A 115,343-nucleotide genomic window follows, 5' to 3' on the forward strand; every position below is an offset into this window, starting at 1 on the left:
GCGTGTGAATGCTGCCCAACACGGTGTTGATACTGCCCAGCGTGGAGCCTTCCTGTTGCAGCGACGCGAGCGCGGTCGTCTGGTTGGTCGTGTATTGCGACAAGCTTGTCGCAGTCGAACTCAACTGCACCGCCTGCGCTGCGCCGAGCGGATTGTCCGACGGCGTGTTGAGACTCACGCCGCTCGAAATCTCGGCATACAACTGCGACAACTGAGCTTGCTGATCGCTCATCGTCGCCACGTTCATGTTGAAAAACTGTGAACTGGAGATACGCATGTTCAACGCCTCACTGGAAGATGCCGATCAACGTCTGGAACAGAGTCTGCGCGGTCTGAATGACTTTACTGTTGGCCTGATAGAGCTGCTGATACTGGAGCAGATTAGCGGCTTCCTCATTCAGGTTCACACCGGAGACCGACTGCTGCGCACTGGTAATCTGCGTCACTAGCGCGGTCTGTGCCGTACTCGACGTCTGAATCTGGTTGGTCTGGTTGCCCACCTGGTTGACGTAGTTCGCATACGCGCCGACCAGCGTGAGCGTACCGCCCGACATCGACTTCGCGCCGGACAGATTCGACATCGCGAGTGCATTACTGCCGTCGTTGGTCGCGCCGGTGTTCGGGCCGATGGTGAAGCTGTCGCCGGCGGCAGGTGCGCCGCTGATCGTGAAGGTCACGCCATTCATGCTGCCGGCTGTCGCGTTGTTGATCGTCAGCGTCGCGCCGGAGGTCGCCGAATACGGCACGACAGGCGTCGTCGTGGTGTCGTAGGTGGTGGTGGTCGGCGGCGTGCCGGCCGTCACGGTCACCGTGGAGCCGGCCGGGAAGCCGGACAATCCCGTGCCGTTGTACGACAGCGTGGTCGTCGCGTTGGGCATGGTGTAGCCCGCCGTCACTGTGCCCGCCGAAATCGTGGCGGTACCGGTGTTGCTCGCCGCGGCCGAGCCGAGCACCGGCGAGGCGGCCGCAATCGCCGAAGCCGACATAGTCGCGGTGGCGAAGCTGTTCAGCGCGCCGCGAGTCGGCTCGACCGTAAACGAGTCGCCGGGGTTCATCGTGCCGGTGGTGGTCGAGAAATTCAGACCGTTGATCGGTTGGCTCAAGCTGGTCGCCGAGCCCACCACGGTGCCGCTCGAATTATCGGTCAACGTATAGGTCGTGCCGTTATAGGAGAGCGTGTAGTCGCCGGTGGTCGGCTGCGCAGGATTCGCGAAAGACACGCTCAGCGCGGCATTCCCGGTATTCTGCGAGTTCGCGTTGACGGTCGGGGCGCCCACCGAAAACAGTGGGCCGCCCTGGGCGCCGTTGAGTGTAATGCCGAGTGCGTTCTGGGCGTTGACCTGCGCGGCGAAGCTCACGGCAATCGCGCCGAGTTGCGCTTCGGCCGGGTCGAGCGTCTGGCTACGGAACGCGACGAGGCCGCCGAGCGCGCCGCCCGTCACACTGCTGTCGGGCAGATTCTGCGGCGTGATGGCCGGGTTCGCGCCAGCGAGACCCAGGTACTGCACCGAGAGTTCGCTGGAGTCGCCGGGCGAAACCGCCGTGCCAAGGTTGTAGCTGTTGCCAGCGGACACAAGCGGCTGGCCGTTGTTCATGAACACGCTGTAGTTGCCGTTGCTATTGACGACGTTCACACCGACCAGCTGCGACAGATTCGACACGGCTTGATCGCGCGCATCCATCAGTTGGTTCGGCGGTTGGCCCTGCGTGCTGGCCGCTGCGATTTGTCCGTTCAGTTGCGCGATCTGCTGCGTGTAGCTATTGATCTGCGAAACGGTGCTGGTGAGCTGGGTGTTGACGCTCTGGCGCAGCGAATCGTATTGCTGTCCCGCGGCGTTGATCTGGTTGGCGAGCGTCTGCGCGCCGCTCATCGCGGTCTGGCGGGTGGCCACCGTGGAGGCGCTGTTCGCGACGTTCTGCAAACCCGTGAAATAGCCGGTGATCGCACTGGCAATACCGGCGGTCGGGCTGCCGATCAGATTGTTCAGTTGCGTGATCGCCGTGTTGTACGCCGACAGCGCGCTGCTCGAGCTTTGCGCGTTGTTCAGCTCAGTGGTCAGATACTGGCTGTACTGGCGCGTCACGGTGACCGTCGAGACGCCCTGCGGCAGATAGCCGGAACCCGTGTACTGGCCGCCGCTCTCTGCGTAGACCGGCGTTTCGATCGTGTAGCCCGGCGTGGACGCGTTGCTAATGTTCTGACCGGTCGTCGTGAGTCCCCACTGGGCTGCGTTCAGTCCACTGAGGCCGATACTGATGAGATTGTCCGACATGCGTCATCCTGAAGGGCGACACCGACCACATGCCGCCGCGTTACTTGAACATTCTGTTTAACGGCCCCCGTGAGGAAAAATTGAGGGCGATCCGATGCTTGTTCGACGTTTGTTTCAACGTTTGCGAGGCTTGTGTTAGCGGGCTTTTGCCCGCTCCGCACTCAGGCGGAAAGCGGGCGGCATTTGAGCCATGCTAGAGACCGCCCATCCCGCATTTTTATGGACGCACCAGCGAGCGGCGCTTCATTTCGAGTTGCGTAATCAGCCGTTGCAGCGTGTTTTCAGCACTGCCCGGCAAGGTCACAAAACGGAAACCGAGTTGATAGCGCTGCGTGCCGTTCGGCAAAGCGGTTGAGCGGTGCGACACCAGTTGCAGATCGAGCGAAAGCCGGCCAAACGAGCCGAGCACCAGTTCGCAATCCTCCAGTCGCGTCCCCATCGGCAATTCGGCCACGCGTTCATCCGTGGTGCGCATGCCGACGCCGCCAAGCGACAGATCGTGTACTTCGAAACGGAACGAGTCGCCCTCGGAAAGACGGCCGCTGCACATATACGGATCGAGAATCGGCGCATCGACGCGGAAATACTCGCGGCGCTGCACGTAGAACAGCACCTCGGGGAAGTTAGCCTCGAATGCGGGCAGTCCTTCGTAGCGGGTTTCGCGCGGCGTGGCGGTGGCGAACTCGACGCGCACACCGTCCGGCGACGCATGGAACTGGCAGCGCGACGCGCCCAGTAAGCCCTTGTTCTGGGCGGAGAGCGCGCCCCAATCGAACGTAAAGGTACGCCCGCGCACGTCGACATCGAGCAGGCGCGTCACGAGCTGACCGCCCGCGTATTCAACGGTGAGGAAATCGCCTCGATTGACGAGGTTGCGTAACTGAACGCCGATCTCCAACGGATTGCGGCGGCCGAAATCAGGTGCACTTTCTTCTAGCGTGGCGTGCGACTCGCCGAGTGCGTCGGTTTGGCCGTGCGACTGGTTTGTATCCATGGGCTTGCCGGTATGCATGTTCTTGCGGGCGCGTGCCAAGGCTCCTGCCGGGGCTTTTGCGCGGTCTTCATCGAAGCCGCTGCACGCGCAATCAACCGGACATTACAACGCTTTTTCCGGTATCGGGTCTAACTGATTAGCGGCAGCGTTCAAGCAAAATTTAGGGGCCGGCGATGAAATATTTGCCGCAAACGTTAAACCGCCGATACCCCGTCGATAGGTCATCGAGATGCCGACAGCGAAATCCGGTGCATCGAACCAGCGGACGATTACGCAAATGATGCGGGTGGGCCAGCCGCCCGTAGGCGGCCGGCCTCGTCCGTCTTGTTATGCACCTGGCCCCGTCGCGTGCATGCTTCCTGATTCCGAAAAATCAAACTGCTCAAACCGTTCAACCGTGCGGCCGACTCCGGCCGCGCACCTGTATTAACGGCGGCTCAGCCCATCTTCTGCATGATGGACATCAGCTTTTTCGCGTAATGCGGGTCGGTCGCGTAACCCGCACGCTGCATGCCATTGGCAAAGCCATTCACGTCATGCGCGGAATTGATCACTTGCGCATAACGCGGGTTGCCCTTGAGCAGGCTCGCGTAGTCGGTCATCGCTTCCTGATACGAGTCGTACGCGCGGAATTTCTCAACCGTGCGCTGAGGCTTGCCATTCACATATTCGGTCGTGACCGTCGAGACGGTCTTGCCGGTCCAGTCCTTGGTCGCCTTGATGCCGAACACGTTGTGGCTGCTCGAACCGTCCGTCTTCCTGATTTCGCTCTTGCCCCAGCCCGATTCGAGCGCGGCCTGACCGATGATGAAGCGCGCCGGAATGCCGGTCGCAGCGCTGGCGGCTTGCGCCGGCGCGGCGAGCTTGTCGACGAAAGCATCGACCTTCGGCGAGCTGCCGTCGCCTTTGATCGGCGGCACCAGTGAGCTGTTGGCCGAGTAGCCCCGGCCCATTGCGAGTTGACCATTGGCCTGTGCATTGCCGTAGGCTTTCGCGAGCGCGTTCAGCGCCGCAGTCTGGCCTTCGTCGCCGCCGCTGCCGCCACCCAGTGCATTGGCCATGCCGGCGAGACCGCCGCTTGCACCACTCGCACCGCTTACCTGCATGCCTTGATTGCGCATCAACTGCTTGAGCATCGCGTCAGCCACGCCTATGCCCTTTTGCGAAAGCTGTTGCGACAACTGCTGATCCATCATCGACGTGAAGGTGGCGCTGTCGTGCGAATCGAACGGACCATCCTGTGGCGTCGCATCGCGCATGCTCTTCAACATCATCTGCGTGAACACCGCGTCGAACTGCTGCGCGGCCATCTTCATACCGGCTTGCGGCGAAGCCTTGGCCTGCGCGCTCAATTTGCCGAAGCCCTGCACGTCGAGCGCGAAGCGCTGGGTCAGGTCGTTCGCCGCGTTGGCGGAGTTGGTCGTATCCGAATTCATCCTGTGTCTTCCTTAGATGATTTCCAGGTCGGCGCGCAAAGCGCCCGCCGCTTTCATGGCCTGCAGGATCGACATCAGATCCGCGGGCGTCGCACCCAATGCGTTGAGCGCCTTCACCACGTCGGCGAGGTTGGCGCCGGCGCTCACCAACTTCAGCGCGCCGTTGTCCTGCTTCATCTGAATCTGCGATTGCGCGGCCGCCACCGTCTGGCCATTCGAGAACGCGCCCGGCTGACTCACCACCGGCTGCGTATTGATCACCACCGACAGATTGCCGTGCGCCACCGCGCAGTTCTGCAGCGTGACCATCTGATTCATCACGATCGAGCCGGTGCGCGCATTCAGGATCACCTTTGCGGCGGCTTGCGCCGGCTTGACGTCGAGGTTCTGCAATTGCGCCATGAAGACGACCTGCTGCTGCGGATCGGACGGCGCGTGCAACTGGATCGTGCGGCCGTCGAGCGCGGTGGCCGTGCCGCTGCCGAACGCGTTGTTCACTGCGGCCACGACCCGCTGCGCGGTGTCGTAGTCCATGTCGTTCAGGTCGAGCTGCATCGTGCCCGCTTGGGATACCGTGGTCGGCACCGCGCGTTCGACGATCGCGCCGCCGGCGATGCGGCCCGCAGCCAGTGTATTCACCTGCACCCTGCTGCCGTTGGCGCTCGCACCGGCGCCACCGACCGCGAGGTTGCCCTGGCCGAGCGCATACACCTGGCCGTCGGCACCCTTGAGCGGCGTGAGCAGCAACGTGCCGCCGCGCAGGCTCTTCGCATTACCGAGCGAAGACACAGTAATGTCGATCTGTTCGCCGGGACGTGCGAACGGCGGCAACACCGCCGTCACCATCACCGCGGCGACGTTTTTCAACTGGATGTTCGACAGCGACGACTGCTGGTTGGTCGAGCCCGCCGCCTGGTTGTTGATCGAGATGCCGAGGTTCGCCAGCATGTTGGCGAGTGTCTGCGTGGTGAACGGCGTCTGCGTGGTCTGGTCGCCCGTGCCGTCGAGACCAACGACGAGGCCGTAGCCGATCAACGGGTTGTCACGCACGCCCTGGATCTGCACGAGGTCCTTCAGACGTTCGGCATGTGCGGGTGTTGCGGCCGGCAACGCGGCGCAAGCCAGCGCGACGAAAGCGAGGACGCGGCCGACCCGGGCGAGTTGCGCGACGCGGCCAACGCGGAAGAAGACGGTACGCATGATCACCACGGCGACACGTTGAGGAAGAACCGCTGCAACCAGCCCATGTTCTCGGCCTCGTTGAGATAGCCCTTCGCGGAGTATTCGATCTTCGCGTCGGCCACCTGGGTCGAGTAGACGGCGTTCAGGTTGGAGATCGTGTTCGGATTCACCACGCCGGAGAAGCGCACGAATTCGTCGCCCTGGTTGATCAGCATCTGCTTTTCGCCGCTGACCGCCAGGTTGCCGTTCGGCAGCACACCGGTCACCGTCACGGTAATCGTGCCGTTGAACGTGTTCGACGCATTGGCGCCGCCGGTTCCGGCAAACACGTTCGAACCGTTGGCGCTCAGGTTGGTCTTGCCGAATAGTCCGCTCAGGAAGCCCGACGTCGGCACGCTGAAATTGGTGGTGCCATTGCGATTCGCGTTGGCGCCCGAGGATTTCGTCGCGTTGACGTTTTCCTGAATCACGATTGTCAGGATGTCGCCCACATTGCGCGGCCGCTGATCTTCGAACAACGGCCGGCCCGCGTAACCCGGGTTGAAGATCGAGCCCGGCGACTGTGCTTGCGGCGGCATCGGCGGCAGCGCTGTCATGGGCTGCTGCGTGATCGGCTGCTTCGGCACGAGGCCGCAGCCCCCCAGGGCCGCGAGCAGCGTGAGCTGCACGAGCGCCTGAGCGGTGCGCGAATGAACCGGATTACGAGTGAAGTACGACATCTTGATTACCGTCTTTCGAGAAAACGCCGGGGCGTTCTTGAGTCCCAGTCCCTTAAGCCTTAAACCTGCATCTGGCTGAGGGTCTGCAGCATCTGGTCGGACGTGGTTACGGCCTTGCTGTTGATTTCGTAAGCGCGCTGCGTCTGGATCATGTTCACCAGCTCCTGCACCACGTTCACGTTCGATGCTTCCACGTAACCCTGATTGAGTGTGCCGGCGCCATTCAGGCCCGGTTGCGCGACGTTCGGCGCGCCCGACGAGGCGGTTTCCGAGAACAGGTTTTCACCCTTCGCATCCAGGCCGGCCGGGTTGATAAAGGTGGCGACCTGCATCGAGCCGAGCTGCTGGGTGTTGGTCGAACCGGAAACGGTGATCGACACCACGCCGTCGCTGCCGATAGTCAGCGAGGTCGCGTTGTTCGGGATCGTGATCGCCGGAATCACCTGATAGCCACTCGAGGTGACGAGCTGGCCCTGGGCGTTGGTCTGGAACGAACCGTCACGCGTGTAGGCGGTCGTGCCGTCGGGCATCTGCACCTGGAAAAAGCCCTGGCCGTTGATGGCGACGTCTTTCGAGTTGCCGGTCTGCTGCAGGTTGCCCTGCGTGTACAGACGTTCAGTGGCGACCTGTTGCACACCGGTGCCGAGCTGGATGCCGGACGGCAATTCGGTGTTTTGCGTCGAGTTCGCACCCGGCTGGCGAATGGTCTGATACAGCAGATCCTCGAACACTGCGCGCGAGCCCTTGAAACCATTGGTGCTGACGTTCGCGAGGTTGTTCGAAATCACGTCCATCTGCGCCTGTTGCGCATTCATGCCGGTAGCGGCGATGTAGAGCGAGCGATTCACAATTCTTCTCCTATGTCGATCGGAGTTAGCGCTTTAGCGCTTATCCGATCCCATGCATGCCGGGGCAAGCCCGGGGCACCCTGTTAGCTAAAGGTGAGCAACTCGTTGGCGGACTGGTCGTTCTTGTCCGCGTTTTCAAGCAGCTTGGTCTGCATCTGGAACTGGCGGGCGTTGGTGATCATCGCGACCATCGCGCTCACCGGATTCACGTTGCTGCCTTCGAGCGAAGCCGGCGCCAGCGTGACGGTCGGATCGGCATCGGCGGGGTTGCCGTCGGCGGTGCGAAAGAGGCCGTCGTCGCCGCGCGTCATGGTTTGCGGATCAGGATTGACCAGCTTCAGCTGATCGACCATCACCACCGCGGTCGGCGGATCGCCGGGCGTCAGCGCCGACACAGTGCCGTCCTTGCCGATGGTGATTTCCGCGCCCGGGGGCACCGCGACCGGACCGCCGTTGCCGAGCACCACCTGATTGGTGGCGTTCACCAGTTGCCCGTTCTCGTCGACGTGCAGATTGCCGGCGCGTGTGTAAGCCTCGTTGCCGTCGGCGGTTTGCACCGCCAGCCAGCCCGGACCCTGGACCGCCACGTCGAGCGGATTGCCCGTCTGCTGGATCGGCCCCGGCGTATAGTCGGCGCCCGGCGTCGACGACAGCACGAAGGTGCGCGTGGTGTCGTCGTTGATCGAACTGCCGTCGCCGAACGACATCGGCACGGCGCGGAAGGTCGCAAGTTGCGCGCGAAAGCCGGTGGTCGAGGCGTTCGCCAGGTTGTTGGCGACGATAGCCTGCTGTTCGAGCGCTTGTGCGCTGCCCGACATCGCGGTGTAGATCAGCCGATCCATGATGGAGAGTCCCGGTCGCTTACAGGTTGATCAGGGTCTGGTCGACGGTTTGCTGGGTCTTGATCGTCTGCGCGTTCGCTTGATAGTTGCGTTGCGCGGTGATCAGGTTCACCAGTTCGCTCGTCAGGTCGACGTTCGAGTCTTCCACCGCGCCGCCTTGCAGCACGCCGTGGTTGGTCGAGCCCGGTGCCGAAATCTGCGCCACGCCCGAAGCCGAAGTCTGCTGGAATTCGTTATTGCCGAGGTCCACGAGACCGTTCTGGTTCGAGAAGTTGGCCAGCACGATCTGACCGAGCGCGGCGGTTTGCTGGTTCGAATAGTTGCCGGTCACCGTGCCGTCGGCGCCGATCGTGAAGCTCGTCAGCGTGCCGGCTGCGAAGCCGTTGGGCTGCAACGAATTCACGCCGTCCTTGCCGCCGAACTGCGTCGTGCCGGCGATGTTCAGCGTCAGGGCCTGCGGCGTCGCCGAACCGTCGGTGTTCGGGATCGAGAAATTGAACGCGAACGGCGTGGTGGTGGCGACACCGGCTGCGTCCGTCGTGCCGAGCAGCGTGCCCGACGAGTTGAAGTTCGCGTGGCCGACCAGTTGCGCCGTGCCGGTCGAGGTACCCGCGTACACGTTCCACGTGCCGGACGAGGTCTTGGCGAAATACATGTTGACCGTCTGCGAGCCGCCGAGCGTGTCGTAAACCGTCGTGCTGGTCGAATAGTTGTACGTCGTGTTGCTGTTCTGATTGAACGCGACCGTGGTCGGCGCAATCGCGACGGTGTCGCCGTCCGCCGGCGTGCCGCTGAACGTGATGCTCTGGCCGTTGCCGAGCTGGATCGCAGTGCCGGCCGTGTAAGCAACCGGAGCGCTCGTCGTGTTGAGCGTGGAGTCCGTCACCGTATAGGTGGGCGGGGTGGTCGTGGCGTTGAACTTGACCGAATAGGTGTCGTTGTTCGTGCCCGCGGCGGTGTTCGTGACCGTCGCGCCGCTGTTGGTGAGCGTGCTGGTCCCGCCGAGCGTGGACGTCACCGCTGGCGTGCCGAGCATCAGCGGGTCTTGCGCGTTCAGGTTCAGGGCGGCGGCGATGTTGGTGGTCGCTTGCGGCGCGATGTTCGTGGTCGGCACAGTCAGGGGCACGGTTTGCGCGGTGTTGATAATGCCCGAGCTGTTCGCGGCGTAACCCATCAGTTGCAGGCCCTGGGCGTTGGTGATGTTGCCGTTCTTGTCGAGCTGGAACACACCGTTGCGCGAATACACCAGCGAGCCGTTGTTCGACAGCTGGAAAAAACCGTTGCCGTTGATCGCGACGTCGAGCGCCTGGTTGGTGCTGGTGATCGTGCCCTGCGAGAATTGCTGCTGCACCTCCGAGAGCTGGGTGCCGATGCCGACCTGGTTGTTCACCGCAGTCGCCACCGAATTGGCATACATGTCCGCGAATTGCGCCGCGCCACTCTTGAAGCCAACCGTATTCGCGTTGGCGATGTTGTTGCCGATCACGTCGAGATCGCTCGACGCTGCGGACAAACCACTCAATCCCTGCTGGTAACCCATGACGGTCTCCGTATCTGGAAAGTCGTAACTGACTGAATCTGAATCAGAGGATGGCCGCGACGCCGGTCAGCCCCACGGTCGAACCGTTCGACAGCACGAGGCCCGGCGTACCGTCGCTCTGCATGACGACGCTTTGCACCGTCGCGCCCGTGAGGGTCGTCGCGGTGGCTTGCTGACCGTTGATCGTGCCGACGGCGCTGATCGTGTAGGTGCCGTCGGGCAGCGCGTTGCCGGCCGCATCGGTCGGCGTCCAGCCCACCGGAATCGTGCCGGCCGACTGCTTGCCGAGGTCGAGCGTGCTGACAATCTGTCCCGCCGAGTTCTTCACCACCACCTGCAGATCGCCCACCGCGTTGGCGAGCTGCACGCCGAACGCGCCGGCCTTGCCGCCTGACACCGCCACCGAGCTGCCCGGCGCGAGCACGGTCGAGCCGATCAGCAGCGCGGCTTGCGACTGCTGGCCTGCCGACAACTGGGTGGCGAGCGAGCTCAACGTCGTGTTCAGCTGGCTGATGCCCGACACCGTGTTGATCTGCGCCAGCTGCGAGGTCATCTGCGAGCTGTCCATCGGATTGGTCGGATCCTGGTTCTGCAACTGCGCGACGAGCAGTTGCAAGAACGTGGTCTGCAGATCGGTCGCCGAGGTGCCCGAAGTGCTGCCGGTCGAACTGGTCGAGCTCGATGCACTGTTCGTGCCGTTCATCGTATCGAGCAACGTTTGCGACACAGTCGTGCCGTTGTTGCCGATGGTGGTGTTGGTGGTCAAGGAGCTCTCCTCAGGTTCCGATCGTGAGCGTTTTCAGCATCAATGTCTTGGCGGTGTTCAGTGTCTCGACGTTGGCCTGGTACGAGCGCGAGGCCGAGATCATATTGACCATTTCCTGCACCGGATCGACGTTGGGCAACGTGACATAACCGTCTGGATTGGCCGCGGGATTGCCGGGGTCGTAGGCGGTCTTCATTGGCGTCGGGTCGTCGACCACGCCGGTGACCTGCACGCCGCCGACCTGCTGGCCGGAGCCCGTGCGCGCGCCGCCGATCGGGTTGACCGCGAACACGACCTGCTTGGCCCTGTACGGCTGGCCGTCCGGGCCGGTCGTGCTGTCCGCGTTGGCGAGATTCGACGCCGTCACGTTGAGCCGCTGCGACTGCGCCGACATCGCGGAGCCAGCAACATCGAAAATGTTCATTAAAGATGGCATGTTTCCTGATTTCTCCTGTGTCGATCGGAGTTAGCGCTTTAGCGCTTACTCCGATCCCATGCAACGCAGTTGCACGGTTTGACCGGCTTCAAGTTAAATCCCGTAGCGATTGTTCTTGCGTACTGCTGTGTCTTTTTTGCAGTGTCTGTTGCTATGCGTCTTTGCTTTGCGCCTTTTTTACGAGCCCGACTGAATCGCCGAAAGCATCGTCTTGATCTGGTTCGACAGCACCGTCATGCCTGATTCGAAGTGCACCGTGTTGTCCGCGAACTGCACCCGCTCCGTGTCGATATCGACCGTGTTGCCGTCGAGCGCGGGCTGCGTCGGAATGCGGTATTGCAAATTGCCGTAGTCGTCGGGCGTGCCGCCGGTCGGCGTCAGCGTCGCGTTGCCGGACATGTGGCCCGGCGCGGTCACCGCCATCGACATGCCGTTCGCCACCCCCGCCGGTTGCGTCATCGCGAGCGTCGAGTTGTTCGAGGCGCCCATGCCCGCACCGCCGTCCGCCTTCTTCAGCGCGCCGGCCAGCGACGAAGCGAAGTCGACGTCGCGCGCCTTGTACCCGGGGGTATCGGCGTTGGCGATATTCGACGACAGCAGTTCCTGCCGGTAAGCGCGTACATCGAGCGCCTGGCGGCCAAAGGCGAATTCGGCATCGAGTTTGTCCAGCATTGAAATCTCCGGAGAACGTTCCCGAGTCTTCCCGCTCGTTCCTCGCTGTGCCTCGTATGAGCACCGCGCCGGACGGGAAGACCTTTTTGCATGAGGTGCATCTTATGGGCCGCACGCAAGTCGCAATCGGACGAATAACCGGGAAAGGGGGCTTCTATTCAACGTTTGCGCAATGGGGGCGCTCACTAGAATGCAATGCGTACCGATGCATTCGATGGAGAAACTCGATGGACCAGCCCACCCCCGATCTGACGCACCGCGCGAGACGCGCGGCGATGGCGCGTCGCGTGGGTGCGAGCGCTATGCGCCGGACTTCACGGACTGTTGTACGCCGCACGTCTCGTCTGCTGGTGCGCCTCGTCGTGAGCGTGGCGCTATGGGTCGCCGGCGGCATCGTGCTGCCGCCCGCGGCACAGGCTCTCGACGCTGACGGTCCGATCGTGATTCCCGGACCGGGCGAGAAGAATCCCGCCGCGCTCGCCGATCTGGCCCAGCAGATGGAGGCAACGCCCGCGAAACGCGCTGGGTCCGCGGCGACGCTCGCCGCCGCGACCGCGCAGTCGCTGACGCCGGGCCCGGTCGCGCGCGACGCCGATCAATTCACGCGCGCCGCCAACGCGAGCGGCTCGATCGTCATTCCGGGCGCAGGCGAGCCGCCTGCCGCGCCGCAGATGATCCGCACCAGCTTCAGGCCCGATGCGAATGGCGTCGTCACGATTCCCGCACCGGCAAATGCCAATGCGGCGGCAGTCAATTCCGCCGCCGGAATTGCGCGCGTCAATGTGACGCAGGGCTCGGGTCAGGTCGTGCCGGTTGTGATCACGCCGGCGTCCGCGCTCAATGCCGGTCAACAACGCGCCGGCGTGCAGCCGGTGGCCGCCAATGCGCCCGCCAACGGTGTCGAAAGCGCGATCGGTAACGCGCCCGCAGCCGGTGGCTTCGACAGTCTTGCTTCGCGCGGCGAGCCGCCGCAGTTGGGCGCGAACGGCAAACCGGTCGTGACCACGGCGGCCGCAGCGAAACCGGCGCCGACGCCCGCACCGATACCGGCCGCGCCCGCCACCATCGCCCGCGCGCCGTCGATGCGCCAGGTGGCGCCGGCCGTAGCACAACAGAACCTGCGACCCGCTGGCGCAGCAGCGGCGCAATCCGTGCCACTGGCGGGACAGGAAGACGCCGAAGCGATTCGCAGCGCCGCGCTCGCCTTCTTGCAGCAGCAATCGGCCGGCTTGCCCGGCAAGGTCGACATCACCGTCGCCCCGGCGTTTCCGCGCGGGCTCGCGGCCTGCACGACGCTCGAACCGTTCATGCCGAGCGGCGCGCGCCTGTGGGGCCGCATGACCGTCGGCGTGCGCTGCGCCGGCGAACGCCCGTGGACCATCTATCTGCAAGCGCGCATTTCACTGCACGCCACTTACTATCTGGCCGCCCGCGCGATGGCGCCGGGCGAAGTGTTCACCGCCGCCGACCTCGTCGCACGCGACGGCGACCTGACCGGTTTGCCGGAGGCGATCGTGACCGACCCGTCGCAGGCGGTCGGCTCGGTGTCGCTGGTGCGCGTCGCCGGCGGCATGCCGTTACGCCGCGACATGCTGAAAAGCGCGTCGGCGGTGTCGATCGGACAAACCGTGCGGGTCGTCGCGGCGGGCGCCGGCTTCGCGATTTCGGCCGAAGGCAGCGCGATGAACAATGCGTCGCCGGGCCAGCAGGTACGCGTCAAGACGGCTAACGGCCAGATCATCTCCGGCGTCGTCAAGGACGGTTCGACGGTGGAGATTCAGCTGTGAGCTCGCACCTCATCAGCCCGTGCGGCGACGCGGATTCAAACCGGACAACCGATGCGACAGGCAGCGCGGATGTCAAACCCGTCAAGGGGCCGGATCGCCTTGAAAGACAAGGCAAAAGCTGGAGCGATTGCGCTAAAGTTTTGATCACCGATTGCCGTTATCAGGATCAAATCGTTCAGGAAGCCAATCGTGAAAGTCGATTCCACAACCAATTCGAATCTGCCGACGTTGAAAGACGCCCTGTCCCGCTCGCAGCAAAGCGACGCGGCAAGCGCGAACGGCAACGCGCAGAGTGCGGGCACGAGCTCGCCGGCCACCAGCAGCAGTTCGGGCGACGCCAGCGTCAGCCTGTCGGGCCTGTCGCAGCATCTGCGCAGCCTCGCGGCGTCCGGTTCGGCCGATATCGACACGGCGAGCGTCGAGTCGATCAAGGCAGCGATCCAGAACGGCTCGCTGCAGATCGATTCGAGCAAGATCGCCGACGGCGTGCTGAATACCGCACGCGAGCTGTTGCAAAGCAAACCCTCGTCGACCGGCAACTAATCGACCCATCGAAGTACGGTGAACTGCCGGGCGGCATTCGACAAACCCGGCTCGCGAAGCATGCGCGAGCCGCCGTGTTCAGCGAGTTGTTGAGATGAAAGACGCCCTGCTTGCCACCCTCATCGAAGAATATTCGGCCGTCGAGACGTTCGCCTCGATTCTGACGCTCGAGACCAAGGCGCTGACTGCCTTGTCGCCGCTGGAATTGCTGCCGCCGATCGTCGAGAAGAAAACCGAACTGATCGGCGCGCTCGCCCAACTCGAAGCCAGGCGCGACGCGCTGCTTGCGGAAATGGGCTTTCCGGCCGGCTGGGCCGGCATGGAACTCGCGGCCAGCGCGGATGCGCGGCTGGCCGAACAATGGACACTTCTGCAAAAGGCCGCCGACCGCGCGCGGCGCTTCAATACGAGTAACGGTGAGTTGATCCGCGTGCGGATGGACTACAACCAGCGCGCGCTGACGGCACTTCAGGTAGCCGTGCCGCAGAAGACCGGCTTCTATGGGCCGGATGGCCGGATCCCGGCCCGAGCCGTGGCGTAGACCTGCAACACCCGAAGATTTCTTCCCGCGTCAGTCGCGTTTCGCGCACAGACAGCGCCGGAAAACTGCATTGAAGAAAGGGCTCGTCGTTGACGAGCCCTTTTGCTTTTTCCCTCCCGCAAAGCACATCCACCCATCCTCACCGCTACGCGTTAGCCATCCGGCCAGGTGGCGCGGATTCGTGCGCCGCGTTGAAATCACGAGCTCCCCCCATGAGGTTCTCCGCTCTTCCGGCAGCTTTTAAACGCTGTCGCATACGAGCCAGGCGGAACGTTACTCACTAGCTAGGTTGTGTAATCGTGTGTATGATTTCAGGAGTGCAATATGAACAGTGCCGAGGTCGTCAAATTGATTCAAGCGGATGGCTGGCGGCTGATCCGGATATCGGGCAGTCACCACCCTTTCCGGCACGCGGTAAAAGCCGGTCTCGTGACCATCCCGCATCCAAAGAAAGATCTCCCACCCGGCACACTGAACAGCATCTTGAAACAGGCGGGTCTGAAATGAAAAACCTGATTTTCCCGATCGCGGTCGAGCTCGGTGATACGCACCATGCGTTTGGCGTGGTGGTGCCCGATATCCCGGGGTGTCATGCGGCGGGCGATACGCTGGAAGAAGCCTACGCGAACGCGAAGGAGGCGATCGAGGCGCATCTCGATACGCTGCTCGACGAAGGATTGCCGATTCCCGAACGGCTAACCCTCGATGCGCATCGGTGCAATCCGGATTACGCGGGTTTTACGTGGGGTTTTGTGACCACGCGAAACATCCCGGCGTTGAAGAAGGCGGTGCGCATCAATATCTCGCTGCCCGAGGCGCTGGTTCACGATATCGACGCTTACGCCCAGGCGCGCGGCATGTCGCGCTCGGCGTTTCTCGCGCTGGCTGCGGAGCATGAAATGGCCGACGCCTGAGGGCAGGCGGAGCTCGGGCGCACCGCCGGTCAAACCTCCATCCATCGAACCTCAGGTCGCCTCGGCGTTTGCCCAGGCCATTTCGCGCAGGCGTGTGCGCAGGCGCGCCACGGCCTGGCTGTGCAACTGGCACACCCGCGATTCACTGACTTCCATTACCGCGCCAATTTCGCGCAGGTTCATGCCGCGTTCGTAGTACAGCGACATCAGCAGCTTCTCGCGCTCGGGCAGGCGGTCAATCGCTTCGATCAGCGCCGAGCGCAAGCTGTCGTCCAGCAGCGCCGACAGCGGGTCCGAATGATCGACGCAGTAACGGTCGAGAAACGGCTCGTCGTCCGCGGAACGGTCGAAGTCTTCGTAATAGATCAGCTGGCTGCCGTGCAAGTCCTGGAGCATCGACTGATATTCGTCGAGCGGCATCTGCAGATGTTCGGCGATTTCCGTTTCGCTCGCCGAGCGACCCAGACTCTGTTCAACCTTGTGCACGGCCGTTTCGACTTCGCGCGAAGTGCGCCGCAAGCTGCGCGGCAACCAGTCGTTGCTGCGCAACTCATCAAGCATCGCGCCACGAATCCGCTGGCTGGCATAGGTCTCGAACTGCGCGCCCTGGTCTTCCTTGTAGCGGCTCGCCGCGTCCAGCAGCCCGATCATGCCGGCCTGGATCAGGTCATCGAGATCGACGCTCGCCGGCATCTTGGCAACGAGCTGCAAGCCGAGGCGACGCACCAGGGGCGCGTACTTCGTCAGAACCTCGGCCTGGGAAATCTTTCCCTGAGCGTTATACATCGTGCTCCCCTTGTCCCTGTGCCGCCTCTCAGGCGTGCTGCACGGACGGTTGGTCGGCGTGTTGCGCCGCTGTAACTGTCGCAGGCGCCATCCAGGACGTTTGCGACGACATCGCTGGCCGCATCGGCCAGTACTGCAATTCGGCGGCAAGGTGCCGGAAGTCACGCGCAGCCGGTGTCGATGGGAAGGCATCGACGACACACCGCGACAATTCCAGGGCTCGCGCCATCCGCGCATCGGCGGCAATGCAACCGGCGTGTTCCAGCGCCACCGTCAGGTAGCGGCCAGCCACACCGGCCAGGTTGACAAAGGCGGTACGGGCGTCGTCCACGCTCTGCACGTGGTTCACCAGTACGCGAAACTGCGCGGTGGCGTGTGCGTAGTGCAGACGTTTCATGCACGCGTATGCCTCGGTGATCGCTTGCGCGGCCACCCTTGTCACGATCATCACGTCGTGCGCCTGCATCGCGAGCGGCGACAGCTGACCATGCTGGTCGAGTTGCGCATCGATCAGCACGATGTCGGCGGAACCGCGCAACACCACGCCTAACTGCGCGGCCGTGTGGCCTGCGCAGTTGTTGCGCGAAGCGGTCAGCACGGAGAAGCCCAGCGCGTGGCGCGCGGCGGCATCGTCGAGCGTCATCTCGCCGCGCAGCACCGCCGCAAAATTGCCCGCGCCGCGCATGCCGCCGAGCATCGCGCTCACCGACTTCTCGCCGAGGCACTCGTCGATCACCAGCACATCCTTGCCCTGCTGTGCGAGCGCCGCAGCAAGGTTCACCACGGTCGTCGTGCAGCCGACGCCGACCGGGCCGCCCGTCACCGCAAGTACGCGCGAGCCGCTTTTCGTCAATAGCCGCCGCAGACCTTCTGCCTGATCGGCCATGAATTTATCCAAAGCGGACCTCGTGCAGTTCGGCCGTCGAGCGCGCGGACAGCGCGGACAGCAACGCCGGAATGTCGTCGTCGTGCGGCACGAACGGCGAGTTGTCGCGCGGAATGCAGAACGTGCTCTTGATCAGGAATTTCTTCGTCGCGACGTACAGGTTTTCCGGCACCTTCTGACCGGTCGACACGTAGTGCACCGGCAGCTTGTAGCGGATCACCGTGTCGAGCACGCCGCCCAGATTGGTGGCTTCGTCGAGCTTGGTCAGAATGCAGCCGGCGAGCGGCTGTTTATCCGGCGCGCGCTGATAGGCCTGCACGACTTCGTTCAATGTGTCGCCATGGCTCGTCGCGTTGAGCAGCAGCAGGCGCTGCACCGGCTGACCGGCGCGGCACAGCATCGCGATCTGGTCGGAAACCAGACGGTCGCGCTGGCTCATGCCGATCGTGTCGATCAATACGATGTGCTTGTTGCGCAGCTCGGAGAGCGCGAGTTGCAGATCGCCACCGTCTTTCACCGCGTGGACCGACACGCCGAGGATCTTGCCGAAGATGCGCAGTTGTTCGTGGCCGCCAATCCGGTAGCTGTCGGTGGTGAGGAGCGCCACCTTGCTGGCGCCGAAGCGCATCACGCAGCGCGCGGCGAGCTTGGCGGTGGTCGTGGTCTTGCCGACGCCCGTCGGGCCCATCAGCGCGAATACGCCGCCGCGTTCCATCAGCGCGTCTTCGTCTTCCATCACCGGCAGGTTCGACTCGAGCACCGAGCGCACCCAGGCCATGCCGCCGTCCATGGTGTCGACGTCGTCGGGCAGGTTGTCGACCATCATCTGCACGAGCTGCGCGGAGAAACCGGCGGCGAACAGATGCTTGGTGAGCGCGGCGCGTGCCGGGCTGCGGCGCTGACGATCGCCCCACAACAGGCCGGCGAAGTGTTCTTCCATCATCCCGCGCATCGACGACAGCTCGCTCATCACGGTGTCGTTGACGACCTGCTCCATGCGGGTCTTGATCGCTTCGGCGACCGAGGCGGGCGTGCGGGCGTCGTCGCCCGTCGGCAGCGGCAGCGCACTCTTCTGAGCGGTGCGGCGCGCGGCGACTTGCGCGGCTTCGCGGGCCCACTCGGGCGTATCGCTGGCTTGCGGCTCGGCCGGTCTGACAGAGGCCGCTTGTACGGCGGATTCGACCGCGACGCCAAGGCCCTTGGCCATTGCCGCAGCCGGCGTCATCGCTGCGGGACGCGCGCTGTACGCGCCCTGTTCCTGCTGTTCGGCGGCGATGCGGCGAGCGTGGTCGATTAGCCAGGGATTCGATTCGGCCATCGTGCGCGGCATTTGAGCTTCAGCGGCGGGAACGACGGGCGTGGGCGGCACACCCGCGGCTTTGAGCAGATCCGCACGGAGGTCTTCGGCGAGACGCGTCGCCGCAGCGCGGGCGCTGGGTTTATCGATGCTGACCGGTTGTGAGGCGGTCGGCGCGGACGATGCGGCTGGCGTCGTCGGCGAAGTGTGTCGCGCTTTGGCGGCGCTCGTGAGCGTGGCTTTCGGTGCGGCGGCGAGCCTGGCGGTGGAGACCTGCGCTTCGTCAGCGTCGGCGGCGGCGTCGGCTTGAGCCGCATGACTGCTCATCGTCTCGGTGCCCGCTTCCGGGCTTGCGCCGAACACCGACGAGAACACATCAGGCATGCCGCTCGCATACGGGTTGGCTTGCATCGCGCGCGGTGCGGCGAGCGTGGGCTGCTGTGAAGCCATTGCATTCGTCGGCGCGGCCAGCGCTGCGCCTGCGTTGCGTCGCGGCGTCTTAGGCGTGATGGCGGCGAGGTCGCTGTCGGCCAGTGCGACGATCTCGACGCTGCCGTCGTCCATCGTGTGATTGGACAAAACGACGGCATCCGGGCCCAAGGCTTCGCGCACGAGACGCAATGCATCGCGACTGGTAGCACCGACAAATTTACGAATGTTCAAGCTGGACCCCCGATGAGCTATACGGACTAACGGACCGGCAACATACCGCTTCCCATTGAGACCATTATTGCGAAACCCGTCGAGTGACGATCGATGGATAAAGACGGGTAAAGGTGGGCAATTCGGGCGATGGAAAGGTGCGTCGAGCCTCGCGCGGCATGGTTTGAAACAGGCTTTCCGGCGGCGTCGGAGCACGCCTTCGGGAGCGCGGCATGTGCTCCGCCGGCTGCTTGCTTCACGAAAAACCAGGCGCCGAATTGAAAACCGGCGCTCGAGGAGCGCTGGCGGAAACCATCGGTCCGGGATAAATGGCGTCTAACTATTTATCGGGGTACAACTGCGCGGCGTTTTAACCATGCGCCCCGATCAGATTCACCACCTTGATATTGCGCGTATCCGGCACTTCCGCATAAGACAGCACTTTCAACTGCGGCAAACTGCGGCGCAGGAAGCGCGCGAGCATCGGCCGTAGCGCGTGCTGCACCAGCAGCACCGGTGCGAGTCCGAGGTTCTGCTGACGCGTCATCGCCTTCTGCGTTTCGTTCAGCAGCGTATGCGCGAGGCCCGGTTCAAGGCCCGGATTGGCGCCAGTAGACAGCGCCTGTGACAACACCCGCTCCAGATTCGGGTCGAGGCCCATCACCTGCATGTCGCCCGCGCCCGGAAACCACTGCTGCGTAATCGCCCGGCCCAGCGCGAGGCGCACGGCGGCGCTGAGCTCGTGCGCGTCGGTGACCTTCGGCGCGTGTTCGGACAGCGCTTCGAGAATCGTGCGCATATCGCGGATCGGCACGCCTTCTTCGAGCAGGTTCTGCAGCACCTTTTGCAGCGTGGTGAGCGGCAGCGACTTCGGCACCAGGTCGTCGACCAGCGACGGCGTGTCCTTCTGCATGCGCTCCAGTAGCGCCTGCACTTCGCGGCGGCCGAGCAGTTCGGACGCATGCGCGACCACCAGGTGATTCAGGTGCGTGGCGACCACGGTGCTCGAGTCGACCACCGTGTAGCCATACACCTGCGCCTGTTCGCGCAGATTCGTATCGATCCAGATCGCCGGCAAACCGAACGCCGGATCTTGCGTCGGCGTGCCCGGCAGCGCGGCAGACACCTGCCCGGGATTGATCGCCAGCCACTGCCCCGGATACGCTTCGCCGATGCCCACCTCGACACCCTTGAGGGCAATCCGGTAGCCGTTCGGCCGTAATTCGAGGTTGTCGCGGATATGGATCACCGGCGGCAGGAAGCCGATTTCCTGCGCGAACTTCTTGCGGATGCTCTTGATTCGCTTGAGCAATTCGCCGTCCGAGTTCTGGTCGACCAGCGGAATCAAGCGGTAGCCGACTTCGAGACCGAGCGTGTCGATCATCGTCACGTCGTCCCAGCTGGCTTCGGTGTTTTCGACCGGCGCCATCGCGGCCGGCGCGACGTCGACCAGCGTCGTGCTGGTCTTGCGGTCCTCGCTGCGCTTTTTCATCGTGCGGCCGAGTTGAATCAGCCCGCCGCCGAGAATCAGAAACGCGAAGTGCGGCATGCCGGGAATCAGGCCCATCAGCACGAGAATGCAGCCGGTGATCGCCAGCACGCGCGGATTCGTGAACAACTGCCCCGTCAATTGCGTGCCGATGTCTTCATTGGTCGCGACGCGCGAGACGATCACACCGGCCGCCGTTGAAATCACGAGCGACGGGATCTGCGCGACGAGCCCGTCACCGATCGTCAGCAGCGTATAGGTCTTGCCCGCGGACGCGAAGTCCATGCCGTGCTGAACCATCCCGACGACCAGGCCGCCGAGGATGTTGATCACCATGATCAGCAAACCGGCGATCGCGTCGCCCCGCACGAACTTGCTCGCGCCGTCCATCGAACCGTAGAACTCGGCTTCCTGGGAGACTTCCAGCCGGCGCTTGCGGGCTTGATCCTCGTTGATGAGGCCGGCGTTCAGGTCGGCGTCGATTGCCATCTGCTTGCCGGGCATCGCGTCGAGCGTGAAGCGCGCGGACACTTCCGCGATCCGCCCCGCGCCCTTGGTGATCACCATGAAGTTGATCACCATCAAAATGACAAAGACGACGATACCGACCGCGAAGTTGCCGCCCACGAGAAAGTGACCGAACGACTCGATCACCTGACCGGCCGCGGCCGGACCGGTATGCCCTTCGAGCAGCACGATACGCGTGGACGCCACGTTCAGCGACAGGCGCAGCAAGGTCGAGAACAGCAGCACGCTTGGGAAGGCGGCGAAGTCGAGCGGCTTCATCGTGTACATGCTGACGAGCAGCACCATCACGGAAAGCGCGATATTGAAGGTGAACAGCAGATCCAGCAGAAACGGCGGCAACGGCAGAATCATCATGCCGAGGATCATGCAGATCAGCACCGGCCCTGCGAGGGCGCGCAAATTGGTGCCGCTCAAGGCATCCGGGCGTCGGGACAGAAATCCGGCGCGAGCGTTCATGCGGAGGCTCCTGAAGCATCGTCGTTATTTGGGTTAAGCGCGTCGACGGCTTCCTGCTCGGCTTCATCGTCCGGCACGCCGCCCTTGTCGAGTTCCGCCGGCACGTCGAAGTCAGTCGGTTTGACCGGCACCTCGCCGCCCTCGGTCTCGAAGCGTCGCAACTGATACACCCACGCGAGCACTTCGGCGACCGCGCCGTACAGTTGCCCCGGAATCTCGCGGTTCAGATCGACGTTGTGATACAGCGCACGCGCGAGCGGCGGCGCTTCCAGCAGCGGCACGTTGTTTTCGGCAGCGATTTCGCGAATCCGCGCCGCCACCAGGTTCACGCCCTTGGCGATCACCTTCGGCGCGCGCATCTCGCCGTCTGTATATTGCAGCGCGACCGCGAAGTGCGTCGGGTTGGTCACCACTACGTCGGCCTTCGGCACCTGGGTCATCATGCGGCGGCGGGCCATCGCGCGCTGTTGCTGGCGAATCCGGCCTTTGACATGCGGATCGCCTTCGCTTTCGCGGTGTTCCCGCTTCACTTCTTCCTTCGTCATGCGCAGTTTCTTGTGGAACTGCCAGAGTTGATACGGCACGTCGAGCGCGGCGACGACGAACATGCCCGCCACCGTCATGCCGCAACACGCTGCAATCAGATGCGCCGAGTTGGCGAGCGCGAGGTGCAGCGGCTGGGTCGCCAGCGCGAGAATCTCCTCGCGGCGGTTCCAGATCGCCGTCCCGCCGATGCCGCCCACCACGAGCGTCTTCGCGAGCGACATACCGAGCTGGACCGGCCCGTTGATCGAAAAAATCTTGCCGAGGCCGGCGATCGGATTGAGCCGGCTGAACTTCGGCTCGAGGCCTTTCGCCGACAACTGCCAGCCGCCCAGCGCCATCGGCGAGAGCAACGCGGCAGCGCCGGTGAAGGCAAGAATCGGCAGCAACGCGTACAGGCCTTCGCGGCCTGCGGCGCCCGCGCCGATCAGCATGCGGCGGGTTTCAAACGTCGTGGCATGGTCGAATATAAAAGCGGAGCGCAGCATCGCCTGCAAATGCTCGCCGATGCTGCCTGCCATACCCCATGTGCCGAAGAATCCCGCGCCCAGCAGCGCAAACGTCGACAGCTCCCGCGAACGCACAATCTGCCCTTCCTCGCGCGCCTTTTGCAGGCGCCGGGGCGTGGCTGATTCGGTTTTTTCGAGGTCGCTATCCTCTGCCACAAACGCTCTCCAGTCGGCTGAGGCACGGCGCCTCTTTCCAGTGAGAGCGATTATTCCCGCTCGACGCAAGCCACGATCGGCGGATAAGCACGGAGAAAGGGGGGCATTTCGAGGGATGGAACAGCCGGCAGGCGGCGCTTGCCGGTGGGGCCGCACGGCTCGCCCGCCCGGGCGATGGGCGCGGGCTACGGGCGGCTAACTGAGGGCCAGTCGGCCGAGCGTGATTAATTACGGATGCCAGCTCCGCTCAATCGGACACCCGCGCCGCTTCGCGCGGGTATCCGACGGGCTCTTACGCTTTCGCCACGCGGCTCAGAAACCGACGTAAGGCGCCTGACCGCCGCTCGCCGTCTGATCGAAACCGTAATACATGTGGCGGCCATAAAAGAATGGCAAACCGAGATCGAAGCTGCTGTTGCCGCCGATCTGCCCGGCCAGGTCGTTGAACGCAAAGTTGCTGGTGTTACTGAACAGCGTCGCCGCGTTCATGATGCCGATGCTGACGCCGGCCTTTGCGCTTCCCACACCGGCCAGGGTAATCGACCGGGTTTGCGCGGCCGATGGGCAATAGAACTCGGCGAAATTACTGCTGCACAGCGGGAGCGAGTTATCGGCGAAGAAATAGCCGTTCGAACCCGAATCGAAGAACGCCTGCACGGTCGTGCCGTTGTACACGCTGTTGTTCAGGTCGCCGAAGGCATCGGTGGTGAAGGTCTGCGAGGCTGCGAGCGCGTTGTTCGACTGCGTGCCGATGCCGAACACCAGCGTGCCGATGGCGGATGGCGCACCGGTGTTGGACACCGGCGGCATCTGCACGATCACGCCGTTGTTGTCGACCGCAAAGCTGGCGACCGGATTAGCGACCTGCTGGTTGAGCGGCACCGCGGTACGGACGCAGGAGGTGCCGTTCGGACACGAGAAATAGTTGCTGAAGTTGGCTGCCGTCACCGGGTCGACGCAGGTTGCGCCGCAATCCGTGGGTGCCGTGCCGATGCCGAGAATGCCATTTGCGCCGAGATCGCCGGCGGTGTTTTCCGCCGAACCGCTGGCGCAACCGCGCGAGGGCACCGTGCTGGCGGCCTTGTCACCGATGATCTGCAGCGGGATGGCCGAGGTCGTCGTCTCGCCACCGATCGCCACTGTCGCAGTGCGCACCGTGCCCCACGTGTAGCCGTCGGCGAAGGTTGCGCACTCGGCGAGTTGCGCGCCGCTGCCGGCCACCGTGCTAACCGGCAGCGCTTGCAGTAACGATGCATTCAGCACCGAGCCGACCACGCGCAGCCCGAACGAACCGGTATCGACCTGGATATTGTTGATGGTCTGACAATTGGAAGCCGAGCCAGGCGCGCAAACTTTCACGCTAACCGTCGGAATATTGATGACGCCGCTCACACCCCGACCAACCGTGATCGGCACCGTGTTCGCCGCGGTCGCGGCTATCGGTTGCTGGGTCGGGCTGGCCGGCAGCGAGCCGCCGTTCAGCGAATTGTTATTCGAACTGTCGCCACCACCACCACCGCCGCCGCATGCCGCCAGCGCCGACACCAGGGCCACGGCCACGACGGCCCGCGCCCAGCCCTTGAGCTTTACAACACTATGCATGGTTCGCATCGTTTGTCCTCGCCCTTACTGGATGTCGGAACCGCTGACGCCGGCGGGCAGCGCGGGCGGCAACCAGGCCTGACCGTTGAACGCGCCCATGTGGCCGCCGGAGCGGACCACGAGGCTGCCCTGGTCGACCGCGACGGGGCCATGACCGCCTCCGCGCGCCGCGCGCACGGCTTTCACGCCGGCCACGTACTGCGGAAAATAGCTGCCGAGCAGATCGTTGAGATCCGGCATTTGGGGACCACGCCAGGCAAGGCCGAAGACCGAACCGTCCGCGGCCAGATACTCACGCACAACGGTGCCGTTGCCGAGCGTGGTTTCACGCACGGTGTAGGACGTGGAAGCAGGGACCGAAGACGCAGCACTGGAGGCAGAACGCATCACGCTTTGCGCAGCCGTTGCCGGGCTGGTGCCAAGCTGCACGGTGCGGGAAGAAACCGATGAATCCGCCGGGGGTGTCATTGGGGCGCCGCCCAGTCCCGCATGGGCGGACTGCGTGGCGGCCAGCAAACAAGGCAATGCAAGGGCCATAACAAACCCGGCGCGGCGTATGCGACTCCACATAACGAGGCTCCTCCCGAGCTGCTGCTGCTCGGCTCGCACCTCGTGCGAACCGGCCGCATGTATGCAGATCATACGACACTGCCGTGGTCGCACTCAGGAGGATTGCCTCACCGTGCCACCGGCCGGTGACTGTTTCTCACCGGCAAGCCGTGCCGCTGCTTGAACTCGTAGTATGCCAGTGGTTTGTGTCAGCAGACAGCAAGCGCATGCGCAGGCGTGGCTTGCCGCACATACCGGTCCGGTGTCGCGCCCTTGCGGGCAGCCCACAGGCCGCCCGCGGGTCACTCGTCGATCAGAAGCCGAGGCTCGCCAGCAGATCGTCGACCTGCGACTGGTCCTGCATCACGTCCGCTTTGCCTTCCGGATTGACCTGCGGACCATTCAACAGATGTTCGGGGCTGCCGGTGGACGACGGCTCGGCCGCCAGCGCCGCCGCATTCGCCGCGAACTGCTCGCGCCGCTCGAGCGCGATGTTCTCGACCAGCACGCCGAGCAGTTGCTGCTCGATCAGGTACACGACATCCGTGATCTTCTTGATGACCTGGCCGGTCAGATCCTGGAAGTCCTGCGCCAGCATGATCTCCATCAGCTGCGTGTTGGTCGCGGTGGTCGCCTCGGGCACGCCGCGCAGGAAGGTGCGCGTGTCGTGCAGCAGCGCGCGCACTTCGTCGTGCTCGATCGGCGCCGCATACCATTGCTCCCAGCGTGCATCGAGCTCGCCGGCATCTTTCTGCAACTGCTCCTGAATCGGCTTGGCGACGTCGATCGAAGACAGCACGCGCTCGGCGGCCTGCTCGGTCATGTTCGCGATGTACTTCAGACGGTCGCGAGCATCGGGCACGGCTTCCGCCGCACGCTCGACATGCTTGTCGAGCCCGAGTTCACGCATGGAGTCGCGCAGCGTGCGCGTCAGTTGTCCGATACGGGCGAGGATGCGGTCGGACGCGAAGTCGCCGCTCTCGTTGACCGCTTCGGCGCCTTGCGCGTTGGTCGGCAGATTCACATCAGCTCCCGGCTTTCGCCATCTTCTCAAGAATCTTATTGAGCTTCTCGTCGAGTGTCGCGGCGGTGAACGGCTTGACGACATAACCGCTCGCGCCGGCCTGCGCCGCCGCGATGATGTTTTCCTTCTTCGACTCGGCCGTCACCATCAGCACCGGCAGATGCGTGAGGCTCGCGTCGGCGCGGATTTCCTTGAGCATGGCCAGACCGTCGAGGTTCGGCATGTTCCAGTCGGAGATCACGAAGTCGAACGACCCGCCGCGCAAACGCGAGAGGCCGGCCTGACCGTCTTCCGCCTCGTCGACGTTCGAGTAGCCGAGCTCTTTGAGCAGGTTGCGAACGATCCGGCGCATCGTCGGAAAGTCGTCAACCACCAGAATCTTCATTCCCTTATCCATTTCATTCCCTTTGCTTGATCCATGGTGCGGCGCGTGACCGCCAGTTCTGTCAGGTCCGTGTCGGCCGGAGTTAGCGCTTTAGCGCTTACTCCGGCCCCATGCAAGGCTGTCGGCCGGAGTTAGCGCTTTAGCGCTTACTCCGGCCCCATGCAAGGCTGTCGGCCGGAGTTGGCGCTTTAGCGCTTACTCCGGTCCCATGCCTGGCTCTCGCCGTCAGGCCCGCGCATCATACCCGCTGTACGCGTTCACCCATCGACGACAGACGCGCCATCACGCGACGGCTCATCTCCGGCAGTGACGCAATTTCGTCCGCGGCGCCGAGCGCAATAGCTTCGCGCGGCATACCGAAGACGATACAACTCGCTTCGTCTTGCGCGAGGGTGTACGCCCCCGCCTTTTTCATATCCAGCAGTCCGGCGGCGCCGTCGCGCCCCATTCCGGTCAGGATCACGCCGACCGCGTTCTTGCCCGCGTGCTGCGCGGCCGAACGGAACAGCACGTCCACCGACGGCCGATGCCGGTTCACCGGCGGTTCGTCCGACAGATGCGCAATATAGTTCGCGCCGCTGCGCGCCAGCAACAGGTGAGCGTGGCCAGGCGCGATATACGCGTGTCCCGGCAGCACGCGTTCGCCGTGCTCTGCCTCTTTAACGGTAATCCGGCACAAACCATTAAGGCGTTGCGCAAAAGATTTTGTGAAACCCGGCGGCATATGCTGCGCGATCAGCACGGCGGGCGCATCCGGCGGCAGCGGCACGAGCACTTCGCGGATCGCTTCGGTGCCGCCCGTCGAGGCGCCGACGATGATCAGTTTCTCGGTACTGAGCAGCGGATTGTTGAAGAGCGGCGTAGCGGCGGCCACGGGCGCAGCATGCGTAGCCGCGTGCTGGGCGGGCGCGGCCTGGCGCACCCGCGCGCGGGCGGCCGCGCGCACCTTGTCGGCGAGCTTTTCCGCGTACTCGAGCATGCCGTCGCGAATGCCGACCTTCGGCTTGGTCACGAAGTCGACCGCGCCGAGTTCCAGCGCGCGCAGCGTGATTTCATTGCCGCGCTCGGTCAGTGACGACACCATCACGACCGGCATCGGCCGCAGACGCATCAGCTTTTCGAGGAAGTCGAGGCCGTCCATGCGCGGCATTTCGACGTCGAGCGTCAGCACGTCCGGGTTGTGCTGCTTGATGAGCTCGCGCGCGACCAGCGGGTCGGGCGCGGTCGCCACGACGGTCATGTCCGGCTGGCCGTTGATGATCTCCGTCATCAGGCTGCGGATCAGCGCCGAATCGTCGACGCACAGTACTTTGATCTTTTGCACAGCGCTCACGCCTCCTCTGTAGTTCTGGCGTTGTTTGGATTAATTGGGCGCGGGCTTGACCCGAACAGCTCGATGCGCGGCTTGCTTGCACCCGTGCTCGCGCTGCCTGCCGGGCTTGCCGCACCTGCCGCGCCGAACAGCTCCACCTTGGGCCGCGTGGCGGCCGGCGTCGAGAACAACTCGACCCGTCGGCGCGCCGCCGCGAGCCGCTCGGCACGCGCTTCGGCGCTTTGCCGCACGAGCGCCTGTTCGCGCTCGGCCACGCCTGCCTCCTGCTGCAAGCGCAACTTCTTCACCATCACCTGGCCGGTGCGCGGCATGAAGGCGACCTTGCGCGGATAGTTTCCCTGCAAATCCTCAGCGACGATGCGGATCTTTTCGAGCGCCAGATAGCGGCGCACGAATTCCGAATTGCGATCGCCGATGTTCATCGTCGTCATGCCGGCCAGCACCGCGCCGCCACCGAACACCTTGGCTTCGAAGCGTTCGCGCCGGCCGCCGGCCTTGATCAGCTCGTTGATCAGCACTTCCATCGCATATGCGCCATAGCGCATCGAATCCGACGCGGGCTGGCCGGCGTCCGCGCCGTCGTCGGGCAGCATGAAATGGTTCATGCCGCCAATGCCCGCCGTGCGATCCTGGATGCAGGCCGCGACGCACGAACCGAGCACGGTGACGAGCACCATGTCTTCGTTGGTGGTGTAGAACTCGTTCGGCAACAGCTTCACGCCGGGCCGTTGGAAATGATTGTCGAAGTACAGATTCGTCGCAATCGGCAGGCTGCTGCTCATGCGGTCACCCCGCTAGTCTTGGCGCTGCCGGCTTGGCCCGTGGCGCGTCCCGGCGTGCGCGCGGCGGTGCCGGCGCCGGCGTCGCGCGTCAGTTCGTAGACGGTCTGGCCGCGCAGCTTGAACGCCTGCGTCACATAGGTGAAATTTTCCGAATGGCCGGCGAACAGCAAACCGCCCGATTTCATCAGCGGCTCGAAGCGCGCGAGCACCTGCGCCTGGGTCGGCTTGTCGAAATAGATCATCACGTTGCGGCAGAAGATCGCGTCGAACTGCGAGCGCAACGCGTAGTCGCGGTCAGTCAGGTTCAGTTGTTCGAAGCGCACCATCGCGCGCACTTCGGGGCGCACCTTCACCATGCCGGTGTGCGCGCCCGTCCCCTTCAGGAAGAAGCGCTTGAGCCGCTCGGGCGACAGATGCTTCACCTGGTCGAACTGGTACATGCCGGCTTCGGCTTTCGCCAGCACCTGCGTGTCGATGTCGGTGGCGAGCACGCTCGCCTGACGCGCGCCGCTGTCACCCAGCGCTTCGATCAGCGTCATCGCGATCGAGTACGGTTCCTCACCGGTCGAGGCCGCCGAACACCACACCGAGACCGGCTGCGCACGGCGCGGCACGAACTCGGCGAGGATCGGAAAATGGTGAGCTTCGCGGAAGAACGCGGTCAGGTTGGTGGTCAGCGCATTGGTGAACGCTTCCCACTCGGCCGGATCGTTTTCCGCTTCGAGCAGATCGAGATACTGCTTGAAGGTCTCGAGGCCACGGGCGCGCAGGCGTCGCGCCAGACGGCTGTACGCCATGTCGCGCTTGTGATCCGACAGCGAAATACCCGCGCCGCGATGAATCAGCTCGCGAATGCGGGCGAAATCCGCCGACGTGAATTCGAAATCCCGTCCTTGCTCGCCGGGTCTGGCCGGTTCCACCCGTTCGGGACTTGCCGGTTGCGGACTTGCCGGTTGCGGACGTGCCGGTTGCGGACCTGCCCGACGCGGAGGTTGTTGCGCGCGCGTTGCCATCATGAAAGTTCCTGCCTGCGATACGAGCCATCCCACTTTTCGCCCAAAGGATTGCTTCGGGAGAAAGGGGTTGTGTTCGCGGGGTCGCGCCCGCCCGCGAGTTCTGCAAACACGCAGTCGGCCCGCGACACGCCTGTTAAGCGTGCTTCGATGATTCGCCCGTCATGGAGCGAGATGCCGAATGACCGCATGTCTTTGTGCCACTTCCTAAAACGTTTCCCAGTCCGCGTCCGATCCCGCCGACGCCGTGCCTGCCGCGGCCGGACGTGCTGTGGATTCGGCTGCGGCGCGGGCCGTCCTCGGTTTCAGAGCCGGCTCGACCCGTGCCGCGTCGGCGCCATGAGTAGCCGAAGCCGGTGCTGCGTGGTTTGCCGCCTGGGTCGCCGTGTGCGTTGCCAAACTTGCAGCCGAATGCGCGGCGGCGTTGCCGTGCGCCTGCTGCGGTGCTTTGGCCGGCTGAGCAGTCTTGCCGCCGACCGTCGCTCCATCCGCGTTGCTGTTTGCGCTGCCCTTCGTGCCGCCGTTCGCGCGCATCGCGGCTTGCGTACGCACCCCGGTGGCGCCCGTGCGGCTCTGGCCGCCGGCCACCTTCCAGCCATTCACCACCGCTTGCAATTGACGCGTCTGGTCTTCGAGCGATGCCGCCGCCGCCGCAGCCTGTTCGACCAGCGCGGCGTTCTGCTGCGTCACCGCGTCCATCTGCACGACCGCGCGATTCACCTGTTCGATACCGCCCGACTGCTCTTCGGAAGCCGCGCTGATTTCGCCCATGATGTCCGTCACGCGACGCACCGCCTGCACGATCTCGTCCATCGTGGTGCCCGCGCGGCCGACCAGCGCCGAGCCGCTTTGCACCTTGTCGACCGAGTCGCCGATCAGTTCCTTGATCTCTTTCGCGGCGCTCGCGCTACGCTGCGCGAGGCTGCGCACTTCGCCCGCGACCACCGCGAAACCGCGGCCCTGTTCGCCTGCCCGCGCGGCTTCGACCGCCGCGTTCAGCGCGAGAATATTGGTCTGGAAGGCAATGCTCTCGATCACGCCGATGATGTCGACGACCTTGTTGGAACTGGCCGCGATGCCCTCCATCGTCGTGACGACCTGGCTCACCACGTCGCCGCCGCGCGTTGCGATATCCGACGCATTGACGGCCAGCTGGCTCGCCTGGCGCGCATTCTCGGCGTTCTGGCGCACGGTGCCGGTCAACTGCTCCATGCTCGAGGCGGTTTCCTGCAGCGAGGCGGCCTGTTGCTCGGTGCGTTGCGAAAGATCGGTGTTGCCCATGGAGATCTCGCGCGCGCCGGTGTCGATCGATTCGGTGCTGCTGTGAACCGCGCTCACCATCGCCGCCATGCTGTCCTGCATTCGCTTGATGCCGGCGAAGAGGCGGCCGACTTCGTTACGGCTGAATACTTCGATCTGCTCGGACAGATCGCCCGACGCGATCCGTTCGAAGCACGCCGTCGCATCGTTCAGCGGCTGCACGATCAGGCCACGCAGCGCGAAGCGGATACCCACGACCAGCAGCAACGCGATCCCGGTGACGCTGATGATCAACGTGGTCATCAACGAGATGTTCGCTTGCGCGCTTGCCTGCTGATCCACGGCACTTTGCTGGAGTGCCTTGATCACCGCCGATGCGGCATTGTCGTAGGCGATGAACATCGGGCTGATGTTCGTATCGGCGATTGCGTGATAGGCGGCCATGTCGTTGGCCTTCAGGGCCGCGAACTCCGGATCGATGCCGTCATGCATCAAGCTCGTGCGCTTCGCGACCACGTCGTCGAGAAGCGCCTGATCGATGCCTTTCTTCGGCGCATCGAGATAGCTCTGCCAGCTCTGATTGCCGTTGGTCAGCAATTCCTGCGCGCGATCGATCGCTTTCTTCGCTTCGTCCGCGTTGCCGGCGGCCGAGAGCGTGTTGAAGCGATCGATCGCGAGACGCGAACGCAACAGGTACGACGACGCATCGTCGATCGCATGAATGGCGACCAGATCGCCGCGCGCGATACGGTCGAGCGACTGACTCGCGCCGTTCAGCGCGGTTAGACCAAGCCCGCCGACCACTACCGTCAGCGCAACCAGAATGATCCCCACTATCGTCAGCGATGTGCGAATCGACCACCTGCTCAGCATCTTGGCACTCCCTGTTCGATCTATCTTTCGTACTCACGCGAACTGACGCGCTCCGGCGGCCCGGCGTTCAGGCGCTGAGCGATTCGATCAGCGCCATTTCGCGGCTGGTCATCAGCTTCTCGATGTCCATCAGGATCAGCATGCGGCCGTCGACCGTGCCCAGTCCCGTCAGATATTCGGTCGTCAGCGTCGCGCCGAATTCCGGCGCCGGCATGATCTGGTCGGCGGCGAGCGTGAGCACGTCCGACACGCCGTCCACCACCATCCCGACCACGCGATGCGCGACGTTCAGGATAATGACGACGGTCTGATGGTCGTATTCGACGCGGCCCAGATGAAACTTGATGCGCATGTCCACGATCGGCACGATGATGCCGCGCAGATTGATCACACCCTTGATGAACTCCGGTGCGTTGGCGATACGCGTGACGTTGTCGTAGCCGCGGATTTCCTGCACCTTGAGAATGTCGATGCCGTACTCTTCGGCGCCGAGCGTGAAGACGAGGAATTCCTGACCGCCGGCCTCTGCTTGCCGCGCGTCGCGGCGGCCATTCGTACCGTTCGCGACGTTCGAATTGATGGATTGGACTTCTGCCACGTTAGCCCCCAAACGGTTGGGATGAAATAAATAGAGTGAGTGTTGCGAAAACTGTGCGCGTTACATCTGCCAGTGGGAATGCCATGACGGATCTCATGCGAGGCTCATCGCGCCGTGCGCATGACGTGTTTCGCGATTCAGCGCCGCCACGTCCACGATCAGCGCGACACTGCCGTCACCGAGAATGGTCGCGGCGGAAATGCCGTGCACCTTGCGGTAATTGGTTTCCAGATTCTTCACGACCACCTGCTGCTGCCCCACCAGCTCGTCGATCAGCATCGCAAAGCGGCGCCCTTCGGTTTGCATGATGGTGACGATGCCCTGCGTCGGTTCCTGCTTGGCGTCTTCGACGTTGAAGACCTCGTGCAACGCGACGAGCGGCAGATATTCACCGCGCACGCGCACCACCCGTTCGCCGTTGGCCACCGTATAGATGTCCTCGGCGCGCGGTTGCAGCGACTCCATCACGAAGTTGAGCGGCAGAATGAAAATCTCGCTGCCGACCTTGACCGACATGCCGTCGAGAATCGCCAGCGTGAGCGGCAGAACGATCCGCGTGGTGCTGCCCTTGCCCGCATGCGAGGTGATTTCCACGTGACCACCCATCGACTGGATGTTCCGCTTCACCACGTCCATGCCGACGCCGCGGCCCGAGACGTCCGTGACCTGCTCCGCCGTCGAGAAGCCCGGCAGGAAAATCAGGTTCCAGACTTCGTCGTCGGTCATGCTTTCACTGACCTGCATGCCCTGCTTGGCCGCCTTCGCGAGAATCTTGTCGCGGCGCAGACCGGCGCCGTCGTCGCTCACTTCGATGACGATGTTGCCGCCATGGTGAGCCGCCGATAGAACCAACTGGCCCGTCCCGTCCTTGCCCGCCGCGCGCCGCGCCGCCACGGTTTCGATGCCGTGGTCGAGGCTGTTGCGCACGAGGTGAGTCAACGGATCGATGATCCGTTCGATGAGGCTCTTGTCGAGTTCGGTCGCCTGACCGAAGGTGACGAGTTCCACTTCCTTGCCGAGCTTCGCCGCCAGATCGCGCACCAGACGCGGGAAGCGGCTGAACACGTAATCCATCGGCATCATGCGGATCGACATCACCGCTTCCTGCAGATCGCGCGCGTTGCGCTCGAGCTGCGCCATGCCGTTGAAGAGCCGGTCATGCAATGCCGGATCGAACGTGCTGGTGGTCTCGGCCAGCATCGCCTGCGTGATCACCAGCTCACCGACCAGGTTGATCAGCTGATCGACCTTCTCGACGCCGACGCGAATCGAACTGCCTTCCGCGCCGCCTGCTGCCGCGGCCGGACGGCCCGCCTTGCGGTCGTGTTCGGCCGCTGCGCTGGTCGCCGCCGCGGTGGTTGCCGAGCCTCCCGCCGGTGCGCTGCTCGCCGCTGCGGGTGCAGCTTCGGCGGGCGCCGGGGTCGTCGCTTGCGACGCGGAGGTGTCGAACAATCCATGCGTGGCAGCGGCTTGAGCGGGCGCAGCGGTGTGGGCCGCCTGTGCCGACGATGCTGCCTGCTCCGCCTGCGCTGCTTGCGCCGGGGACGAATCGGCAGCGTCGGGCGTTCCAGGTTCGCCTTGCTGCGTCTCGTCCGCCGGTGCGGTGCCGCGGCCGATCGAGATCTGACTTTCGTCGATCACGAAACAGCACACGGCGATGATGTCGTCGGCGGTTACATCGGTCTGGAGCCACAGCGTCAGTTCGCCGCTGCTCTTGACCTGCCCGACGATGTTACCCAGGTTGCCGAGCTCTTCGGCCAGCAGTTCCTGGTCCTTCTCACCTACGCCCCGTAGCGTAATTTTCAGATGGGGCCCGGCTTCTTCACCGACGCCCGCGGCTTGCCCGGTCTGTGCCGGTTCGCCGTCAGTCCATTCACCCGCCGCCTGCACCACTTGCACCGCCTGTTCGACGACGTGCTCGGGCGGGTTGCCACGTTGTGCTGCTGTTTGTACTGCGGTTTGTGCTTCTACTGCTGCCGCGCTTGCTACCGGCGCGGAGGCTGCCTGAGATGCCGCCGCCGGCGCGTCGCCCAGGCGGCTTTCCTGATGCAACTGTTCGAGCTTCGCGCAGATCGCCTTCGCGACCGCGGCGTCAGGCTCGGCGCTCGCGCGATAGTCGGCGAGCTGGCCCGACAACACGTCCTTGGTTTCGAGGAACGTGTCGATCATGTCCTTGCGCAAGGTGAGTTCGTTGTTGCGCGCGCGGTCGAGCAGCGATTCGAGAATGTGGGTCGTTTCCGTCAGCGCGGTAAAACCGAACGTCGCCGCGCCGCCCTTGATCGAGTGCGCCGCGCGGAAAATCGCCGCGAGGTCTTCGGGGTCCGGGTGCGCGATGTCCAGATTGAGCAGCAACTGCTCCATCTGCGCGAGCAGTTCGTCCGCTTCGTCGAAGAACGTCTGATAGAACTGAGTGATATCGAGTGTCATGCCTGGGTCACCGCGAGAGTTCCTGTCTAGGCTTAGGCTGCCGTGCCGCCGCGTCGAGAGCTTCTATAACTTGTCTAAAGGTGGCGCTGATATAGCGCTCAGGTGGCGCTTAAGTGGCGCTCATGCCGGGTCCGTTTCAGCTAACGCCGCCACCAGTTCGGTCAGCATGTCGGGGTCGAGCGGCTTTTCGATCCAGCCGGTCGCCCCCGCGGCCCGCGCCGCCGCCTTGAACGGCTCGCCGGATTCCGTCGTGAGGACAAGGATGGGCGTCGCCTGGTAGGCCGGGTTGCCGCGCAGCGCCGTGATCAGATCGAGGCCGGTCTTGCCCGGCATGTACTGGTCCGTCAGCACGAGGTCGAACGACATGGCGAGCGCGTTTTCGAGCCCTTCGTTGCCGTCCGCCGCGAGCGTCACTTCATAGCCGGCCGTCGTCAGCGTGGCGGCGAGAATCTGCCGCATCGATGCCGAATCGTCGATTGCCAGGATGTGCCTGATCATGAAAACCTCGCTGCACTTATGCTATGGATCGGTTGGCCGTCCGCGCCCTCTGAGCGCAGGGTCCGGTTAGCCGACCACTGTCTGTTACTGGGCTGCCGGCACTGCCGCCGGCACCTTCGGTGCAACCGTCACCGGTTGCGCAAGTTTTTGCAGCAGCGGCTTGGAGCCGGCTGCGTCGTCCGACAAGGTGGTCGTGGTGGAGTCGTCATGGTCAAGCGCTTCCTCCGACTTCTTGTTCAGCACGATGATGCTGATGCGGCGGTTTTCCGGGTCCATCGGGTTCGCCTTGTTCAGGTTCTGCGTCGACGCGAGTCCGAGCACGCGCATCACCTTCGCCTCGTCCATGCCGCCGCTGATCAGCTCGCGGCGCGATGCATTGGCGCGGTCCGCGGACAATTCCCAGTTGCTATAGCCCTTCTCGCCGCCGGCATATTGCGCGGCGTCCGTGTGCCCTTGCACGATGATGCGGTTCGGCACGTCGTTCAACGTGTGGCCGATTTCGCGCAGGATGTCGCGCATATACGGTTCAACCACGTCTTTCGCGGTCGCGAACATCGGCCGCTTCTGCGAGTCGACGATTTCGATGCGCAGGCCGGTCAGCGTCGAGTCGATGCGGATCTGCTGCTTGAACTGGCGCAGCACCGGGTTCGCTTCGATCGCGGCCATCAGCTTGACCTGCAAATCGTGCAAACGGACCTGCTCGCGGCGTTCCATCTCGCCCTGCGTCTGGGCGACCGAATCTTCGTCGCGATGCATGGCGGCGAGTTCGGCGCGGCTGCTGGTCCCGTCGGTTGAGTGATTCACGCCCGGTGTGTTGGTCGAAATATCGCGGCCGCCGCCCTTCAGAATGCTCGAATCCACGGCACTGCGATCGCCGCCCCACAGCGTGAGCTTCAACGGCTGGTTGAAGTAATCGGCGATGCCCTTCAACTGCACGGAGGAGGCCGAACTCAGCAGCCACATCAGCAGGAAGAACGCCATCATCGCCGTCATGAAGTCCGCATACGCGAGCTTCCACGCGCCGCCATGGTGGCCGGCCTTCCTCGGCGCGGCGCGCTTGACGACAATGGCGCGGTCTTTGTCCTTGCTCATCGGATCGGTTCCCGGCGCCCGTTACTTGGCTTTGACGCGGCGCACGTGCTCTTCCAGCTCGGCGAACGACGGGCGTTCGGTCGAGAAGAGCACCTTGCGGCCGAATTCGACGGCAATAGCCGGGGCATAGCCATTCAGGCTGGCGAGAATCGTCACCTTGATGCACTGGAACATCTTGGTCGACTCGGTCACGCGCTGTTCGGCGACGCTCGCGAGCGGTCCGATCAGCCCGTATGAAAGCAGAATCCCGAGGAAGGTGCCGACCAGCGCCTGAGCGATCATCTCGCCCAGGATCGCGGGCGGCTTGTCGGCGGAGGCCATGGTGTGCACCACGCCCATCACCGCGGCCACGATGCCGAACGCCGGCATCGCGTCGCCGACCTTGTTCAGGGCGTGCGCGGGCGCCTCGCCTTCCTGGTGATGCGTCTCGATCTCCTCGTCCATCAGACTTTCGATCTCGAACGCGTTCATGTTGCCGCCCACCATCAGACGCAGGTAGTCGGTCAGGAACTCGATGATGTGCTTGTCGGCGAGGATCTTCGGGTATTGGGTGAAGATCGGGCTCTTCGACGGATCGTCGATGTCCGCCTCCAGCGTCAGCGTGCCTTCCTTGCGCGCCTTGGCCAGCAGGACGTAAAGGAGCGCCATCAGCTCCATATAGACGTCCTTGTTGTATTTCGCGCCCTTGAAGAGGGTTGGGATGACGCGCACTGTCGCCTTGATCGTCTTCATCCCATTGCCGAGAATGAACGCGCCGACCCCGGCGCCGACGATCATCAGCACTTCGACGGGCTGCAGCAGCGCGCTGAGATGGCCGCCTTCCAGCACGTAACCGCCGAAAACGGACAAAAGCGTCACGAGTGTTCCCACGAAAATCAGCACTGCCGAGCCCTCACAAAGAAGCGACGGTGACCGTCGTTAATCTGGTTTACGGCAACACTGCAGAAAACTTTGACGGAAAAGCGGCTCGGTGCTCCGGTGTAAACCAGAGGCGGGCTAAACCGGGCCGGCCGGGCGAGGCGCTGGCCGGTTAGGCGGAAGGGACAGGGCGCGGGGCGGGCCGGTCGGTCCAGCAGGGCCGGGCCGGAAGGGGCGGCGCGTGAAAGTTGGGCATCTGCGCGGGCGGGTGCTGCGGGCCACAAGCGGTCGGGGCGGTGCCGCCCTGCGGTTCAAGCCTTGAGCGCGGCGAGGCTTTCGCGAGCCCGGGTACCGGTAAATTTCCGGGTCTTTCCCGCGCGCATTGCCTTGTTTGAACTACGAGCGCCCGTCAGCCGAGTTGCTCGACAGGTTGGCTCGCCATCAGGATTGCGGAATGCGCCTGAGCCACGGCGCTGGATTTGCTTTTATTCGCCAGCGCGGACAGCACGGCATGGTCGTCAAAACGGAAGCGGCACAACACCTGATTGGACGCCGCCAGCTTCACAGTCTGCGCCAAGGACAGATTGGCGAGTACGTCGGCTAACTGGTCCGAGATTCCCATGCGGAACATGCCCATCGGCTTGTCTTCGCGCAGCAGACGCTGCGCGAGCAGGAGATAAGACAGGTTGACTTCTCTGATCTCATTGAGCATTTCGCTTGTGGCGCTCATGATTCCCCCGGGGTGTATCTGGCTGGTCAGGCCGTTACGGAAACGTTTGCTCGAACGCGCGATTGAAACCGCACGAATCGGCTCGTTTCTGGTCTTGCGAGCATTGTGTCGAAAGGGGGAGCAGACGAAAATCGGACAGACACCCAGCCTGCTTGGCGGATTAAGCCGTCATTCTTGTAGGAATTTTTCCTACACGCGGAGGTCAGAAAGGAGTCTGGAGCAGACGAAACGGCGTGCAGCCTGTGCCTCGCGATGCGCTTTGAATGAGGGTGTAGCCAAAATGTGAACCAAACAGTGAGCCTTGGTGACTCGCGAAACGCACCTTATTGAGGTGAGAAAGAATTATAAGACGTTTTCACTTCTGTGTAATGAACTGGGTGTAGGAGGCGCGTTTTAGCGCTGAATCCCTGCCTTGCGCTTCATTTCCAGCGTTTGAATGCCCCGCCAGTCGGGCTTCCCGACTATCGAATGGGCCCTCCCGCCGACCTGTAACACATCATGTTTCGCGCTGTAACAACATTAAGTGTTTGAAAAATAACTCGAATTAGCGCGGCCAATCCCGATAATGAGGCTAAGGGATAACCCGATGCAAGTTCGGAACACCCCCGGGCGGCGGCTTACCGCGCCCAACCGTCCGTCAGGCATTCGCTCCTCGCTCTAACCGAGCGCCGTTGTGCGAAGCCGTTTTGAACAGGAGAAACGCATGCGAATCGCACAAATTGCGCCGCTGTATGAAGCCGTCCCGCCGAAACTCTATGGCGGCACCGAACGTGTCGTCTCGTATCTGACCGAAGCACTGGTCGATCTCGGCCACGACGTCACGCTGTTTGCGAGCGGTGACTCGGTCACCTCCGCGAACCTCGACGCGTGCTGGCCGCGTGCGCTGCGCCTTGATCCGACAATTCGCGATGCGCTGGCTCCGCATGTCCTGATGATGGAAAAGGTCCGCAAGGTCGCGCATGAGTTCGACGTCCTGCACTTTCACCTCGACTACATGCCATTCCCGCTCTTCACGACCATGGACACGCCGTTCGTGACGACGCTTCACGGCCGTCTGGACTTGCCGGAACTGCAACCGGTGTTCGATGCGTTCTCGAACGTGCCGGTGGTGTCAATTTCGGATTCGCAACGCTCGCCGTTGCCGCAGGCCAATTGGCTAAACACGATTTATCACGGCCTGCCGAAGCAGTTGCTCACGCCGCAGACGCACAAGAAGCCGGAATACCTGGCGTTCCTCGGTCGTATCTGTCCGGAGAAGCGCGTCGATACAGCTATCAAGATCGCTGCACAAAGCGGTCTGCCGCTGAAGATCGCCGCCAAGGTGGACAAGGTCGACCAGGAATACTTCAAGAAGGAAATCGAACCGCTGCTCTCGATGGCGCACGTGGAGTTCGTCGGCGAAATCAATGAGGCGCAGAAGCCAGAATTCCTGTCAGGCGCCAAGGCGCTGCTGTTCCCGATCGACTGGTCGGAGCCGTTCGGTCTCGTGATGATCGAGTCGATGGCGTGCGGCACGCCGGTGATCGCCTTCAACCGCGGTTCGGTCCCGGAAGTGATCGACCACGGCGTAACCGGCTACATTGTCGAGGACGTCCAAGGCGCCGTGGCCGCGCTGCAGCGTCTGGACGAATTGTCGCGCACCGAGATCCGCGCGCAGTTCGAGCGCCGCTTCAGTTCGAAAACGATGGCCCAGAATTACGTTGACGGCTATTCGACCTTGATCGAAGCAACACGCCGCCCGGTATTGCGCCAGGTGGCGGTGGGTTGAACGACGCGCTTAAGTGGCTGACGTTTTTAAGCGGCCGGCCGCTTAAGCCGGGCTTGTCCCGCGTCTTGTGCCGCGCTAGTGCCACTTAAGCCGTTTTTCGATTTGCACGCAAAACGCGAGTGAATTTGCCTGGTGAATCGTTTGCGCGAGCGGTTAGCAGGAGTTATCCTGCCTCTACTCAAGAAAAGCCGCCCCTTCAGGGCGGCTTTTTTAATACAACGGTGGATGCGCTTCCATGCCGGATTAGCGCGATGCGTATAAACCAACTGCCATCGACCAACCTTCAATTGGCTTTCGCCTGCACCGGCAGGACTATCAAGCCGCGCCAATCAGAAAGCGTTCGCGATTCTTGCCGACAATCCACTTTGGCGGTTTTCCGCGCCCGCTCCATGTATTGCCTGATTTCGGGTCCTGGTATTTGGCCGGCAGAGGTGCCTTCTTGGGCGGGCGTCCGCGCTTGGCGGCGACCGCAAAGCCCAGGTCTTGCGCGGTTAGACCGTATTCAGCGATCTTTTGGCGGATGTCGGCGACAACGTTATCGATTTCAGTGCGCCGGGCTTCGTCTGCCTGTGCCTGCAATTTGGCGATCTGTGCCTTGAGGTCTGCATATTGAGACATTTCGGTTCTCCCCTTTTCTAGAACTCATTCGCTCGCAGACTAGCTGCAATTATAAAAATTCGCAATGGACAATAATACCGATTTAGCAAGAAATCATCTGATAATTATTAAGCGTCGATGAATTGTAAAACGAGCGCTTTATCAGGTAATAATAGGTAAAGGCGACTTCACTTTGACAATTCTTGACACCTAATCCGACTGTCTTTCCCTAGAATTGCGCGCTCAACGGCATGTATCCGAACTTGGTATTCATGCCACTCCAAGCGTCAAACATTTTAGGATTACCAATCATGCAGTTGTCAAAGCGCCTTGCTGCCGAGCTATTCGGCACCTTCTGGCTCGTCCTTGGGGGCTGCGGCAGCGCAGTCCTCGCCGCTAACTTCGCCGGCCCGGTCCATGGCCTGGGCATCGGCTTCGTGGGCGTCTCGCTCGCGTTCGGCCTCACCGTTCTGACCATGGCCTATGCGATCGGCCACATCTCCGGCTGCCACCTCAATCCGGCGGTGAGCGTCGGCCTGACAGTCGCCGGCCGCTTTCCGGCTCGCGATCTGCTGCCGTACATCGTCGCGCAAGTGATCGGTGCTGTGCTGGGTGCGCTGGTGCTGTCGTTGATCGCCTCGGGCAAGCCGGGTTTCGACCTCGTCGCCAGCGGTTTCGCCAGCAATGGCTACGGTGAGCGCTCGCCGGGCCATTACTCGCTCGCCGCCGCCTTCATTTGCGAAGTGGTGATGACCGGCTTCTTCCTGTTCGTCATCCTCGGCGCGACCGACAAGCGCGCGCCGGCCGGTTTCGCACCGATCGCCATTGGCCTGTGCCTGACGCTGATTCACCTGATCTCGATTCCCGTCACCAATACGTCGGTCAACCCGGCGCGCTCCACCGGCCCGGCGCTGTTCGTGGGCGGCGCAGCGGTGGATCAGTTGTGGATGTTCTGGGTCGCACCGATCATCGGCGCGGTGATCGCAGGCGTGTTGTACCCGGTCATCGCCGAAAGCCGCCGCGGCAATTCGCAGGAACTGGCGCTCGACTGATCAGCGAGTGCGCGTATTCAGGCAGTCAAAGCGGGCGCTACGGCGCCCGTCCTGTTTTTGCACGCACGGTGCGAGCGGCTTGATAGTCCGCCAATGGCCCGCTGCTAGAATCGTGCGACTTCCCAAGCTCGCACAGGTGCTACCGATGACCCGTTTCCGCGGATTCCTGCATGGCGTCGCATTCGCCCTCAGCGCTTTGTGTGCAGGCGTATTGGCATTACCCGCAGCGCATGCCGCGGACGGCAATACTGAAACGCTCGTATTCGTGCGCCACGGTGAGAAACCCGCCAAGGGTTTCGGCCAGCTCAATTGCCAAGGGCTCAACCGTGCTCTGGCATTGCCAGCAGTCATCGCCGCCAAGTTCGGCAAACCGGATCTGATCTACGCGCCCGATCCCGGTCAACAAAAGGACGACAGCGGTCATCCCTATTACTATGTTCGGCCGCTTGCGACCATCGAGCCGACTGCCATCCAGTTCCAGATGCCGGTGCAAACGCCGTACGGCTTCGCTCAGATCGATCAACTGGGCACCGCGCTCGTCAATCCGGCCAATCGGAACAAGCTGATTGTCGTTGCGTGGGAACACAAGCTGATCGTGAAAATGTTGCGCCAAATGATGAGCGCGCACGGTGGCAACGCCGCTGATGTCCCCAATTGGCAAAGCGACGACTTCGACAGCATTTATATCGTCCGTCTTGCGTGGCAAAGCGGGACGGCCCACGCCAGTTTCAAACTCGACCGCCAAGGGCTGAATGGCCGCGCAGCGGATTGCCCATGCGCGGCACTGCCGGGCGCACCGTCCGCAGCCGCGACGGGCGCTTCCGCCGGCTCAGCTGATTAATTGGGTAATACAGATGTAAGCCGCGATTACGGGCGCGGCTGGCCGTTTTTTTCAGCGGGCGGCAACAATCCGGCGGCGGCCCGTTCTGATGTGCCGCGAAGCCTTACAAGACGGCGCTCCAAGCGGAAAGCGATGAGTGAGCGATGCGCTCGAATGTTCCTTCTATCGCCGTTCAAACCCTGCGACGATGCTTGCAGTCCGTAACATCTCGTCGCAGTAAGCGGCGACCGGAGTGCGTAAATTGGTCCTGTGCGACAAACATACGTCGCCTCACAGGAGAACAACATGAAACGCATCGTCACTCACTTGCTGGTTGCTGCCGGACTCGCGGCGGGCGCATGCGGTGTCGCGCAGGCGCATACGGATCTGAACATCGGCCTGTCGCTCGGCGCACCGGTTTATGCCCAGCCTGCCCGTGTCTATGCAGCGCCGCAGCCGGTGTATTACGGCAACGGCGGCTCGGACCATCGTTACTATCGCGGCGAGCGCGGGGATAATCGCGGCTGGGATCACCACGACCGCCGTTGGGGCCACGATGGCCGCGGCGATCGCCGTGGGGGGTGGCACGACTAACCGTAGCCCCGTGGCATCAGGTCGCGAACCAGAATCGGCGCAACAGGCGACGCAACAGCCGGCCCGCAACCACGTCAGTGGGCGCGGGCGGGTCCGTTTTCAGGACATCAGTTCGTCATCGAGCGAGAAGAGTTTGCGCAGATGATGCGCGACGCCCGCCTCGAAGTTGTTGCCGATGCGCGGCACGTCCGGCAGCCGTGTGATGAGATCGGGATTGGCATTGTTCATCATGAACGGATGGCCGGCTGTCTCCAGCAGATCGATATCGTTCATGTTGTCCCCGAAGGCCACACATTGCGAAGCGCCGACGCCGAGGCGCTTCAGCACGATCTGTAACGCACGCCCCTTCGATACGTTCGAGGTCATCACTTCCAGGCAATCCGGCAGCGAATAGGTGACGTATAGCGCGTCGCCGAATTCGCGCGCGAGGTTGGCCGCCACGTGCGCGAGATCGGCTGGCTCACCGATGTAAAGGGCCTTGGCGATGTCGACGCCGTCGTGTTTCGGCAGATCGGTCACCACATAGGTAAAGCCGGAATCCTGATGGAACTTAAGCAGGTCCGGCGCCTCCCGGTCGATCAACCACGCCTTGTCTGTGAACAGGTTCACGATCACCCGGCCATGCGCGCCGACAATTTCGGGCTGCACCAGTCGCTGCACGATCGCCGGAGGCAGATCGTCGGCGTGGATCACCGTGTTGTCCGGCGCGTGGATGCGCGCGCCGTTCGACGTGATCAGATATGGGTTGATGCCCAGTACGTCGCGAATGCCCGCCACGTCGCAGTAGTGGCGCCCCGTCGCGATCACGAAGTGCAGCCCGTCGCTTTCCAGCTTACGGACGGTAGCGATCGTGAACGGATCCACCTGGTGATTGGCGTTGAGCAGCGTGCCGTCGAGATCCGTGGCGATGACTTTGTACATAGTGGGAGCAGCCCAGCAGCGTCAAAGATCGCATTTTACCGTCTCAGGGCGATCGCGCTCTGGGCGCGGAGCGATTCTCAACCGCTGATGCGAGCCGCTTCGCGCAGCGCCAACTGCAGACCGCCGTGTGCGGAGTCCTCCAACGGCTCGCGCAGACGGGACTGATAAATCTGCGGCACATATTCGCGCAAGGGTGCACCGAGACCGCCGCACAGCGCGACCGGCAAGCTCGCCGAAGGGTCGAGCGCGGTAATCATTTTGCCCACGTCCACGCCGGCCTCGCCGAGCAAACGCGCCGCAAACGGATGCGTGCGATGCGCGAGGACGATCGGCGCGAGCCTCGCATAGGCTGTCTGATTGGCTTCGCATAGCCAGACCACGAGGCTGTCGTAGTCATGCGCACCGGTATGGGCGAGCAGCGCCTGCGCAAGAGCGTCTTTGGGCACACGTCCGTCGAGCGACTGCTGTGCGTGCACGATGACCCGCAGCCCGAGCCAGGCGCCGCTCGCTTCGTCGCTTGACGGAAAACCGAAGCCACCGGCGACGCGGCATTCGCCATTGCCATCAAGCACGGCAGCTTGACTGCCGGTGCCAAGCGCGACGACCACGCCGGGCGCGCCGGCGTGCGCACCGAGCAAGCTGGTGTACACGTCGCTTTCCACCGCGAGCCCGGCTACGGCCGGTGCCTGCGAGCGAAACGCAGCCAGCCAGTCGCGATTGTTGACCCCTGCCAGGCCGCAACCCAGCACGCAACGCGCCCAGTCGAGCGGCACGCCGGCGCGTGCAAACGCGTCGGCGCAGCCGGCCTCAATGGCCAGCCACGCGCGCTCCACGCCGAGGCCCAGACCCGAGGGCCCGCTCGCCGCCTGCGCCAGTTCACGGCCCTGCGCGTCGCCGAGCACGACCCGCGTACCGCTACCGCCGCCGTCAATGCCGATCAGAAAGAGGTCTTTATTCATCGAATCGAGTGAGTTCAAGTGGTGAATAACGCATAGCGTGGCAGGTCAGTTTCAATCCCGCAATCGGCCGAATGGCCAGCTTGCAGCGCGCACGACTTCCGCTATGCTGACGGGCGACATGACAACGCGGGAGCGCGAAAGTGACACAGCGATGCAACTGGGTATCGAGCGATGCGCTCGCACACTATCACGACACCGAATGGGGCGTGCCCTCGCGCGACGATCAGCACCTGTTCGAACTGCTTGTGCTGGAGGGCGCGCAGGCGGGTTTGTCATGGTCGACGATTCTCAACAAACGAACCGGCTATCGCCGCGCGTTTGCTGATTTCGACATCGACAAGGTAGCGCGCTTCACGCCTAAACATGTCGATGCGCTGGTGCTGGACGAAAGTATCGTGCGCCATCGCGGCAAGATCGAATCGGCCATTACCAACGCGCGCGCCGTGCAGCAGATTCAGGCCGAACACGGCTCGCTCGCCAACTTCATATGGTCGTTCGTCGATCAGACACCGATCCAGAACGATTGGGCGTCGTATAAACAGGCGCCGGCATCGACTGAAGTTTCGGACGCCCTCAGCAAGGGGCTGAAGCGCTACGGCTGCAAGTTCGTCGGCTCGACGATCTGCTATGCGTTCATGCAGGCGGTCGGCATGGTGAACGACCACGAGGCAAGCTGCATGTGTCGCGCGCGGTGCGCGGCGCTCGGCAAGAAGGGACGCAAACGCAAGGCTGGCTGATAGGCGGCGAGTGCCGGACTTCTTAGCGCCGTGCGTCTAACAAAAAGATGAGGATCCAGGGAAACTCCCGAATGCGATCCCACCCCTGCGGCGTTTGCCTGATGCCATCCAGGCGCGAGTTCAGCCGTAGCGCGCCCTGTCTGACGCCAAAAACAAGCCGGAAACTCAGCCGCAAAAAACCCACGCAATTCAGCACCCCAAAAGCAAATCACCGCCCCAAAAGCAAAACGGCGATGTGGCTTCTTTCGAAGCTCACACCGCCGTTTCGGCGTGCGGAATGCAGCGCGAAAAAGTGTGCTTAGTGCAGCTTTTTCGGCAACATCTGGCTGCGCAGGCGCTTGTGCAGGCGCTTCACAGCAGCAGCCTTCTTGCGCTTACGTGCCGTGGTCGGCTTTTCGTACGATTGGCGCTCACGCAGTTCAGCGATCAGGCCATTCTTTTCGATTGCGCGACGAAAGCGGCGAATCGCCACTTCGAACGGCTCGTTTTCTTTCAGAAGAATCGTCGTCATGTAATTCCTAACTCAATCACTTGATAGGGGTAAATTGCGTGGCGGATACCGCTCACGCGCCGGCCCTCCGGTCGTTTCGATTCATGGCCAGTAACAGGCAAACGCGGGTAGAAACCCGGCCAAACCACGAATGAAACGAGAGGCATAACGGCCACGGAGGCCGGAAAAGAGAGGTGGGGAGTTCACCGCGGAACGCGGACAGACGTAATGCCAAAGCCACGTCTGTTGCCGTTTCGCCAACCTTTCATCAACGAAAAACACTGACGAAACAGGCAAAGATCTCAATTCACTCCCGATAATATCAGGAAACTCTCCATCCTACCAGGGGTTTAGCGATTGCGCCAGGTCACTCGCAATCAGGCGCTCGCCTCGTCCAGTTCGCGGATATCGGCGCCCGTCAGCATCAAATGGACCGAGGCGGCCAGGTTTTTGAGCTGGTCAACCGACGTCGCGCTGGCAATTGGGGCCGTTACGCTCGGGCGAGCGATCAGCCATGCCAGGGCGACGGTGGCCGGGGTGCTGCCGTGCCGCTCGGCGACCCGGTCGAGCGCATCCAGAATACGCAAGCCGCGCTCGTTCAGATATTTTTCGACCCGGCTGCCGCGCGCCTTATTGGCCAGATCGGCCTGAGAACGGTACTTGCCGGACAGAAAGCCGCTCGCAAGGCTGTAATACACCACGACACCGAGCTGATTGGCGAGCGCCACCGGTTCGGTGTCACGCTCATACTCCGCGCGGTCATACAGGTTGTATTCCGGCTGCAGCAATTGATATTCGGGCAGCCCATGCTGGCGAGACACAGCCAAGGCTTCCTCCACGCGCGCGCCGCTGTAGTTCGACGCGCCGATCACCCGCACCTTGCCCGCCTCGATCAGCTTTTGATACGCGCCGAGCGTCTCGGCCAAAGGCGTGTCGGCGTCGTCGTCGTGAGAAAAATAGACGTCGATGTAATCGGTCTGCAAGCGCCGCAGCGAATCCTCTACCGCGGCCTGTATGTTCGCCGCCGACAAACCCTTGCGTTGCGGATGCTTGGAGACCTTGGTGGCGAGCACGATCTTGTCGCGTTTGCCGCTCTGCCTGAACCACTTGCCGATGATCGTTTCCGATTCGCCGCCCTGGTTGCCCGGCACCCATGCGGAATAGACATCGGCGGTGTCGACGAAGTTGAGCCCGGCATCGACGAAGGCGTCCAGGATAGAGAACGAGGTAGCTTCGTCCGCGGTCCAGCCAAATACATTGCCGCCGAACATAAGCGGCGCGACCTCTAATTCGGAACGTCCAATCCGGCGCTTTTGCATGATTTCTCCGAGGCATGTCACAGGAGAGCAAGAGAATACGCCGTCTCGCTTGCCTCTGCAGCGCGACGCCCGGACGATCCCACGCCTTTCAAGTTATCTGGGACGGCGCTTCGTGATCCAGGCAGACGCCCTGGCGCGCCTCTTCCCCACGCCGCGCTGCTCCCGCAGACGCCAGACGTCGTGCCTGCCACGAGATTCCCTCAAGCCACGAACTCATCGAACGCCGTAATAGGTTCGTAGGCGACTGCAATCCGGAATTGCGGAGTGCGAGGAACCTCGGGAGACACGACTGCAAGCCCCGCTCAATGACCTCACACGCGTTGCAGACTAAATTCCGTCAGGGCATTCGTCAGGATATCGACCGCTTCCTCCGTCACGGCGTTATAGAGAGAGGCCCGCAACCCTCCAATCGAACGATGGCCCTCCAGCCCGACAATCCCTTGTTCCCGCGCCGTCTCGACAAATGCATCGTCGAGCCGCGCATCGCCAAACGTAAACGCCACGTTCATCTGCGAGCGCCACGGGCGATCCGCGTGGATCGTCACCGCATCGCCCAAAGCGTCGAGTGTTTCGTATAGCCGATTCGCTTTTCTTTCGTTAATGCTTTGCATCGCATGCAAACCGCCGATCTCGAAACGCAGCCAACGGGTAATCAACGTCATGACATAGATCGCGAATACCGGTGGCGTGTTGTAGTTCGAGCCGTGTGACACATGTGTGCGAAAGTCGAGAATAGCCGGCAGGCCATCCGGAATGTGCTCCAGAAGAGACCGTTTGATGACCGCCACCGTCACCCCGGCAGGACCCAGGTTCTTCTGCGCATGGGCATACACCATCGAGAATAAATCTGGCCGGAAGGGCTTCGACAGAAAATCGGATGACATATCCGCAATAAGCGGCGCGGGCATCTCATCTTCACAATTGGGAAACTGCAAGCCCTCCACGGTCTCGTTCGACACGTAGTGCAGATAAGCGGCCGACCTCGACACATCCAGCGCCTGAAGGTCAGGCAGTTGTCGATAGCCCGTCGCATGACCATCCCACGCGACCTTTCTCGCGGTCACTTTAGCCGCTTCCGACGTCGCCCGACCGCTCCAATAGCCGGACGTCACGTATTCTGGCGGTGCACTGGCCCTGGTGGCGAAATTCATTGGAATCATCGCGAACTGCAGACTGCTACCACCCTGCAGAAAGGTGACCGCGTAGTCATCGGAAATGCCGAGCAGGCTGCGCAGGTTCTGTTCTGCTTCATTCAATATCGACCGGAACCAGTCTGATCGATGGCTCATGCCGAGCACAGATATGCCCGTCTCCGGCAGACGCGCAACGGCCTCACGGGTTTGCTCCAGCACGGTTTCCGGGAGCGCACCGGGACCACCGGAAAAATTCAATGTGTTGGATTTCATGATTCGTGGACAAGCCTTCGGTTGATTAACATGAGCCCGCAGCCGCGCGGCGCAGCATCTGCTGAAATGCATCGAAGACTCGACGCATTTGCGACGCCTTATAAGGAAACTTGCCAGGATCGTCCATGTCATGCACGACCATCGCAGTGGCAATCTCGAAGATGAGCAGGCGGCCATCACTCGTTTCGGCGCAATCGAATCCTACGTAATCCAGATCAGTTGTTTCAGCAATCATGCGAAACGCTTCGCGGTGACGCACCGCAAAGTCCGAATCGAAACTTGCCATCAGGCGCGCCTCCTCCTCCCGCCGCTCAGGGTGCGCAATCATCTCGGCGTACGGATAGTGGACCATCCATTCGCGTGAAATCCCCATATGGCAAACGAAAGGCGCGCCCTCGATCATCACGATCCGGTACTTACGGAACAAGCCGTCCGGGCTGCTGTAGTCGATAAACGGTGCGACGTAATATTCCTGAACGTCCGTGCCGTCCACATAACGTGCAAGCTCAAGCCCGTCAGACACTTTCACGAGCCCTTGTCCGGCATGCGAGCCCACCGGCCTCACAATGAAAGGGTAATGTCCGTCCAGCACATCGGACAGATCGAACGTGCCTGACGCGGCTTCGAGAATCCGCTCGCGAGACAGCCGCACGGTGTGCGCCATGCAAACGCCCGGAACCTTGCCAAGCAGCGCATAGGCGGCATCGCGCGTCGTGTGCGAGATGCGCTCGGGCCGGTTCAGCACCCGACAATCAGCGCGACGGGTCAGCGCTGCAATTCGAGCGAGCGCGTCGGCGTTTTCATCCAATGCGCACGCGGCAACGAGAATGACATCGTGTTCCGGCAAACTCGCGTCCTCAGGCGAATCTCCATCGACGTACAACACGTCGACCTGAAGGTCGGCGTTCTCAACCAGGCATTCAAACGGCGTATTCGCCATGAGATCGCCAGGGGATTTGAGCACGAGCACCTTTACCGGTGCCTCGGCCGAGTGCGCACTCTTTAGCCGGTAATGCCTGCGCATTTGAATTGCCAGGTTTTGGACGGTGAGTGCGGACGCTTTCTGGTATTTGAGTTGCAGCACCAGCGACAAATCGAGCAGGACGTACGGATCCTCATAGCGCTCGCTATGCGCGAGCAAGCGTTCCCCCAGTGGCGTGAGATCATTTCCCGCCGTTGCTGCTCTGAGCAAAGCGGCCAGACCCAACGGCTGATAAGGCGGTGGGTGCCCTGCCTCCGCGGTGAGCGGTGTTTGAACAGGATTCATGGATGAGACGCTTCGATAAAGTGATACGGGGTGAGAGGCCCAACGTAGACTACTGGAATCGGACGGAACACAACGAAGGAACAGAGGACGAAATAGCCGCCTATTCACGCGAACTGCGCGACGCGTAACGAAAGCTCGTCGCGCACTCGCTTGATCACCCCGTCCCAATCACGCGCTACCGTCTGGCGAAAAAGCCGCGCACTCGGGTACCAGGGCGTGTCGTCGCGATCGTGCATCCAGCGCCAATCCGGAAAGTGCGGCAGCAGGATCCACACCGGGCGCGCGAGTGCCCCGGCCAGATGGGCGATCGACGTGTCCACCGAGATCACCAGGTCGAGTTGTTCGAGCAGTGCCGCCGTATCGGCGAAGTCTTCCAGTTGGGCACCAAACGAGATGACGTTGGCATGCCGCTCCAACACCGCGCGATCCGCGTCGCGGATCTCCGGCTGTGGGATCACCCAGTCAACGCCCGGCAAGTCAAAGCAGGCTTCGAAAGCAGCGAGCGGAATCGAGCGCAGTGCGTCGTTCTTGAACTGCGGATTGCCGGCCGGTGCGAGACCAACCCGCAATCGCCCCGTCGCGCTGCGGGCCGCAAGCCGCTCGCGCCAAGGCGCTCGCCGCGCCGCGGGGGCGCGAAGATACGCGCTCGGCTCAGAGACGGTGTCAGGCGTCGTCCGGAGTGTCCGCGGCAGACTGAGCAGCAAGCATTGATAGTCGCCATCGGGTCGCGCGTCGCCGCGCGCAACGATCTCCACACCCCAGTCTCGGGCCACTTCGTCGAACAACGGTCGCAGCGGCGCGTGAACCTCGAGGATCACGCGTTGCGCGAGCGCCGCTACCAGCGGCGCATAACGCGCGAACTGGATCGTGTCGCCGAGGCCCTGTTCGGCAATCAGCAGAATCGTCTTATCGGCGAGCGGCTCTTCGCCGGACCAGCAGGACGGCAGAGTTTCGAGCATCCGCTGCCCTTCGCGCTTGCCATATGCACGCCAGCCTTCCGCATAGTCACCTCGACGCAGCAGCAGGCCAGCCTCGTCGAGCCAGGGCTTATCCCAGTCAGGACGCACGCGGCGGGCCGCCTGAAAGCACGCCAGGGCAGCGTCGTCGGCACGCATCATCGCGAGCGTGTTACCCATATAGCGCAGAGCAGTCGCCCGGTTGGGCTCGAGGTCCAGCGCACGTTCGAACCAAGGCAGTGCTTGCGCGAGTTGACTGCCTTTGGCCCATGCCAGGCCGATCGACTCGCAGATCGCGGAGGTGGATAAAGCGTGGACCGGCAAACACGAAAAGCTGAGCGGCGCGAGAGCCTGCGCCGCTGAGTCAGCGTCTTGCTGCATGTGCTCCGAAAGCGCCAGGGCGCGCGACAACCCCTCCAACGCGGCCATGGGCCGGCCGAGCTCTATAAATATTTTGCCGGCGCCATAGTGCGCCCATGCCAATGACGGATCGAGCCTGAGCGCGCGCTGGTAGGCGGTGAGCGCGTCCGGCAACCGTTGCAGCACCTCCAATGCGTCGCCGCGCGCGGCGTGAGCGCATGCATCTTCGGGATTGCCCGCAACCGCATGGTCCGCTTGCGTCAGCGCTTCGTCCGCCGCGTCGAGCGCGAGGAGCGTGCGCGAATAGGCAAGCTGGAGCCGCGACGCTACCGCGGGATTGTCCACACTGGCCGTATGGGCGGATGCATCGCCCCCCAGGACGACTTCAAACTGCTTACGCGCCGCCGCATGTTCGCCGGCGGCCGAAAGTGAAAGCGCGAGTCGCGCCTGCAAGCCGGGCAATGCCGGTGCGGCAATCTGTGCAGCCTTTAAAAGCGTGGCGGCGTCCGCATGGCGGCATTGAGTATCGAGGATCGCGGCGAGCCGCAGCAAGGCGGGCGCGCTCGCGTGCGCATCGGCGTATGCGTCGACTTCCTGACCGGTAGGCAGGTCGGCGCACATTTGACAAAGCGGGTCCGTCATTAGCGTAACCAAGGGGTGTTGAACAGGCGAGTGCCGTCATTCTGTACCAGGGCGACCGGCGACAAAGGTCGGAACAGCGGCTTAAGTTAGCGCCAACTTGGGGAATCGCTGCTTGCTATATCTCGGCATCATGTGACCAAACTGCGCCCGGTCATGAGGGGCCGAGCGAGGCGATAACGCGGCGGGAAGGCATCTGCGCCCAGATGCAGGGCGCATCGCCAGGGCGGCCAACAGGGGTTCGCGCGAAGGAAGCCGATCCGTGAGCTGCAACCTCGCCGCAGCTCCCGCCCCGACTGGCATAAAGCCGGCCCAATAGTGCGATCAAGCTGTTCCGCTGGCCTGGCGAGACTGGCAATGGACCGGCCTCGCGTAAGAATCCAGCGCTTTCAAAAACGCGAAATGTTGCGGCATTCGTGAGATACCCCCATTAAAGATTTCCAGAACGTATCCGATAACCCACTTAACGACGGCAAATGGACATCGCATCACACGGCCGTACGTTACGGCGAGCTTGCCGGAATGTGCAAATCATTGGATATAGGAGTAATTGAATGACTACGGTTATCAATACCAACATTGCGTCGCAGATTGCGCAGAACAATTTGCTGAACAACCAGGCCGCAGTGACCAGCGCGATCACCCAATTGTCGTCGGGTCTCGCAATCAACAGCGCAGCGGATAACCCCGCTGGTCTGGCTATCGCGACCACGCTGCAAGCGCAGATCAACGGCCAGACCGTTGCGCAGCAGAACGCGAACAACGGCATTTCGCTGGCGCAAACCGGCCAAAGCGCACTGACGCAGATCACCAACAACCTGCAAACGATCCGCCAGCTCGCCGTTCAGGCATCGAACGCGTCGAACACGGCTGCAAACCGCGCGGCGCTGAACCAGGAAGTGCAACAGTCGCTCGCGCAGATCAACACGATCGCGACGACGACCAGCTTCAACGGCCAGAACCTCCTTGACGGCTCGTTCGGCTCGCAGAATTTCCAGATCGGCGCGAACGCCGGTCAGACGATCGCAGTGAACCTGAGCCAGGGCACGCAGACTTCGCAGATCGGCCAGACCTCGAGCACGACGTTCTCGCTGAATGGCACGAACGGCGGCCTGTCGACCGAAGGCCTCAACGTCTCGGTTGGCGGCGCTGCCAGCGTGACGGTGGGCAATGCAGTCGCAGGCACGGGCGCAGGTCAGACGGCCGACAGCGCATTCGCTGCCGCTGCTGCCGTCAATAACTCCAACATTTCCGGTCTGACGGCAACCGCGAACAACTCGCAGCAATTCGTCTACACGGGTGTTACCAACGGTGCCGCCGCGACGGCATCCGAAAACTACAACCTGTCGATTAACGGCACGAACATTTTTGGATCGACCGGCCTGTCGGTCGGCGTCGGCCAGACTGTGACCGCCACGACCGTCATCAGCGCCATCAACGCGCAGTCGGGTACCACCGGCGTCACGGCGACGCTGGGATCGGACGGCAAGACCTTCACCCTGAATGCAGCCGACGGCAGCAACGTCCTCGTGACGCAAAGCACGACTGGCGCCAACATCACAGGTGGCCTCGCCAACAACGCCGGCTCGAACATCCTTATCAACGGCCAGGCGGGTTCCCTGGCGAACCTCAGCGGCGCTAGCTCGTTCAGTTCTGGTCAACTGCGCGGTAGCGTCACGCTGGCATCGGCTAGTGGGGTTCAACTGTCGGGCGCCGCTGCAACCGACATTTCGAGCCAGTACGACAATTCGACCAACGGAGCCGACTCGCTGCAAGCTGTCCAGACGACCACGTCCTCGACTTCTTTCGCAGCTGGCACTAATGGCGGTACGATCAACTTCTATGTCGGTGCCAGCAGTAGCGCTGCTACCACTCCGGTTCCGATTACGGTGGGCGTCACAGACACCTCGACCACGATCGCTCAGAGTATCAACAGTAACCTGACACTCCAACAGGCCGGCATTTCCGCGAGCGTAAATTCGAAAGGCGCCCTCGTCGTCACAAACAAATCGGGCCAAAATCTCGCCATTACCGATACCAATACCGGCACTGGCACTGGCTTCAACTCAGGCCTCGACAACGCAGAGGTCGTGACGGGATCCGCTGCATACACGGCTCCGACGGCGGCGACTACTAACACGATGACGTTCACGGTGGGTTCTGCCACCTACACCCAGACTCTGACCAACGCCACGACTGGTCCGAACGCGGGTGCGACTGTCAACGATGCCGCAGCTTCGATCAACGCCAACTCCGCTCTCAAGGCGGCAGGCATCAGCGCTACGATTAACGGCACCAAGCTGGTCATTATCAACACGTCAGGCCAAACCGTGACGGAGGCTGATTCCGGCGGCGGCGCGTTCGTTACCGGTTTGGCTGGAGGGGCGACGACAGGCGCGTTCGAAAGCGCCGCCAACTCGACGAACTACACGGCCACGGCCACCGGTTCGTTGTCAAGCATCGACGTGCTGACGGTGGCCGACGCGCAGAAGACCATCCAGTCCGTCGACGCCGCGCTGAGCCAGATCAGCACGCTGCAAGGCCAACTGGGCGCGGTGCAGAACCGCTTCACGTCGGTCATCTCGAACCTGAGCTCGTCGGTGCAGAACGCTCAGTCGACGCAGTCGTCGATCCAGGACACGAACTACGCCAGCGAAACGTCGGCGCTGTCGCGTGCCCAGGTGCTGTCGCAAGCCGCTCAAGCAATGGTCGCGCAGGCGAACCAGCTGCCGCAGCAAGTTCTGAAGCTGCTGCAATAACAGCGTCAGTAAGCAGGTAGTAGACGGCCGGCGCGTATGCGCCGGCCGGTTTTTGAGGCGGTGTTCCCGGAGCGCCACGTCAAAAACCGACACACAAGCAGCGGATGCTGGCAGCCTCGCTCACGCACCGCCACTTTCGACGCAACGCCGGCGCGATGCGCCGCTTCAGAGGACACAGGCTCAATATGTCTACACCGATCTCTCCGACCAGCAGCGTGGGCAGTACCGGCAGTTCGTCGACATCGACGTCGACGCCGTCGCCCGCGTCGATCATCTCGTCGGTCGGCCTTGGTCTCGGCACCACCTTGCCGATCAGCCAGGTGCTGACGGGGCTGATGCAGATCGAAAGCATCCCGCTCACGCTACTGCAAAACCAGGTAACCGGTGTCCAGACGGAGATTTCCGCGTACGGCAAACTCAGCTCGGCACTCGCGACGTTTCAGCAAGCGCTGGCGAAACTGACGCAGCCCACCGAGTTCCAGACGCTCAGCGCGACCTCCAGCAATACGTCGGCGCTCACCGCGAGCGCGGTGGTCGGCGCCCAGACCGGCCAGTACACCATCAACGCGACGCAACTGGCCCAGGCCCAGTCGCTCGCGACGGCGGGCCAGGCCAGCCTGAACTCGCACCTCTCGAGCGGCAGCGGCAGCTCGACCGTCACGTTTACGTTCGGCACGCAAGACGGTACGACTTTCACGCCGAATCCGTCGCAAGCCAGCGGCAGCGTCACGATCAACAGCAGCAACGACTCGCTCGCCGGCATGCGTGACGCCATCAATGGCGCCAACCTCGGCGTCACGGCGTCGATCGTCAACGACGGCAGCGGCACGCCCTACCGGCTCGTGCTGACGTCGAACACAACGGGCGCGAACGAAAGCATGCAGGTCTCGGTGCAAGGCGACGCCGGCATCAGTTCGCTGCTGACCTACCCGCCCGCCACCGGCACCCCAGCCAGCGCCGCAATCACGCAGACCGCGGCGGCGCAGGACGCCAAGCTGACAGTCAACGGCCTCGCGCTCAGCAGTTCGAGCAATAACGTCGGATCCGCATTGCCGGGCATCTCCCTGACCCTCCTGCAGACGGGCCAGTCGACGCTCACGATCGCAAACAATGCGAGTTCGATCCAGACCGATATCGACAGTTTCGTATCGGCCTACAGCACGCTGCAAAGCTCGATCAACAGCCTGACCGCCTACAATCCCGGCGGCACCAATGGCCCGTTGATCGGCGACGCCACCACGATGCAGATCCAGACCCAGTTGCAACAGGTGGTTGCGAGCGCGCTGTCGGGTACTGGCAGCGGCTATTCGTCGTTGGCGGACGTCGGTATCTCGCTCAACAGCGACGGCACATTGTCGGTCAACGATTCGACGCTGTCTCAGGCACTGCAAAGCAATCCGGGCCAGTTCGCCGCGCTGTTCAGCACCGCCGGCTCCGCGACCAATAGCAACGTCGCCTACCTGATTGGCGGCACGAACACGCAGTCCGGTTCGTATGCGGTCAACATCACGCAGGCCGCGACCCATGGGACCTTCACCGGCACGTCGGCACCCGACACCGCGACAGGCACCACCGCGCTCAGCAGCCCGACCACGATCGCAGCGGGGACCACGCTTACGCTGACGATAGGCGGCACGCCGACCACCGTCAGCCTTGCTGCCGGCACTTACGCTACGCCTGACGACGTCGTCAACATGCTGCAAACCGCAATCGGTTCCGCCGCCACCGTGACCCAGAACAACGGCGTACTGAGCGTGACGCCGGCGGGCGGCGGCAATCAGACCATGTCGATTGCCGACAACGGCAGCACCGGCGCGACCCAGCTGTTCGGCGGCAACGTCGACAACTCGACGACCACCATCCCGTCCGGCGGTATGCCGCTGGCCGTGACGGTTGACGGTGTGATGGCAAACGTCACGCTTGCGGCTGGCAGCTATACGCCCTCGCAGCTTGCAACGGCAATGCAGACCGCTATCAACACCAACTCCACGCTGCAGCTGGCCGGCGTCTCGGTCGACGTGACCCAGAACGCCAGCGGCGAGCTCAGCGTGACATCGACGAGTTACGGCTCGCAGTCGTCGGTCTCGATCGGCGGCACGGGTGCGACGCAGCTCTTCGGCAGCACGCAAACAACCACTACCGGCGTCGATGTGCAAGGCACGATCGGCGGCTTTGCGGCAACCGGCAGTGGTCAGGTGCTGGCAGTCGGCGACACCGGCCCGGCGGCCGGCCTGCAGATTCTCGTGACCGGGACCAGCACCGGCCCACTCGGCGCGGTCAACTACTCGCAGGGCTTTGCTTCGCTGCTGAACGGAATCGTCGCGAACGCAACCAATGCGACCAGCGGTTCGATCACGGCTGCGACGAACACGCTCAATACGCAAATTACGTCGCTGCAGACCCAACAAACGAATTTGCAGCAATACATCACGCAGGTGCAGCAACAATACCAGGCCCAGTTCTCGGCAATGAACGCAATGGTGGTCCAGATGCAATCGACCGCGACCTTCTTGCAACTGACCTTCAACCCGTCCACTTCATCCAGTTGACGGAACCACGCCGCAACGCAAGCCGTGCGCCGGCCCACCCGCAAGAAGAGGACCGCATTCATGTATTCGCCAGGTAAGTTTGGAGCAGAAAGTTACGCACGCGTTGGCCTCGAAACCAGCGTGAACGGCGCAAGCCCGTATGAACTGGTCGCGCTGCTGTTCCAGGGCGCGCGCCGCGCGATCCGTATGGGCCGCGTGCACATGCAAAACGGCAACATTCCGTTGAAAGGCAAGTTGATTTCGCAAGCCATCGCGATCGTCGGCGGGGGCCTGCAGCAGGGCCTCAATCTCGAGCAGGGCGGCGATCTCGCGCAGCGCCTGAATGCGCTGTACGACTATATGACGCGCCGTTTGCTCGAGGCTAATCTGAAGAACGACCCGGCGCTGCTCGATGAAATCGACGGCCTGCTCGCGACCATCGAGGAAGGCTGGACTGGCATCAAGCCCCAGCTCAAGAACTCGGCCGGCCTGACACAACTGACTACCTCCGCCTGATTCGATATGGAAGCGATCACTACAGCCGATCAGTTGCTTATGCGCTATGACAGCGTGCTCCACGCATCGGAACGGATGCTGGGCGCAGCGCGCGAAGAAAACTGGGATACCGTCATTGAATTGCAGACGCAGTATTCGGCGCTGGCCGATACCCTGCGGCCAGTCGACGCGATCGTCCCGCTCGACGACTCGCAGCGCGCGCGCAAGTACGACGTGACCCGGCGGATCCTCTCAAACGAGACAGCGGTGCGTGAACTGGCGGCGCCGCGCCTCGCGCGGTTGTCCGCGCTACTGGAGAGCGGCCGCCAAACGCGCGCGCTGCACAAAATGTACGGCCTTTCGGCACACGGCTAAACGCGCCCGGAGCGCCCCGTCATCCACGGGCGTGAGGCGGGCCCCGCAGCATCACGGCAGGTGCCAATGAATATTGTTAGTTCGGACGATTGTATCGGGGTGCTTTCCAACCACCCGTTGTCGACACATTTCACGGTGATCGGCTTCAAGGATGGGGCATTTTCGACCATTCCCAAATCGGTTTTCCAGAATTGGCTCGGTGACCTCACCGAGCCTGAGTCATTTCATATCGGCCGCTGTTCCGGACTCGGAACCGGCTCGATAGTCAAGTACGACTCAAACCATCAGAAGCTCGTCATCGGCAAGTACGTGTCGGGCGGCCAACGGCTACGCTTCGTGCTGAATGGTCAGCACGAAGTGCGGACCATCTCCACCAGTATGCTCGCCATATTTGGCATGGGACTGGCGTCCTCTCCCGTTCCGCAATATACAGACACCATCATTCGCAACGATGTCTGGATTGGTGATGAGGCATTGTTCCTCGGCGGCAGCATCATTGAAAGCGGCTGCGTGATCGGCGCAAGAGCGGTCATCCCGCCCAATTTCCGCAGCGAGCCGTATGGCATTTATGTCGGCTCCCCTGCACGTCTGACACGCTTTCGCTTCTCCGAAAAGGTCCGAGAGAAATTATTGCAACTCGCCTGGTGGGATATGCCATTGGACTGGGTGAAGCGCAACAATGACACATTCCTCGTCGATCTCACCGCGGACGAGGGACGGGCGCTAGACGTACTGGCGGCGCTGCAGGAAGCGAAAGATCAGTTTATCGAACAGATGCGCGTGGCGGCCGAATACCCGCTGAACGCACTGCATGCCTTGCATCTCACCCAAGCCACACAGCTCGACACGCATGATCAGGCTGACGCCATTGCGGCCGAGGCAGCCGAAGGAGCGCCGTCAGGCGCCCTGCCCGCCGCGCAACTCGCAGCACTCGCTGACGAGTTCATCGCGACATTGACGGCGCTGCGGGAGCTGGGACAACACGAGCAAGCGGAAGCTGTCGCCCGGCAAATGACGCTCATGTTGCCGGAGCATGCGTACGGGTGGCAAGCGCTGGGCAGCGCGCTGCTGCAGCAAGGGCGCGCCGATGCCGCGCGCGGCCCGCTTGAGAGAGCCGACGAATTGCTGCCCGCGGCGGCTCGTCCTGCGCCCACGGCGGCTGAACAGGAGCGAGTGGTGACGCTCTTAAAAAATGGCCGCACAGCGGAAGCCGCGAAGGCCGCACACGATCTCACGGAGCGCTACGCGCATCATGCACTCGGCTGGCGCGTGTTGGGGCTCGCAAGAGTCGCCCTGACTCAGATCGATGAAGCAATCGACCCACTGCGACGCGCGCGCGAACTCGATCCGCGCGACTATGACGCCATATTGACGCTCACCGACATCCTTCGGCACACGGGAAAGGTCATCGAGGCCGAACGCGAAGCACGGCACCTTACCCAATTGGCGCCCGAGCGCGTCGAAGGGCATTGCGTGCTCGGCATGGCCTTGAACCAGCAATTCCGGTGCGACGAGGCCGAGATGGTCGTGAGGCGCGCGCTCGAGATCGCGCCGGCCGATACGCGGGTGCTGGCGACGCTCGGATCCATCCTGCTGCAACTGGGCCGAATCGAGGAAGCGCGCGACATGTTCGGCCAGGCGCTCGAGATCGATCCGGACTTCTCGATGGTCCGCAGCAACCTGCTGTTCGCCATGAGCCATGACGAGGCAGCGGATGAGCAGGAATTGATGGCGCAGCATCGCCGGTTCGGTAGCCTCCTCGAAGACAAGCTTCGTGCTTACCGGAAGCCGCATAAGAACGTGCGCAAGCCGCAACGCGGCCTGCAAGTCGGCTTTGTCTCGGGCGATCTATACGACCACGCCGTAGCGTCGTTTTTCGCCCCGGTGTTGCACTATCTCGCTTGCGAGCGCGATCTGACGCTCCATGCCTATTACAACAATACAGTGGAAGACCGCGTCAGCCAGCAACTGCGCGAGCACTTTGCCAGCTGGACGCCTGTCGCCCATATGAGCGATGCCGCGCTGGATAACAAGATCCGCGCCGACGGCATCGACATCCTGATCGACCTATCTGGGCATACCGGTTTCAACCGGCTGCCAGTTTTCGCGCGCAAGCCGGCTCCGATTCAGGCGAGCTGGATCGGGTACCCCGCTACGACGGGGATGCGCACCATGGATTACTACTTTGCAGACCGCTTCTTCGTAACGCCTGGTGAGGTCGAAAATCAATTCGTCGAGAAGATCGCCTACTTGCCCGCGTCAGCGCCGTTCGTTCCCGCGGACGTGGCGCCGCCTATCAACCGCCTGCCCGCCCTCGCCAACGGGTATGTCACATTCGGCAGCTTTAACCGGATGAGCAAGCTGCGCCCGGCGGTCATCAAGCTGTGGGCACAACTGCTGCACGCCGTGCCGACGGCACGCATGCTGATTGGCGGGGTACCGGAGGATGGCTACACCAAGCTTGTCGACTGGTTCGAGCAGGAGGGCATCGACCGCACTCGCCTGGAGTCGCACCCTCGTCTGCAAATGCGCGCTTATCTGCAGCAGCACCACGCCGTCGACATCTGCCTCGACGCATTCCCCTATGCGGGCGGAACAACGACCTTCCACGCCGCCTGGATGGGTGTACCCACGCTCACGCTGCCTGGCCGATCCGCTGCTAGCCGCGGCGGCGCAGCGATCATGTCGCACCTGGCGCTGGAAAGGTTCATTGCATCTGACCCGGCCGACTTCGTCGAAAGAGGTGTCGACTGGGCGAGCAACCTTTCCACGCTTGCCGAGTTGCGCGCGCACATGCGTGAGCGTTGCGCGCGCTCGGCTTACTTCCAGCCGGAAGTCGTCGCAGAGGGAATGTCGCGCGCACTGCGCTTGATGTGGCAACGCTGGACGGAAGGTAAGCCCCCCGTGGCCTTCGATTCGTCGTTGCCGCAGGGTCAGGAAGTGCTCTGACAGTGTGTCGGTGGCAACGTTCTTCCCATGCAATCGGCAACTGCCGGCACCCGCCCTGGTTGACGTGAATTGGCGCGAATTCACCCATCTGATCGGCCAATCAAGTGCGCATAGCCGGTGCGACACTAGTGTCGAAGTCCACAGTGTGGCCAACCGGGCGATAGCCTAAATTGGTCCGCACGAGTCAGCCGCCCGGCCAGAAGCGTTCTGCTCCGGATGCGCTGGTCCACCTGATGGCGCAGACCGTAGCGGAGGCACCGGCGTGCTGGTCAACATCTGATTATCCCGTCATGCGTCAAGGAAAGTATGAACGCTAGCCTGCCACTGCGCGCCATCCAGCCCCAGACGGATGAACCCATCTACGTCACCCAGCCGCATCTCGCGCCGCTGGCCGAGTTCATCCCTTATCTGGAAAAGATCTGGCACAGCAAGGTCTTGACCAACGGCGGCCCGTTTCACGAGCAACTCGAAAAGGCCCTGTGTGAATATCTGGGCGTCCAGCATCTGGCGCTGTTCGCCAACGGCACGCTCGCTCTGGTCACTGCGCTGCAGGCGCTGCGTATCACCGGCGAGGTCATCACGACCCCTTATTCGTTCGTCGCGACCGCACATTCGTTAGTGTGGAACGGGATCAAGCCAGTGTTCGTCGATGTCGATCCGAATACGCTGAATCTCGACCCCGCGAAGATTGAAGCCGCGATCACCCCGCAAACCACGGCGATCATGCCGGTGCACTGCTACGGCAAGCCGTGCGACGTCGAAGCGATCCAGAAGATCGCCGACAACTACAACCTGAAAGTAATTTACGACGCGGCGCACGCATTCGGCGTACAAACCGACGCCGGCAGCGTGCTCCAACACGGCGATCTCGCGGTATTGAGCTTTCACGCGACCAAGGTCTTTAACACGTTCGAAGGCGGCGCGATCATCTGTCAGGACGCGAAGACCAAACAGCGCATCGATCATCTGAAAAACTTCGGTTTCGTCGATGAGGTGACCGTGGTTGCGGCCGGCATCAATGGCAAGATGAGCGAAATCAACGCCGCGTTCGGCTTGCTGCAACTTCAGCATATCGACGAAGCGCTGGCACGGCGTGCGCAGATCGACGCGATCTATCGCGACCGGCTGCGTGACGTGCCGGGCATTCGCTGTCTGCCGAAGGCGGGAGAAAAGGTAGCGAACCACTCGTACTTCCCGATCCTCGTCGGCCCGGAATTTCCGATCAGCCGCGACGCGTTGTACCAGAAGCTGCGCGACCACGAGATCTACGCACGTCGTTATTTCTATCCGCTGATTTCCGAATTCCCAATCTATCGAGGTCTGCGGTCCGCGCGCCCCGAGAACCTGGCGGTCGCGCACGCCGCCTCGCAACAGGTTCTATGCCTGCCAATCTTCCCGGCGCTGACGGACAGCATGCTCGATCGCATCATCGGCCTCGTAACGGATTGCTGACTATGACGTCCTCTGTTCGATCCGATCTACGCGTGCAAGCGCGCATTCTCGACATCGCCGGATTCCTGCCGGAACACGTCCTGACGAACGAACAGCTAGCGGAGCTCTATCCCGAGTGGCCGGCCCACAAGATTCTGGCGAAGACCGGCATCCAGGAAAGGCATATCGCGTCGGCTGAACAGACTGCCTCGGATCTCGCCTACGAAGCGGCCCAGCGCCTCTTCGCACAAGGCGCCGTAAGCGCGCAGGACGTCGACTTCCTGATCCTCTGTACGCAGGCACCCGACTACGTGCTGCCAGCTTCGGCCTGCGTATTGCAAGACCGTCTGGGCATCCCGACGCACTCAGGTGCATTCGACGTGAACCTCGGGTGCTCGGGCTACGTTTACGGGCTATCGCTCGCCAAGGGTCTGGTCGAGACCGGCGCCGCGCGCTGCGTGCTGCTGCTGACGGCCGACACCTACTCGAAGTATGTGCACTGGCTCGATAAGAGCGTACGCACGCTTTTCGGCGACGGCGCGACCGCAACTGCGATCACCGGCACGACCAACGGCACCGCGTCGATCGGCCCATTCGTGTTCGGCACAGACGGCCGCGGTGCGCAGAACCTGATCGTCAAAGCCGGCTTGTTTCGCGAGCCGAAGAGCGCGGCGACTTCGGTCGAACAGCAGAACGCATCCGGCAACGTGCGCACCGACGAACACCTGTACATGAACGGCGCCGAGGTGATGGTGTTCTCGCTGGCCGAAGTGCCCAAAGCGGCTACGGCGCTGCTGGAAAAGGCTGGTTTGGACCGCGAGGAAATCAACTTCTTTGTGCTGCACCAGGCGAACCGTTTCATGCTCGAAGCGCTGCGCAAGAAGATGAAAGTACCGGAAGCAAAGTTCCCGATCCTGATGGAACACTGCGGCAACACCGTGTCGTCGACGGTCCCGCTCGCATTGAAACAGATGAAGGACGACGGCCGGCTCACGCACGGCAGTCGGCTGATGTTGTTGGGCTTTGGCGTCGGCTATTCATGGGCCGGCTGCATTGTGAATTATTAGTGGGAGTTGACATGGAAACGTTTTACGAAGGAATGGCGGAAGTGTTCGAGATCGATGCGAGCCTGGTGACGCCAGAACTCGATCTGCAGGAACACAACTGGGACTCGCTCGCCGTCGTGTCGACGATCGCCCTGGTAGACGACTGCTTCAACGTGATGCTGAGTGGCCAGGCATTGAACAACTGCAACACCATCGCCGATATCGAAGCTCTGATCCGCGCGGCGAAGAAAGCAGCCTGAGGAGCCAACCATGAGTTCGCCGGACTTCATCGCCGGACGCGAGTTACGCACGCAGGGCGCCCGCATCGCGGGGGTGGTGTCGTGCGTGCCGTCGAAACAGGTGGACAACGACTATTTCGCCGATAGGTTCGATCAGTCTGCCATCCGCGATGTGGTCAAGATGATCGGTGTGAACCGCCGGCGCTGGGCGGACGCTCAGATGAGCGCGGGCGACCTGTGCCGCAAGGCCGGCGAGACGTTGCTGACCGGACTCGGCTGGCAGCCCGATTCGATCGATGCGTTGATCTTCGTGTCCCAAACGCCGGACTACCGGTTACCCGGCACGGCGTTCGTGCTGCAAGCGGAACTCGGCCTGCCGATTTCGTGCCTCGCATTCGACATCAACCTCGGCTGCTCCGGTTATCCGCAGGCACTGTGGCTCGGCATGAACCTGATCCAGAGCGGTGCGGCGAAGCGCGTGCTGCTGGCGGTGGGCGACACGATCAGCAAGATGATCGACCCGAATGACCGCTCCACCACCTTGTTGTTCGGCGACGCGGGCACGATGACAGCGCTCGAGGCCTCAGACAGCGACGCCGCGTCGCATTTCATCATCGGCGCGGACGGTAAAGGCGTGCGCAACCTCATCGTTCCTTCGGGCGGCTTCAAGCCGTACGACGTTGCCGCTGACGGGCGCATGGGCGGCAAGTCGCCGGAATGCCTCTTCATGGACGGTGGCGAGATTTTCAACTTCACACTGAACGCAGTGCCGAAACTGGTGGCACGTACGCTCGAACTCGCCGCTCACAGCAAGGACACGTACGACGCCTTTCTGTTCCACCAGGCCAATCTGTTCATGCTGAAGCATCTGACCAGGAAAGCCGGGCTGCCGGCAGAGCGCGTGCCGACCAACATCGGCGACTACGGCAACACGAGTTGCGCGTCGATTCCGCTGCTGATGACGACCGAACTGAAAGACCGTTTGAAAACAGGCACGCTGCAATTGGCCATGTTCGGCTTCGGCGTCGGCTATTCGTGGGCATCGGCATCGCTTGCCGTCGGGCCGCTCAAATTCGTGGACACGATCGAGACATGACACTCTTTTCTGAAACCTGCCTCGCCGGCGGCGTTTATCTCGTAACGGGCGCGTCGTCGGGCATCGGCCGGGCGAGCGCGAAACTTATCGCCAGCCTCGGTGGCCGCGTGATCGCCGCCGGACGCGACGAAGCGCGCCTGAACGCAACGCTGAACGATCTGCAAGGCAGCGGTCATGCCGCGACAGTCGCATCGCTCGCGGATGCGGATCAAACCGCCGAATGGGTGAGCCATCTGGCCGAAACCTATGGCACCTTCGCTGGCGTGTTTCATGCCGCGGGCGTCGAACTGATTCGCCCTGCGAAGCTGACCAAGCAGGAGCAACTGGATCAGGTGTTCGGCAGCAGTCTCTATGCGGCCTTCGGTATTGCGCGAGCGGGCAGCAAGAAGAATGTGATCGCGGATGGCGGCTCGGTCGTCTTCATGTCGTCGGTAGCCGGTTCGACTGGGCAAGCGGGTATGACCGCTTATTCGGCTGCCAAGTCCGCCATCGACGGGCTGGTCAGGTCGCTCGCATGCGAAATGGCACCGCGGAAGATCCGCGTCAACTCGATCGCGGCGGGCGCGGTTCATACCGCGATGCACGAACGGCTGAGCACAGGCAGCCCGGACGAGACCCTCGCGGCTTACGAAAAAAGCCACCTGCTGGGCTTCGGCGAGGCCGACGATGTCGCACAGTCTGCGCTGTTCCTGCTCAGCGATGCAAGCCGCTGGATCACCGGCACGACGCTGGTCGTCGACGGCGGATACAAGGTGCGATGATGGTCAAGCGGCTGATCCTGGCTGGCTGCGGTGCCTTCGCGCGCGAGCTGATCAACTGGGCGGAGGACGCGGCTGAAGCCGGTCGCGGCGAACGCATCACCGGTTTTCTCGATGCCAACCCGGCAGCGCTGGAAGGCTATTCTTATCAGCTCGAATGGCGTGGCGATATCGACGACTACCAGCCTTTGGACGGCGAAGCCGTGATCGTCGCAATCGGCGATCCGGCGGGCAAGCGCGCGGTAGTCTCCCGCTTGCGTGAACGCGGTGCGGTGTTCGCAACGCTCGTGCATCCGACTGCGGTGATTGCGCGCTCCGCCATGCTCGGCGAAGGCGTGGTGGTATGTCCGCAGTCCGTGATTTCAGCGGATGCGCACGTGGGCGACTTCGTCGCGGTGAACGTGTTGTCCAGCGTTGGCCATGACGTCAAACTCGGCGCGTACTCGACGCTGAGCTCGCACGTCGATCTGACCGGCTTCGTGCAAACCGGCGAAGGCGTGTTCTTCGGCAGCGGCGCAAAGGTCCTGCCGAAGCTGAGCATCGGCGCGCGCGCGAAAATCGGCGCCGGCGCGACCGTGATGCACTCAGTGGCCGAAGACGCAGTGATCTACACCGCTCCGGCAAAGAAACTCTGACATGACGCTCGACGAGACCCTGTTCGAACGCTATTGGCACCTCGCTTGCCACCGCCGCGAACTCTCGACTGATGGTGATTTCATCAAGTTCGAAAGCGTGGCGGGCGAGGTCGTGCTGTTCAACGACAGCGGCGAGCTCGTCGCATTCGACAACAGGTGCCCACATCGCGGTGCGCGCCTGTACACGGCATCTCATGGTAACCGGACGGCGACCTGCGGCTATCACGGCTGGACCTACCGGAACGGCGCGATCATCGTGCCGGAGAAAGAACGCTTCAAGTCGTGCGACATCGATCGCGCGAGCTTCAACACATTCGAGGTCGAATGGTGCGGTGATTTCGTGTTTTTCTCGCTCAAACCTCAGATGGGTTTGTATGAGCAGTTGGGCGAGACGGCAGAGATTGTCGAAAACATATCATTCAACGTCGACCGGCGGCTCGATCTGAACCGCTACGACTACGAATGCTACTGGCCGCTGGCAGTCGAAAACGCGCTCGAGCCCTATCACATCTCCGCGGTTCACGCGGAAACGCTCGCGACTCTGAAATTGCGCGACGGCGAGAACGTGTTCGACGGTGCGAACTCGATCTGGTACGCACCGCTTGGCAATGCACGGCTCGCTAATCAGTTGTTGCGGCTGCGCAAGCTGTTCAACATCGACTACCAGTACGAGGGATATATGAGCCTATATCTCTTTCCGTTCACAATGATCTCGTCGACCTACGGCTACTCGTATTCGCTGCAAAACTTTTTCCCTGCGACGCATGGAGAGAGCCGTACGCGCTTCTCGAGCCGCCTGTATGCAGCGAATACGGCGAACGACAATGCCTCGCGCGTGCTCAACTCGTTCTTCGAAGCCACCGTGCGGATGAACCGGCAGGTGTTTGACGAAGACCACGAAGTCTGCAAGCTGCTTCCCAAAACAGGCTGGTTGCCTACGGCGCTTCAATTCCCCGCAGATGCGGAAGTGAAAATCGACCACTTCCGGCAAACGTGCCGCGACGTCATCGCCGATGCTGATGCTGGTGCACGACCGGTCCACACTTCTATAGATTCGCAGCATCATTTTCAACATGAAAAAGACCATTGCATCGGTTGAGGCCGTCGTTGATCAGCTTTCCTCAGAAACGTTTGATCTCGAGATCTTTAGAGAGGCCGGCTTGTTCGTCATGCGCAACGCCATTCCACCGTCCGTTGTCAAATCGTGGCAAGAGGAATGGACTCGTTTTTACGACGCGCAATTACGTGACGGAAGAAACGTAAACCGGGCAAACCCCGTCTCGCTGACCGAGCAGTTGCCCGAGAAATTGGCGTGCATGTACAGGGAGCCCGTCTTTGCGAACACGCTAAAGCATATTTTCGGAAACCACATTGCGCTGTACAACCATCGCTTCGTTATCAAAGACAGGTTCAGTTCAAACAAGGTTTTTCTTCATCAGGACAGTTGTTATCATCTTGGCAACCTGAACAAGTGCAGCCTGTTTGTGCCACTCACTGTCGCCAATGCGGACAACGGGGGGATGACATTCCATGCCGGCTCGCACAAATTGGGGGTACTCGGTGATGCGGGAGAGATCGATCCGGACAGCTTTGAATTTGACTGGCCCAAGGTTACGCCGGAGTTGCAACCCGGCGACTTCGTCATCATGAACAGCTCTCTATGGCATGAGTCCGGACCGAACGTGTCTGGAATCAACCGGATCATGGCGGACACTATCGTTCAGCCGGCAGACGATCCCACGGGAAAGGAGTTGTTATGCGGCGACTGGCAGACCGAGATTTTCTACTCACCGACAAATTACGTCCGCTACTTCGTGAACTCCCGAGTCTTGAAGATCATCAAGTACGAGAAAGAGCGCGCGGCCGCGCAAATCTGAGCGAAGTGCTCATGCCCATCGGCGCCGGATCGAGTCGCCAAGGCATACGAACCCATTTGAAGTTCAGAGACATAGCCATGCTAACAAGCGCTCGTCACACATGTCCGGTTTGCAACACGACAACCGTTGAGATCCGCAACCCCTTCTGCGAAATGCACGCGAGTCTCATCTTTCCCAATGCACACATTCACCAGTACATATGTAATGAATGCGGCCATGGTGTTCTACAACACGACATACCATCCGAAATTCTGTATAACTCGAGCGTCGGGCTGCCGACCGATCACTCGGCTGGTGATCTACGGTTCGAGTTTGTGAAAGCCGGTGTCGATCTGAAGGAGATCGGCGGCGTAATCGTTGAAATTGGCGGCGGCCCGGGGGAGTTGGCAGAGCAGGCCAGAGACGCCGTGGGACATTCGCGAGCCGTTGTGATGGACTTCGTCGATCGTGTGAGCTTCGATACGCTTGACTTCGTCGAGATTGATCTGAATCACGACGCCGCCAGAATTCCAGTCCTGCTGCACGATCGACTGAAAGAAAAGAATCTGTTCTTGCTTTCCCACGTTGTCGAGCATTTGACCGATCCCGCCGAACTTCTCATTCAATTGCGACAATTCGAGAACAGCATGTTTTATATCGAGGTGCCGGATTTTGGATCCAGTCATGCCGCCAGCGCGCTCAAGTTTTCCCTCAACAATCTGGAACACTTGCATTACTTTACAGACCGTTCGCTTATCGGGTTGATTCAGAAAGCAGGCTTTCGTGTACTCGCCTTCGAGACGCAGTCACTACCCCGTATGCCCGCTATTCGCGTGCTATGTAAGCCGCGGGAAGCGGCCGTAAATGCTATCAAAGACTACGACTCGCATTTCACGCAGACCACGCGCAGCCTGGAACAAAGAATTTTGTCTGCCAATCCGGGACAGGAGATCTGGGTCTGGGGTCTATCGGCTTTCATGGCAACCGCACTGAAAAATTTGGGCGACGCGCGGCATAAAATCAGCGGAATCTTCGACACGCGCTACCCTCAGGATAGCTACTTGGGCATCAAGCTTCAGGTCGAACCCAGCATTGCCTCTAAAGCCGATTCGCCCGATCGAGCACTCGTCATTTGCGGCTCGACCTATTCAGCTGTTCAGAAGGTGATCCGTGCCAAAGCGCAAACCGCCTTCCCGGATGCAGAGTTTTTCGCTGTTTCGGGAAGTTGATATGGAGGGAAAGCGGGCGCAGGGTCCGCTTTCCACTTCACCGCCTGAACCTTCCACCCCCGCCCCCAAACCGCCGCTGCGCCTGAAACTGCCCACTCGCGCGTGCATTCCCCAAATCATGCCCCTGCCTGAGCGAATCGAGCCGCTGGGTCTGGCTCGCGTTCGGCTGCACCGGCTGCCAGCCATCGGCGCCGTGTTGCTCCCAGCCACCGCCCTGCTCATGCCGATAAACATTACCGTCGCTGCCCGCATACACGTTGCCGTTATTCCACGCGACGGCGCGCCCCGTGTCCTTGTTGCCCACAATGCCTTTCGTCCCCGCCTGGTGATCGCCTGAATACGCGTTGCCGGTCACGCCGGCCTCAGCCGCGCCGTAGCGCCCCGTCTGCGCGTTGTAGCCAGCACGCTGCCGGGCCGCCGCATAGTCGCCAGTGGCCTCGTTGCCCACCACGCCGCCACGCGCCGCGCCGCTGCGTCCCGTCGACGGATTGCTGAACGAGCCTTGCCGGCCGGCCGCGAAGTTGCCGTTGTACGCGTTTTCGACCGCGCCTCGGCTCGCCTGAAAGTGACCACCGGTGTACGGATTGAAACCGGATGCCGCCGATCCCGCCCAGCTATTGCCGGTCCAACCGTTCCAGCCGCTGGCATGGGTGACGGTGCCCTCCCCCCACCGGCCATAGATATTCGCCTGGTTGACGTTCGCGTATTGCCAGCTCCACGGACCGCCGCCCCAATACGGTCCCCAGTACGGCGACGGTGCACCCCACGTGGCGCCGATCGCAAAGCCGAAGGCAAAGCCCACCGTGGTACCGAGCGCGAAGCCCGCGCCGTAGCCGTAGGTGGCGGGATAGCCGTAGTAGACGTCGCCAACGTAGGGCGCATACACGTAGCCGGTGCCGTACACGACGGTGCCGTCCGCATTGACAACCACGCCCATGTAGCCCGGCGTATAGCCGACCACCACCGTATCCGGCGTCGCCGAATAGATGTGGACGTACGTCACATAATGCACGGGTGAAGCCGCCGGGATCGTATAGATCGAGGCCGGCACGGTATCGGCGACGTGCCAGGGGCCGTTTGCCGCGCTCGCCGTGAACCAGATCCCATTCGCAACCGCGAAGAATTGCGAAGGCGCGATCTGGATCACCGGCGTCGCCGTATTCACCGCATACCCCAACGACGTGCCCGCGATGCCGACGAACTTCGGCGCGCCGTCATAGACCACCTTCAACGTGGTGGTCTTGCGCGACACCGTTGCCGTCTGTGGGATCATCGCGGCGATCGCTGCTTCTTTCGCCTGCGGTGTACCCGGCACGGAGACGAGCGCGTTCGCATGCGGGTCGTCGGCCGCGATCCTTGAGAAGTCGGCGGGCAGGCTTTTGCCGTCGACAAAAGCCCAAGGGCCGGCGAGGCTCGCCGCGCTGAACCAGCGGCCCGACAGCAGCAGGTAGTAGTGGTTGTCGCGCGGCTCGACGAAGAGCGCGTGGTCGGCGTTGGTGACGGAGAGCAGATTCACCCCCTTCACCGGTTGCAGCGAAGGCTTGCCGTTCGTCACCACCAGTTCGGCCGGCTGCGCGGCGACCACCACGTCCGGCGCTTGCGCAGGCTTTTTGCCGTCGGCGGGCAGCATCGGGTCGGACTTCAGATTCGTTTGCGCGCTTTTAGCCGCGGCGACCAGTTCGCGCGGCGGCGCGCTGTTCAGATGCCACGGACCGTCGAGCGCTGGCGCGTCGTACCAGTAGCCCGCGGCGTTCAGATGCAGCGTGCCGCTCGCGTCCTTGAGCAGCATGGCTCGCGTATTGATCAGGCGTTGATAGTGCGTGTCGCCGAGCGCGCGCCAGTTTGGGTCGCCGTCGACGAGAACGAGCAGTGTGGGGCGCTCGGCGAAGAGGATGTTGGGCACGTTGTTCTGCACCGCGATGCCGGGCTCGCCGCCTTGGTGGGTACTGGCATAACTTGCCTGCAGCTGTTCGAGCGAGGTGGTGAGTCCGTCTTTCGGAATCCGTGCCTGCAAAGCCGCTTTGACGGCGGCGGCAGCGTCCGGCGTGGCCGGCATATCGACCTGGTCGAAGACGATGTCGAGCAATTGCACCGTCGAACTGGTCTTGTCGATTGCAGCGCGCGCCGTGAAATGCGCAACGCCGTAGTTCGGCGTGGTGGTCTTCGCGCCGACCGCGAGGGCCGCGCGACCTTCGATCCGGTTGCCCTGCCACACTTCCACCTGCGGCTGATACAGCTCGATGCGTTGCTGGGCGCTGTCGAAATCGCGCGGCCAGACAGTTGGAAGAGGCTGTAACCCGGGCTGCAACGCGGGTTGCATTGCCGGCTGCGCCCCAGCGGCAGCGAGCGCTTGAGCCGGCGCGGCAAGCGTCACTGTCAGCGACGTGCAGACGCCGGCGAGCAACAGCAAGGATCGCTTCATCGTGGTTTTCATCGCGCACCGTTCCTCGGCATAAACATCGGTGAATCAAAAACGTCAACACGGGCGGCTCGCGATAAGCCGGCCGCCCGTGCTTCCTGCGATGCAGACTGTTACGGCGTCACAATGTTGAACATCGGGTTGAAGCTGTCCAGCATGCCGAACAGTTCGGCCACCTTCTGCGGATCGCCGGCCACCTTGGCATTACCCGACTGCGTTTCCTGGTCGACTGTCCGGCCACCCATCAACAACGATGCGAACGCATCCTTGCTCATGGTCAGCGTGGCATCCGCATTCGGCAGCGTCGCATTCGGCGTATAGATCAGCACCGAATTGCGCAACTCGATCGCGTACTTCTCGCCGTTGCCGAGATCCCAGTTGATGGTCGTATGCTTGCCGCTCGCCTTCGGACCGTTCAGGCGAATGCCCATGTAGTCCAGCAGCAGTGACGGGCTCATCGCCGCCACTGCATCCGGCGTCACCGTGTTCACGCCCGGCACCTTCGGCACGCCGTTGCGCAGCTCGTACGCGCCCATCAGATACTCGTTACGCCACGTCGGGTTTTCGGTCTGATAGCCGAGCTGTTCCAGTGCATCCGCTTCGAGGTTGCGCGCTGCCTTGTTGTCCGGATCGGCGAATACCACCTTGTTCATCGCGGTCGCGACCCAGCGGTAGTTGCCCTTGTCGAAGTCCTGTTTCGCCTTTGCCATCACCGCATCCGCGCCCCCCATGTAGCGCACGAATTCCTTCGACTCCTGTTCCGGCGGCAACGGATGCAGGTTCGCCGGATTCGAGTCGTACCAGCCGAGATAACGCTGATACACGGCCTTCGAATCGTGGTTCACCGAACCGTAGTAGCCGCGGTTGTACCACTTCTTGCCGATGGAATCCGGCACCTGAATCTGCTCGCCGATCTCCGTCATCGTGTAGCCCTCATTCGCGAGGCGCAGCGACTGATCGTGGAGGTACTTGAACATGTCGCGAGTCCCGGCGATATAGCTGACCGCCTCCTTCTGCCCCCACGTCGGCCATTGATGCTGCGAGATCACGACGTCGGTCTTGTCGCCATAACGCACGATCGCTTCGTTCAGCACCTTCCACCAGTTCGAGGCATCGCGCACCTGCGCGCCGCGCAGCGTGTAGAGGTTATGCAGCGTGTGGGTGGTGTCTTCGGCGGTATCGAGCACCTTGAACTGCGGCATGTAGATCAGCATTTCGGACGGCGCTTCGGTGCCCGGCGCCATCTGGAATTCGAACTGCACGCCGCCGATGGTGCGCGTCTCGCCGGTCTTGCTGATCGTGTCGGTCGGCGCAATCAGACCGAGCGTGCCGAACGAGGTGGTCTTGCCGAGACCGGCGTCGACCTGTCCGCGCGGGCTCGCCGGCAGGAACGCGCCGTATTGATAGAGCGTGCGACGGCCCATCGCATTGCCGGCGAACACGTTTTCGCTAACGGCTTCGGCGAGGAAGCCTTCCGGCGCGATGATCTTGACCTTGCCGCTCTTCACATCGGCTTCGTCGACCACGCCTTTTACCCCACCGTAGTGGTCCGCGTGACTGTGCGTATAGATCACGGCCAGCACCGGCTTCTTCGGACGATGCTGGTAGTACAGATCGAGCGCGGCGCGCGCGGCTTCTCTCGTGACCAGCACGTCGATGATGATGATGCCGTCTTCGCCCTCGACGATCGTCATGTTCGCCAGATCGAGACCGCGCACCTGGTAAACGTGATCGGTGACCTTGAACAGGCCGTTGAACATGTTGAGCTGCGCATTGCGCCACAAGCTCGGGTTCACCGTATCGGGCGCCTGACCTTCGAGGAACTTGTACTTGTTCAGACTCCAGCTGATGCCGCCGTCGTCGGTCTTGATCACGCCGTTCGGAATGGTCGCGATGAAACCGCGTTGCGCGTCTTCGAAATCCTGTTTGTCGTCGAACGGCAGTTGCTTGTAGACCTCCGCGTTTTCCTGCTTCGTGATGGCCGTTGCGTCCTTGTTAGGTGCGGCGGTGAGCGAGAAAGCTGCGTGCGACATGCAAAGCGTGGTAACTGCGACTGCGACAGCGGTGAGCCGCTGATAGCGTTGTTGTTTTTTCATCGTCTTTTCCTCGAATCAACAAAACATCGGCAAAGCATGCCGAACTAAACAACTTTGAATCGCGGCTTGTTTCAACCCGGCACACCCATGAATGCCGGGCAGATAAGCCGTCTCCTTCGTATTTCGATCGAACCATCCCGATCGTTCGGGTCAGCGCCAGGCGCTGCCCACCTGCACATAAAACGCGTTCTGCCCCGGTCCATGCGCGACGTCGATGCCCATCGTCACGCCGAGCTTGCGAGCAATCAGGTAGCGAAAGCCGGTGCCGAAGCCGAACGCGGTCGGCGCATCCGAAAACGAATGCAGGTGCCCATAGGCCTTGCCGACGCCGCCAAAGCCGAGCACCGACCAGCGCGGCGTGACGTTCCAGCGAATCTCGGCTTCGGCGGTGAGCTGGTTGCTGTCCTGGAACTTCGCGTCGGACACGCCGCGCAGCGACACATACGGCTGCGCGAAAAACGGAATGTTTCCTTGCGAGAAACCGGTGTCGGCACGCAGGCCGAGCACCCAGCTTTTCGACAGCGGAATCCATTGGTAGCCACGCGCGGTTTGTTCCTGAAAGTTGGTGGAACTGCCGAGGCCGCCGCGCGCGAGGTCCGCTTCGAGCTCCGCATAGGTGCCGCTCGATGGATAGAACATGTTGTCGCGCGTGTCGTAGTCCACCACCACGCCGCCTTTGGCGACGCGCTGATCTTTCTCGAACCGGCGAATCCCTTCCGGAATGATGGGACCGAAGCGCGTACTCGCGTCGAAGAACGTGTAGCGCGGCCCGACATACCAGTGACTATTCCCGAGCCTGAACAACACCTGCTGCACGAGCGCGATACCGTCGAGCTGGTAAGCGCGCGGCTGATTCTGGATGCCGTAGTAGTTCAGATGCAGCCCCACCTTGCCGATCACGCCGAGATAGCGGATGTGGTCGTCGTCCCATGTGTGAAAGTGCATCAGGCCCGCGCCCCAGCTATGCGTGCCGGTCACGAAGCCACCGAGGCCCGTGATGTTCGGCGGCGCTTTCGAATCGTCGGGGGCGTCGGCGCTTTTCTTCGGCAGCGAGAAATAGAGCAGGCCCAGGCCGAGGCCGTAGCCGACCGCCGGTTCTGTGATCAGCGTCGGCACGGGCAAGACGCCGCGATGCGTCAGCAGCAGATTGCTCAGGTCGAATGCGCCGTCTTCGGGATCGGTGAACTTCGACTCCGCGTGGCTGTGAACCGACATGAGCAGCAACGCCGCGACCATTGCCGAGGCGCGCAACCCGCGGTTGCGGGATGCGTCGAGCTCGATGGGCGTAGCAGCGTCGCACTCGCTGTCGGCGGAAAACGGCATGCGCAAGGAACGGCGAATCAGCGAATGCATGCTCCGTTACTGGAACGTAGCGCTGATCGACAGCTCCACCGCATTGCCCTTCGGCCGGTTGCTGACGTTGAACTCGTTGACCCAACGCAGCGAAGCCGAGACCGGCGTTTTCTGGACCTTGCCCGACCAGGTCACCATCGGCCCGATCCCCACCGAATGCCCCTGATTGCCGCCGGTGAGCTCAGCAAGTCCACCGCTGTCGTGACCGAGCTGCTGAATGTAGCCACCCACCACGCCCACGCCCCAGCCGCTGCCAAAGCGCTTCAGCGCCAGCAGATCGAGCACGCTGACGGGTGCGTTGTGATAGTGCGTGTCGTTGTTGGGCGTGTAGAACTCGACGCCGTAGTTCAACGACAGCTCAATCTCTTCTTTCGGGAACAGCTTGGTATAGGCGACCGTCGGCGTGAAGGTCCACGTGTTCTGGCCGGCATTGGCAAGGCGTGTCGAGGAGTAGCCGCCTGTCGGTGCGTAGATCTGCACGCTCAACGCGACGTGATCGGTCTTGGTCAGGTGATAGCCGGCCACCACCGGCGTGAAGAAGAGGTCGGCGAACTGGGTGTTGTGATCGTTCGGCAGACGGCCGTGAAACGACGAGATGTCGGTGTACTGGAACGGCACCCCGAACGCCGACGCGAAATTCCAGCCACCCGCGGTGATGCCCCACGTCTTGACCGCATTGACGATGGTGTACACCGCCGTCACGTCGACGCCGGCAGTAATCTGGCCGGCGATAGGAATCGTCTTGCTCGCGCCCAGCGAGCCTTCGTAATAGATAGTGGTGGCCGACACGATCCAGTCGCTGCCAGGCGGGACTACCCCGGCGTAGGGCATGATCTGCTGGCCGGTGATCGGCCTGCCGATGCCGCCTTCAGTCGCCCAGCCCTGCTGGGAGATAGCAATGCCGGCGGTGGTCAGAAGCGCGCCCGTATATAACCTCGCGAGCGACCGGCTGACGGACAAACGGTTTCGGCGACTCATAGTCATCCTCATAAATTTGAGATACCGCATTCTCACTCTGCGGAACACGCTGTAAGCGAACCGCGGCCTCAGGCCGCACGCATGCGCAACAGCACGTTCCTCACGGTTCGCGCCTGATCGGTGGCGGCGTCCAGCTTCCGTCGAGTGCCGGCTGCTGCGGCCAATAGGCGCGCACGTATAACGAGAACGCTTCATTGGCCGGCGCCGGCAGCCAGTTGGCGAGTTTGTCGTCGGCTGGGCTCGTGCTCTGCACGTAGAGCGTCAACGAGCCGTCGGCGTTGAACTTCAAATCCTTGTTCTTGGTCCCGAGCGAGTAGCGGTTCTGCGCATTCGGCGAGAAAAAATGATGCGCGTTGTATAAGGTCAGCGACCAGAAGCCTTTCACCGGCGGCAAACTATCTTTGGCAAACGTCACCGTGTAGTGCGCGTTGCCATCGAGGCGCTGACCGGACGCGTCGGCGTCGGCGTAGAAATACTTCGTCTCATTCGGCTTGTTGACGAAGATGTTCGACTTCGCCACCGCCGTGCGCGTGAAGTAGTCCGTACCGAATGCGGCGCCGTTGCTGATGGTGTTCCAGTTGGCGGGCAGCCGCTTGCCGAAGGTATTGAAGTTGAACAGCGGCGTGACGAGATCCGCTTCGGCCTTGGCCGCTTCGTCGACGATCGCGGTCTTGATCGCCGGATCTTTTTGCGCCGCCGCGATCAAGGCGCGCGCCTGTGCATACAGCGCTTCTTCGCCGCGCTGCGGCGGCGTCTCGTCGAGCACCACGGGCAGTTCGTCCCAGAACCGGTTTGGATCGACCCACTTGATCTCTTCGGCGTTGCCGCCCGCGGCATCACCAGTTGCACCGAAGCTCGGCAGTTTCGACCAGTCGGTCTCCTTGACCTTGCCGTCGTACTCCGCGAGCGGATACAGCGCAACCTTTGAAATCACCGACTGCACGGCCTCGCGATCTTGCGGCGTGTCGTCCATGAAGACGCGCGGAATGAAGCTACCCACACCCGTCGACGAACGGAACACCTGGCGGATGCCCTTGGGCACCGGGCCGTGCCAGTCGGGACCGGCCAACAGATAGAAACCCGGCCGTGTGCCGTACATCTTGCCGAGACTCGCGAAACCGTCGGTGCGCAGATCGACAGCCTGATAGACCCAGAAGCGTTTGCCGAAATCAGGCACCTGCACGACAACCGGCGTCCGGTTCAGATCGAGGATCGCGGAGCCGTAGACCACGTCCTGATTCGGACACGCGACAAAACGCTCCTGCGGCTCGATATAGTCGCGCAGCATCGACAGATGATTGGGCGGCGCGACCGGCACGATGCCGCCGTTCAGACCCGGCTGCGGCACCTGCCTCATCGCCAGCAGGCGGCCGTAAACGTTCACCATCGGCCACGCCCAGAAATAGGTCTGGCGCGCCACCAGTCGCGCGTATTCTTCGGAGACCGCGTAGCCGGCCACCGGACCTGGCACGGACGCCGTAATGGCCGTCGCATGGGCCGACTGGTCCTGCTGCGTCTTCGCGAGAATCGGTGCGGCGACCGACGCAAGCACGGCGGCCGTGACCCATGTCGCGGTTTTCCTGTTCATATCGTTCTCGGGTTCGTCCATGCGCGGCTTAGCGCTTTTGCAACGCAGGGAATTTCCAGGCGCCGTCGAGCACGCTCTGGTCCGGACCATAAATCCGCATGACGAGGTCGTAGGCGCCCGCGGGAGCCGGTAGCCAGTTCGACACCTTGTCCGCGCCCGGCGACGCGCTCTGCACGTAGATATCCAGCGAACCGTCCGCGCCGTACTTCAGGTCTTTGGTTCGATCGCCGATCGAATAACGATTGATCGGATTGGCGACCAGATGACGCGCGGGCAGGTCGTACAGCGTCATCGACCAGAAGAACTTCGCGGGCGGCAGATCCTTTTTGTCGAAGTGCAACACGTACGGCTGCGAGCCGAGCAGTTGCGCGTGTTCGCTGTTCACGCGCGTGCCGACGTACACCGCTTCTTCCTTGGTGTTGCCGTAAATTCCCATCGCCGAGGCAACGGCGCGGGTGGTGTAGTCGTCTTTCAGGTTGGCACGACTGCCGAACAGGTTGAATGAACTGGTCGTGTGTTTTTCCGCATCGGCCAAAGCGGCCTTGCCGTCGGCGACGCCCGCTTCAAGCGCGGCGCGAGTTTCCGGCGGCAACGCGGCCGGATCGAACGGCGCACCCGGCGCAATGCCGATCGTCGCGAAGCGCGTCATCAATTCCTTCTCCGACGGCGCGGGCGGCTGCGTGAACTGCAGCAGGAAGTTCAGGTACGCGATGAAGTCGACCGAGGTCGCCTTCGCTTCATCCCATTTCGGAAAATCGAGCTTCGCGACGGGCGGCGGTGCAGCCGTATGCTCAAAGGTGGATAACGGCGTGAGCTTGTATTGCTTCTGGATCGCCTGAACATTTTTGACGTCGCTCGCGCCGTTGAGCGCCGTTCGGCCGAGCGTCAGGATCAGGTCCGTCTCCGAGCGGAACACCTTGTCGATGCCTTTGGGTGTGTCGCCGTGCCAGTTCGGTCCGGCGAACAGATAGTGACCCGAGCCGTTGCCGGTGGCGCGCGACCCAACGTACGCGAAGTTGTAGGTGAACAGATCGATCCACTGGAACACGTAGTAACGCTCTTTCGGCACCGCGGGCACCGTCAGCACCCACGGTTCGCGACGCAGATCGAGCCATGCCCACGAGTACGGCGTGTCGTTGTTCGGCGTCACGATTTCCTTGTTCTCCGGACCGTACGGCCGGGAGTAATTGCGGAACTTGCCGAAGCCGCCCACGTAGGACTTTGAACCGGAGTCGACTGCCTGCTGATAAAGCGTCTTGTAATTGAACAGCATCGGATACGCGTACAGGAACGCATCTTTGGCGATCGCGCGCGCTTCGTCCGGAGAGGCCATGACGGTCGCGGACGGGGTGCTGGCTTGAGCGGCGGCTGGCGTGCACGGCAACATTGTCAGCGACAGGGCGGTGGCGACCGCGCCGATTTGCAGGCGTCTAAGCAATGTCATGTCTGCTTTCTCTCAGGTTCTGGTCTATTTGCCGAACGTCATATTCAGGCCCGCGAAGATCGTGAACTTGGGCACTCCCGCGCCGGAATGGGCGACGGAGTACTGCGGTTCGATGAACGCGTTGTAGATGGTCGAACCACCCTTCCACGCCTTGCCGGCGCCGAGGCCGACCGGAATGTAATAGCTGCCGTGCTGCAGGTCGAAAGTCCACGTGCCGGTCGAGCGGATATACCAACCGCCCGGCAGGTTGAAGATGCCGAACGGTTGCGCCGTGAGCGACTGTGTGGTCGGCCGGCTGCTTTGTCCGGCGAACGAGTGCTGCCATTGCACCAGCGCGCCGAGGAGCCGCGCCTTGGTCGCACTCACGGCAACGGCGGCAAGGCCGGCCTGCCACTTGCCTGTGCCGAGGCTCGGATCGGTGGCGGTCGGCATGGTCACCAGCGGGCCTACGCCGATCTGCACGTCGCCTTGCGAAAGCAGGAAGATGTCGAACAGGTTCAAGTCACCGAGGCCGGTGTTGTACCCGCCGCTCGGGTCGGGACGCGTGCTGACCGGCACAGTGGCGCGGAAGATTTCCGGCACGCCGATCAGGCTGTTCGGGCCGATCGGTACGGTGGGGCGTAACAGCAGATCGTTGGTGTGCGCGCTCGCGCCGAACACACTCGGCGTGTAGTAATTCTGGATGTTGAATGAAGCGGCCAGATTAAGTGGGTTATTACTCTTATTGGCTTCGTCGGCCGATGCTTGCGCGAATGCCGGCGACAGCGCCACCGACACGACATATAACGCGGCCGACCAAACCGTACCTTTACAACCCATTTCTCATACCTCGTCTTCGGGCATTTTTTATAGGCGAACGCATTCCTTTGCTCAACGCAAATAAAAGCAAAAGGAACCAGCGTCCGTATTTTCGAATTAAATCGAATTAGTTTCGGGCATGCGTTCGCTCACCCGGCAGCTACGCACAGCTGGGTAAAAAATGCAAAGCAGATGAGGCCCGCGATTAAATCGCGTTGAGTCTCTCAATCAAATTGAAAAGCCGCTGCGGCTGCACATAGAGCTTGCATGGAGGCTCCTTGAACAAGAGAAACGCGAAACCCAACGAAGTATGTCGCCGATAAAGTTTCCCCGTGACTACATCGTTGCGGAATATTAGCAAACGTTTCTCAAAATTACAGAGATAAATTTGTAACACGATCGAAAGGAACGTCGGATCAAAGGCGGCGCATACTTTTTCCCGAATTCAATTAGCATTTTTTCGCCACATCTCTATGCGGTTTTTAGGCGCATTCAGAAAAGCGGCACGCATTTCCAGCAATCCAGGCTGACTGACTTAAATGGCTGTTTGGCGAAAAAACGCTCGCAGGGGCTGCAATAACCGCTTTACCCGTTAGACTGGCGCTCGCTTAAAGTTCGACCCACCGCTTTGATGAGGCCTTCATGATTCGCACGATGTACCGGTACTGCATTGCCTTGACCGTCGCGGTTCTTTCCGCTTGCACCGTCACGCCGCATCACGACGCGAGCGGGTCACCGGCCGGTGTGTCGACGTCCGCCGCGCTGGCCTCATGGAACGACACGGCGGCCAAACGCTCGATCGTCGATTTCGTCACGCTGGTCACAACGCCCGAGTCGAAGGACTTCATCGCGCGCGCTGACCGGATCGCCGTGTTCGACAACGACGGCACGTTGTGGCCGGAGCAACCCGCCTCGACGCAACTCGTGTTCGCGCTGCAACGTGTAAAGGCGGTGGCTGGCCGGCATCCGGAATGGAAACGGCAGGAGCCGTTCCGCTCGATTCTGAGAGGCAATCTGAAGAGCATCGCGGCGAGTGGCGACGCCGGCTCGATGAAGGTCATGGCAGCGGCGACCGCCGGCATGACTAGCGATCAATTCGCCGCGCTCGTGCACGAATGGTTCGACTCCGCGAGCGACCCGCGCTTTAACCGGCCGTACGCCGACCTGGCGTATCAGCCGATGCTGGAATTGCTCGTCTATCTGCGCGCCAATGGCTTCAAGACCTATCTGGTGACCGGCAGCGACGTCGACTTCGTCCGCGATCTGGCGCAGCGCGTGTATGGCATCCCGCCGGAGCAGGTGATCGGTAGCACCGTCAAATACAAGTACGGCCAAACGAACGGCGCGGTTTCGTTGACCCGGTTTGCGCAGGTCGACAATCTGGTCGACGGCGCGGCGAAACCGCTCGCTATCGATCGCGTGATCGGCAGGCGTCCGGTGATCGCTTTCGGCAACGCGGACGGCGACGTGCCCATGCTCGAATGGACCTCGGCCGGCGACGGCCCCCGCCTCGCGGTGCTAGTGCATCACACCGACGGCGCACGGGAATATGCGTACGACCGCACCGCGAAAAGCGGCAAGCTCGACAAAGGCCTGGACGAAGCCGGCGTGAAGGGCTGGCTCGTCGTCGATATGAAGGATGACTGGAAGACGGTGTTCAAACCGGATAGCACGGCAGCGGGTGCGGCACCGTCTGATTAATATTGCTCGCCTAGCGAGTCAGCGTGATCACCAGATAACTGACGTACAACACGCCGCACACCAGCAACGCCCACACCGGCACACCGCGTTCGCGCACATTGATCCGCAGCCACGCAGCGGCGGCGAGCGTGATCACGATGCCGGTCACCACTTCAATGCGCGGCGTCCACGGCGTCAGCAGTATTCCGATCGCGGGCAGCAAGGTGCCCTGAAACACCATCGCGCCAGTGATGTTGCCGAACGCCAGCGTGTCCTTGCCACGGCGAATCCACAGGATACTGTTGACCTTCTCCGGCAACTCAGTGGCGATCGGAATGATCAGCAGCGACAACAGCAGCGGCGAGACACCGAGTCCCTGTGACACGCCCCGCACACCGTGGATGAAGCCTTCCGCGCCCCACACCAGCAACGCGACCGCCAGCGCCAGTTGCACCGCGATGCTCGCCAGATTCGTAGGCAAGCCAAGACGCGACAACAGCATCTTGCCGGGCGCTTCGGTGCCATGGCCGGCGTCGACCAGTTTGTTCGACGCGCGAAACGTCATCACCACATAAGTAACGTACACGCCGACCAGCGCCGCGCTCAACAGCGCCCGCACGATCATCTCTTCGTGCGGCACGTACATTGCCGCAGCCGCCAGCACGAAGGCGCACAGAAAGTAGTTCAGATCGCGCGTGAAACCGGTGCGCTCCGGCGTGACCCAGCCTTTGGCGCCGCGCGAGCCGAGAATCGCGAGCGTCATCAGGAAGGTGGACAGGGTTGAAAGCATCAACGGTGCGCCGAGGATCGCGCCGACGCCGATCTCCTGATTGACGACGCCATCGGCCGTGCCGCCGGCAATCGCGAGCAGCGGAACGAGGGTTTCGGGCAATGCGGTACCGACGGCCGCGAATAGCGAACCCGTCACGCCCTCAGAGATTTTCAGGCGCTCGCCAAGATGTTCGAGCGCATTGGTAAAGAGTTCGGCCGCCACCAGAATGACGACCAGCATGATGGCGAGTTCGAGGAGCAGACCGCTCATGCATGGCTCCCAGAAAAAGCAAAGAGGAAGCGGCACGACAGACGGCCAAGTGGGGAGACTGGCAGGGTACAACGATATTTCACAGGGCAACTCCGCGGCCGGACGTAGTGACAAACCAATGACGCACCGCGCCCCGTCCGACCAGAACGAAGCAGTACGCCAATGGTCTCGCCAAACCGACCCGGTCGAACGCGCCATGACCCGCAGGTCAAGTATGTTGACGCGCTCTCCTTCAATGATTGAAGGAAGGCTACTCCCCAGTGACTGGTGGATTCTAATGGGACGGACGGCTTTCAACAAGCTTGGAATCTCGCGCATGTTGCGGTGCCTCCGGGGCTCGCCACATCGGTCCGACGATGCAACGCGAGGCGTGCGGGTGTGCGATTGCCCCGCTGGTAAGATCACTCACCGTCTACGACAGCAGCGAGTCTTCACATGAGTTATCAAAATCGCCAGTGGTTTTACGTCAAACGTCCCGAAGGACGAGTTAGCGATGAGCATTACGAGTTGCGCGAAAGCGAACTCGACGACAATTTGTCCTCGAATGAGGTGTTGATCCGGGCGCGCATCGTCAGCGTCGATCCGTACATTCGCATCCAGCAGCACGAACGCAATACCTACGATGTGCCGCATCCGCTCGGGATCGTCCAGCGGGCAGGCGTGGTGGGTGAAGTGGTGGCGTCGGCGAGCCCGCTGTTCAAGCAGGGCGACTGGGTGTCGGCCTATAGCGGCTGGCAGTTGTACGCCAAGTGCCATCATAGCGAGTTGACCAAACTGAACCCCGACGCAGCGCCGGTTTCGACCGCGCTCGGCGTGCTCGGCATGCCGGGACGCACTGCGTGGTTCGGTTTGATGGAAGCGGGCCGTCCGCGTCCGGACGACACGCTGGTCGTGTCCGGTGCCGCGGGTGCGGTTGGCTCGCTGGTTGCGCAGTTCGGCAAGCGTGCCGGCTGCCGTGTCATCGGGATCGCGGGCGGTCCGGACAAGTGCGCGTTTCTGACCGACACGTTGAAACTCGACGGCGCGGTCGACTACCGCGCGCATCCTACGCTCGAAGGCTTGCAGTCAGCGCTGCAAGCCGCGACCGGTGGCGTCGATGTCTATTTCGACAACGTAGGCGGCATGGTCACCGACGCGGTCATTCCGCTCATCAAGCGCCGCGCGCGAATCGTGATCTGCGGCGCGATCGCGCAATACGACGGCGGTCTCGACACGCCCGACCTCGCGCCGCGCTTCTTGCAGCACATGCTGTTTCAGCGCGCGACGATTCAAGGGATTCTGGCGCGCGACTTTGTGCACCGGATGGACGAGATGCTGCAGACCGTCGCACCATGGGTGAAGAACGGCGAGATTGTGTATCAGGAGACGTACGTCGATGGTTTCGACGCGTTGCCGAACGCGCTGAATAGCCTGTTCGAAGGGAAGAATCTCGGGAAGCTGCTGGTCAGAGTGTGATCAGCGCCAGCGGGATATCTATTCCGCTGGCTCGATCTGGCGTACGGCTGGCGATGCAGTCGAAACGATGCGCAAACAGGGGCGGCGGAGGAACAAGACAAGAGACGCTCAGAGACAAAATTGACGTCCAGCAGTGACGTCTCTGAGGGGATTTTGTACTGAATTATTCAGATCTGATGCAGGCAAGCCGCTAATTTATAACGACTTAAGTTGGTGCGCCCGGCTGGGATCGAACCAGCAACCCCTGCCTTCGGAGGGCAGTACTCTATCCATTGAGCTACGGGCGCTTCAACACGAAAGCGCGGCAACCTGAACAGGAGCGACGCCAAAGCGAGACCGAAAGGATACCCGGTTTCAGCGACACCGTCCACCGGACGGCCTATATGGCGGCATTTGGCCCGTTCCCGGCGCCGTTGCGCAGGTGCCGCCCGCGCCGCGCGATGCGGGTAAACGCCTGCTGAACACCTCGCCGAGCCCCTCGCCGCCGTCGAAAGCTTGCGTCTATAATCGTCCGTGCCTGATTAAAGAACAAGAAGTTGCCGTCACGCTGTACCGCTCACATACCCACGGAGACGAGACAAGCATGAGCGAAGCACCACACGGAGCCCCAATCAAAACCCCCGGGCAGCTCATCGCCGCGATCGTTGCCAGTTTTGCGGTACCGATCGTCATCATCGTTCTGCTAGTGATCTACGTCGATAATTCGACGCGCACCGGCGCCGGCACCGACAGTCTTTCCGACGCCGAGGTCAGCGCGCGCATCAAGCCGTTCGCTCAAGTCGACATTCGCGACGCCAACGCGCCGCGTGTCTACAAGTCCGGCGAAGAGGTCTACAAAGCCGTGTGCTCCGCGTGTCACGCGGCGGGTACCGCCGGCGCGCCGAAATTCACCAATACCGCTGACTGGGCGCCGCGCATCGCGCAGGGCTTCGACACGTTGTGGCACACGGCGCTCGCCGGCAAGGGCGCGATGCCCCCGCGCGGCGGCACGAGCCCGGACGACTATAGCGACTTCGAAATCGCCCGCGCGGTGGTTTACATGGCGAACAATTCCGGCGCGAGCTTCCCTGAACCTGCGCAACCGGCAGCGGGTGCGGCAGCCGCCGCCTCGGGCGCCGCGGCCGCGGCGCCGGCGGGTGCTTCGGACGCAGGAGCCGCACAAGCCGCTGCCGCGATGGCAGCCATGGCGAGCGTGCCGCAAGCGGCCGCACCGGCAGCAGGCGGGACACAAAGCGCGGACGCCTCGCAAGCCGGCAAGGCGTTGTATCAGCAGGTTTGCCAGGCGTGTCATGCGGCCGGCGTGCTGAACGCACCGAAATTCGGTGACAAGGACGCGTGGGCGCCACGCCTGAAAGAACCGATGGACACGGTCTACAACTACGCCCTGCACGGCAAGGGCGCAATGCCGCCCAAAGGCGGATCCAATGCCTCCGACGCCGACGTGAAAGCCGCCGTCGACTACATGGTCAGCGCGGCGAAATAGGGCTCTTCCGGGACCGCCTCCGGCGCTTGCCGCAAAAGGCAAAAATCCCTGCACCGTGGCGACACGGGCAGGGATTTTTTCATGGGGAATCGGGACGCGCTTTGCGCGCCGCGAGGTCAGGTGCCTGCCGGTGCAACCGCGGGACGGCTGAACGCCTCGACAAAGGCCAAGGCCGGCATGCTGCGCGCGAGCGACGTAAAGCGCGCGTGCAGGTCAGCTGGCGCAAGCCAGGGATAGCTCAATCCATCTTGCAACGCTTCGAGCAACTTGCCGTCGGCGTCGGGTACGACGTCCATGCGAGCAATGTGGATATGGAACGCCGTGACAGCCGGCGTCGCGTCGAAACTCCACCGATACACGCCGTGGCCGACGCGCAATGCGCCGGTTGCCCGTTCGCACATCACCACCAGCCAGGGCAACGCGTCGATCGTGCCGTCGTCCACCGCGAGTGAATCGCACACATAATAGGTGCGGCACTGCACGTACTGGACGCCGAAATCGGTGACGAGCGTTTTCGCGATCGCATCAGTGCCGACTGTGCGCGCCGGGAACGCGATATTCGACGTAGCGAGCGAAATGGTGAGGACCGCATCCGGTGCAAAGGCCTCGGCGATGCGGTTCGCACGCGTGTTGTCTTTCGCGTCGATGTAGGTTTCGAGCGCGCGGCGATAGTGCGCGAGCGGCGGCATGGGCATGCGAACGGTCTCCGATTGGCGCCCGCTCAACGTCTGACCTACGTCCAATTAACGGGCCGTGCCACTGTAGCGTGCGCACCTGAGAAAATCGCCGATGCACCTGCACCGCGCGGGGTCTTGCAAGCCTGTGGGCGTGCAGCGATTGATGTCTTTCAAGCGGATGGAGATTGCCCGGCGCGGGGGTTGCGAGCGGCTGAAAGCGTCCAGCGCGCGGAATGCTACAAGCAGGTGAACAGAAACCGCCCATCCGCTCACCTTCGCCTCCACGCTCAAGGCTTCTGCAACAGGGCCTTCAAACTCGCGAGCCGGTCTTTCGGCGACATCGGCGCTTCTTCGGGTGTCGGCGGCGGAGCGTCGTCGAGCAGCATCTCGGGGATAAAGCGCGACGGCTCGCACACCACGGTTTCGCGCGCCCGCTTGCGCTTCTTGCACCAGTTCAGATGCAGGCTGCGCTGCGCACGCGTAATCGCGACGTACATCAGACGGCGCTCTTCCTCGATGCGCGCGTCGTCGATCGGCTCGTCGTCAGGGCCGCCACGGTGCGGCATGATGCCTTCTTCGACGCCCACCAGGAACACGTGCGGATACTCCAGCCCCTTCGACGCATGGACCGTAGAGAGCCGCACCGCGTCCGGGTCTTCTTCGCGGCCTTCGAGCATCGACATCAGCGCCACTGTCTGGATCAGGCCAAGCAGGTTCTTGCCGGTGTCGCCGAGGCCGTCGGCGGTGTCGTAGCCGGTCGCCTCGCTGTTCGCCGAACCCTCGGGCTCAGCCTTGGTGCCCTTACGCTTCAACCACTCCATGAACTCGAGCACGTTCTGCCACTTGGCCTGCGCCTGACGTTCGTCGAACGCGTCGTACAGATAGGCTTCGTAGTGGATCGCGTCCATCAGTTCGTCGAGCAAGGGACCGGCGGCATCCTTCTCGGCGCGATCGGTGAGGCGCTGCATGAAGTCGCAGAACACGCGCATCGGCTCGATCTGGCGCGGCGACAGGCGCGCCTCGATGCCGCCCATGTACACCGCTTCGAATAGCGACACCTTTGCCTGGCCCGCGAACGAACCGAGTGCCTCGAGCGTCGTATTGCCGACCCCGCGGCGCGGCGTGGTGATCGCGCGGATGAACGCCGGGTCGTCATTCGCGTTGGCGATCAGGCGCAGATACGCGCAGATATCCTTGATCTCGGCTTTGTCGAAGAACGACTGGCCGCCCGACAGCACATACGGAATCCGTTCACGGCGCAGCACCTGTTCGAAGATGCGCGCCTGAAAGTTGCCGCGATACAGGATCGCGTAGTCGCGAAAATTCGCGCGCCGCTCGAACTTGTGCGCGGACAGGCGGAACACCACGGATTCGGCCTCGTGCTCTTCGTCGTTGCAGGGCGTGACGGTGATCGTATCGCCCATGCCGTGCTCGGACCACAGCTTCTTTTCGAACAGCTTCGGGTTGTTCGCGATCACGTTGTTCGCGGCGGTCAGAATTCGCACCGTCGAACGGTAGTTCTGCTCCAGCTTGATCAGATGCAGCTTCGGAAAGTCCTTGCTGAGCTGGCCGAGATTTTCGAGCGTCGCGCCGCGCCAGCCATAGATCGCCTGATCGTCGTCGCCGACCGCCGTGAACGCGGCGCGCTTGCCCGCCAGCAGTTTGACCAGCTCGTACTGGCACGCGTTGGTGTCCTGATACTCGTCGATCAACAGGTAACGCAGCTTGTTTTGCCAGCGATCGCGCACCTGCTCGTTCTTCTCGAACAGTTCGGCAGGCAGGCGGATCAGATCGTCGAAATCGACCGCCTGATAGGCATGCAGTGTCGCCACATAGTTGCGATAGACGATCGCGGCCTGATGTTCGTCTTCGTTCGCGGCGATCGCAATCGCCTCTTCCGGCATGATCATGCCGTTCTTCCACAGCGAGATGATCGACTGGATCTTGCGGATGAAACCTTTGTCCGTCGAGCCGACCTGCTCCTGAATCATGCCAAAGCAGTCGTCCGAATCCATGATCGAGAACTGCGGCTTCAGGCCGACGTGTTCCGCTTCCTGACGCAGAATCTGCACGCCGAGCGAGTGGAAAGTACACACTGTCAACTGATTGACGGGCACCTTGCGGCCTTCCTTGCCGGGCGTGGTGAGCGTCTTGCCCTCGAGCAGCTTGCCGACGCGCTCGCGCATTTCCAGCGCGGCCTTGTTCGTGAACGTGACGGCGGCAATGTGGCGCGGCTCGAAGCCTTTGGCTTCGATCAGGTGCGCGATCTTCTGCGTGATCACGCGCGTCTTGCCGCTGCCTGCGCCGGCGAGCACGAGACACGGACCGTCAAGATAACGGACCGCTTCATTTTGAGCGGGATTCAGGCCTGCGGACATCGTCTGTGGATGGGTAATGCGGTTGAGGGCGCTTGGGTGCGCAATCGCGAGACCGAAGGCCCGGGGGCATGCTGCGCCGCGCCAGCGGCTGAAACACGCGCCCCAGCTGAGACGAGGAGGTTCCGGCCCGCTGCGTTGCCGCGCGAGAGGAGCGATGTTAACACGGATGACTGCGACGGATGACAGCGACGATGACTGTCCCGGATGCCGTGACAGATGAGCTGAACGACGACGAAAGCCGTCCGCGATTACTGCTCGCCCGACGACAAAAACACCTGCTCGAACCAGCGACCCCGACTGCTGTCGCACTTGGCAGGTGAGCGCCGTCGAGACTGACTCCGCTAACAATCACCTACGACAACGCTGACAGTCCACCTTCGTGACATGCCACAATTACGGTGTTGCGCGCCGTCGCCACGGTGGCAAAGCGGCGCGCCGTTTTTGCAGGAAGACACGCATGTCCGCATCGCTGAAGATTGGATTGATGGGTTACGGGTTTGCCGGCGCGACCTTTCACGCGCCAGTGATCGAGCACTGCGGGCGCGCGAGCATCGCGGCCATCGCGACTAGCCGTCCCGAGCATGCGCTGGCCGATTACCCGCACGCAAAGGTGGTGGCCGATCTCGACGCGCTGCTGGCGCTCGAGGAAATCGACTGCGTCGTCATCGCCACGCCCAATGACACGCACTTCGACCTGGCGCGCCGCACGCTGGAAGCGGGCAAGCACGTGGTGGTCGACAAACCGGTCACGCTCACCGCGGCCGACGCCCACACGCTCGCCAACATCGCACTCGCCCGCAGCAAGCTGTTCGTGCCCTTTCACAACCGCCGCTGGGACGGTGATTTTCTGACCGTGCGCGATCTGCTTGCCAGCCGGGAGTTGGGGCGCATCACGCAATACGAATCGCATTTCGACCGTTTCCGGCCGGAAGTCCGCCAGCGTTGGCGCGAGGAGGCTTCGCGCGGCGGCGGTCTGCTTCTCGATCTTGGACCGCATCTGATCGATCAGGCGTTGGCGTTGTTCGGCGCGCCGCAGACCGTATCCGCAACGGTTCGGGCGCACCGCGAGCAGGCCGGCGCGCCGGACTACGTCCATATGCAGTTGGGCTATGGCGAGTTCGAAGTGGTGTTGCATGCCAGCGCGTTGACCGCGCTCGTCGCGCCGAGGTTCGCGATTCACGGCACCCGCGGGAGCTACGTGAAATACGGGCTCGATACGCAGGAAGATCAGTTGAAAGCCGGTTTGCGGCCTGGCGACGAGGGGTTCGGCGCCGGCAATACGGCCGGGGTCCTGCGCGTGCTTGAGGGCGATCAGGAAGTCGAGCGGGAGGTACCGACGCGCAACGGTGAATATGTTGGCTTCTATATCGCCTTGGCGGATGCGATACAGAACGGCGTGAAATTTCCTGTCACTCCCCAGGATGCCGTCGACGTGATGACGATTGTCGAGCTTGCTGCCCGGAGTTCGGAAGAAGGCGTCCGGCTACCGTTTGAGCGTATTCGCTAACTTTTTGCCAACGGGCCGCTTTCGGGTTATCTGGCGGGGCATGCAAGCCATGCCGCCGCCAGAGACGAAATGCCTGACAACGCGGAAAGGAACATAACGTTACAAATAACCCCGTCTCCGCGGTCGTCGCGAACCCCCGGCAAGCCGTTGCTACCTGTAGCACCACAAAACGACAACGACTTCCCGGAGAGTCCATGCCCCGTATCGTCCGCGCAGTAGCAGCATGCGCCTTGCTCAGTTCCCTCGCCGCCTGCGTGGTGACCCCACAGCAACCCGCGCCGGCGCCGCGTCCTAATCCGCAGCAGATCGCCGATCAGCGTCTTCGTCAGGTCGACGGGCGTATCGAGAACCTGAGCCGCCGCATCGACGCTCACGTCAACCAAGGCTACTACCCGCCTCCGCAAGGCGGCGCGTTGCATCACCGCCTTGACGTGATCCGTCAGGAAGCTCATGACATGGCCGCGCAACACGGCGGCGGCCTGTCCAGCGACGAACAGCGCTTGCTGAACCAGGAACTCGACAACGCGGCGCATGCCATCGGCGAATAATCGCGCCGTTTCAGGTACCGAAGCACGGAAGCGCGGGCAGTACGTCCCGCGCTTTTTTTTGATTTCCGCGAGCCCGCGCCGCCAACCCCCATGGCCCTCTCAGGCCTTTATTTGACAAGCCCCCGGCCCTCGCGTACATTCGCCGCACGCGTCGGGAGAGCGTGCTGGCCGCAGAAAATCGCAGGCCGCGCCGCCGAAGGGGCACACCCGCAAACTCTCAGGCAAAAGGACCGACCGCGTCGAAAAACCCGCGTCAACGCAACATCAGGCTTGGGTTTTTCGCACTCTGGAGAGCGGCAGTAGCCGTCTGCGTCGTTTAATCGAGCAGACTTTGGCAGGCTGCCCACCGAAGGGGCGCGCGTTTCACCGTGGCGATCGCAGCAGCATTCAAATCGCCCGGCAGCGCAATCTCTCAGGTATCGAGGACAGAGGGGTCATGCAACGCATTCGCTCGCAGCCGGCAGGCCGCGAGGCGTAGCGCCGCATGGCCTTTTTTGTTTCGCGAGATGCCCGAGGCCCCATGACCGAACTCAAACACACCCCGCTCAACGCCACCCATCGTGCGCTCAACGCCCGCATGGTCGATTTTGGCGGCTGGGACATGCCCGTCAACTACGGCTCGCAGATCGACGAACACCGCGCCGTGCGAACCGACGCCGGCATGTTCGACGTCTCACACATGTGCGTCGTCGACTTCACCGGCGAGCGCGTGCGCGCCTTCTTCGAATATGCGCTGGCGAATAACGTCGCCAAGCTGCAAACCCCGGGCCGCGCGCTGTACTCCTGTTTGCTGAACCCGAATGGCGGCGTGATCGACGATCTGATCGTCTATTACTTCGGCGAAGATCATTTCCGCGTGGTCGTCAACGCCGGCACCGCCGACAAAGACATCGCCTGGTTCGGCCAGCTCAACGCCGAAGGCAGCTTCGGCCTGACCATCACGCCGCGCCGCGATTATGCGATCGTCGCCGTGCAAGGCCCGAACGCCCGCGAAAAAGTCTGGCAAACCGTGCCGGCCGCGCGCGCCGCCACTGAAGCATTGAAGCCTTTCAACGCGGCGCGTATCGAAGACACGCCGTTCGGCGAGCTCACCGTCGCGCGCACCGGTTATACCGGCGAAGACGGTTTCGAAATCATCGTCCCGGCGGATCACGTCGAAGCATTGTGGAAGGCGCTGCAAACACAAGGCGTGCGCCCCGCGGGTCTCGGCGCGCGCGACACGCTGCGCCTCGAAGCCGGCATGAATCTGTACGGCCAGGATATGGACGACAACGTCTCGCCTTTGGACGCCGGTCTCGCCTGGACCGTCGACCTGGCTTCGCCGCGTGCCTTCGTCGGCAAGGACAAGCTCGAAGCCGGCGGTTCGCAGGCGGCGTTCGTCGGTCTGATCCTGCTGAAGGAAAACGGCAAGGCGGCAGGCGTGCTGCGTGCTCACCAGAAAGTCGTCACGCCGCAGGGCGTTGGCGAAATTACCAGCGGCACTTTTTCCCCGACCATGCAGGAATCGATCGCCTTCGCGCGCGTGCCGAAAGGCGTGCAGCCGGGCGATACCGTTCACGTCCAGATTCGTGACAAAAACGTTCCCGCAAGCGTGGTAAAACTGCCGTTCGTGCGCAACGGCAAGGTGCTGGCAGTTTAAGCAGCCGGCGCGTGCGTCATCCCTTCAAGAAAACGCCGGGCCGCCCCAAGTTTTCTTGACCCCCTCCGGGGGCCTGGCGCGAAGCGACAGGTTTTGGGCGCCTTTTTATTGAATCACTACCGAATCACACCGCATAGGAGCATCCGATGAGCATCCCGGCCGATCTGAAATACACCGAATCGCACGAGTGGGTCCGCACCGAAGCGGACGGCACGCTGACGGTCGGCATCACCGACCACGCGCAAGAAGCGCTCGGCGACATCGTCTTCTTCGAAGTCCAGGCACTGGGCAAGACCGTGACGGCGGGCGACACCGTTGCCGTGATTGAATCGGTCAAGGCCGCTTCCGATATCTACGCGCCGGTTTCGGGCGAGATCATCGAAGCGAACCCGGCCGTCGCCGACACGCCGGATGGCGTCAACAGCGCGCCGTATGAAAACTGGCTGTTCAAGATCAAGCCGGCCGCGGACGCAACGCTGGACCGTCTGATCGACGCCGACGCGTACACGAAGTCGATCGGCGCCTGAAGCACTGCACGTTGCACCATTACGTTTAACCCGACAGGTGCGGCAGGTCCGAATTGACCGGACAGCCGCACCGGCAGGAACACCTCATGAAGCTCGAACACCCGGATCGTCTGATGAACCGCACTCCTCTCTCGCTCGCCGCGCTCGAAGTGCATGACGCCTTCGCTGAACGGCACATCGGCCCGGATTCGGCCGACCAGCACGCGATGCTCGAAGCCCTCGGCTTTGCGTCGCGCGCCGCGCTGATCGACGCCGTCATTCCGAAGACGATCCGCCGCACCGAAACGCTGCCGCTCGGCCCCTTCGCCCAGCCGAAGAGCGAAGCCGAAGCGCTCGCCGCGTTGCGTGAGCTGGCGGACAAGAACCAGGTGTTCCGCTCGTACATCGGGCAGGGCTATTACAACGCGCACACGCCGACGGTGATCCTGCGTAACGTGCTGGAAAATCCGGCGTGGTACACCGCGTACACGCCGTACCAGCCGGAAATCTCGCAAGGTCGTCTGGAAGCGCTCCTGAACTTCCAGCAGATGATCGTCGACCTGACGGGTCTGGCGATCTCGAACGCCTCGCTGCTCGATGAGGCGACCGCCGCCGCCGAAGCGATGACGCTGCTGCAACGCGTCGGCAAGCCGAAGTCGAACGTGTTTTACGTTGCCGACGACGTCCTGCCGCAAACCATCGAAGTGGTGAAGACACGCGCCACGCCGGTGGGCATCGAAGTGAAGGTGGGTCCCGCCGAGGAAGCGGCGAACGCGGATGCGTTCGGCGTGTTGCTGCAATACCCGGGCGTGAACGGCGACGTGCGTGACTACCGCGCGCTCGCCGATGCGATCCACGCAGCAGGCGGCCACGTGGTGGTCGCCGCCGACCTGCTCGCGCTGACCGTGCTCACGCCCCCGGGCGAATGGGGCGCGGACGTGGCCGTCGGCAACACGCAGCGTTTCGGCGTGCCGGTCGGTTTCGGCGGCCCGCATGCGGCTTATCTCGCCGTGCGCGACGAGTTCAAGCGTCAGATGCCTGGCCGTCTCGTCGGTGTGACCGTGGATGCGCAAGGCAATCCGGCGCTGCGTCTCGCGCTGCAAACCCGCGAACAACATATCCGCCGCGAGAAGGCGACCTCGAACGTGTGTACCGCACAAGCGCTGCTCGCGATCATGGCCAGCATGTACGCCGTCTACCACGGCCCGCACGGTCTGAAGACGATCGCGCTGCGCGTGAACCGCATTGCGGCATTACTCGCTGAAGGCGCGAAGCAACTGGGCTACACGCTCGTCAACGAAACCTTTTTCGATACGCTGACGTTCGAAAGCGGCGCACGTACTCAAGCATTGCACGACGCCGCAAAGGCAAAGCGCATCAACCTGCGCCGCGTGAGCGACACGCAAGTCGGTCTGTCGATCGACGAAACCACGTCGCGCCGCGATCTGGCCGATCTGCTCGCCGCCTTCGCCGAAGCCGCGGGTGCGAAAGACGTGCCGCAAGTCGAAGTACTCGACGAAAAGCTGACGGCCGCCAACGCCGCGTCGCTCCCGGCTGCTCTGGAGCGCACCAGCGCGTACCTCACGCACCACGTGTTCAACCGTCACCATTCGGAAACGGAAATGCTGCGCTATCTGCGCAGCCTGTCGGACAAGGACCTTGCGCTCGACCGCTCGATGATCCCGCTCGGCTCGTGCACGATGAAGCTGAACGCGACCTCGGAAATGCTGCCGGTCACGTGGCCCGAATTCGGCCAGATCCATCCGTTCGCACCGGCTGAGCAAACCGTCGGCTACCGCGAAATGATCGATCAGCTCGAAGAGATGCTGGTCACCGCAACGGGTTACGCAGCGGTGTCGTTGCAACCGAACGCCGGCTCGCAAGGCGAGTACGCCGGTCTCTTGATCATCCACGCTTACCACGCGTCGCGCGGCGAAGCGCATCGCAATGTCTGCCTGATCCCCGCTTCGGCGCACGGCACGAACCCGGCGTCGGCGCAAATGGCCGGCATGCAGGTGGTCGTGGTCGCGTGCGACGCGCAAGGCAACGTCGATATCGAAGACCTGAAGAAGAAAGCGGCACAGCACGCCGACAAGCTCGCGGCGATCATGATCACGTATCCGTCCACGCACGGCGTGTTCGAAGCGAACGTCCGCGAAATCTGCGAGATCGTGCACGCGCACGGCGGCCAGGTTTATGTGGACGGCGCGAACATGAACGCCATGGTCGGCCTGTGCGCGCCGGGGCAGTTCGGCGGCGACGTCTCGCACCTGAACCTGCACAAGACCTTCTGCATTCCGCACGGCGGCGGCGGACCAGGCGTCGGTCCGGTCGCGGTCGGCGCGCATCTCGCGCAATTCTTGCCCAATCAGATCTCGTCGGGTTATGAGCGCGCACCGAACGGCATCGGCGCTGTGTCCGGCGCACCGTACGGCTCCGCGTCGATCCTGCCGATTTCGTGGATGTACATCGCGATGATGGGCGCGAAGAACCTCACGGCCGCAACCGAAACCGCGATCCTCAACGCGAACTACGTCGCGAGGAAGCTCGCGCCGCATTACCCCGTGCTGTATTCGGGCCCCGGCGGACTGGTCGCGCACGAGTGCATTCTCGATCTGCGCCCGCTCAAGGAAACGAGCGGCATCACCGTCGACGACGTTGCCAAGCGCCTCGCCGACTACGGCTTCCATGCGCCGACCATGAGCTTCCCGGTGCCGGGCACGCTGATGGTCGAGCCGACGGAATCGGAATCGAAGGAAGAACTCGACCGCTTCATCGAAGCGATGATCGCGATCCGCGAGGAAATCCGCGCTGTCGAGGAAGGCCGCTCGGACCGCGAGGACAATCCGCTCAAGCACGCGCCGCATACGGCAGCGGTCGTCATCGCGAACGACTGGAAGCATGCGTATGCGCGCGAAACCGCCGCCTATCCGCTGCCCACGCTGATCGCGAAGAAGTACTGGCCGCCGGTCGGCCGTGCCGACAATGTGTACGGCGACCGCAATCTGTTCTGCTCCTGCGTGCCGATCGCTGACTACGAGTAAGTCCGCGAACCGCGCATTGCCTGAAGGTTGTAAGCAGGCGTTGCGCGGTTCTGTCGCTGGTGTCCGCAAACGGCTAACATCACACACCGAATCAGCCTAACGAGGAGTTTCGCATGGCGCGAAAGGTGCGATTGATGCAAAGCCGGACCGAAGCAAGGCTTGCCCAGACATGGCAGCAGGCTTGCACACTGCTGTTGGCAGGCGCGGCCGTGCTGCTGCCGCTGCGGCAGGCGCAGGCCGCGATGAATTTTTGTGCGGCGCCCGCCCTGCAAACCAGCGAGCGCACGAATGCCGATCCGGGCGTCAAGGCGCTGGTGAGCAACGTGCAGGCGCATCTGAACGACCCGCCGCATGCGCTGGCGAAGCTGCATACCGAAGGCACGCTGCCGCACGAGGGCATCTACGATCAGAGCGTCGAAGCGGAAAAGGATCTCGATCTGCTGCGCGATGCGGCGCTTGCCTGGCGCGCCACGAGCGACGATCGCTATCTGAAGCTGGTCGACCGTTTGCTGTATGCGTGGGTCACGACTTACCAGCCGAGCTTCAATCCCATCGACGAAACCCATTTCGAAGGCCTGATCCTCGCCTACGACATGACCGCGAGCGCGTTGCCGGTGAAAACGCGCAATGCATCGATGGCGTTCCTCACCAGGCTCGCCAACGGCTATATCGCACAGATCGACGCGCAGCCGCGCCCCCTCAAGGGCACGTTCAAGAACAACTGGCAGAGCCACCGGATCAAGCTGATCGCAATGGCTGCGTTCACGCTCGACAACCGCAAGATGATCAACGCGGCGCAGCGTCTGTTCGACGAGCATATCGGCGACAACATCGCGCCGGACGGCTCGACGTTCGACTTCGGCGAGCGCGACGCGCTGCACTACGTCACTTACGACCTGCAGCCGCTCGTGACCGCCGCGCTCGCCGCGCGCCGTCACAACCGCAACTGGTTGCCGGAGAAGGGAGCCAATGGCGCGTCGCTGCAAGCCGCGCTCAACTGGCTAACGCCCTATGCGGACGGCAGCAAGACGCATGAAGAATTCGTGCATTCGAGCGTCCCGTTCGATGCCAAACGTCGCGAGGCCGGTCTGCCTGGCTACTCGGGTCAATGGGATCCGAAAAACGCGACGGAACTATTTCACCTGGCGGCGCGTCTCGACGCACGCTATACGCCGATCGCGCTACAGCTCGCACCCACGCCGCCCGCGTGGCTCGCCGTGTGTTTGCCGCTGTCGGCGCGCTAGACCAACTTTTATCAGCAGGGAGCAGTAAATGGCAGTGAGCGTGTTCGACCTCTTCAAAATCGGCATTGGTCCGTCCAGTTCGCATACGGTCGGGCCGATGCGTGCGGCGCTGATGTTCGCGCAAGGGCTCGAACGCGACGGGCTGCTCGGGGCGACGGCATCGGTGAAAGTGGATTTGTACGGTTCGCTTGGCGCGACCGGCAAGGGGCACGGCACCGATCGCGGCGTGATGCTCGGCTTGATGGGCGATGCGCCGGATACGGTCGATCCGGACACGATCGCGCAGCGTCTGGAAGCGGTGAAGGCCTCGCGCAAGCTCGCGTTGCTCGGCACGCACGAGGTGCCGTTCGTGCAGAAAGATCACATTTCGTTTTATCGCCAGGCGCTGACCGAGCATCCGAACGGCCTCAAGCTGCATGCGTTCGATGCGCAAGGCGCGACGCTGCGCGAGTCGACCTATCTATCGGTGGGCGGCGGTTTCGTGGTGACGGCGGGCGCACCGAACACGAAGGTGCTGAGCGCCGTCGAACAATTGCCGCATTCGTTTCGCAGCGGCAATGAATTGCTCGCGCTGTGCAGCTCGACCGGCAAGAGCATCGCGCAATTGATGTGGGAAAACGAGCGTGTCTGGCACACGGAAGAGGAGACGCGTGCGGGCTTGCTGAAGATCTGGGACGTGATGCAGTCGTGCGTGTCGCGCGGTTGTGGCATTAACAATCCCGGCGCCGATGGCAATCTGCCCGGACCCTTCCAGGTGAAGCGCCGGGCGCCGCAGTTGTATCGCGCGTTGTCCGGTAATCCTGAACTCGCGCTGCGCGATCCACTGTCGATGGTCGACTGGATCAATCTGTACGCGATCGCCGTGAATGAAGAAAACGCTGCCGGCGGCCGCGTGGTCACGGCGCCGACTAATGGTGCCGCCGGCATCATTCCGGCGGTGCTGCACTACTACACGCGTTTCATGCCGGGCTCGAATCAGCAAGGCGTGATCGACTTCCTGCTGACGGCCGCGGCGATCGGCATTCTGTACAAGCTGAACGCGTCGATTTCCGGTGCGGAAGTGGGCTGTCAGGGCGAAGTGGGCGTGGCCTGTTCGATGGCTGCGGGTGCGCTCGCGGCGGTGATGGGTGGTACGCCCGCGCAAGTCGAGAATGCCGCCGAGATCGGCATGGAGCATAACCTCGGGCTGACGTGCGATCCGGTCGGCGGGATGGTGCAGATTCCGTGTATCGAGCGCAATGCGATGGGCTCGGTGAAAGCCGTGAACGCCGCGCGAATGGCGTTGCGCGGCGACGGTACCCATTACGTGTCGCTGGACTCCGTGATCAAGACGATGATGCAGACCGGCGCGGATATGAAGACGAAGTACAAGGAAACGTCGCGCGGTGGGTTGGCAGTGAACATCGTGGAGTGTTGAGGGCGCTGGCTCGGTCGGCGTAAGCTATCGATGCGCCCATCGGCTTGATGCAAACCCGATGCGGCAACAACCCCACTGCACCGATCGCACCCATCGCAACGCCTGGAGGTTTCATCGCAATGCCGCTCGCTTCTGAATCTTCTTCCGCCGCCCAAACCACTGGCGCACGTCTCGTCGTCGATGCCTTGCTGACGCACGGCGTCGAGCGCGTCTTCTGTGTTCCCGGCGAGAGCTTTCTCGCCGTACTCGATTCACTGCACGACGAGACCGATCGCATCCAGACCATCGTCTGCCGGCATGAAGCGGCCGCCGCGAACATGGCCGAAGCGGTCGGCAAATTGACGGGTCGTCCGGGCGTCGCGATCGTCACGCGCGGCCCCGGCGCGACGCATGCGTCGATTGGCGTGCATACCGCGTTTCAGGACTCGACGCCGATGATCTTGCTGATCGGCCAATGCGCGCGCGAGCATCTCGACCGCGAGGCCTTCCAGGAAATCGACTATCGACGCATGTTCGGTCAGATGGCGAAGTGGGTCGCACAAATCGACGATCCGAAGCGTATTCCTGAATATCTGAGTCATGCGTTTCACACGGCGACATCGGGGCGGCCGGGGCCGGTTGTGCTGTCGTTGCCGGAAGATGTGTTGAGCGACGCGTGTGAGCTGGTGGCCGGCGCACCGAGATATAAGCGTGTGGCGGCGTCGCCGTCTGCAGCGCAGATAGAAGAGTTGCGCCGATTGCTGGAGGGCGCGCAACGGCCGATGGTGATTGCCGGCGGCAGCGGCTGGACGCCCGAGGCATGTGCCGACCTGCAACGCTTCGTCGAGAATTGGCAATTGCCGATTGGCCTCGCGTTCCGCTTCCAGGACACACTCGACAACGAGCATCCGAACTATGCCGGTGATGTCGGCCTCGGTATCAATCCAGCGCTTGCTCAACGTATCCGCGATGCAGACCTGCTCCTCACGCTCGGCCCACGGCTAGGCGAAGCAACGACGAACGGCTACACGCTGCTCGATATTCCGAAGACCAAACAAACGCTGGTGCATGTGCATCAAGGTGCGGAAGAACTCGGGCGGGTCTATGCGGCGGACCTACCGATCGTCTCCGGCATGCCAGAACTGGCGGCGCTGCTTGCCGGGTTGAAGCCTTCTTCCGGGAACCCAGCATGGGCCGACGCGGCGCAAGAAGCGCATCAAGCGTATCTCGATTGGCGCAAACCACGTCAGATTCCTGGCGATGTGCAAATGGGCGAAGTGATCCAACAGTTGCGCGCGCATCTACCGGAAGACGCGATCCTCACGAACGGTGCGGGCAACTATGCAACATGGTTGCATCGGCATTTTTCGTATCGGCATTTCCGCTCACAGCTTGCGCCGACCAGTGGCGCAATGGGCTACGGTGTACCGGCGGCGATTGCGGCGAAGTCGATGTATCCGCAACGCGCAGTAGTCGCGTTGGCAGGCGACGGCTGCTTCATGATGTCCGCGCAAGAACTCGCGACGGCAATGCAGTACGACCTGCATGTGATTTTCATCGTCGTGAACAATAGCCACTTCGGCACGATCCGGATGCATCAGGAGCGGCACTATCCGAATCGTGTGCACGGTACGGGTCTCACGAATCCGGACTTCGCGGCGTTCGCAAAGTCGTTCGGCGCGCACGGAGAGACGGTGGAGCGGACTGAAGATTTTCTGCCTGCATTGCAACGGTCGATGGAAGCCGGGCGTGCAGCGGTGATCGAGATTCGCATGCCGCAGGAGGCGAGCACGCCGGGCGCAACGTTGGAGCAGATTCGCGAGCAGGGAAGGAAGCTGCGAGCAACCGGAGCTTAGTGGCGAACCACTTTCGCAGTCGCTCGAGGGCGACAGCGCTGCGCGCGATGTCGCACCGCTGTCGCTGCGGGGCCACTGAACCGTCTCATGACGGAATTGTCATGTCGCCATCACGTAAATGGTGACGTCCACTGGCTATATTTCAATTCATATCCACTAATCTTCGACGCTGTCGAGGGTTCAGTGCGACTCATGCGAAGCACCAGCAGGTGCGTCTTCGCCAACGTGCGGTTACCCGGCGTGAGCAGGCAATCGCTCGTTCAGATTTTTCGTGATAGAACCGCGTCCCCTGGCGACTAGCGTCGCTGCGTAGTGGTGGCCTGTTGCCGGAAACGGCGCGCGTCGCGGCCGGACAACTCACGGTTCTATTCAAAGTCAACTCTCCGATCGAGGCGGTTTATGCGCAGCTACGCAGAGAACGATTCCACGACCAGAACGACGCGACGCCAGGACGATGAAATTGATGAGCAACGCGATGTTGCGGAATCGAGGTGGATCGACCAGGTCGAGCGTATCGGCCGCAATGGCGAGTGGAATTTTGAACTGGCGGATTCAATGCCCTTTCTGGTTTCCGAACTACCTTGCTGGAAGGAGGGCGGGCTGGCGCTTCACGCCTGGAACGGTCGAAACCATGCGTCTTTTGGTGCATCGGGGGGCAGCGCTACCGAGGTATGTATCGAGGTGGCGGAGAACCACTACTGGGCACTTATAGCGGGCCAACGCGTCTGGGTTCGACCTGACGGAAACTGTTTCTTCAACGCTATCTGGAAGGCACTGCAAGCGTGCGGGGATGAGGATGCGCTCACGCGGATTTTCCGGGGACGTGTGCCTGCAAATGAGCAGGAAGCGTCCGACTATTTCCGTCGCGAGATACGGGACTGCGCGCTTGGTCATCCGGAGTTCGAGGCGATTCTGATTCTGCTGGGTGACGATGGCGCCCCGGTTGCTCGCCGGACCCAGCCGTTGAGGCGCTCCGAAGTGCGCAAGACACCAGGCGAGAGGGAGCGCGAATCCCGGGGCGTGAGAGTTGCGGCGATTGGAAACGAAACGTCCCGCAATCAGAAACGGTCCGGCGGCTCACCGCCTTCGCCGACCAGCATCGCAGTGCTTCAGGCACCACCAGGAGACGTCAGCAGGCGGCTTCTTCCATGCGGCTGCGCAATTCGCAAAGCGGGCGGGCCAGCAGGTATGAAAGCGCGCGCGGGCGAGCTGAGCGCGCATCCTAACCATCCCGATTCTGCCGACGGTTTATCCCGCGCGGCTGCTTAAAGGTTGGTTCAAACCGGTTCACACAATCAGGACTATCACATGTGGATTTATATATCCTGGATGAAAATGGAGTGGCTACACGAATTCATTACGAGTAGCTTCGATAATGGGTTATTTGAAAAATCCATGACTGATCTGTGGCTGGGCAAGACTTCAACTGATTTGACGCACGAGGCGGCCACTTACGCCAGCGCTGTAAAAGCAGCTTTTTCCGATTATCAAGCTGATAAAACCAGTACGGACGCAAGACGTCTATCTTCGGAGGACCGCTATGGAGCCGAACTATACCAACTTTCCAATTCGACTGGCAGCCGAGCTTCTTCACCGAACTTCTATAGCGTCATTCCCATTTTAATAAAAATAAAAGCGTATGAAACCTGTCGTTACCTTGATCTGCTTGGTCGCCCCGCAGAAGGTTCTATTTCATCCGCCGTTGAACTGGAATCGCTTTTCTCGTTACCCGCTACCTCGCGCGAGGCTCCTACGTCCGAAGTAGAATTCCAGAAATTTCTTAAATCCGAACTCCGGCCGCGGATGTTCTTTGACCTGGACGAGAACTGTAAAAAAGGTTGCGAGACAGTACGGGAAATATATATAGATTCGTTAAAAAATGAGATAGCCAGACACGGTGGAATCTTGAATTTTGCTGATATTTCGACAAGTGCCAAATATACTCGAAATATCATTCGTTCAACAATAAATGATTGTCGAAATTTTCTATACAATTATAGAGGATCCACCTATCGCTCTGCGTGTGACGAGAAGAGCGCAAAGCTCTTGCAGAGCAGATATGCCGCGCTGTATCTCTCTATACTTGTAAAGCGGTCTCGGGAATATCTTGGCATTTTAATAGATCTGAGAACCCGGCTGCCGCCTAAGTCTAATGCAGATACCAATATTCTGCTGCTCGACAGCCGCGCCCAAGCCGTTCGCGAAGCACTTCGAAAATTCGCACCCGGGGAATCGCGACCAAAGCTTGAACAGCTGTCCACAAAGGACCTCCTTAATAACTATTCTGGGTTGATTGCGTCGAACGAGGATATATTCTATTTTGTGTCTTTCGCGGAAGCGATCTTTCTGATGGCGCAAATGGGAGCGACTGTCGATCAACTTTACAGCGAGGTCAAAGATCCACCCCGAGTCATTCGCCATTTCACTTCGCTTATGCAGCAGATCCCGTTTTCCCGAAGCGCCCACCGGAATGGTATGGAAGGGTTAACGTATTTGCAAAACGTGGAAACCAACGCCGAGACAACAAGCGATACCGAGTACTACAATCAATTCTCTGTATTTAAAAACGGATATCTCGCCGATGTTGCAAAGTTAATCGCCATTGATCAGTTGACACAATTTGGCGTTCATCCCTATGACATGCTAGCCTCACGGCCAATTCGCTGCGCGCGGATGGAATTAGCGCTGAGTAACCTCAGTGTCTGGATACCAGAAGCAGGTGGTTTCCAAGCAGGCCGCGATAGATGGAGATATGCGGGAGATCTCGTCTTCTGTCAACTGGAGTCGAACGATTGGATAGCCATATCAACTATCGGCGGTCGATTTTATATAAAGCCGATTTCAGACGCGACGATGTGCTCAAATGCAGCTCTTGATAAAATAAGGATAAGATCGACCCCGTCGCCGGTGCCTTTGCATGGTGACTATTCGCTCGACAATCAGGAGTGGTATGGTGAACCACTAGACAGACTTGTCCTTGCACCTATATTTGGAAGCCACCTTCCATTGGACAAAACAACCTACCGGATTCCTCGCTTAAGGCTCTCAACGACGGAATCGCTGGTCGGGCAACCAGGCGGCACTCGCACTCCGTTGATTCAAGTCGTCCAGAAGGTGGCTGAGGGTTTAGTTAAAGGCATTGCCGATCAGTCTGAAGTTGCACATTATAAACTGAGATGGTGGCAGTATTTCACCCCGATGATACCCGGTTTTGATATCACCTACCGAAATTATCACGACACCGAATATGCTCCATCGTATGGGGAAATCACCTGGGAAGTCATAAATGCAGGAATGGCCGTCGCATTTTTCGGCGTCCCTGTCGGTAAAATTCTTTATGCAGAGTCAAATCTGCTTCACAGCACGATTCTAGTCAATGCACACCAGGGCTTTCGCGGGTTGGCTCTGCTGACGCGTGTTATTGAGCAAGCCGGCACAGAGCTGGCGCTTGCATCATTGCGCGCCTCGACTATGACAGTATCCTATTTCATTTCCCCATGGGAGCCAGTTCCTTTGGAGTTAATCGGACCAGTTTTGTACAAGGGGGTCCGCAGGCTGATGAACGGCAAGTTGGTATTTAAGCTAAAGCCTGCCGACAAAGTAGTCGGCACTTCGGATGGAGCGCCCCTCCCTGACGCAAAACCAGAAAATCCTGAAGCACCCAAAAAACCCTCGACGGAAATAAAGCCGCCTCCGCAGATATTTAGAACGGAATCCTCGGGCGACGTCAGAGTCTATGAATTTTCTTACACTGAGGCAGCCGAAACTCTGCGGGGCGCAGATAACGAGCCACAACCCGGCCCAAGCGGTGTCGGCGAAGAGAAAGGAGATGCCGAAGGGTTCACGTGGAGAGGAAATTTTCGTGCATTTGAAGACAAAGGAGCAATATCACTCGACCCACGGCGGCATACCGTTAAAATTGATACGCCTTTTCAGTTCGCCAGAAACGACGATCAATTTCTCACAGTCGCTCCGGTTCAATCAGAGCCTCCCGCACTTCAGAGCGGGTTTGAGCAATTCCAGTTTGGGGGGATTGAAAATATAGTCTTTTCAAGTTTTGGCGAAAAAGTCAGTTTTGTCTCCCAATTATCCTCGCCCAACGAAAACGTCGAAGTTCTTTTGATCCCCGCAGCCGAGGGCGGTGCGATTGGCATTCGGCTCAATTTCGAGGACATTGACAAAAATCGACCTCTTCTGGTCAGTCCGGGCGCATTGTCAGACAGCATCTTTATGATGGGAATCAGCGAGCAGGAGGGCAGCGTATTTTTCTATCACATAAGCAAGCCCTCTGTAGATTCAGTGGCGTCCGCGCGGCGTGATTCCACAATTGAGAGGTTCTTCCAGGTTCACAATAGCCTGATACGCAATCCCAGTATGCGGATGGCCGTCCCCGACGATGTTGCCATGAGCGACATACAGGTGCTCGCGCGACTGTTTGATCACGCGAATATTGTATATTCCGACCCGTCGGGAGCAACTGAATTTCACGTGGTCCCACCGGATTCGCCCGTCTCACAACGGTCCGCGCTCAAGAATTTGTCCCGCCATGCAATCTCCGCTGAAGGTCTATGGATTCTTAACTATGGCCTACTTGACAGCGACGTCAAATTTTCGAAATTGGAAGGTCATACGCACTACCTTTTGTCCCGGACTTCCAGCGGTCAAATACAAATCAACGGGCGCTCTGAAATTGAAGGTGTACTTGACGAGGGACTCGGAGCGAAAGCGTCTGACAGTGTTCCAGGAAAAGAAAGCGAAACGGACATCCTGGAAATTGTCAATCATTTGACGCAAAAGCCATCATGCAACAAATTCGTGCGATTCCCAGAGGAGTTCAGGGTCAGCGACTTGCCGGATCTGGCGCAGATATTTTCAGAAGCAGGCTACATCACAAACTTCCGTTTGATGAAAATATGGTCGTCTGCAAGCCAGCCAGACGCAAAGATTTCTTTTTTGCTTACCGTTCAAAAGAATAATTCAATTTACTCCGTAGATATCGCCGCTGGCGGACTTTTTAATCAATTGATTAAAGCACCAATCATTGAATCCGACAAGAATTGGCGACAAGCTTATCAAAAATATCTTGGTGACAAGCTTTGCCTTTTCCGGGATTTCTCTGCCTTCAATTCTTTTGAACAGCAGTTCAAGGCCGCTCTTGGATCAACTACCCCTCATGACGATGCCAACGACGCCTCATGGACTGTCATAAACCGGCCTTCGTGGATGCTCTCTCGATCCAACCGTATGCTTGTGGACGCGATGAACACCGAGCAAACCATCGAACTTTCCCCTACTGTATGGAACCCTCCCAGCGCGGCACCGGTAATTAAGAAACCTGAAACAATGGCATCACACTGGTTTGCTCAACGATGGCTAGAGGTGATTCAGGATGACAAGTTCAACACGGCGATTTCAGGAACCGGCGACATCAAGTCCATCGAGGTTATCGAAAAGATTGCAAAATCAAACGGCATCCACACCAAAGTTTATCTGACACTAACATATTTAAAGATCACAGACGAATTCCCCACGGTTAACCTTGCGGTGGCAGTTCGTCATGACAATAAAATCGTGTCTATCATTGATCCATCTGCACGGAGAGAAGGGAAAGACACGGCGTTATTTTCATGGGACGAATGGCGTGACCATAGATCCAAAGGGATATTGCTCGGCAGAAAATATAACTCCGCCGCGACGGCGGGCAAGTTACTTACTTCACCTTCAAACAATTACGAATTTGGCTCTGCTGATTTTTTCGACGAATCGAAACAGCCCTATGAAGTCCTGTCATTTGATTCTTCTTACCTGGGGGAGCTTGATACCCTAATAGGACATGTCGAAACCGAAATGCAGGAGATGGGTATCGATAATCCTGACCGGGATTTTGGACTAGAGCGCGAAAAGCTTGGAAGGCTGCGCGGCACTGTGGACACGCATGATAGCGATGCAATATTGCCGCTCCGTGCAGAGCTTATAGGGCAGGAACAAATAGTCAAGGACCTATCGAGGTATGTGGCTCTCCGTGGGCTTTTAGGGCGTTTGACTGATCTGAAAGGCCGCGTTTCTCATCTGCATCGTCCCGGCCGCATCTGCCGGGGTCTGGTTTACGGTTGCAATAGCTTGGTGGGAAACAAGATCGATCTCATGGCACAGATGTCGCTCGCCTATCCGTTTATTCGGGAAAGGTTAAAAATAAGGGTTTATGACCATGAGAAAAAGCGATACGAACCGACCTCAAGGTTTGAACTTGTTCTGCTAGGCCACGCTGAATACCTGATAAAGATTGAAGACGTGCGGACCATCCTTATGCAGTACCAGGCACTATATGATGAGATGGCATATTTGGCGATGGAGTATGCAAGCGGGGGTGGCGGCCTGCGCGCACTTGACATAGCTGCGAATGCCAGAGCCGGGTCAATGGTAGTTGACGAACTGCTGCAATATTATTCGTCGCCTTCCACGAGAGTCTTTGGGATAGTTGACAAATCCGAGAAGGGGAAAAGCCTGGCAGCAACCGTTTTCGGGCTCTCTGCTATTCACGATGAATCAACCGGAGAAATATATACCGTGTCGGTAGGTGGCATCGTTGCCCACCCATTTTCCCAAATTCGAAATGACGATAGATTTATAGAATACGTGTTCCGCCATCGTCATAGCCCGGCATGGACCGTGGTTGAGTTGCAAAAATATAATCTCGAAGGTATTGGTAGTTTTCTGAGTTTTCATACGGTTAAACATGCGGCGTTTCAGATGAGCGGGGTTCAGAACATCGTCGCGTTGGCAATAAATCCGCGATCGGAGAATATTGCAATCAAATTCGGAATGAGGAGAGTGGACGAACTGGCCAGGTATTGTGCAGTTTTCAACCGCGAAACCTTTAGTAACCTACGTTCTCTTTTGCGTGGTGCCATAAGGGGCGCAGCAGTTCCAGCGCCGGGAATCTCCAAGAGCGGGCCTGTACCCGAGATAGTTAATCCGCTGGCAACCGACAACGTAGAATTTGAAAAGATACTATCTGGAAATATCTCCGGTGCAATGGGTAAAGGTGCGATTTATCTCCGGCCCGACAGAGAGATCAGGAGCCTTCCATGGAATTTTGTTTTCGCAAAAAGTGATTCCCAGATCACGCATAATCTGGCTCAGCCCTCCACCGCATTGGACGGCACAGCGCTGTATAACATACGACTAGGACAGGGTTCCGATATCGTATCCTATACACAGGCTTCGAAGGTTTCCTATGGAGATTTTTGGAACGGAGAACACGGTGCGCTGCAAAGGCTTGACGTCATTCAGATTTCGAACGGGAACGATGGGGCTAATGGTTTAAAAATATCGCTTGACGACCTTGTGCCTGGGCGCCCACTTCTTATCTCTTCGGGCGCATTATCCGGATGCATTCAAGTTATAGGTATAAAGAAATCTGAAAATGCAGTGTATGTTTACCATGCTGGCAAACATTTTCAAGACGCCAAATGGCAAACGCATAGTGACGGCGTCAGGCACATCGCCCATGTCCATGATGTTCTAACCGACCACAAATCCTCGTTAGTTTTGTCAGACGAACCTACGGGCGCTGATTTACGCGGATTATATAGTTATTTTGACAACACCTATATCATTTCTTCGCGCCCTTTGGAAAACACCTCTCCAACTCCGATTGAACGACAGGATGCGACCCACTGGGCATATAGCTACAAAAACCGAGCTGGCCAATTCTCCGTTGGAAACGGCCAGCTTCTTATCCTGAGAGACGGGAAAGGCGATGTCAAGATTGATGGGTTCGTAGAAATTGGCTCAATAGACGAAACGCCGGCAAGACGAATAAAGGTAACGGCAGCCAATGATATAGAGCGATTTTTCTCGCCTTCAGTAACGCCGCCATCGGCTGAGCCGTCGCGCACCCTCTACGAATTAAGAATGAAGCTCGAGAGTAGCGATAAGCTTAGGCCTTTTTTTAATAATCTCCGCGCTGACAAGGCTACCGCGACGAAAGCTGTCATGTCATCAATGGAAGGGGTCGGTCGGGCGGTGAAATGTCGGCTTGTGATGATTTGGGGTCTGCCTAATACGATCGAGCCCGAGATGCATTACCTCGTTATCGACAAGACCGACGATACGGCAATTGCAGTGGATATTCTGGCGGGCCGGCGCCATCCTTTTGGGTTACCCTTCTACGGTACTGAGGAAGCGTGGGCCAGAAAATTTAGGGATGCATATTCTCGTTCATTTATTGCATATAAAGACTTCGACTCTGTTGCAGATATCGATAATGCGTTTTTCGGCGCCATTTCCCCCACTAGTCGTGCCGTCGGATTGATGACGCCGTTACGTGTTCCCGAGTGGCGTTTGCGCAAAGTTGATTGCCCGATGTATTCGTACACCGCACAAGACACGACCACTTTCTCGACGAGAATTCATCTTGCCGATAAAGGGCCTACCAAACAAACCGAAATTGATTTAGATCCACGATGGAGTGTCAACGTGGATACGACGGGATTGCATTTTGGCGTGAACGAAGACATATTCAAGGGCGTGTATGAGAAACCCGTCGACCTGAATCAGAAAGATTACTATATTCGCTCAGATGGCCGCACATACCAGGTGATATTGGACAATTCAGGAACCGGCTGGGAGCTCAAGTCAGACCAAGCCGTCGAAACGAACATTGGCACCATCGCCGTGAAGCGGAAGCCGGACGGCCGCTGGATCGTTAGCGAAAAAGAGGCGCAGCACGAGTCCTTACCGGCACCGTTGAGCGCCGGCGCTTATCCGGGTGCGCTGGCCTTTAATAAGCTGGCGAACGATCTATTGAATATCGATGTGGCTCGCGTACTGTGGAATGACCAGTATGATAAACGGATTGTCGACCGCAATGCCGCTCAAATGCGAACTGAAATTGACCGCGAGGTCAACGAAATGGGCGGTTTGGAGACATATCAGGATTTAGTCGGCACGAACCCCTATGCTCCGACGGAACCTGCGGGCGGCCTTTCTGCGAATAATCTTTTTAAGCTAATGGTTGAAGATAAGTTTGCGGTCGATCCAACTAAAATGGAGCAAACAGATTGGTCGAAATTCGCCACGGTGGTAAAAAATCTCAATCACACAAAGAATTATGTCTTTCTGATTAGAGATCAACGGCTTCAACATCAGTATCTGATCGACTTTCCCGCCGGCCCAGAAATGAAAGCCTATATCCTGCAGTCCAATCTAGGAGGCGGCGTCTTGCCGGAACTGAGGGTCCAGGATTGGCTCAGAGGCCGGAGTATGGAGAGCGTCAGCGTCGAGGATATTCTCGCGCTCATGCGCCACGATTTTGTGCAGTTGTCCCCAGACAAGCAGCGTGGCTTGCTGGCCTCCGTCTTTGATCTACAGAGAAAGCCCGGCAATATCGAACTGGCCCACCTGCGTGGGGACAAGGGCGGCACGTTCATTATGCGCAGCTATGATCGTGCCAATTTCGAACGTAACGTTGAGCGGGTGCTCAGTGTCAAAGTCGCGGGAAGTTGACGAAACCCGAACGCACATACAAAAAGGCCCCCGCGTCGCCGCGGGGGCCTTTCTTGCTCGATAAGGGCGGTACGACTTTACTTCCCACCCACACTTTGCAACGTCGTCCACTTGCCGTCGACAACCTTGTACAGCGTGATGCCGCCGTTCTTCAGGTCGCCCTTGCCGTCGTATGCGAGGTTCGCTGCCGTGACTGCAGGCATCGAGGTCTTCGCGAGTAGCGGCAGGTACTTGGCCGGATCGGTCGAATTAGCCTTCTTCATTGCGTCGAACATGGCCATTGCGCCGTCGTAAGCGTACGGCGAGTACGTTTGCACGTCTTCGTTAAAGCGCTTCTTGTACTTCGCGACGTAGTCCTTGCCGCCCGGCATTTCTTCCAGCGGCAGGCCGGCGAGCGATGCCACCGTGCCGTCCGCTGCGTTGCCCGCGAGCTGGATGAAGGTCGGCGTGTGGACCATTTCGCCACCCATCAGCGGTGCCTTGATGCCCAGTTGCTTCATCTGCTTGACCATCGGTGCCGCTTGCGAATCCGCGCCGCCGTAGTACACCAGATCCGGGTTCGACGACTTCAGCTTCGTCAGGATCGACTTGAAGTCCACCGCCTTGTCGTTCGTGTATTCACGATCGACGATCTGGCCGCCTGCTGCCTTCGCTGCCTTCTCGAACTGATCAGCCAGACCCTGGCCATAAGCCGTGCGGTCGTCGACGATCACGATCTTCTTCATGCCCAGCGTCTTGACTGCGAACGTGCCGGCGACCGAACCTTGCTGCGTGTCGGACGTCATCATGCGGAACGTGGTCTTGAAGCCTTGCTGCGTGTACTCAGGCGCCGTCGCCATGGCGATTTCGGGGATGCCCGCGTTCGCGTAGATGCGCGAAGCCGGAATCGTGGTGCCCGAGTTGAAGTGGCCGAGCATGCCCTTGATGCCGTCATCCACCAGCTTTTGTGCAACGGTCGTACCGGTGCGCGGGTCAGCCTGGTCGTCGGCCGAATCCAGCACGAAGCGAACCTGCTTGCCGCCGATCACCGGCTTGGTCGCGTTCATATCTTCCACAGCCAGCGTGATGCCGTTCTGGAAGTCCTTACCATAGTGAGCCTGTGCGCCCGTCATCGGACCGGCAAAGCCGATCTTCACGTCTTCGGACGATTGAGCGTTGGCCGTCCCCGCCAGCGACATTGCCGCAACCAGTGCTGCGCCTGCCAGCTGTTTCATTTTGTGTTGCATAGCTTCTCCTTGGTACCAGGTGTGGATGGAGCGGTTTTTCGGGGTCGCCGGTACCGCTTCCGTTTTTTTGAAGTAACCGATGAGGTTCGCTCAACCGATCGTCATCAAATTCGCATTACCGCCTGCTGCTGCCGTATTCACACTGACCGAGCGCTCCGTCAACAGACGTTCGAGCGCGTAGTCCTCATCGCCGCTGTCCAGCGCGCGAGCCGCGACGCCCTGCACCGAGACGATCGGCCCCGCGCGTTTCGCGACTTCCTTCACCAGCGCCAGCAGCTCGTCGCTATCGCCTTCGAACAGCACTGCATCGAAGGGCGTATCGGCGCTCTTCTTCACGCTTGCGTGAGACTTCAACGCAGCGGGCAACTGAGACGCCAATTGTTCACCTGCCGCGCCTTCGAACAATGCGCGATTTCCCGTAGCCAGCGCCGCGGCAAACTGCACGCGCGCACCGCTCGCGGTCGAGGCGATACACAGCACCGTGCCGCGCGCGCCGAGCGTGTACGTATTGCGCTCGCCGGTCGGCCCAGACAATACCGCAGTTGCGCCCGCCAACACATGTGACAGATAACCGTCGACGCGGGCGGCCAACACCGGTTGCTGTTCGCCGATCAGCCAGTCGCGGTAAGCAGTCAATGCAGCGGTCGGATTGTCGCTGTTTTCCGACGCTTGCGGCGCATCCACGATCAACGACTGCGCCAGCGACTTCGGCAAACCAGCCGGACGCGTGGCCAGCAGACGCTGCAGATACAGCGCGCCGCCGGCTTTCGGACCCGTGCCCGACAAACCTTCGCCACCGAACGGTTGAACACCCACCACCGCGCCGATCACGTTACGGTTCACATAAATGTTGCCGACGTGCGCGCGGCTGATCACGTGAGCGATCGTTTCGTCGATCCGCGTGTGAATGCCAAGCGTCAGGCCGTAGCCGGTCGTGCGGATCTGTTCGAGCAGCTTGTCGAGCTGGCTGCGGCGGTAACGCACCACATGCAGCACCGGGCCGAACACTTCGCGCTTCAATTCGTCGATGCTGTCGAGTTCAATCAGCGTCGGCGGAACAAACGTGCCTTGTGCGCCGCCTTCCGGCATCGGCAATTGCTCAACCTTGCGGCCTTTCTCGCGCATCGCCGCGACGTGCGCGTCGATGCCGCGCTTCGCGTCGAGGTCGATCACCGGGCCGACGTCGATCGACAGGCGATCCGGATTGCCCACCGACAGCTCGCGCATTGCGCCCGTCAGCATTTCCAGCGTGCGGTCCGCCACATCGTCCTGTAGACAAAGAACGCGCAACGCGGAACACCGTTGACCGGCGGAATCGAACGACGACTGCAGCACGTCCGCGACCACCTGTTCAGCGAGCGCCGACGAGTCGACGATCATCGCATTCTGGCCGCCGGTTTCGGCGATCAGAGGGATCGGCTTGCCTTCCGGATCGAGACGGTTCGACAGCGTCTTGTTGATCAGACGCGCGACTTCGGTCGAGCCGGTGAACATCACCGCGCGAGTGCGCGGATCGGCCACCAGGGAGGCACCAACCGTTTCGCCGTCGCCCGGCAGCAGTTGCACCGCGCCCGCCGGCACGCCGGCTTCGCGCAGGATGCGCACGGCTTGTGCGGCAATCAGTGGCGTTTGTTCGGCCGGCTTTGCGAGCACCGTGTTGCCGGCTGCGAGCGCCGCGGCAACCTGGCCCATGAAAATCGCCAACGGGAAGTTCCACGGGCTGATACAGACCACTGGACCCAGCGGGCGGTGCGTGTCGTTGGAGAACTCGTTGCGGATCTGCGTCGAGTAGTAGCGCAGGAAATCGATCGCTTCACGGATTTCCGCAACCGCGTTCGCCAGCGACTTGCCGGCTTCACGCACCACCAGACCCATCAGCGTGTGCATCTGCGCTTCGAGCAGATCGGCGGCACGGGCGAGACAGTCCGCGCGGGCCTCGACCGGCGTGGCTTGCCAGATCGGCGCCGCAGCGACCGCGTGGGCCAAGGCTGCACTCACGTGTTCCGAGGTTGCTTCCACAACGGTACCGACGAGGTCGCGATGATCGGCCGGGTTACGCACGTCACGTGCGGCGCCTGCGGCGATCTCGTTGTTTTCGAGCATCGGTGCGGCGCGCCACGGATGATGCGCGCTCGCCAGCAACGCCGACGACAACGATGCCAGACGATGCTCGTTCGACAGATCGAGACCCATCGAATTGAGACGCTCGGCGCCAAACAGATTGCGCGGCAGCGGAATCTTCGCGTGCGGCGCGCCGAGCGGGACGATCTTCGAGGCTTCCTCGACCGGGTCGGCGATCAGATCCTTGATCGCGATGTTCTCATCGGCGATGCGGTTCACGAACGACGTGTTCGCGCCGTTTTCCAGCAGGCGGCGCACGAGATACGCGAGCAGCGTTTCATGCGTGCCGACGGGCGCGTACACGCGGCACGGACGATTCAGCTTGTCGCGGCCGGTGACTTCTTCGTACAGCGGTTCGCCCATGCCGTGCAGACACTGGAACTCGTACTGGCCGGGGTAGTAGTTGTTGCCCGCGAGGTGATAGATCGCCGACAGCGTGTGCGCGTTGTGCGTGGCGAACTGCGGATACACCGCGTCCGATGCGCTGAGCAGCTTCTTCGCGCAGGCAAGGTACGAGACGTCTGTGTAGATCTTGCGCGTGTACACCGGATAGCCTTCGAGGCCGTCCACTTGTGCACGCTTGATTTCGGTATCCCAGTACGCGCCCTTCACAAGCCGGACCATGATGCGGTGACGGCTGCGGCGCGCCAGATCGATCAGATACTCGATCACGAACGGGCAGCGCTTCTGGTACGCCTGCACCACAAAACCGATGCCGTTCCAGCCCGCCAGCTCCGGATCAAAGCACAGTGCTTCGAGCAGGTCGAGCGAGATTTCGAGGCGATCGGCTTCTTCAGCGTCGATGTTCAGGCCAATGTCGTAGCGGCGCGCGAGGATCGCCAAAGAGCGCACGCGCGGCAGCAATTCGCTCATCGTGCGTTCCTGCTGCGAACGCGAGTAGCGGGCATGCAGCGCCGACAGCTTGATCGAGATGCCCGGGCCTTCGTAAATGCCGCGGCCGCCGGCGGCTTTGCCGATCGCGTGGATCGCCTGTTCGTACGACGCGTAGTAGCGTTGCGCGTCGGCTTCGGTGGTGGCCGCTTCGCCGAGCATGTCGTACGAGTAGCGGAAACCGCGTGCTTCGTACTTGCGGCTGTTGGCGAGCGCTTCGGAAATGTTCTCGCCGGTGACGAACTGCTCGCCCATCAGGCGCATCGCCATGTCGACGCCCTTGCGAATCAACGGCTCCCCGCCCTTGCCGATCAGACGCGTGAGCGCCGACGACAAACCCGTTTCGCTATTGGTCGTCACCAGCTTGCCGGTGATCATCAGGCCCCACGTCGCGGCGTTGACGAACAGCGAGGGCGCTTGGCCCACGTGCGATTTCCAGTCGCCCTTGCTGATCTTGTCGCGGATCAGCGCATCGCGCGTGGCGCGATCGGGAATGCGCAGCAGCGCTTCGGCGAGGCACATCAGCGCGACGCCTTCCTGGCTCGACAGCGAGAATTCGTGGATCAACCCTTCGACGCCGCCGCCCTTGCTCTTGGTCCGCAGCGTTTCGACCAGCTTGCCGGCCATCGCTTGCACGTCGCCGGCGAGATTGGCCGGCAAACGCGCCTGGCCGAGCAGGAACGGCACACATTCCGGCTCGGGACGCCGGTACGCAGCGGTGATCGCCGCGCGCAGCACCGATTGCGGTTGCACATTCTGTGCGAATTCGAGGAACGGATGCGCGGCGCCGTCTTCCTCCTGCTCCACCGCGGCGCCGTCGGCCAGATCGGCCGAGCCGGTATTGCCCGACAGTTCAGGCGGCAACTGGCCGTGCTCGATTTTTTCGAGGTACGCGAAGATCGCCTGCTTGATCAGCCAGTGCGGAGTACGTTCGAGTCGGGTGGCGGCATCTTTCAGCCGGGAACGCAGGAGGTCGTCAACCTTGACGCCGAGGGTGGTGCTAGCCATGTTTCCTTCTTCGGATACCAGACGATTTCACTGGGGAAAGACTAAAGTTGGGCGAATCGTACGCCTCCAAATAAAAAGGTGCAACCATGCGCCCTGCATGGTTGCACCTTCTTGGAATCCCCATACGGCGGGGGTTTGCGCCGGATCGGGTTGCGCGTCGCGACGGCGGTTGAGATCAGTACTTTCCCTGGCGTGATTCTTTTCGCTTTTACCCTTATCAGATCGTTCGGCGCGCCGTTATACAGAACATGGATGGTCGCGGCCGCAAGGCACGCACATAAAAACGGTACGGGGTTTTGAGGACTGGCGAAATGGAAAAGTGGTTAGTCGTGTTTGGAATCTGGGCGATGTGCGCAACCTGCGCTG

General features: G+C 61.5%; 88 protein-coding genes, 1 tRNA gene, 1 pseudogene and 3 riboswitches (1 of these 93 running past the window's edge). Of the genes and pseudogenes, 38 read left to right on the forward strand and 52 right to left on the reverse strand.

Annotation, left to right across the window (positions count from 1 at the left end):
- The 12 genes from flgL to flgB form a co-directional block, all read right to left on the reverse strand.
- Positions 1 to 277: the beginning of a flagellar hook-associated protein FlgL gene (gene flgL, locus PQR53_RS14125; RefSeq protein WP_408454567.1), read on the reverse strand. Its footprint begins 953 nt before the window's first position; the window shows 277 of its 1,230 coding nt (coding positions 1–277); the start codon lies at positions 275 to 277; its stop codon lies off the left edge, out of view.
- A 10-nt stretch (positions 278 to 287) separates the two neighbouring features.
- Positions 288 to 2,273, reverse strand: coding sequence for a flagellar hook-associated protein FlgK (gene flgK, locus PQR53_RS14130; protein WP_408454570.1), 1,986 nt, complete (start codon positions 2,271 to 2,273; stop codon positions 288 to 290).
- A 217-nt stretch (positions 2,274 to 2,490) separates the two neighbouring features.
- Positions 2,491 to 3,267, reverse strand: coding sequence for a flagellar brake protein (locus tag PQR53_RS14135; protein ID WP_408454573.1), 777 nt, complete (start codon positions 3,265 to 3,267; stop codon positions 2,491 to 2,493).
- Positions 3,268 to 3,704: 437 nt separating this feature from the next.
- Entirely contained in the window at positions 3,705 to 4,703 is a 999-nt protein-coding gene (flgJ, locus tag PQR53_RS14140; RefSeq protein ID WP_408454576.1) for a flagellar assembly peptidoglycan hydrolase FlgJ, read from the reverse strand.
- Between the two features lie 12 nt (positions 4,704 to 4,715).
- Entirely contained in the window at positions 4,716 to 5,903 is a 1,188-nt protein-coding gene (locus PQR53_RS14145; protein WP_408454578.1) for a flagellar basal body P-ring protein FlgI, read from the reverse strand.
- 2 nt (positions 5,904 to 5,905) lie between these two features.
- Complete coding sequence (flgH, locus tag PQR53_RS14150) at positions 5,906 to 6,604, reverse strand: flagellar basal body L-ring protein FlgH (RefSeq protein ID WP_408454581.1); 699 nt, start codon at positions 6,602 to 6,604, stop codon at positions 5,906 to 5,908.
- A 59-nt stretch (positions 6,605 to 6,663) separates the two neighbouring features.
- Positions 6,664 to 7,452 carry a flagellar basal-body rod protein FlgG gene (flgG, locus tag PQR53_RS14155; protein ID WP_408454584.1) on the reverse strand — a complete coding sequence of 263 codons (789 nt, stop codon included), beginning with the start codon at positions 7,450 to 7,452 and terminating at the stop codon, positions 6,664 to 6,666.
- A gap of 83 nt (positions 7,453 to 7,535) precedes the next feature.
- Positions 7,536 to 8,294, reverse strand: coding sequence for a flagellar basal-body rod protein FlgF (gene flgF, locus PQR53_RS14160; RefSeq protein WP_408454586.1), 759 nt, complete (start codon positions 8,292 to 8,294; stop codon positions 7,536 to 7,538).
- Between the two features lie 19 nt (positions 8,295 to 8,313).
- Positions 8,314 to 9,834 (reverse strand): flagellar hook-basal body complex protein, encoded by a 1,521-nt coding sequence (locus tag PQR53_RS14165; RefSeq protein WP_408454589.1) that lies wholly within the window; start codon positions 9,832 to 9,834, stop codon positions 8,314 to 8,316.
- 43 nt (positions 9,835 to 9,877) lie between these two features.
- On the reverse strand, positions 9,878 to 10,600 hold the full coding sequence (locus PQR53_RS14170; RefSeq protein ID WP_408454592.1) for a flagellar hook assembly protein FlgD: 723 nt from the start codon (positions 10,598 to 10,600) through the stop codon (positions 9,878 to 9,880).
- A gap of 10 nt (positions 10,601 to 10,610) precedes the next feature.
- Entirely contained in the window at positions 10,611 to 11,036 is a 426-nt protein-coding gene (flgC, locus tag PQR53_RS14175) for a flagellar basal body rod protein FlgC (RefSeq protein WP_408454595.1), read from the reverse strand.
- Between the two features lie 177 nt (positions 11,037 to 11,213).
- Positions 11,214 to 11,708 (reverse strand): flagellar basal body rod protein FlgB, encoded by a 495-nt coding sequence (gene flgB / locus PQR53_RS14180; protein ID WP_408454597.1) that lies wholly within the window; start codon positions 11,706 to 11,708, stop codon positions 11,214 to 11,216.
- Between the two features lie 227 nt (positions 11,709 to 11,935).
- Between flgB and flgA the strand changes: the two genes are divergently transcribed.
- From flgA to PQR53_RS14205, 5 genes are all read left to right on the forward strand, one after another.
- A complete protein-coding gene (gene flgA, locus PQR53_RS14185) occupies positions 11,936 to 13,495 on the forward strand; it encodes a flagellar basal body P-ring formation chaperone FlgA (RefSeq protein WP_408454599.1) in 1,560 nt (519 codons plus the stop codon).
- 189 nt (positions 13,496 to 13,684) lie between these two features.
- Entirely contained in the window at positions 13,685 to 14,038 is a 354-nt protein-coding gene (flgM, locus tag PQR53_RS14190; protein WP_408454601.1) for a flagellar biosynthesis anti-sigma factor FlgM, read from the forward strand.
- A 94-nt stretch (positions 14,039 to 14,132) separates the two neighbouring features.
- Positions 14,133 to 14,579: a flagella synthesis protein FlgN gene (locus tag PQR53_RS14195; RefSeq protein WP_408454603.1), complete on the forward strand. Its 447-nt coding sequence runs from the start codon at positions 14,133 to 14,135 to the stop codon at positions 14,577 to 14,579.
- Positions 14,580 to 14,903: 324 nt separating this feature from the next.
- The gene (locus PQR53_RS14200; protein ID WP_408454606.1) at positions 14,904 to 15,086 is read left to right on the forward strand and encodes a type II toxin-antitoxin system HicA family toxin; all 183 of its coding nucleotides are present in this window, start codon (positions 14,904 to 14,906) and stop codon (positions 15,084 to 15,086) included.
- The gene (locus PQR53_RS14205; RefSeq protein ID WP_408454608.1) at positions 15,083 to 15,493 is read left to right on the forward strand and encodes a type II toxin-antitoxin system HicB family antitoxin; all 411 of its coding nucleotides are present in this window, start codon (positions 15,083 to 15,085) and stop codon (positions 15,491 to 15,493) included. The genes PQR53_RS14200 and PQR53_RS14205 overlap by 4 nt, the downstream gene beginning before the upstream one ends.
- Before the next feature lie 51 nt (positions 15,494 to 15,544).
- Here the strand turns inward: PQR53_RS14205 and PQR53_RS14210 are convergent, their stop codons facing one another.
- The 19 genes from PQR53_RS14210 to flhD all read right to left on the reverse strand — a co-directional run bounded on the left by PQR53_RS14210 (position 15,545) and on the right by flhD (position 37,809).
- Positions 15,545 to 16,279 carry an RNA polymerase sigma factor FliA gene (locus PQR53_RS14210; RefSeq protein WP_179735036.1) on the reverse strand — a complete coding sequence of 245 codons (735 nt, stop codon included), beginning with the start codon at positions 16,277 to 16,279 and terminating at the stop codon, positions 15,545 to 15,547.
- A gap of 28 nt (positions 16,280 to 16,307) precedes the next feature.
- A complete protein-coding gene (locus PQR53_RS14215; protein WP_408454611.1) occupies positions 16,308 to 17,177 on the reverse strand; it encodes a MinD/ParA family ATP-binding protein in 870 nt (289 codons plus the stop codon).
- The gene (flhF, locus tag PQR53_RS14220) at positions 17,170 to 19,125 is read right to left on the reverse strand and encodes a flagellar biosynthesis GTPase FlhF (RefSeq protein ID WP_408454614.1); all 1,956 of its coding nucleotides are present in this window, start codon (positions 19,123 to 19,125) and stop codon (positions 17,170 to 17,172) included. The genes PQR53_RS14215 and flhF overlap by 8 nt, the downstream gene beginning before the upstream one ends.
- Positions 19,126 to 19,474: 349 nt before the next feature.
- The gene (gene flhA / locus PQR53_RS14225; protein ID WP_408454617.1) at positions 19,475 to 21,577 is read right to left on the reverse strand and encodes a flagellar biosynthesis protein FlhA; all 2,103 of its coding nucleotides are present in this window, start codon (positions 21,575 to 21,577) and stop codon (positions 19,475 to 19,477) included.
- On the reverse strand, positions 21,574 to 22,785 hold the full coding sequence (gene flhB / locus PQR53_RS14230) for a flagellar biosynthesis protein FlhB (RefSeq protein WP_408454619.1): 1,212 nt from the start codon (positions 22,783 to 22,785) through the stop codon (positions 21,574 to 21,576). The genes flhA and flhB overlap by 4 nt, the downstream gene beginning before the upstream one ends.
- Positions 22,786 to 23,097: 312 nt before the next feature.
- Entirely contained in the window at positions 23,098 to 24,396 is a 1,299-nt protein-coding gene (locus tag PQR53_RS14235) for a DUF3443 domain-containing protein (RefSeq protein ID WP_408454622.1), read from the reverse strand.
- Between the two features lie 15 nt (positions 24,397 to 24,411).
- Positions 24,412 to 24,957 (reverse strand): DUF2844 domain-containing protein, encoded by a 546-nt coding sequence (locus PQR53_RS14240; protein ID WP_408454624.1) that lies wholly within the window; start codon positions 24,955 to 24,957, stop codon positions 24,412 to 24,414.
- Between the two features lie 292 nt (positions 24,958 to 25,249).
- Positions 25,250 to 25,960, reverse strand: coding sequence for a protein phosphatase CheZ (gene cheZ, locus PQR53_RS14245; protein ID WP_408454627.1), 711 nt, complete (start codon positions 25,958 to 25,960; stop codon positions 25,250 to 25,252).
- 1 nt (position 25,961) lies between these two features.
- Complete coding sequence (cheY, locus tag PQR53_RS14250) at positions 25,962 to 26,357, reverse strand: chemotaxis response regulator CheY (RefSeq protein ID WP_179735052.1); 396 nt, start codon at positions 26,355 to 26,357, stop codon at positions 25,962 to 25,964.
- 226 nt (positions 26,358 to 26,583) lie between these two features.
- On the reverse strand, positions 26,584 to 27,669 hold the full coding sequence (locus tag PQR53_RS14255) for a protein-glutamate methylesterase/protein-glutamine glutaminase (protein WP_408454630.1): 1,086 nt from the start codon (positions 27,667 to 27,669) through the stop codon (positions 26,584 to 26,586).
- A gap of 5 nt (positions 27,670 to 27,674) precedes the next feature.
- Entirely contained in the window at positions 27,675 to 28,460 is a 786-nt protein-coding gene (gene cheD, locus PQR53_RS14260) for a chemoreceptor glutamine deamidase CheD (RefSeq protein WP_408454632.1), read from the reverse strand.
- Positions 28,457 to 29,476, reverse strand: a complete 1,020-nt coding sequence (locus PQR53_RS14265; protein ID WP_408454634.1) for a CheR family methyltransferase — start codon at positions 29,474 to 29,476, stop codon at positions 28,457 to 28,459. Before PQR53_RS14265 ends, cheD begins: the two co-directional genes overlap by 4 nt.
- 204 nt (positions 29,477 to 29,680) lie before the next feature.
- Positions 29,681 to 31,606: a methyl-accepting chemotaxis protein gene (locus PQR53_RS14270; protein ID WP_408454637.1), complete on the reverse strand. Its 1,926-nt coding sequence runs from the start codon at positions 31,604 to 31,606 to the stop codon at positions 29,681 to 29,683.
- A gap of 67 nt (positions 31,607 to 31,673) precedes the next feature.
- Entirely contained in the window at positions 31,674 to 32,204 is a 531-nt protein-coding gene (gene cheW / locus PQR53_RS14275) for a chemotaxis protein CheW (protein ID WP_408454640.1), read from the reverse strand.
- Between the two features lie 93 nt (positions 32,205 to 32,297).
- On the reverse strand, positions 32,298 to 34,631 hold the full coding sequence (cheA, locus tag PQR53_RS14280) for a chemotaxis protein CheA (RefSeq protein ID WP_408454643.1): 2,334 nt from the start codon (positions 34,629 to 34,631) through the stop codon (positions 32,298 to 32,300).
- A 120-nt stretch (positions 34,632 to 34,751) separates the two neighbouring features.
- The gene (locus tag PQR53_RS14285) at positions 34,752 to 35,129 is read right to left on the reverse strand and encodes a response regulator (RefSeq protein ID WP_323046736.1); all 378 of its coding nucleotides are present in this window, start codon (positions 35,127 to 35,129) and stop codon (positions 34,752 to 34,754) included.
- 84 nt (positions 35,130 to 35,213) lie between these two features.
- The gene (motB, locus tag PQR53_RS14290; protein ID WP_408454647.1) at positions 35,214 to 36,221 is read right to left on the reverse strand and encodes a flagellar motor protein MotB; all 1,008 of its coding nucleotides are present in this window, start codon (positions 36,219 to 36,221) and stop codon (positions 35,214 to 35,216) included.
- Positions 36,222 to 36,242: 21 nt separating this feature from the next.
- The gene (motA, locus tag PQR53_RS14295) at positions 36,243 to 37,103 is read right to left on the reverse strand and encodes a flagellar motor stator protein MotA (protein WP_179735069.1); all 861 of its coding nucleotides are present in this window, start codon (positions 37,101 to 37,103) and stop codon (positions 36,243 to 36,245) included.
- A 385-nt stretch (positions 37,104 to 37,488) separates the two neighbouring features.
- Positions 37,489 to 37,809 (reverse strand): flagellar transcriptional regulator FlhD, encoded by a 321-nt coding sequence (gene flhD / locus PQR53_RS14300; RefSeq protein WP_408454650.1) that lies wholly within the window; start codon positions 37,807 to 37,809, stop codon positions 37,489 to 37,491.
- Between the two features lie 703 nt (positions 37,810 to 38,512).
- On the opposite strand from flhD, the gene PQR53_RS14305 reads away from it, so the two are divergent.
- Positions 38,513 to 39,577: a glycosyltransferase family 4 protein gene (locus PQR53_RS14305; RefSeq protein ID WP_408454653.1), complete on the forward strand. Its 1,065-nt coding sequence runs from the start codon at positions 38,513 to 38,515 to the stop codon at positions 39,575 to 39,577.
- Between the two features lie 315 nt (positions 39,578 to 39,892).
- Here the strand turns inward: PQR53_RS14305 and PQR53_RS14310 are convergent, their stop codons facing one another.
- A complete protein-coding gene (locus PQR53_RS14310; protein ID WP_115781349.1) occupies positions 39,893 to 40,195 on the reverse strand; it encodes an H-NS histone family protein in 303 nt (100 codons plus the stop codon).
- Positions 40,196 to 40,485: 290 nt separating this feature from the next.
- Here PQR53_RS14310 and aqpZ point away from each other — a divergent pair, with 290 nt between their 5' ends.
- The 3 genes from aqpZ (at position 40,486) to PQR53_RS14325 (ending at position 42,640) form a co-directional block, all read left to right on the forward strand.
- Positions 40,486 to 41,226, forward strand: coding sequence for an aquaporin Z (aqpZ, locus tag PQR53_RS14315; protein WP_408454656.1), 741 nt, complete (start codon positions 40,486 to 40,488; stop codon positions 41,224 to 41,226).
- A 145-nt stretch (positions 41,227 to 41,371) separates the two neighbouring features.
- The gene (locus PQR53_RS14320; protein WP_408454659.1) at positions 41,372 to 42,067 is read left to right on the forward strand and encodes a histidine phosphatase family protein; all 696 of its coding nucleotides are present in this window, start codon (positions 41,372 to 41,374) and stop codon (positions 42,065 to 42,067) included.
- Positions 42,068 to 42,352: 285 nt separating this feature from the next.
- Positions 42,353 to 42,640, forward strand: a complete 288-nt coding sequence (locus PQR53_RS14325; protein ID WP_408454662.1) for a PXPV repeat protein — start codon at positions 42,353 to 42,355, stop codon at positions 42,638 to 42,640.
- Between the two features lie 99 nt (positions 42,641 to 42,739).
- On the opposite strand, the gene PQR53_RS14330 is transcribed toward PQR53_RS14325, so the two are convergent.
- Together PQR53_RS14330 and PQR53_RS14335 are read right to left on the reverse strand one after the other, a co-directional pair.
- The gene (locus PQR53_RS14330; RefSeq protein ID WP_408454664.1) at positions 42,740 to 43,561 is read right to left on the reverse strand and encodes a Cof-type HAD-IIB family hydrolase; all 822 of its coding nucleotides are present in this window, start codon (positions 43,559 to 43,561) and stop codon (positions 42,740 to 42,742) included.
- Between the two features lie 77 nt (positions 43,562 to 43,638).
- Complete coding sequence (locus PQR53_RS14335; RefSeq protein ID WP_408454667.1) at positions 43,639 to 44,520, reverse strand: glucosamine kinase nucleotide-binding domain-containing protein; 882 nt, start codon at positions 44,518 to 44,520, stop codon at positions 43,639 to 43,641.
- A gap of 140 nt (positions 44,521 to 44,660) precedes the next feature.
- Here PQR53_RS14335 and PQR53_RS14340 point away from each other — a divergent pair, with 140 nt between their 5' ends.
- On the forward strand, positions 44,661 to 45,257 hold the full coding sequence (locus PQR53_RS14340; RefSeq protein WP_408454670.1) for a DNA-3-methyladenine glycosylase I: 597 nt from the start codon (positions 44,661 to 44,663) through the stop codon (positions 45,255 to 45,257).
- Positions 45,258 to 45,555: 298 nt separating this feature from the next.
- Here PQR53_RS14340 and rpsU read toward each other — a convergent pair whose 3' ends face one another.
- The 5 genes from rpsU to PQR53_RS14365 form a co-directional block, all read right to left on the reverse strand.
- Positions 45,556 to 45,768 carry a 30S ribosomal protein S21 gene (gene rpsU / locus PQR53_RS14345; RefSeq protein ID WP_006050883.1) on the reverse strand — a complete coding sequence of 71 codons (213 nt, stop codon included), beginning with the start codon at positions 45,766 to 45,768 and terminating at the stop codon, positions 45,556 to 45,558.
- Between the two features lie 356 nt (positions 45,769 to 46,124).
- Positions 46,125 to 47,066 carry an aldo/keto reductase gene (locus PQR53_RS14350; protein ID WP_408454673.1) on the reverse strand — a complete coding sequence of 314 codons (942 nt, stop codon included), beginning with the start codon at positions 47,064 to 47,066 and terminating at the stop codon, positions 46,125 to 46,127.
- Between the two features lie 311 nt (positions 47,067 to 47,377).
- On the reverse strand, positions 47,378 to 48,472 hold the full coding sequence (locus PQR53_RS14355) for a phosphoserine transaminase (RefSeq protein WP_408454676.1): 1,095 nt from the start codon (positions 48,470 to 48,472) through the stop codon (positions 47,378 to 47,380).
- A gap of 25 nt (positions 48,473 to 48,497) precedes the next feature.
- A complete protein-coding gene (locus tag PQR53_RS14360; RefSeq protein ID WP_408454679.1) occupies positions 48,498 to 49,907 on the reverse strand; it encodes an ATP-grasp domain-containing protein in 1,410 nt (469 codons plus the stop codon).
- Positions 49,844 to 51,697: a tetratricopeptide repeat protein gene (locus PQR53_RS14365; protein ID WP_408454682.1), complete on the reverse strand. Its 1,854-nt coding sequence runs from the start codon at positions 51,695 to 51,697 to the stop codon at positions 49,844 to 49,846. Before PQR53_RS14365 ends, PQR53_RS14360 begins: the two co-directional genes overlap by 64 nt.
- Positions 51,698 to 52,248: 551 nt before the next feature.
- Between PQR53_RS14365 and PQR53_RS14370 the strand changes: the two genes are divergently transcribed.
- The 15 genes and pseudogenes from PQR53_RS14370 (at position 52,249) to PQR53_RS14440 (ending at position 69,090) form a co-directional block, all read left to right on the forward strand.
- Positions 52,249 to 54,453: a flagellin N-terminal helical domain-containing protein gene (locus tag PQR53_RS14370; protein WP_408454685.1), complete on the forward strand. Its 2,205-nt coding sequence runs from the start codon at positions 52,249 to 52,251 to the stop codon at positions 54,451 to 54,453.
- A gap of 185 nt (positions 54,454 to 54,638) precedes the next feature.
- Positions 54,639 to 57,002: a flagellar filament capping protein FliD gene (fliD, locus tag PQR53_RS14375; protein WP_408454688.1), complete on the forward strand. Its 2,364-nt coding sequence runs from the start codon at positions 54,639 to 54,641 to the stop codon at positions 57,000 to 57,002.
- 60 nt (positions 57,003 to 57,062) lie between these two features.
- Positions 57,063 to 57,497: a flagellar export chaperone FliS gene (gene fliS, locus PQR53_RS14380; RefSeq protein ID WP_179735098.1), complete on the forward strand. Its 435-nt coding sequence runs from the start codon at positions 57,063 to 57,065 to the stop codon at positions 57,495 to 57,497.
- A gap of 6 nt (positions 57,498 to 57,503) precedes the next feature.
- Positions 57,504 to 57,851, forward strand: coding sequence for a flagellar protein FliT (locus PQR53_RS14385; RefSeq protein ID WP_408454692.1), 348 nt, complete (start codon positions 57,504 to 57,506; stop codon positions 57,849 to 57,851).
- Between the two features lie 66 nt (positions 57,852 to 57,917).
- Positions 57,918 to 58,625: pseudogene (locus PQR53_RS14390) on the forward strand (LbetaH domain-containing protein); the annotation flags it as partial.
- A complete protein-coding gene (locus PQR53_RS14395) occupies positions 58,626 to 60,800 on the forward strand; it encodes an O-linked N-acetylglucosamine transferase family protein (RefSeq protein ID WP_408454960.1) in 2,175 nt (724 codons plus the stop codon).
- A 306-nt stretch (positions 60,801 to 61,106) separates the two neighbouring features.
- Positions 61,107 to 62,252, forward strand: coding sequence for a dTDP-4-amino-4,6-dideoxy-D-glucose aminotransferase VioA (vioA, locus tag PQR53_RS14400; RefSeq protein ID WP_408454695.1), 1,146 nt, complete (start codon positions 61,107 to 61,109; stop codon positions 62,250 to 62,252).
- A 2-nt stretch (positions 62,253 to 62,254) separates the two neighbouring features.
- Positions 62,255 to 63,298: a ketoacyl-ACP synthase III gene (locus PQR53_RS14405; protein WP_408454698.1), complete on the forward strand. Its 1,044-nt coding sequence runs from the start codon at positions 62,255 to 62,257 to the stop codon at positions 63,296 to 63,298.
- Between the two features lie 11 nt (positions 63,299 to 63,309).
- The gene (locus PQR53_RS14410) at positions 63,310 to 63,537 is read left to right on the forward strand and encodes an acyl carrier protein (RefSeq protein WP_408454701.1); all 228 of its coding nucleotides are present in this window, start codon (positions 63,310 to 63,312) and stop codon (positions 63,535 to 63,537) included.
- 10 nt (positions 63,538 to 63,547) lie between these two features.
- Positions 63,548 to 64,612, forward strand: coding sequence for a ketoacyl-ACP synthase III (locus tag PQR53_RS14415; protein WP_408454704.1), 1,065 nt, complete (start codon positions 63,548 to 63,550; stop codon positions 64,610 to 64,612).
- Positions 64,609 to 65,373, forward strand: coding sequence for an SDR family NAD(P)-dependent oxidoreductase (locus PQR53_RS14420; protein WP_408454707.1), 765 nt, complete (start codon positions 64,609 to 64,611; stop codon positions 65,371 to 65,373). The genes PQR53_RS14415 and PQR53_RS14420 overlap by 4 nt, the downstream gene beginning before the upstream one ends.
- Positions 65,373 to 66,005 (forward strand): acetyltransferase, encoded by a 633-nt coding sequence (locus tag PQR53_RS14425; protein WP_408454963.1) that lies wholly within the window; start codon positions 65,373 to 65,375, stop codon positions 66,003 to 66,005. The genes PQR53_RS14420 and PQR53_RS14425 overlap by 1 nt, the downstream gene beginning before the upstream one ends.
- Before the next feature lies 1 nt (position 66,006).
- Complete coding sequence (locus PQR53_RS14430; RefSeq protein ID WP_408454710.1) at positions 66,007 to 67,104, forward strand: aromatic ring-hydroxylating oxygenase subunit alpha; 1,098 nt, start codon at positions 66,007 to 66,009, stop codon at positions 67,102 to 67,104.
- Positions 67,079 to 67,882 (forward strand): phytanoyl-CoA dioxygenase family protein, encoded by an 804-nt coding sequence (locus PQR53_RS14435; RefSeq protein WP_408454713.1) that lies wholly within the window; start codon positions 67,079 to 67,081, stop codon positions 67,880 to 67,882. Before PQR53_RS14430 ends, PQR53_RS14435 begins: the two co-directional genes overlap by 26 nt.
- A 314-nt stretch (positions 67,883 to 68,196) precedes the next feature.
- Positions 68,197 to 69,090 (forward strand): methyltransferase domain-containing protein, encoded by an 894-nt coding sequence (locus PQR53_RS14440; RefSeq protein WP_408454716.1) that lies wholly within the window; start codon positions 68,197 to 68,199, stop codon positions 69,088 to 69,090.
- A 37-nt stretch (positions 69,091 to 69,127) separates the two neighbouring features.
- Here the strand turns inward: PQR53_RS14440 and PQR53_RS14445 are convergent, their stop codons facing one another.
- The 7 genes from PQR53_RS14445 to PQR53_RS14475 all read right to left on the reverse strand — a co-directional run bounded on the left by PQR53_RS14445 (position 69,128) and on the right by PQR53_RS14475 (position 79,787).
- On the reverse strand, positions 69,128 to 71,524 hold the full coding sequence (locus PQR53_RS14445) for a carbohydrate-binding family V/XII (RefSeq protein WP_408454719.1): 2,397 nt from the start codon (positions 71,522 to 71,524) through the stop codon (positions 69,128 to 69,130).
- Positions 71,525 to 71,622: 98 nt separating this feature from the next.
- The gene (locus PQR53_RS14450; RefSeq protein WP_408454722.1) at positions 71,623 to 73,605 is read right to left on the reverse strand and encodes an alkyl/aryl-sulfatase; all 1,983 of its coding nucleotides are present in this window, start codon (positions 73,603 to 73,605) and stop codon (positions 71,623 to 71,625) included.
- Positions 73,606 to 73,755: 150 nt separating this feature from the next.
- Entirely contained in the window at positions 73,756 to 74,958 is a 1,203-nt protein-coding gene (locus PQR53_RS14455; RefSeq protein ID WP_408454724.1) for a BamA/TamA family outer membrane protein, read from the reverse strand.
- Between the two features lie 6 nt (positions 74,959 to 74,964).
- Positions 74,965 to 75,936, reverse strand: coding sequence for a SphA family protein (locus PQR53_RS14460; RefSeq protein WP_408454727.1), 972 nt, complete (start codon positions 75,934 to 75,936; stop codon positions 74,965 to 74,967).
- Positions 75,937 to 76,036: 100 nt separating this feature from the next.
- Complete coding sequence (locus PQR53_RS14465) at positions 76,037 to 77,524, reverse strand: DUF1254 domain-containing protein (protein WP_408454730.1); 1,488 nt, start codon at positions 77,522 to 77,524, stop codon at positions 76,037 to 76,039.
- A 28-nt stretch (positions 77,525 to 77,552) separates the two neighbouring features.
- Entirely contained in the window at positions 77,553 to 78,968 is a 1,416-nt protein-coding gene (locus PQR53_RS14470) for a DUF1254 domain-containing protein (RefSeq protein ID WP_408454733.1), read from the reverse strand.
- A gap of 24 nt (positions 78,969 to 78,992) precedes the next feature.
- A complete protein-coding gene (locus PQR53_RS14475; RefSeq protein ID WP_408454735.1) occupies positions 78,993 to 79,787 on the reverse strand; it encodes a hypothetical protein in 795 nt (264 codons plus the stop codon).
- 621 nt (positions 79,788 to 80,408) lie between these two features.
- Here PQR53_RS14475 and PQR53_RS14480 point away from each other — a divergent pair.
- Complete coding sequence (locus PQR53_RS14480; RefSeq protein WP_408454737.1) at positions 80,409 to 81,467, forward strand: HAD family hydrolase; 1,059 nt, start codon at positions 80,409 to 80,411, stop codon at positions 81,465 to 81,467.
- A gap of 10 nt (positions 81,468 to 81,477) precedes the next feature.
- Here PQR53_RS14480 and PQR53_RS14485 read toward each other — a convergent pair whose 3' ends face one another.
- Positions 81,478 to 82,488 carry a sodium:calcium antiporter gene (locus tag PQR53_RS14485; RefSeq protein WP_408454740.1) on the reverse strand — a complete coding sequence of 337 codons (1,011 nt, stop codon included), beginning with the start codon at positions 82,486 to 82,488 and terminating at the stop codon, positions 81,478 to 81,480.
- Positions 82,489 to 82,584: 96 nt separating this feature from the next.
- Positions 82,585 to 82,759: riboswitch (yybP-ykoY riboswitch) on the reverse strand.
- Between the two features lie 164 nt (positions 82,760 to 82,923).
- Here PQR53_RS14485 and PQR53_RS14490 point away from each other — a divergent pair.
- Entirely contained in the window at positions 82,924 to 83,943 is a 1,020-nt protein-coding gene (locus tag PQR53_RS14490; protein WP_408454743.1) for an NADP-dependent oxidoreductase, read from the forward strand.
- Between the two features lie 211 nt (positions 83,944 to 84,154).
- Here PQR53_RS14490 and PQR53_RS14495 read toward each other — a convergent pair.
- Positions 84,155 to 84,230: transfer RNA gene (locus tag PQR53_RS14495), tRNA-Arg, on the reverse strand.
- 296 nt (positions 84,231 to 84,526) lie between these two features.
- Here PQR53_RS14495 and PQR53_RS14500 point away from each other — a divergent pair.
- Positions 84,527 to 85,426 (forward strand): c-type cytochrome, encoded by a 900-nt coding sequence (locus PQR53_RS14500; protein ID WP_408454745.1) that lies wholly within the window; start codon positions 84,527 to 84,529, stop codon positions 85,424 to 85,426.
- Between the two features lie 116 nt (positions 85,427 to 85,542).
- Here the strand turns inward: PQR53_RS14500 and PQR53_RS14505 are convergent, their stop codons facing one another.
- Both PQR53_RS14505 and PQR53_RS14510 read right to left on the reverse strand, forming a co-directional pair.
- The gene (locus PQR53_RS14505) at positions 85,543 to 86,121 is read right to left on the reverse strand and encodes a hypothetical protein (protein ID WP_408454748.1); all 579 of its coding nucleotides are present in this window, start codon (positions 86,119 to 86,121) and stop codon (positions 85,543 to 85,545) included.
- A gap of 269 nt (positions 86,122 to 86,390) precedes the next feature.
- A complete protein-coding gene (locus tag PQR53_RS14510; RefSeq protein WP_408454751.1) occupies positions 86,391 to 88,481 on the reverse strand; it encodes a UvrD-helicase domain-containing protein in 2,091 nt (696 codons plus the stop codon).
- 457 nt (positions 88,482 to 88,938) lie between these two features.
- On the opposite strand from PQR53_RS14510, the gene PQR53_RS14515 reads away from it, so the two are divergent.
- From PQR53_RS14515 to PQR53_RS14560, 10 genes are all read left to right on the forward strand, one after another.
- Positions 88,939 to 89,988 (forward strand): oxidoreductase, encoded by a 1,050-nt coding sequence (locus PQR53_RS14515; protein ID WP_408454754.1) that lies wholly within the window; start codon positions 88,939 to 88,941, stop codon positions 89,986 to 89,988.
- A gap of 194 nt (positions 89,989 to 90,182) precedes the next feature.
- A complete protein-coding gene (locus tag PQR53_RS14520) occupies positions 90,183 to 90,536 on the forward strand; it encodes a hypothetical protein (RefSeq protein ID WP_408454757.1) in 354 nt (117 codons plus the stop codon).
- A 142-nt stretch (positions 90,537 to 90,678) separates the two neighbouring features.
- Positions 90,679 to 90,779: riboswitch (glycine riboswitch) on the forward strand.
- 33 nt (positions 90,780 to 90,812) lie between these two features.
- Positions 90,813 to 90,975, forward strand: a riboswitch (glycine riboswitch).
- Positions 90,976 to 91,056: 81 nt separating this feature from the next.
- Complete coding sequence (gcvT, locus tag PQR53_RS14525) at positions 91,057 to 92,175, forward strand: glycine cleavage system aminomethyltransferase GcvT (RefSeq protein ID WP_408454760.1); 1,119 nt, start codon at positions 91,057 to 91,059, stop codon at positions 92,173 to 92,175.
- Between the two features lie 146 nt (positions 92,176 to 92,321).
- Positions 92,322 to 92,702, forward strand: a complete 381-nt coding sequence (gene gcvH / locus PQR53_RS14530) for a glycine cleavage system protein GcvH (RefSeq protein ID WP_408454763.1) — start codon at positions 92,322 to 92,324, stop codon at positions 92,700 to 92,702.
- 86 nt (positions 92,703 to 92,788) lie between these two features.
- Complete coding sequence (gene gcvP, locus PQR53_RS14535; RefSeq protein WP_408454765.1) at positions 92,789 to 95,725, forward strand: aminomethyl-transferring glycine dehydrogenase; 2,937 nt, start codon at positions 92,789 to 92,791, stop codon at positions 95,723 to 95,725.
- Between the two features lie 113 nt (positions 95,726 to 95,838).
- On the forward strand, positions 95,839 to 96,969 hold the full coding sequence (locus PQR53_RS14540; RefSeq protein ID WP_408454768.1) for an alginate lyase family protein: 1,131 nt from the start codon (positions 95,839 to 95,841) through the stop codon (positions 96,967 to 96,969).
- Positions 96,970 to 96,997: 28 nt separating this feature from the next.
- Entirely contained in the window at positions 96,998 to 98,386 is a 1,389-nt protein-coding gene (locus tag PQR53_RS14545) for an L-serine ammonia-lyase (RefSeq protein WP_408454771.1), read from the forward strand.
- A 119-nt stretch (positions 98,387 to 98,505) separates the two neighbouring features.
- Positions 98,506 to 100,221: a thiamine pyrophosphate-binding protein gene (locus PQR53_RS14550; RefSeq protein ID WP_408454774.1), complete on the forward strand. Its 1,716-nt coding sequence runs from the start codon at positions 98,506 to 98,508 to the stop codon at positions 100,219 to 100,221.
- A 399-nt stretch (positions 100,222 to 100,620) separates the two neighbouring features.
- Positions 100,621 to 101,490, forward strand: coding sequence for an OTU domain-containing protein (locus PQR53_RS14555; protein WP_408454776.1), 870 nt, complete (start codon positions 100,621 to 100,623; stop codon positions 101,488 to 101,490).
- A gap of 39 nt (positions 101,491 to 101,529) precedes the next feature.
- Complete coding sequence (locus PQR53_RS14560) at positions 101,530 to 109,731, forward strand: cycle-inhibiting factor (protein ID WP_408454779.1); 8,202 nt, start codon at positions 101,530 to 101,532, stop codon at positions 109,729 to 109,731.
- Positions 109,732 to 109,808: 77 nt separating this feature from the next.
- On the opposite strand, the gene PQR53_RS14565 is transcribed toward PQR53_RS14560, so the two are convergent.
- Together PQR53_RS14565 and putA are read right to left on the reverse strand one after the other, a co-directional pair.
- Positions 109,809 to 110,957, reverse strand: a complete 1,149-nt coding sequence (locus PQR53_RS14565; RefSeq protein ID WP_408454782.1) for a branched-chain amino acid ABC transporter substrate-binding protein — start codon at positions 110,955 to 110,957, stop codon at positions 109,809 to 109,811.
- Positions 110,958 to 111,047: 90 nt separating this feature from the next.
- Positions 111,048 to 114,977 carry a trifunctional transcriptional regulator/proline dehydrogenase/L-glutamate gamma-semialdehyde dehydrogenase gene (gene putA, locus PQR53_RS14570; RefSeq protein ID WP_408454785.1) on the reverse strand — a complete coding sequence of 1,310 codons (3,930 nt, stop codon included), beginning with the start codon at positions 114,975 to 114,977 and terminating at the stop codon, positions 111,048 to 111,050.
- Between the last annotated feature and the right edge of the window lie 366 nt (positions 114,978 to 115,343).

The sequence above is a fragment of the Paraburkholderia fungorum genome, assembly GCF_046027605.1.
GTDB lineage: Bacteria > Pseudomonadota > Gammaproteobacteria > Burkholderiales > Burkholderiaceae > Paraburkholderia > Paraburkholderia fungorum_F.

Bases quoted from the DNA above. Each gene is read 5' to 3' on its own strand.
- flgK (WP_408454570.1), bottom strand. From the start codon at position 2,273: ATGTCGGACAATCTCATCAGTATCGGCCTCAGTGGACTGAACGCAGCC.
- PQR53_RS14135 (WP_408454573.1), bottom strand. From the start codon at position 3,267: ATGGATACAAACCAGTCGCACGGCCAAACCGACGCACTCGGCGAGTCG.
- flgJ (WP_408454576.1), bottom strand. From the start codon at position 4,703: ATGAATTCGGATACGACCAACTCCGCCAACGCGGCGAACGACCTGACC.
- PQR53_RS14145 (WP_408454578.1), bottom strand. From the start codon at position 5,903: ATGCGTACCGTCTTCTTCCGCGTTGGCCGCGTCGCGCAACTCGCCCGG.
- flgH (WP_408454581.1), bottom strand. From the start codon at position 6,604: ATGTCGTACTTCACTCGTAATCCGGTTCATTCGCGCACCGCTCAGGCG.
- flgF (WP_408454586.1), bottom strand. From the start codon at position 8,294: ATGGATCGGCTGATCTACACCGCGATGTCGGGCAGCGCACAAGCGCTC.
- PQR53_RS14165 (WP_408454589.1), bottom strand. From the start codon at position 9,834: ATGGGTTACCAGCAGGGATTGAGTGGTTTGTCCGCAGCGTCGAGCGAT.
- flgC (WP_408454595.1), bottom strand. From the start codon at position 11,036: ATGCCATCTTTAATGAACATTTTCGATGTTGCTGGCTCCGCGATGTCG.
- flgB (WP_408454597.1), bottom strand. From the start codon at position 11,708: ATGCTGGACAAACTCGATGCCGAATTCGCCTTTGGCCGCCAGGCGCTC.
- flgA (WP_408454599.1), top strand. From the start codon at position 11,936: ATGGACCAGCCCACCCCCGATCTGACGCACCGCGCGAGACGCGCGGCG.
- PQR53_RS14195 (WP_408454603.1), top strand. From the start codon at position 14,133: ATGAAAGACGCCCTGCTTGCCACCCTCATCGAAGAATATTCGGCCGTC.
- PQR53_RS14200 (WP_408454606.1), top strand. From the start codon at position 14,904: ATGAACAGTGCCGAGGTCGTCAAATTGATTCAAGCGGATGGCTGGCGG.
- PQR53_RS14205 (WP_408454608.1), top strand. From the start codon at position 15,083: ATGAAAAACCTGATTTTCCCGATCGCGGTCGAGCTCGGTGATACGCAC.
- PQR53_RS14210 (WP_179735036.1), bottom strand. From the start codon at position 16,279: ATGTATAACGCTCAGGGAAAGATTTCCCAGGCCGAGGTTCTGACGAAG.
- flhA (WP_408454617.1), bottom strand. From the start codon at position 21,577: ATGAACGCTCGCGCCGGATTTCTGTCCCGACGCCCGGATGCCTTGAGC.
- PQR53_RS14235 (WP_408454622.1), bottom strand. From the start codon at position 24,396: ATGCGAACCATGCATAGTGTTGTAAAGCTCAAGGGCTGGGCGCGGGCC.
- PQR53_RS14240 (WP_408454624.1), bottom strand. From the start codon at position 24,957: ATGTGGAGTCGCATACGCCGCGCCGGGTTTGTTATGGCCCTTGCATTG.
- cheY (WP_179735052.1), bottom strand. From the start codon at position 26,357: ATGGATAAGGGAATGAAGATTCTGGTGGTTGACGACTTTCCGACGATG.
- cheD (WP_408454632.1), bottom strand. From the start codon at position 28,460: ATGAGCAGCAGCCTGCCGATTGCGACGAATCTGTACTTCGACAATCAT.
- PQR53_RS14265 (WP_408454634.1), bottom strand. From the start codon at position 29,476: ATGATGGCAACGCGCGCGCAACAACCTCCGCGTCGGGCAGGTCCGCAA.
- PQR53_RS14270 (WP_408454637.1), bottom strand. From the start codon at position 31,606: ATGCTGAGCAGGTGGTCGATTCGCACATCGCTGACGATAGTGGGGATC.
- cheA (WP_408454643.1), bottom strand. From the start codon at position 34,631: ATGACACTCGATATCACTCAGTTCTATCAGACGTTCTTCGACGAAGCG.
- PQR53_RS14285 (WP_323046736.1), bottom strand. From the start codon at position 35,129: ATGATCAGGCACATCCTGGCAATCGACGATTCGGCATCGATGCGGCAG.
- motB (WP_408454647.1), bottom strand. From the start codon at position 36,221: ATGAGCAAGGACAAAGACCGCGCCATTGTCGTCAAGCGCGCCGCGCCG.
- flhD (WP_408454650.1), bottom strand. From the start codon at position 37,809: ATGAGCGCCACAAGCGAAATGCTCAATGAGATCAGAGAAGTCAACCTG.
- PQR53_RS14305 (WP_408454653.1), top strand. From the start codon at position 38,513: ATGCGAATCGCACAAATTGCGCCGCTGTATGAAGCCGTCCCGCCGAAA.
- PQR53_RS14310 (WP_115781349.1), bottom strand. From the start codon at position 40,195: ATGTCTCAATATGCAGACCTCAAGGCACAGATCGCCAAATTGCAGGCA.
- aqpZ (WP_408454656.1), top strand. From the start codon at position 40,486: ATGCAGTTGTCAAAGCGCCTTGCTGCCGAGCTATTCGGCACCTTCTGG.
- PQR53_RS14320 (WP_408454659.1), top strand. From the start codon at position 41,372: ATGACCCGTTTCCGCGGATTCCTGCATGGCGTCGCATTCGCCCTCAGC.
- PQR53_RS14325 (WP_408454662.1), top strand. From the start codon at position 42,353: ATGAAACGCATCGTCACTCACTTGCTGGTTGCTGCCGGACTCGCGGCG.
- PQR53_RS14330 (WP_408454664.1), bottom strand. From the start codon at position 43,561: ATGTACAAAGTCATCGCCACGGATCTCGACGGCACGCTGCTCAACGCC.
- PQR53_RS14335 (WP_408454667.1), bottom strand. From the start codon at position 44,520: ATGAATAAAGACCTCTTTCTGATCGGCATTGACGGCGGCGGTAGCGGT.
- rpsU (WP_006050883.1), bottom strand. From the start codon at position 45,768: ATGACGACGATTCTTCTGAAAGAAAACGAGCCGTTCGAAGTGGCGATT.
- PQR53_RS14350 (WP_408454673.1), bottom strand. From the start codon at position 47,066: ATGCAAAAGCGCCGGATTGGACGTTCCGAATTAGAGGTCGCGCCGCTT.
- PQR53_RS14355 (WP_408454676.1), bottom strand. From the start codon at position 48,472: ATGAAATCCAACACATTGAATTTTTCCGGTGGTCCCGGTGCGCTCCCG.
- PQR53_RS14365 (WP_408454682.1), bottom strand. From the start codon at position 51,697: ATGACGGACCCGCTTTGTCAAATGTGCGCCGACCTGCCTACCGGTCAG.
- PQR53_RS14370 (WP_408454685.1), top strand. From the start codon at position 52,249: ATGACTACGGTTATCAATACCAACATTGCGTCGCAGATTGCGCAGAAC.
- fliD (WP_408454688.1), top strand. From the start codon at position 54,639: ATGTCTACACCGATCTCTCCGACCAGCAGCGTGGGCAGTACCGGCAGT.
- fliS (WP_179735098.1), top strand. From the start codon at position 57,063: ATGTATTCGCCAGGTAAGTTTGGAGCAGAAAGTTACGCACGCGTTGGC.
- PQR53_RS14385 (WP_408454692.1), top strand. From the start codon at position 57,504: ATGGAAGCGATCACTACAGCCGATCAGTTGCTTATGCGCTATGACAGC.
- PQR53_RS14395 (WP_408454960.1), top strand. From the start codon at position 58,626: ATGCGCGTGGCGGCCGAATACCCGCTGAACGCACTGCATGCCTTGCAT.
- vioA (WP_408454695.1), top strand. From the start codon at position 61,107: ATGAACGCTAGCCTGCCACTGCGCGCCATCCAGCCCCAGACGGATGAA.
- PQR53_RS14405 (WP_408454698.1), top strand. From the start codon at position 62,255: ATGACGTCCTCTGTTCGATCCGATCTACGCGTGCAAGCGCGCATTCTC.
- PQR53_RS14410 (WP_408454701.1), top strand. From the start codon at position 63,310: ATGGAAACGTTTTACGAAGGAATGGCGGAAGTGTTCGAGATCGATGCG.
- PQR53_RS14415 (WP_408454704.1), top strand. From the start codon at position 63,548: ATGAGTTCGCCGGACTTCATCGCCGGACGCGAGTTACGCACGCAGGGC.
- PQR53_RS14420 (WP_408454707.1), top strand. From the start codon at position 64,609: ATGACACTCTTTTCTGAAACCTGCCTCGCCGGCGGCGTTTATCTCGTA.
- PQR53_RS14425 (WP_408454963.1), top strand. From the start codon at position 65,373: ATGGTCAAGCGGCTGATCCTGGCTGGCTGCGGTGCCTTCGCGCGCGAG.
- PQR53_RS14430 (WP_408454710.1), top strand. From the start codon at position 66,007: ATGACGCTCGACGAGACCCTGTTCGAACGCTATTGGCACCTCGCTTGC.
- PQR53_RS14435 (WP_408454713.1), top strand. From the start codon at position 67,079: ATGAAAAAGACCATTGCATCGGTTGAGGCCGTCGTTGATCAGCTTTCC.
- PQR53_RS14445 (WP_408454719.1), bottom strand. From the start codon at position 71,524: ATGAAAACCACGATGAAGCGATCCTTGCTGTTGCTCGCCGGCGTCTGC.
- PQR53_RS14450 (WP_408454722.1), bottom strand. From the start codon at position 73,605: ATGAAAAAACAACAACGCTATCAGCGGCTCACCGCTGTCGCAGTCGCA.
- PQR53_RS14455 (WP_408454724.1), bottom strand. From the start codon at position 74,958: ATGCATTCGCTGATTCGCCGTTCCTTGCGCATGCCGTTTTCCGCCGAC.
- PQR53_RS14460 (WP_408454727.1), bottom strand. From the start codon at position 75,936: ATGAGTCGCCGAAACCGTTTGTCCGTCAGCCGGTCGCTCGCGAGGTTA.
- PQR53_RS14465 (WP_408454730.1), bottom strand. From the start codon at position 77,524: ATGAACAGGAAAACCGCGACATGGGTCACGGCCGCCGTGCTTGCGTCG.
- PQR53_RS14470 (WP_408454733.1), bottom strand. From the start codon at position 78,968: ATGACATTGCTTAGACGCCTGCAAATCGGCGCGGTCGCCACCGCCCTG.
- PQR53_RS14475 (WP_408454735.1), bottom strand. From the start codon at position 79,787: ATGGGTTGTAAAGGTACGGTTTGGTCGGCCGCGTTATATGTCGTGTCG.
- PQR53_RS14480 (WP_408454737.1), top strand. From the start codon at position 80,409: ATGATTCGCACGATGTACCGGTACTGCATTGCCTTGACCGTCGCGGTT.
- PQR53_RS14485 (WP_408454740.1), bottom strand. From the start codon at position 82,488: ATGAGCGGTCTGCTCCTCGAACTCGCCATCATGCTGGTCGTCATTCTG.
- PQR53_RS14490 (WP_408454743.1), top strand. From the start codon at position 82,924: ATGAGTTATCAAAATCGCCAGTGGTTTTACGTCAAACGTCCCGAAGGA.
- PQR53_RS14500 (WP_408454745.1), top strand. From the start codon at position 84,527: ATGAGCGAAGCACCACACGGAGCCCCAATCAAAACCCCCGGGCAGCTC.
- PQR53_RS14505 (WP_408454748.1), bottom strand. From the start codon at position 86,121: ATGCCCATGCCGCCGCTCGCGCACTATCGCCGCGCGCTCGAAACCTAC.
- PQR53_RS14510 (WP_408454751.1), bottom strand. From the start codon at position 88,481: ATGTCCGCAGGCCTGAATCCCGCTCAAAATGAAGCGGTCCGTTATCTT.
- PQR53_RS14515 (WP_408454754.1), top strand. From the start codon at position 88,939: ATGTCCGCATCGCTGAAGATTGGATTGATGGGTTACGGGTTTGCCGGC.
- PQR53_RS14520 (WP_408454757.1), top strand. From the start codon at position 90,183: ATGCCCCGTATCGTCCGCGCAGTAGCAGCATGCGCCTTGCTCAGTTCC.
- gcvT (WP_408454760.1), top strand. From the start codon at position 91,057: ATGACCGAACTCAAACACACCCCGCTCAACGCCACCCATCGTGCGCTC.
- gcvH (WP_408454763.1), top strand. From the start codon at position 92,322: ATGAGCATCCCGGCCGATCTGAAATACACCGAATCGCACGAGTGGGTC.
- gcvP (WP_408454765.1), top strand. From the start codon at position 92,789: ATGAAGCTCGAACACCCGGATCGTCTGATGAACCGCACTCCTCTCTCG.
- PQR53_RS14540 (WP_408454768.1), top strand. From the start codon at position 95,839: ATGGCGCGAAAGGTGCGATTGATGCAAAGCCGGACCGAAGCAAGGCTT.
- PQR53_RS14545 (WP_408454771.1), top strand. From the start codon at position 96,998: ATGGCAGTGAGCGTGTTCGACCTCTTCAAAATCGGCATTGGTCCGTCC.
- PQR53_RS14550 (WP_408454774.1), top strand. From the start codon at position 98,506: ATGCCGCTCGCTTCTGAATCTTCTTCCGCCGCCCAAACCACTGGCGCA.
- PQR53_RS14555 (WP_408454776.1), top strand. From the start codon at position 100,621: ATGCGCAGCTACGCAGAGAACGATTCCACGACCAGAACGACGCGACGC.
- PQR53_RS14560 (WP_408454779.1), top strand. From the start codon at position 101,530: ATGTGGATTTATATATCCTGGATGAAAATGGAGTGGCTACACGAATTC.
- PQR53_RS14565 (WP_408454782.1), bottom strand. From the start codon at position 110,957: ATGCAACACAAAATGAAACAGCTGGCAGGCGCAGCACTGGTTGCGGCA.
- putA (WP_408454785.1), bottom strand. From the start codon at position 114,977: ATGGCTAGCACCACCCTCGGCGTCAAGGTTGACGACCTCCTGCGTTCC.